Below are 115,343 nucleotides of genomic sequence, written 5' to 3'. Positions count from 1 at the left end.
TGATGACCAAGATCGGTGGTTGGGTAATCGATCACTACAAACTGATCGGTGATATTCATACCGGCTACATGATCATGTTTGCCATCTGTGCGTTGGCCTATCTGGTGGCATGGAGCGTCATGAAGGCGCTGGTACCTCGCCATAAGGAGATCACCGATCTGTAATCGGCTGGCACCCGACGAAGTACCGGCTGTCGGTGCCGACCATCGGATTGCCATAAGCGAAGGAGGGCGCACGACGAAGGCGGCACGTGCTTGTGAATCCTCTATTTGGCCGGTAACCCTGAACCAGAAACCTCTCTCCAGCCCGCGATAACGGCAACATCATGTCGTAGAGCCTCCTGGCCTCGAAGTCGTCAATATCCTGCGCTCCTCATCGCTGGGGCGTTGCAGGGGGTTGAGGCGATCCGGCCAATTGCTCCACGCAGTCGTTCGGCATGATCTAAGCTGCAAAAGATGGTTTTTGCGAGCAGGGGTTTCAATGCGAAGCACACCTGAAAACAGCCTGAAAAATGCGTTGAAAGCCTGTAGAGACAGCTTTGTTTCTGTTGGTTTTTTCAGCCTTTTCATCAACGCGCTAATGCTCGTTCCTACCTTCTATATGCTTCAGGTGTATGGGCGAGTTATAACCAGCGGAAGTCTGACGACCCTGGCAATGCTGACGCTGATCATGACCGGCTTGGTGGTCACGCTCGGCTCCCTGGAATGGGTTCGTTCGCGCATCATGGTTCGGGTCAGTACCCGGCTGGATGTGTTGCTCAGTCGCCAAGTCTATAAGGCCAGCTTCAAACGGGCTCTGGACAGTGGCGGCATGGATGCTTCGGCCCAGTCGCTCAACGACTTGACGGGCTTGAGGCAGTTTCTCTCCGGTCCAGGATTGTTCGCCTTTTTCGATGCGCCCTGGTTGCCTATCTATGTCGCTGTGATGTTCATGTTTCATCCCTGGTTTGGTTGGGTAGCGACGGGCAGTGCGCTGTTGCTGTTATTGCTCGCGTTTATCAATGAGAGGCTGACGGGGCCGACACTGGCCCAGGCTAACAAGGAACATATTGGCGCGACGCTCTATACCACGAAAAATCTGCGCAACGCTGAAGTCATCGAGTCCATGGGCATGCTTGAAACCCTCATGGACCGTTGGGGACATCGTCAAAGAAATGTCCTGTTGCTGCAGGCACAGGCGAGCGATAGAGGTGCCGTGATCAGCACGCTTTCCAGGACTTTCCGGATCCTGGTGCAGTCACTGATCCTTGGTCTGGGGGCGTATCTGGCCGTGGATCATCAGGTAGGGGCAGGCCTGGTGTTTGCCGGGTCCGTGCTGCTAGGGCGCGCATTGGCCCCCATCGATCTGATCATCGGCAGCTGGCGGGGCTTTATTGCGGCCCGCTCGCAATACCGCCGTCTCAACGACATCCTCGACAAACAACAGGCTCAGCCCGAGCGTATGTCATTGCCTGCGCCTCAGGGGCACGTGCAGGTGGAGAGTTTGGTCGTCGCGGCACCTGGTTCGAAAACCCCGATCATCAACAACATAAGTTTCAGCGTACCTGCCGGCTGCGTTGTCGGAATCATCGGTCCAAGTGCAGCGGGCAAGTCCACCCTGGCCAGGGCACTGATGGGGGTATGGGTGCCGCTGCATGGCGTGGTCCGGCTCGATGGCGCGGACATCAGTGCGTGGGACAAGCAGGAACTTGGGCCGCATATAGGTTACTTGCCCCAGGACATTGAATTATTCGAAGGCAGCATCAGCGAGAACATTGCCCGCTTCGCCGAGGTCGACTCGGCGAAAGTCATTCTGGCTGCCAGGACCGCTGGCGTTCACGAAATGATTTTGCAGTTGCCCGATGGCTACGACACCGTCATTGGCAGCGAGGGCCTCATGCTGTCGGGAGGGCAGCGCCAGCGCATCGGACTGGCCCGTGCCCTGTATGGCAACCCGCGGCTGATTATTCTCGACGAGCCCAATTCCAATCTTGACGAAGTCGGTGATCGCGCACTGGTGGCAGCCATCCAGCAGCTCAAGCAGAACGGCGCGACCCTGTTTGTCATTACCCACCGAACCAACATCGTGTCGCAGCTTGACCGGCTCATGGTGATGAGCGCAGGGGTTATCAGTCTCTATGGGCCACGCGAACAGGTGCTCGCCGAACTCGCGCAGAAACAGCAGGCACAAAAGCACGCTATGTCGGCAGGCGCCAGCATGGCTTCGGTCAAAACCAGCAAGGGCGATGCCGATGAACCCTACGATGCCCAGTCGTCAAATTGAAAGCTTCGCCGGCCTGCCGATATCTGATCGTAAAGCACGCCGCCTGGGCATTGGTATTGTCGGGGTGACCTTCGGCCTGTTCGGCACCTGGGCGGCGCTCGCGCCCCTCGACGGTGCCGCTTACGCGCCGGGGGTGGTCACCGTGCAGACTTACCGCAAAACGGTCCAGCATCCTGAAGGGGGCATCGTCAAAGAGGTACTGGTCCATGACGGTGACATCGTCAAGCGTGGTGATCCGCTGATCATTCTTGATGATGCCCAGTTGCGCTTCGAATACGAGATGACCCGAGGCCAGCTGGTCGCGACCAGAGCCATGGAGGCAAGACTCAGAGCCGAGCGCGACACACTGTCGGCGATCAGCTTTGGGGAGATAGCCGATCCGGACAGTCTGCGAGGAGTGGAGGCGCGTCAGGGCGAGACTCAGGTATTCAACGCCAGGCAAGGCTCGCGTCTGGGCCAGATGGCGGTGTTACGCGAGCGCATCGGGCAGTTGAGTCAACAGATCAAGGGACTGGAATCGATGATTGGTGCCAAGGTTCATCTGGAGAAATCCTACAGCGGTGAAATCGATGAATTGACCGACCTGCTCAAGCAAGGGTTCGTTGACAAACAACGCCTGCTCGAGCAGGAACGCAAGCTGGGGATGCTCAGGTCGGAGGTGGCTGATCACCGTTCCGCTATCAACAGGACTCGTCTGCAGATCAACGAAACACAGCTGCAGATTCTGCAAGTCGACAAGGATTTCAATACCGAAGTGGTCAAGGAGCTGGCCGAGGTTCAGACGAAGATGTACGACCTGCAAGAGAAAACCTCGTCCCTGGAAGACCGGCTCCGTCGTATCGTCATCCGCGCACCCGACGCGGGCATGGTGATTGGCATGACGGTGCATACCATTGGTGGTGTGGTGAGCCCGGCGACGCCGCTGCTGGATATCGTTCCCTCGGTTTCCGAGCTGGTCATAGAGGCCCAGGTCGCGCCGGTGGATATTGATCGTATCGCCATCGGCAAGCGTGCCGATATCCGTTTCGGCGCATTCAATAGTGCGACCACGCCGGTGATCGAAGGCGAGGTCAGCAGTGTCTCGGCGGACCGGCTGACCAACGAAAAGACCGGGACGGCCTATTACCTGGCGCGGGTGCGGGTAACCGAGAAGGGAGTGCACACCTTGGGTGAGCGCAAATTACTGCCGGGGATGCCCGCGGATGTGTTGATCATCACGGGGCAACGTACGCTGTTGCAATACCTGATGCAGCCGGCTCGCAATGCCATCGCTCAATCGATGATCGAGGAATGATCGTGCGAGTACCTGCATCTTTTCCCGGCGGTCTGCTCTTGCTTGTACTGGGCATCGATATTGCCTTGGCGCAAACCACTGCGGTAACGCCGACCGGGGTCAGCGCCTCGACGTTTTCCACCGACCTCATGCAGTTGTACCGGGAATCACGGCTGGAAGATCCGCGGGTATTGGCCTCCTTTGCGCAAGCGCAGGCGGGCAAGGAACATCAGCGCGAGGCCTTGGGTGCGCTGTTCCCCCAGGTATCGCTTAACGCCGGGACGAATCGGATTCATCAGGAGAACGACCTGGTGCAGCGCAGTTACGATAGCGAAAACTACAGCCTGGTGCTGCGTCAGTACCTCTACAACAAGACCGCGTGGGAGAACTACCAAAAATTCAAAAGCCTGGCCAAGCAGTCCGAATCGCAAGCGCTGGACGCCCAGGCCGAGGCCACAATGGAACTGGCCCAGCGTTACTTCGCCGCGTTGGCGGCCGAAGATGAACTGGAGTTGGTGAGGGCGGAGCGTCGAACCACGCAAAAGAGTCTGGACCGAGTCAATGCGTTGTACGAGAAGCAGCTGGCAATGATTACTGATCAGCTCGACCTCAAGGCCCGGGTAGATTTGCTGGCGGCGCAGGAACTGGACGCCCAGAACCAGGCCAGTATCAGTCGCGAGGCACTGGCGGAGATCGTCGGCCGGCCGGTCAAGGAGAAACTCAACCGGATTCGCGATGACGTGCAACTCCGGGTTTCAGCGCAGAGCCTGGAAACCTGGGTCCGCGACGGTATAGCGCTGAACCCTGCGCTCAAGGCCAACGAGAGCGGCGTGGAAGCCGCGGGCGCTGCGTTGCGCAGTGGCAAGGGCGGGCACTATCCGACCCTGAGTCTGAGCCTGAGCGCACAACAGACCAACGAGGGCTACAACAATACCCTGGCGCCGCGCACCGACAGTTATGTCGCCGGTATTGGCCTTCAGGTGCCGCTGTACAGCGGCGGCTCGACCTCGGCGCGGGTCCGTGGGCTCTACCAGGATCAGATTACCGCCGAGCAGGAACTGGAAGCGATCCGGCGCCGGGTGGTCAAGGAGATCACTAGCGCTTACCTGACCGCCAATTCGAGCGGAGAAAAAATCAATGCGAGCCGCAATGCACTGGCCTCGGCACAGCTGTCGAGAGTGGCGGCAGAGAAAGGCCTCGATTACGGAATGGTCAATGCCGTCGATGTACTGACCAGCGTACGCAACGAATTCCGGGCTCGTCGTGACCTGCTCAAGACGCAATACGAGTTCGTCACCAATGTCCTTACCCTCAATCGCTGGGCGGGAAAGCTGCCTGCCGAAAGTGTCGAAAGCGTTAATGGCTGGTTGAGCCCCGGCAGCGCCAGCCAAAGCCTCACATCCCACTGATTCTGCCATCGCTGCGTATCCCCCCGTCCCCACTGGACGCCAATTTGCGCCACAACCTCCAGCAGTTCAGGCGGTGGTTGCTGTGGCGTTGTCGAAAAAACTCGAGCACCACAGTCATGCTGTTACCTAGCGCAGCGGAAGGAAAAACCAGCGACGAGACTCAGGCTGGGAGCATTTCCATCGCTCGGCTGAGGTGATCTTCGCCGATAAATTGACGCCAGTGTTGCGGTTGTACTTTTGCGCACACCACTCGTCGGTTAATTGACGATTTTGATCGCAATCAGACTGTGATCACTGGTCGCCGTAGTTGATCATAAGTAATTGATTTCATAGGTAGAATTTGTCGTTTTTAACATTGATCGGGCTACTCGCAGGAGGCTTGAGTCGACGACTGGCGGATGGGCGTGCTGGCAGTGTGCTGGTCTGGCCTAGACTCAGTTGAACAGATCGAGGGAGCACATCAATCATGCGCAAGCTATTGATGATTATTCCTATTTATGTTGCCTCGATGGCTTTGCCCGGCCTTGGAAACGTCCGCGATTCCTGCCGGTGAAGCCAGTGGAAGTGTCCCCCAGGGATGAATAGCCGGGTGGGCACCATTAAGGCCTGTCGGCGCTCGCATCTGTCCTTCGATCACGGTGGTCAGGTGAGGGAGCTGCTGACCCATGTAGGCCAAGGGAGGGAGGTCGTAGTTCATTTTTCAAGGGAGTCAGGAAAGTAATGACGACCCACAGAAAACCAATACGCGTGATGTTGATCGATTGTCGCCCCCTCGTTCTCATGGGCCTTCAAGACTTGATCAATGCCCGCAAGCCTCAGATGGAAGTGAGTGGCCAGGCCACCACCTATACCAATGCGCTGGATCTTGCCGATCAGTTGCGTCCCAATGTGATTTTTTTCAGTTTCTTTCCGGATGCGCTGAACCCGCTGGAGGTCGTTGCGGGACTCACCCGCAGCGCCGAAATGAAGGTGCTTGTGCTCAAGGGCCTGTACGAAGCCGTCCCCGTTGCCCAGGCAATAGAGGCGGGCGCACGCGGTATCGTGCTGGCGGAAGACCCGACGGAATCGATCATCCAGGCCATCATTACGGTCCACCACCGCGATACCGGAAAGGATAGGGCCTGGGCCGGTGGGCTGTCCGGCTATGCCGCGACCGGGCATATACAATTGAAATGCAATCTGGAGCAGGCGAAACAGGCGCGGCTGACACTGCGCGAGAGGGAACTGATTCGCGCCATTGTGGGGGATCCGTCCGCCAAATACATGAGCATCGCCGGGCGCCTGGGCATCAGCGAGCATACTGTGCATAACCACCTCAGCAACATTTATCAAAAGCTTAATCTGATCAACCGCATCGATTTGCTGATGTATGCGCTGAAGCACGGGCTCACCAACAACGAAAAACCACCCGAGTCCACGTGGGTGGAAATGGATTTGGCTTCACGTCAAAAAAAGACGGTCTGAAACCCTTTGGCGCACTTGGGCAGTCACCGTATCGCCGTCCTTGTCGGCGGCATTAAAACTGCAAAAAAATGCGAGGGTGGTTTTCGCCACCCTCGCATTTTTTTACGCGCGTTTCTCAGACGCTGCCATAAACAATGTCGCTACTCAGAAGATCAACCCCGACCAAGGTGATGGTCGTGACTTGTCCGCCCGTTTCGGCAACCGTGACGATGCTGTCTGCACCGCTGATGTCGATCGATTGGACAACCGCGTTCTGGTCGCCATTGAGCACCAGGGTGTCTCGCAGGTTTGCATTCGCATCGAAGCCGGTGACCTGGTACAGGTTCTCATCGACTGACAAATCGACGTTGAAGGCATCACGCTCACCGCCCGTGCCAATCAGGGTGAAATCGAACTGTGCGCCGGCCAAGTCGTTGGCGAACAGATTGGCGTCGAACGTACTCGTCGCCGAGTCCCCATCCTTGTCCGTCAGCGTCGCGTTGAACGTCAGCTGGACATCGCTGGCCAGGCTCTCGGTCTCATGAATGAACTGGATCGTCGGGATCTTGATCTCGCCTCGGGCCATCGTGAGCTGAACAGCGTCGATCAGATTCGTGCCATCGCTCTCAATGAGGAAGGATACCTGTCCGCCTGCCTCCGGAGTCAGGGTGTTCACTTCGATGAGGTTCGAGAACGTGCCATCCTCGTAGAAGGCCCTGTAGTACAGGTCCTCGGTCGCCGTGTTGTAACCACCTACGGAGTTGTCGATGAAGACCCTCATGCCCGTCAGCAAGCTCTCCGGATTGACGACGAAACTTTCATCGGCAGCGCCGATTGCCGCCAGGTTGTCTCCCTGGAACAGGTTATTGGCGACGCCGATGCCGGACGTGCTGACGTTCATGGCCCTCGGGTCGATGTACGAGGGCAGGGGGTTGGTCTGTAGCGTGGCTTCGGTGGGGTCGGGCGCTCCAAGCCCGATACCGGTCAGGATGTCCGAAGTCGACGCAAGCGCCTTCGCGGTAAAGAACACAATCTCCTCAGATGGCGAAGGAATAGTCGGCGGATCCTGCTCTGGAATTAACAATGTGCGCACTGGATCCGGACCGCCGGCACCGAGCGCGCCGTCGGCAGTGCTGAGCACGATCTCTGAACTGAAGCCTTGCACCAGATCCAGTGCATAGCGGCCATCGGCATAGGCGGTCAGCGTGTAGTCGACGCTGGTATCCGCTGTGGCGGCGTTGTTGTCGAAATCGCCGGTCAACGTCCCTGCGAATTGGTACGCGCCATTGCCGTCCGGTGAGGGCGACTGCTCGGTGAGCGTGGCGGTCCCGGTGGTGGTCGTGTTGTCTGGCCTGACGAGGGTGAACTGGCTATTCACCGAGATATCCAGACCCGCCGCACCCAACCCGTCGGCGCCGGCCGAATTGTCCCAGAACCCGAATTGCGGCAGGACGCTACCGGTGCCGATCAGGTTGCCGAATGCAAGTGATGGGCCGTCGTCTTCGAACACCAGGTTCTGGCCGATATTGAGGGTCGCCTGAGCGCTATCACCGTCCTTGTCAGTTGCGGTCCCTATCAGCGTCACCAGATTGTCCGCCGACAGCGTCGTCGAATCATCGGGATTGGTGGCATCGGGATGTACCACGGCGCGGAGCTGGTCGAGCGTGACGTCGCCATTAGCAGCCACGCTGGCCGTAAACACCAGCAGGTTGGTGGTGGCCGTGCGGCCTTCCACCACTGTGCCGTTGAGCGACAGGTTGACCGCCTCGCCGGTGGCTGTGTCGGTGAGCCCGGAGGCACCCGCCATCACGCCCAACGCATAGGTCAGCGTACCCGCGCCATCAGCGCCAAACGCGGAGCTGAAGTTGGCAGCAAAGTTCTGGGTGGCGTTGGTGGCCAGTACCGTTTCGTCGACCGTCAGCGTCGGTTCCGTGCCGGTAGTGCTGATGCTTGGCCCGTCGTCCTTGAACACCAGGTTCTGGCCGATGTTGAGGGTCGCATGGGCGCTGTCACCGTCCTTGTCGGTTATGGTCGCCGTCAGTGTCACCAGGTTATCTGCCGACAGGCTCGTCGAATCATCGGGATTGGTGGCATCGGGATGTACCACGGCGCGGAGCTGGTCGAGCGTAACGTCACCATTGGCGGCGACGCTGGCCGTGAACACCAGCAGCCCGGTGGTGGCCGTGCGGCCTTCGACCACTGTCCCATTGAGCGACAGGTTGACCGCCTCGCCGGTGGCTGTGTCGGTGAGCCCGGAGGCACCCGCCATCACGCCCAACGCATAGGTCAGCGTACCCGCGCCATCAGCGCCAAACGCGGAGCTGAAGTTGGCAGCAAAGTTCTGGGTGGCGTTGGTGGCCAGTACCGTTTCGTCGACCGTCAGCGTTGGCTCGGTGCCGGTGGTGCTGATGCTTGGCCCGTCGTCCTCGAACACCAGGTTCTGGCCGATGTTGAGGGTCGCATGGGCGCTGTCACCGTCCTTGTCGGTTATGGTCGCCGTCAGTGTCACCAGGTTATCTGCCGACAGGCTCGTCGAATCATCGGGATTGGTGGCATCGGGATGCACCACGGCGCGGAGCTGGTCGAGCGTAACGTCACCATTGGCGGCGACGCTGGCCGTGAACACCAGCAGCCCGGTCGTGGCCGTGCGGCCTTCGACCACTGTCCCATTGAGCGACAGGTTGACCGCCTCGCCGGTGGCCGTATCGGTCAGTCCGGAGGCTCCCGGCACCACGCCCAACGCGTAGGTCAGTGTGCCGGCGCCATCAGCGCCAAACGCGGAGCTGAAGTTGGCAGCAAAGTTCTGGGTGGCGTTGGTGGCCAGTACCGTTTCGTCGACCGTCAGCGTCGGCTCGATGCCGGTGGTGCTGATGCTTGGCCCGTCGTCCTCGAACACCAGGTTCTGGCCGATGTTCAGGGTCGCATGGGCGCTGTCACCGTCCTTGTCGGTTATGGTCGCTGTCAGTGTCACCAGGTTGTCCGCCGACAGGGTCGTCGAATCATCGGGATTGGTGGCATCGGGATGCACCACGGCGCGGAGCTGGTCGAGCGTAACGTCACCATTGGCGGCGACGCTGGCCGTGAACACCAGCAGCCCGGTGGTGGCCGTGCGGCCCTCGACCACGGTGCCGTTGAGTGACAGGTTGACCGCCTCGCCCGTGGCCGTGTCGGTCAGTCCGGAGGCACCCGCTACCACGCCCAGGGCATAGGTCACTGTGCCGGCCCCATCGGCGCCAAACGCGGAGCTGAAGTTGGCGGTAAAGCTTTGGGTGGCGTTGGTCGCCAGCACTGTTTCGTCGACCGTCAGCGTCGGCTCGATGCCGGTGGTGCTGATGCTTGGCCCGTCGTCCTCGAACACCAGGTTCTGGCCGATGTTCAGGGTCGCATGGGCGCTGTCACCGTCCTTGTCGGTTATGGTCGCTGTCAGTGTCACCAGGTTGTCCGCCGACAGGGTCGTCGAATCATCGGGATTGGTGGCATCGGGATGCACCACGGCGCGGAGCTGGTCGAGCGTAACGTCACCATTGGCGGCGACGCTGGCCGTGAACACCAGCAGCCCGGTGGTGGCCGTGCGGCCCTCGACCACGGTGCCGTTGAGTGACAGGTTGACCGCCTCGCCCGTGGCCGTGTCGGTCAGTCCGGAGGCACCCGCTACCACGCCCAGGGCATAGGTCACTGTGCCGGCCCCATCGGCGCCAAACGCGGAGCTGAAGTTGGCGGCAAAGTTCTGGGTGGCGTCGGTCGTCAGCACCGTTTCATCGACCGTCAGCACAGGCTCGGTGCCGGTGGCGGTGATGCTCGGTCCGTCGTCCTTGAACACCAGATTCGAGCCGATGTTGAGGGTTGCCTGGACGCTGTCACCGTCCTTGTCGGTTATGGTCGCCGTCAGTGTCACCAGGTTATCTGCCGACAGGCTCGTCGAATCATCGGGATTGGTGGCATCGGGATGTACCACGGCGCGGAGCTGGTCGAGGGTGACGTCACCATTGGCGGCAACGCTGGCGGTGAACACCAGCAGGCCGGTGGTGGCCGTGCGGCCTTCGACCACGGTGCCGTTGAGCGACAGGTTGACCGCCTCACCGGTGGCCGTGTCGGTCAGCCCTGAGGCTCCCGCTACCACGCCCAGCGCATAGGTCAGCGTGCCGGCGCCATCAGCGCCAAACGCCGAGCTGAAGTTGGCGGCAAAGTTCTGGGTGGCGTCAGTCGCCAGCACCGTTTCGTCCACCGTCAGCACAGGCTCCTCGCCGGTGGCGGTGATGCTCGGGCCGTCGTCCTTGAACACCAGGTTTGCGCCGATGTTGAGGGTTGCCTGGACGCTGTCGCCGTCGCCGTCGGTTGTGGTCGCTGTCAGTGTCACCAGGTTGTCTGCCGACAGGCTCGTCGAATCATCGGGATTGGTGGCATCGGGATGCACCACCGCCCGCAGCTGATCGAGCGTGACGTCACCATTGGCGGCGACGCTAACCGTGAACACCAGCAGGCCGGTCGTGGCCGTTCGGCCTTCGACCACTGTGCCGTTGAGCGACAGGTTGACCGCCTCACCGGTGGCCGTGTCGGTCAGCCCGGAGGCACCCGCCACCACGCCCAGCGAATAGGTCAGCGTACCCGGGCCATCCGCACCAAACGCCGAGTTGAAGTTGGCGGTAAAGCTTTGGGTGGCGTTGGTGGCCAGCACCGTTTCGTCCACCGTCAGCGTCGGCTCCGTGCCGGTGGTGCTGATGCTCGGTCCGTCGTCCTCGAATACCATCTTGGAGCCGATTTCGGCGATCGAAGTAGAAGCCTTGGCCAGCGTGAAGCCGCCGATATCAAAATCGGCGTGGTTATCGCCCCTGGCGTCGAGGGCCGCCCCGTTCTCGATGAGCACGCGGTTGTGGTCCGACGTTGTGGTGTATTCAATCTGGTAGCCGGCCAAAACGCCGGTGATGGTTGCCACTCCGGCAGCAGAAAAGCTGATGCTAATGGTCGGATCATTCACTGATCCGTCTGAATTCTCGATCACCAGCCCGGTGCTATTGTTGATGACACGAACATTGGTGATGGCAACCGGCGTATCACCCGCATAACCGTTGATGAAATTCACGCCAGGTTCAGCCGCGGTGCTGAATGCGCTGATTTTTACCACGGCACTCTTGCCGCCTTGCAACTGCACGACGTCGAAATTGGCCGACGTCGTATTGTAGACGGCGGTAAAGTCGATGTTGGACTCAACATCGGCTTCGGTCTGACTAAGGTTGGGAACGGTCACATCCTGCCTGGCACCGGTGACGAACGAAAAGCGGATGCCTTCCTGTTCCACAATCATCTGATTGTTGGTGCCGATGGTGGTCGGGCCACCCCCCTGGCTGGTATTGATCGTGTCGCCAGTATTTATATTGGCGCCACTTGACTGGTCTGCGGGGTCCTTACCGGTGGCGATGATGGTGGGATCCGTGATCCGCACGACACCATTGACAGTTTCAGTTGTCGGGTTCGCTTTCGTGAACATCAGGAACAGGTTCTGACCGGAGGGCGCACCGGCAAGACTGAAATCCAGGTCTTGAGTGGCTCCGATGAACACTTTATCCAGCAGATTGAGCGAATCATCGGGGTTCGTCATGTCTGGATGCTTGAGCGGTTGGTACTCCACGGTCCAGATCTTGCCGCCGGTGACCGGCGATCCGGTTTCTTCAATGTAGGCAGCGAACACGATCGCGCCATCTGCGCCCCCGGCTCGGCCCACAAGGATGTTGTTGTTCGTGTCCGTATAGAGAAGGATGCTGGTGCCATCAAGGGTGTCCAGTCCGCTGTCCACGCCATTGAGGGGGGCGCCAGCGCTGTCGACGAAGCGGATATCGGTAATGCTTCCTCCGCCGGTGAAGGTGAACGCATTGGTGCCCGTGTTGCCCGCGGCACCGGTATAGCCACTCAAGGCCGCACCCGTTGCGGTACCCGCTCCAAGTGCGGTCAAACGGGTAGAGAAGGAAGAGGGCAGGGATGCCACCAGAATGTCGTTGTCGTCAGCGTCTCCTGCAGGGGTTGGCGTGGCGGTGGCGTTCTGTAACCCGGCCGTCTCGTCCAGCACAACGTCCTCGCCGGTGATTGCAATAGCCATGATTTTTCTCCTGAGCAATTGCGGTCATTGAGGTCTGACCATTGACCTCTACAACTATGACCAAGCGCCCGGAATTGCACATTGGCCGATACTCCCAAACGGGGTGGGAGTTTCGGCCTAGTCGTCTTCGTCGGTGGTCTGCCGCAGGGTGCCCAGGGTGATGCGAGCGTGCGAATTGCCTATTGGAACTGCAAAAAAACAATGCGAGGGTGGCTTGCGCCGCCCTCGCATTTTTCACGCGTGCGACGCCTCAGGCGCTGCCAATAACGATGTCGCTAGTCACAAGAGCGACCCCGACCAAGGTAATGGTCGTGACTTGTCCGCCCGTTTCGGTAACCGTCACGATGCTGTCTGTACCGTTGTTGTTGATCTGGACACCGGCAGTCTGGTCGCCGTTGAGCACCAGCGTATCTCGCAGGTTGGCGTCCGCATCGAAGCCGGTGACCTGGTACAGGTTCTCATCGAATGACAAGTCGACGTTGAAGGCATCAGCCTCACCGCCCGTACCCACCAGCGTGTAGTCGAAGGCGCCGACCAAGTCATTGGCGAACAGGTTGGCGTCAAACGTACTTGATGCCGAGTCCCCATCCCTGTCCGTCACCGTTGCGTTGAACGTCAGCTGAATATCACTGGCCAGGCTCTCGGTCTCCTGAATGAACTGGATCACCGGGATCTTGATGTCGCCTCGGCCCATCGTGAGCTGAACAGCGTCGATCAGCAGCGAGCCCTCCTGTTCAATGAGGAAGGACACCTGTCCACGGGGCTCTGGCGTCAGGGTGTTCACCTCGATGAGGTCCGAAGTCGAGCCGTCCTCGTAGTAGATCCTGTAGTACAGGTCCTCGGTCGCTGTGTTGTAACCCGCCACGGAGTTGTCGATGAAAACCTTCATTCCCGTCAGCAGGGTCTCGGGATTGATGACGAAACTTTCATCGGTCGCGCCGATTGCCACCAGGTTGTCTCCCTGAAGAACGTTATTGGCGACGCCAATGCCGGACGTGCTGACGTTCATGGCCCTCGGGTCGATGTACGAGGGCAGGGGGTTGGTCTGTAGCTGGGCTTCGGTGGGGTCGGATGCTCCAAGCCCGATACCGGTCAGGATGTCCGAAGTCGACGCAAGCGCCTTCGCGGAAAAGAACACAACCTCCTCGGATGCCGAAGGAATCGTCGGGTCATTCGTCTTCGGAATTAACAAGGTGCGCACGGGGTCCGGACCGCCGGCACTGAGCGAGCCATCGGCAGTGCTGAGCACGACCGTCGAACTGAAGCCTTGCACCAGATCCAGTACATAGCTGCCATTGGCAAAGGCGGTCAGTGTGTAGTCGACGCTGGTATCCGTCGTGCCGGCGTTGTTGTCGAAATCGCCGGTCAACGTCCCTGCAAATTGGTACGCGCCATTGCCGTCCGGTGAGGGCGACTGCTCGACGAGCGTGCCGGTCCCGGTCGTGGTTGTGTTGTCTGGCCTGACGAGGGTGAACTGGTTATTCAGCAACGAGATATCCAGACCGTTCGCATCCAGCCCATCGGCGCCGGCCGAATGACTCCAGAATCCAGTTTGCGGCAGGACACTACCGGTCCCGATCAGGTTGCCGAAGGCGAGTGCTGGGCCGTCATCGTCGAAGATGATCTTGGAGCCGATTTCGGCGGTCGTAACAGCGGTTTGGAGCAGTGTGAAACCACCGATGTCAAAATCGGCGTGGGTATTGCCCCTGGCATCGACGGCCGCTCCGTTCTCGACGAGAACTCGGTTGTGATCCTCCGTTGTGGTGTATTCAATCCGGTAACCGGCTTTAACGCCGGTGATGGTTGCAACCCCGTCAGCATCAAAACTGATGGTAATAGTTGAATCATCCTCCGGTCCGTCTGAATTCTCGATCACCAGCCCGGTGCTGATGTTGATGACGCGAACACTGGTGATCTCAACCAGCGAATCATTTGCATAGCCGTCGATGAAGGTCGTACCAGATTCAACAGCGGTGCTGAATGCGCTGATTTTTACCACAGCACTCTTGCCGCTTTGCAACTGCACGACGTCGAAACTGGCCTTATTCGCATTGACGACGTCGGTAAAGTCGATGTTGGCTTCAACATCTGCTTCGTTCTGATCCAGGTTGGGAATGGTTACATCCTGCCTGGCACCGGTGACGAACGAATAACGAATGCCCTCCTGTTCCGTAATCATCTGGCTGTTGGTGCCAAAGGTGGTAGGGCCACCCGCCTGGCTGGTATTGATCGTGTCGCCAGTGTTTATATTGACGCCAGTTGACTGATTCGCCGGGTCCTTGCCAGTGGCGATGATGGTGGGATCCGTGATCCGCACGACACCATTGACCGTTTCAGTTGCCGGGTCCTCCGTCGTGAACATCAGGAAGAGGTTCTGACCGGAGGGCGCATTGGCCAGACTGAATTCCAGGTCCTGACTGGTTCCGACGAATACCTTATCCAGCAGATTGAGCGAATCATCAGGGTTTGTAGCATCTGGATGCTTGAGCGGTTGGTACTCCACGGTCCAGATCTTGCCGCCCGAGACCGGCGATCCGGTTTCTTCAATGTAGGCCGCGAACACGATCGCGCCAGTTGCGCTCCCGGCTCGGCCCAGAACGATATTGTTGTTCTCCGTATCGGTATAGAGAAGGATGCTGGTGCCATCGAGGGTAAACAGTCCGCTGACCGCGCCATCAAGCGGTGCGCCAGCGCTGTCGACGAAGCTGATATCGGTAATGGTTGCTCCGTCGGTGACGGTGAACGCATCGCTGCCCGTGTCGCCCCCGGCACCGGTATAGCCACTCAAGGCCGCATCCGTGGCGGTACCTGCGCCAAGTGCGGTCAAACGGTCAGAGAAGGATAAGGGCAGGGACGACACCAGAATGTCGTTGTCGTCAGCGTCTCCCACAGGGTCTGGAGTGGCAGTGAGGTTCTGCAACCCGGCCGTTTCGTCCAGCGTAACGTCCACGCCGGTGATTCCAATAGCCATGATTTTTCTCCCGAGCAATTGCGGTCATCGAGGCCTGACCGTTGACCTTCGGCCGTCACTATGGATAAGCGCCGGGGATTGCGCATCGGCCGATACTCCCAAGCGGGGTGGGAGTTTCAGCCTACTTGGGAGGGGGAAAGGGGATGAGGACGCGAAGGAGCGGTGCATGGATAAACCATAAGCCCTGGTCAGAGGGTGTTGGGGATTCGATTCCGTTTGGCCACCGACATGGGATACCGGGAGGTAGACCGTAAATGGAAAACCCCGCTGCCTTGTGGGCAGCGGGGTTAACCAATAAACACCTCCTTAAGACGTCATACAAATTACGGCATCAGACGAAATCTGTCGGTGCCAAGTTAGTTACTCCCACCAGTTCGACCACGACAGGATTTTCGATATCAATCGTCTGTACAGCGGTGAAATCGCTGTCGCTATCGACGACTTTGAAATCCAGCGTTAGATCAAGGGTAGCTGGTGTAGTCGTGGTGGTGGAGAAACCAGCATCGATGATCTTCAGCGGATTCGTACTCGTATCCTCCGCAATCGTGTTTCCAGGCCCGACGAGACCAACGACCGGCTGTGCGGAAGTGCTGCTTCCGCCATCGGCACCGACATCGCGATTCAGATTTATCGCGCTGCCCGTAAGGCCAGCATCATTCGAAAGAATCTGAATACCCTTGATGAGCCAGTTATCACCGATCTGGGTGTTGAAGTCATTGCTTTCAACAATCAATAGAGCGTCATTATTGTCCAGGAACGGGTCGTTCGGATCGGCTGGATCGTTGACGATAAGGGCCTCGTACTTGGTTCCAACAAGATCGGCGTTGTTTGTATCGTTCTCGTACACATCGCCTTGGTCGACGTAGATGGCACGTGTTGTAGTCGTGCCGGGATTATTTGCATCAGCAAGGCTGACTAGAAGCACAAGATCATCGCTTTCAGTCTCATATCCATCGAACTTGATAAAGAAATCGGTCGCGTAACTAAAATTGGTCGCGCCCAGATTTCCTTTCGGATCAGTCTGGAAGAAATTGATGTTGGCCGCTTCACCTGCCTGGATCGTATTTCCGGAGACGCCCAGAGCAGTGCTGGACAAGGTTACAGGGGCCTGCGTGCCGCTCACAAGCTCACCCTCCGTCACAACAGTATTGCCGTTGGCACTAAGTGGTGACTCGAAGCCTGTGATCTGGATGTAGAAACCTTCCCCAAGCTTCCCAGTGGCCACAGGTGATGGGCCACTGGAAGGGCTCGTACCACCCACGTCATACGTTTTGTATCCAGTGCCTTCGCCAAGCGTGACGTCTTGCGTCGTTTGCAGCGCATCCATCGTGAAGGTATAGGTGTCATTGGCTTTGTCAAACACCAGCGTGCCTTCCACCGGTTCAGGCGCCGTGCCAGGACTCCGATCGTGATCGTATTTGAACGACACGTTAAACGTGGCACTGTCGAGATTCTCTGAACTCCAGGTGACCGTTGGATCAACGATCGCAACATCATTCGCCGAACCAGAGAGGGTGAGGCCGGCAAAATCACTGTCCGCTGCCGAAGAGTAGGTCGGCCCGCGCTGGTCCGCACCTATCGAGTAGGCGAAGTCACCCGAAAAGGTCCATGACGTCGCACCCAAAGTGGGATCGACATCCTGCACAGGGGCTGTCCCTATAACGGGCGTATCGTCGTCGACGGTGATGACCAGTTTGTCGGCCGCGGCCGTCACCGTGTCGCCGTCCTTGTCGGTGGCCTGCAGCAGCGTGCCCAGGTTGATGGTGATGTCGTTCTCGTTGTTGCCAGCCGCGTGATCCAGCTGCTTGAGCAGCGTGAAGCTGTACACACCCGCTGTGGTGAGGCTGAAGGTGAACACGTCGGTCGCGCCGGCCTTGGCGGTGAGCGTGTTGCCCAAGACGCTGTACACCAGCGCCACCCCGGCCGAGCTCAGCGCCGGCAAGCCGCTGGTGACACTCGACAAGGCATAGCTCAGCGGTGTGTCGGCGCCCGACTGGAAGATGCCAGTTACGCTGCCGCCGGCTGTGGTCGCCTCGCCAGTCACGTCGTCCGTACCACCGGCATTGCCATTGGTCAGGCCATCCTCGTCGACGGTTCCCGTTATGGCGGTCCCGGTCGCCGTCGGCGTGTCGTCGTCGACGGTGATGACCAGCTTCCCGGCCGCGGCCGTCACCGTGTCGCCGTCCTTGTCGGTGGCTTGTAGCAGCGTGCCCAGGTTGAGGGTGATGTCGTTCTCGTCGTTGCCTGCCGCGTGATCCAGCGGCTTGAGCAGCGTGAAGCTGTACACACCCGCTGCAGTGAGGCTGAACGTAAACACGTCGGTCGCGCCGGCCTTGGCGGTGAGTGTATCGCCCGCGACGCTGTACACCAGCGCCACCCCGCCCGAGCTCAGCGCCTGCAAGCCGCTGGTGTCACTCGACAAGGCATAGCTCAGCGGCGTGTCGGCGCCGGACTGGAAGATGCCGGTCACGCTGCCGCCGGCTGTGGTCGCCTCGCCAGTCACGTCGCCGGTACCACCGGGAATGCCATTGGCCAGGCCGTCCTCGTCGACGGTTCCTGTCACGGTGGTCCCGGTCGCCGTCGGGGTGTCGTCGTCGACGGTGATGACCAGTTTTTCGGTCGCAGCCGTCACCGTGTCACCGTCCTTGTCGGTGGCACGCAGTAGCGAGCCCAAGTTGATGGTGATGTCATTTTCGTTGTTGCCAGCCGCATGATCCAGCGGCTTGAGCAGGGTGAAGGTGTAGGCACCCGCTGCGGTGAGGCTGAAGGTGAACACGTCGATTGCGCCGGCCTTGGCGGTGAGCGTGTTGCCCGCGACGCTGTACACCAGCGCCACCCCGCCCGAGCTCAGCGCCGGCAAGCCGCTGGTGTCACTCAACAAGGCAAAGGTCAGCGGCGTGTCGACGCCGGCCTGGAAGATGCCGGTCACGCTGCCACTGGCCGTGGTCGCCTCGCCAGCCACGTCGCCCGTACCGCCGGGAATGCCATTGGCCAGGCCATCTTCGTCGACGGTTCCTGTCACGGCGGTCCCGGCCGCCGCCGGCCCGTCGTCTTCGAAGATCATCTGGGAACCGATTTCGACGCTCGTAACAGAGGCTTGGAACAGGTGGAGGCCATCGATATCAAAGTCGGCGTGCTCATTGCCCTTGGCGGTGAGGGCCGCCCCGTTCTCGATGAGTACGCGGTTGTGAACCTCCGTTGTGGTGTATTCGATCGCGTAGCCGGCTTTAATGCCGGTGATGGTTGCAATCCCATTAACCAAGGTGATGCCAATGGTGGTGTCATTCACCGTTCCGTCTGAATTATCAATCACCGTCCCGGTGCTGTTGAGGACGCGAACACTGACGATGTCAACCTTCGTATCATTCGCATAGCCGTCGATGAATTGCGTGCCAGATTCAAAAGCGGTGGTGAATGCGCTGATTTTTACCACAGCGCTCTTGCCGCTTTGCAACTGCACGACGTCGAAACTGACCGTATTCACATTGACGACGCCGGTAAAGTCGGCGTTGGCTTCGACATCTGCTTCATTCTGATCCAGATTAGGAATGGTCACATTCTGTCTGGCACCCGAGACGAACGAAAAACGGATGCCTTCCTGTTCCGTAATCATCTGGTTGTTGGTGCCGAAGGTGGTCGGCCCACCTGCCTGGCTGGTATTGATCGTGTCGCCAGTGGTTATACTGACGCCAGTTGACTGGTTTGCGGGGTCCTTGCCGGTGGCAATGATGGCGGGATCCGTGATCCGCATGACACCACCGACGTCGACAACTGTCGGGTTCGCCGTCGTGAACATCAGGAAGAGGTTCTGACCGGAGGGCGCATCCTTGAGACTGAATTCCAGGTTCTGACTGGCTCCGATGAAAACCAAACCCGTCAGATCGACCGCGTCATCGGGGTTCGTCATACCTGGATGCTTGAGCGGTTGGTACTCCACGGTCCAGATCTTGCCGCCCGTGACCGGCGATCCGGTTTCTTCGATATAGGCAGCGAACACGATCGCGCCGGCTGGGCCAGCTCGGCCCAGAACGATGTTGTTGTTCACCGTATCCGTATAGAGAAGGATGCTGGTGCCATCGAGAGTATCCAGTCCGCTGTCCACGCCATTGAGCGGTGCGCCAGTGCTGCCGACGAAGCTGACATCGGTAGCGCTTGTTGCGCCGCTGATGGTGAATGCATTGCTGCCCGTATTGCCCACGGCACCGGTATAGCCACTCAAGGCCGCATCCATTGCGCCAACTGCCCCAAGGGCGGTCAAACGGGTAGCGAAGGCCGAGGGCAGGGGTAACGCCGTGTCGTTGTCGTTAGCGTCTTCCGCAGCGCTTGAAGTGGCGGCGTTCTGCAACCCGGCCGTTTCGTCCAGCGAAACTTTCACGCCGGTCGCCCCGACGCTCAGAGCGCTGGCGGTAATCGAGGTTGTCAGCAATGCATTTTGTTCGTCAATAGTCATGACTTTTACCTGGGGTAGTTGCGGTCATCGAGGCCTGACCGTTGACCTTTGGTCGCAACTATGGCGAAGCGCCAGAGATTGCGCATTGCCCGATACTCCCAAGCGGGATGGGAGTTTCGGACTACTTGGGAGGAGGAGACGGGATGCGGGCGCGAAGGAGTGGCGCGCATATTTCGTTTGTGAATGGCTCAGGCTGAGATAAATCGCAAAAAACGTATCGCCGCGCGGCCTGCATGATGTTAAGCGGGCGGCAGGCGCAGCGCCGCGATACAACCCAAAATCAAGCCACGGAACCTGTGGGAGCGGCGGTGCGACGATTCGACTTGCTCGCGAAGACGACAGTCAATATTGATGTCGTCTGACACACCGCTTTCGCGAGCAAGCCCGCTCCCACAGGGATTTCGACTTAACTGACCGGCATTGAGCCGCTTTCTCGTTTTTTTGATAGCGATCACGCGTTTAACGATGCGTGTTTAAAGACACTCCGTGTTACTTCCCGAAGGGCTACAAGACCTTGCGCCGTTACCTACGGTTAAGACAGAATCCGCCGGCTTGTGCGCCGATGGGCCGGGCTCTATCGTTTCCCTGTCACTGAAATCAGTGATCGGGTTTGGTAGCCCGGTTTCGTATCACGGCGCATCGCGTCACCTATTATGGTGGTCATGCGCGGGGTCCTTTCGAGGGCGCCGGGAACTGATACGACCGGTCTACCAACCCGCGTATGGCCACCACCTTCGTTTGGTAGCGAGTGTGATGGCTCTTTTTAATAAACTCGTATCAGGAGTTTGATTTATGTTCAAAGTTACGCCTAACCCACCGGATACCGATCCGGCATCCCCATACGAATCTGACGATTCAAAAAAATTCCACGAAGCCGCCGAGCGCGCCCTCAATTTCTACCTCAACCCGGCAGCGATCATGAACAACACCCCACGCAAACCCAGCACCATGTACATGGTTGCGCCGGATGTCGGTCATGAAGCCTTGCTGGTTCAAACGTGCGAGAACCTGGCGTCGGCCAGTGTCATGGCCAGCGACATTGCTGCATTGATGGAGGGCACCCATCGCAATACGCTGTTGGCGCTTCAGCAAGTCATCATGCTGGCTGAACTGGCGGTGAATCGAATGCTGGATAACTTCGTTCCACCCAAGTAATCACTCAGCCCTTTACCGAGAGGCTTGCCCCTCGGTAAAGGGGTTTGACAGCTCATAACGACGTTCTGACCACCAATGGACAATCAACCGACTGGGTTCCCGATACCTCCAGGGCCTCGATCAGGTGCCGGGCCGCATTGCGACCGATCTCGTAGTACGGCAGTTGCACGGTGGTCAGCGGCGGGATGAACAGTTCGGCGATGCCGATCATGTTGTCATAGCCGAGCACAGCGACATCGGCGGGAATCTTCAGGCCACGGCCCAACAACAGCTGATAGGCACAAAAGGCAATGCGGTCGTTGCCACAAATCAGAATGTCGAATTCCGGGCGTCCTTCAATAATGTGCCGGTCAAGGATGGCTGCGGTTTCACCATAGGCATCATGATCGGAAAGGTCGTATTGCAGGAGTGCGTCAGGCGCAAGACCGAATGCCTGACAGGCACGCAACAAGCCTTTTTGTCGCAGCTCCCAGGCCAGGCTCTGTTTGGGCAGATTGATGCACAGAGGGCGCCGATAACCCTGGCTCAACGCGTGATGTACGGCCCGATACTGCCCCGTTTCGTCGTCTGGCACATAACTGACCAGGTGACTGTCATCTGCCAGGCAATTGGCGAGTACCAGGGGTTTGCTCTTCAAGCGCTCGGGAATGCACACCTGGCGAAACCCCATGGCGCTGAAGATCAACCCGTCGGGACGGTGCGACAACATCAGGTCGATATTCTGGTCGGTGGGCGGGTTGCTCAACAGGTTAAGGATGAACACATTCCAGCCCGCCTGCTGCGCGGTCTGTTCGATGGACAGCAGCAACTCGACGGCGAACGGTGTGGTCGCGGTGTCCAGTGCGAACACACCGATGGTGCGCGACTGGAGATTGTCGCCGCGCATCTTGCGCGCCGACAGGCTCGGTACGAATTGCAGTTCGTCAATGGCGCGACGCACCCGCTGAAGGGTTTCGGGGCTCAGTTTTTCCGGATTGTTGAGCGCTCGAGAAACCGTCATCAGGGACACGCCGGCCAGCTGTGCAACGTCTTTCACTGAAGTCATGCGAGGCGAGGCCGGTCAGGTTGACGCAGGATCATGACACAGGGCCCGGGCTTCTCGCGACTCGAATGACGCCGCTCATAGCCATCCGCCGCTCATAACCATCCAGAGTCGAGAGACCATGCCTTGTGAATCGAGACACGTCCGCCACTCCCGCCGGCAAACAGCTTCACCCCCAGACTGTCGGGCCGCGGATAGAGGCGACTGCTGAGGCTGAAGCGGCCGTTTTCGTCGAATACCTCGATGGACGAGCGATCGAGAAACACGCGCAATTCCAGTCGCTCTTGTGTCGGGTCTATCGACACGCTGCGCTGACCGGTGACTTGCGCACCCGAGCGGCTGCGGTCCAGCACCAGACGCCGCAGCAATGCATCGTAGTAAAGCAGGGTTTCTTCATGGTCATCGTCGCTGCAACGCAAAGCGATTCCGAGGTGGCCGTCGGTGCAACCGAGCAAATCCAGATGCACATGGATTTCGAGCATGTCGCCATTCACTTGCGGCACGCACAGGGTTCCCGATTCATCCCACCAAGGCGTGCCCGGCAATGGCGCCTTGCGCAGAGCGGTGAGCTCCCGTGCCGGATATACGCAAAGGTGATCGGCGTGCAGTTCAAGTTCGCGCGGTAAACCGAGCATGCCGCACCAGTGATGGGCCTGGCTCGGCATCGGGCTTTCCCACATGTCGAGCCACGCCCACACAAGGCGCCGACCGTCGGCGGCCAGGAGCGTTTGCGCGGCATAGAAATCGTGGCCATTATCCAGCTCGATAAAAGGCCCGCCGGTGAAGTGCCATTCGCTGTCGAGTTGGCCCACTCGATAACCGGTCTGGTACTTGTTCAGCCGTTCGTAACCCTCGGGTTGCATGCCTTGAGGGGAGTAGAGCAGCACATCGCGCCCGTTCAGTCGGAACAGATCCGGGCACTCCCACATATAGCCATCGCCCTCGCTGCCGCTGGACACATAGTCGAGGAATTCCCAGGTGTGCAGATCCGTGGAACGGTACAGCGGCAGCAGCGGCACATCGCCCAGACGCGCGCCGGCAATCAGGTACCAGCAGTCATCCTCCTGCCATACCTTGGGGTCACGAAAGTGCATGATCGAGTCTTGCGGCGCGGTTTCAATGACGGCGCCATGCTTGACGAACCGGATGCCGTCGGTGCTGGTGGCCAGGCACTGAACTTGACGGATCGAGCGCTCGTCACCCACGTCCCCCAGCCAGGTGTGCCCGGTGTAGATCAGCGCCAGGGTATCGCCACACACCACCGCGCTACCGGAAAAACAACCGTCGCGGTCGAAGTCATCGCCGGGCGCCAGCGCAATGGGCAGATGCTGCCAATAGACCAGATCGGCACTCTTGGCATGCCCCCAATACATCGGGCCCCATTTTGCTTCGAAGGGGTGGTGTTGATAGAACACGTGGTATTCGCCACGAAAGTACACCACCCCGTTAGGGTCGTTCATCCAGCCCGCTGGAGGGGCAAGATGATAACCGGGACGATAATCGTCGATGACGCGAGACAGACCATCACGCAGCGCATGCTGCGCAATATCAAGGGCAGCGGACATTGGAACACTCATGGAATTCAAAGACACAGTCATAGGGCACTTGCTCGTACCGGGCGTTGTGAAACGCCATCCGGCAGGGTTTCAATGGCGTGTGGATGACGGCTCAAGGCCGCGCCGTCGGCGTCGAACAGGTGCAGGTTGTCGATGTCCAGTTGCAGCTCGACCCGATCGCCTGCCTGCCAGCCAGCGCTGACTTCGCAACGACAGATCAGTGGCTCGTCCTGACCTGTCTCAAGGTGCACATAGGTTTCGCTGCCCAGGTATTCGACCGCGGTCACGACCACGCCGGCGGTTCCATCCGCTGCCTTGAGCGACAGGTGCTCCGGGCGAATCCCCAGGGTCAGCTGCGTACCGGCCGCCAGCTTCGAGCTGTCGAAGGGCAGGGACGTGATACCCCATACGAGGGTGTCGACCAGGCTGGTTTCGCCTGGCGCTTGCAGGCGTGCCGGCAGAAAATTCATCCGGGGCGAACCGAGAAAACCGGCGACAAAGCGGCTGGCCGGGCGCTCATAGAGTTCGCGCGGTGAGCCGACCTGTTCTACGCGACCACCATTAAGCACGACAATTTTATCGGCCAGGGTCATCGCTTCAACCTGATCGTGGGTGACGTAGATCATGGTCGAGCCCAGTCGGTCATGCAGCCGGGCGATTTCGTTGCGCATCTGCACCCGCAAGGACGCATCCAGGTTGGAGAGCGGCTCATCGAACAACAAAATGTCCGGTTCCCGCGCCATGGCCCTGCCCATGGCCACACGCTGACGCTGCCCGCCGGACAGTTCCTTTGGCTTGCGTTGCAGCAGTTTGTCCAACTGCAGGATTTGCGCCGTTTTCAGCACACGCTCGCGCAGGCTGGTCTTTTCAGTCTTGGCCAGTTTGAGACCAAAGCTGATGTTGTCGTAGACGCTCATGTGCGGGTACAGCGCATAGGACTGAAATACCATGCCGACGCCACGCTCGCGCGGCTCCAGGTCGTTGACCCGACGCCCGTCGATCAGCAGGTCGCCGCCGCAGATCGAATCCAGTCCTGCAATCAGTCGCAGCAGGGTCGATTTTCCGCAGCCCGAAGGGCCGACGAACACCACGAATTCACCCGCCGCGATTTCCAGGCTGACGTCGCGAAGAATCCGCGCGCCGCCCAATTGTTTGTTCACGTTGTCCAGTTTCAATTTGATCACGATGCTGTTCCTTGTCTTTGTTGGGCATCAACCCTTTAACGCGCCGGCAGTGAGACCGGAAACGATTCGGCGCTGGAAGATCAGCACCAGAATCACCAGTGGGACGGTGACCAGCACCGATGCAGCCATCAACAACCCCCAAGGCAACTCATGGGGGCTGCCGCCGGAAATCAAGGCGATGGCGACCGGCACCGTGCGTTGGGTGTCGGTGAGGGTGAAGGTCAGGGCAAACAGGAACTCGTTCCACGCGGCGATGAAGGCCAATAAGCCAGTGGTAACCAGTGCGGGCCAGAGCAGGGGCAGCAGCACGCGGGTCAGCGTGACCCAGGGTGAAGCGCCATCCATGATTGCCGCTTCTTCCAGTTCATGGGGCAGTTGCCCCATGAATGTGGTCAGCACCCAGACGGTGAAGGGCAGGGTGAAAATCGTGTAGCTCAGAATCAACGCCCAGGACGTGTTGTACAGGCCCAGCGCGCGGATCACTTCGAACAGTCCCGACAACACCGCGACCTGAGGAAACATCGACACACCAAGGACCATCATCAACACCGTGCCACGCCCACGGAACTTCACCCGGCCCAAGGCATAGGCGGCGGTCACGCTGAGGAACAACGCCAGCGTCACCACGCTAAGCGCAACCACCAGCGAGTTGCCGATAGCTAGCAGGAATGAGGATTGGTTGAGTACCGCCGCGTAATTGGAGAAGTCGGGGTTATCGATCCAGTAGCTCACCTCGAACAAGGCGCTGGATGGCTTCAGCGAAGTCACGATGGCGTAGTAGAAAGGGAAAACCGCATACAGCAGCAATACCCCGATCAGGCACCAGAATCCGAGGCGCAACAGTGCTTTTTTTAGTAGGCGCAGGTTCATGACCGGACCTCCAGTTGACGGCGTCCGAGGTAGAGATAAAGCATGGCGATGACCGCAACCACCAGAAACAGCAGCGTCGAGGCCGCGCTGCCGTAACCGACGTCCTGGAACTCCACCAGGTGCTGGCGGGCATACACCGACATGCTCATGGTGCTCGACGAGTTCGAGGTCAGCACATAGATCACGTCGAATACCCGCAGCGAGTCGAGGATGCGGAAGATCGCCGCCACCAACAGTGCAGGCATCAATAGGGGAAGGGTGACACGCCAGAACACTTTCAGCGGATGAATGCCATCGACCCTCGCGGCTTCGTAGCAATCGCTCGGCAACATCTGCAAGGCCGCCAGCATCAGTAGTGTGACAAAAGGGACGGTCTTCCAGACGTCGACGAGGATCACCGCCCACATCGACAGGTCCGCATCGGCCGTCCAGGCCAGGGGCGCGTCAATCAGGCCGAGGCTCAGCATCATGTGATTGATGATGCCGAACTGGTCGTTAAGCATCCATGACCAGATCTTTGCCGAGACAATGGTCGGAATCGCCCAGGGAATCAGAATCATCGCCCGCACCAGAGAACGTCCGGTGAACTTGATGTTCAGCAGCAATGCCACCAACAGTCCCAGTACGACTTCCAGCCCCACCGACACCACGGTGAAATGCAAGGTGTTGCGCACCGCGTTCCACCATTGCGGATCGACCAGGATGCCCGACCAGCTGGAGCCGTTGTGGAACAGATAATTGCTCAAACCTATGAAGGTTCCGCCACCGGTGTCCGACAGACTGGCGTCGGTCAGGCTGAACCAGAATGTGCGCAATAGCGGCCAGGCTGCCACCAGGGCCAGACACAACAGCATCGGTGTCAGAAACAGCCAGGCGGCGCGTACCCGGCGTCGTTGTACGGGCGTTTCCCTGGTGAGCAGAAGCTCGTCACAGGGGACATGGGTAGTAGAAACAGACATGGTGATTTTCTTCCTTGTGGCTTACCAGTTCCGGCGTTTGATGCGTGTGAGTTCGCTTTCCAGCTCGGCCAGCGCCTGATCCACAGGCAACTCGCCCGCCAGCACGCCATGCACTCGATCGAAGAATGCATTGGAGACCCGTGGATAGCGATCGGCGGTTATTGAGGCGGGGCGCATGACCCCATCGTTGAGAATGGTGTGCAGCTGAGCGTAATAAGGCATGGCCGCGAGCAATTCGGGGTCTTGGTACAGCGACTCGATCACCGGGTTATAGGCGCCTATCAGGGCACGGCGTTTTTGCTCTTGGGCACTGGTCAGGTAGCTCACCAGCTCTGCGGCAAGTTTTGGATGGGCGCTGTAACGCGATACCGCCAGACCCCAGCCACCGAGGGTGGAGGCATGGCTGCCGGTCTCGCCGCCACGGGGCAGGGGAGCGACCCCGACCTTGTCTTTTACCGCGCTGTCCTGGCTTTGCACCAAGGCCCAGACATACGGCCAGTTACGCATGAACAGCGCATTTCCCGACTGGAATACGCCCCGGCCTTCCTCCTCGGTGTAATTGAGTACGCCACGCGGGGAGATGTCTCCTACCCAGCTTTTCGCCAGGGTCAACGCCGTTCTCGAGGCCTGACTGTTGACCACGATGTCGCCTCGTGGATTGACCAGCCCGCCTTGCGGTTGGCTGCTGATCCACTCCAGCGCATTACACGTCAGGCCCTCGTAGGCGCGCCCCTGAAAGATGTAACCCCACGCATTGGGATTCCCGGCAGTGCGCTCGGCCTGTTGAATATTCCTGGCGGTAGCGGTCATTTCCTCCCACGTCTGGGGAACCTGCTGGTTGTACTTCTCGAGCAAGTCCTTGCGGTAATACAGCAGACCCGAGTCGGTGAACCACGGCATCGTCACCAGCCGTCCGTTCACCGTGGCGTTATCCACCTGTGCCTGGAAGTAGCCTTGTGTTGCGTTGGCAGGAAGCACCTCGCGCAGATCCATCAGATGTTTGGCCAGCATCCCCGGCCACACCATATCGATTTGAATGATGTCGATGTCGCTGGACTGCGCACTGAGGATCTGTTGGTAGAACGACAACCTCTCGGTTGCCGAGTTAGGTGTTGAGACCACCTCGACGTGGTTGCCGGTCTGTTTCGACCACGCCTCGACAGCCTCTTTGCAGAGTTGTAACTCCGCACCCACCGCGCCGCAGGAGATCGTCAAATCGGCTGCGTTCGAGAGGGATGGAAGCCCGGCACAAAGGGTGAGCAGTGCTGCTGGAAGAAGAGATTTAAGCTGTTTCATAAAGCCCTCTTTATTTTTGTTTTTAGAAAAGTTAACGTTAACATCGCCAAATGTAGCAGCGTATTTGCGATGAGGCATCCTTTTTTTCGTCAATTTTGACAATTCACAGTTCACGAAGAAAAGCCGGTTGCGCAAGCAGAAAAATAAAAACAAAACAGGGGATTTACATGCAGAAAGCATCAAGATGGCTAATCGCGGGCGTGCTCGGCACCTCGGCGGCAACCTCTCAGGCCGCGACTCTGGAAGAGCGCATGGCTGCGTTTGAAGCCCGTGCCAGCGCAGCGGAAAAACGCGCCGCCGCAGCCGAACAGCAAACCCAGGCACTCGCCAGGGAATTGCAGCAAATCAAACTTTCCACTCCCGCCTTGCAGCCCGCTGCGTCTACTGCAGCAGCCATGTCGGTGCCTGCTCTGGACACCCGACTGGCAAAACTCGAAGCCCGTCAGCAAAGCATGGAAAAGCAGGACAGCAGCGCACACCTGACTGACGGCTTCAGCTTCAAGGGCTACGCCCGTTCCGGATTGCTGATCAACGATGGGCTGGGTGGTGGTCGTGGCGGTCCTTATACCACCCCTGCCGGTTCAGTCGGGGGGGCAGTCGGGCGACTCGGTAACGAAGACGACACCTACATGCGCATCGACCTGTCGAAAGAAATTTATGCGCAGAACGGTACCCGTTCCAAATTCACGGTGTCCATCGCCGACGGTGTGGAGAGTTCCAATGACTGGACGGCCGACGAAAGCAACCTGAACGTGCGTCAGGTATTTACCGAGCTCGATCATCTCGCCGCCTTCAAGGGCAACTCAGTATTCGAAAATTCCACCTTGTGGGCAGGTAAACGATTCGACAGGGACAATTTCGATATCCATTGGCTGGACTCGGACGTCGTCTTTCTGGCCGGCACCGGGGGTGGTATCTACGATGTGCAGATGAACAAGAACTGGCGCTCGAATTACTCCTTGATCGGGCGTAACTACGGGGATTTCAGTGAAGGCGGCGTCAATGCCGATGTGGAAAGCTACATCCTGACCTCCAACCAGTTCTTCGATAACGGTCAGTGGCAGTGGATGTTCAATGGCATTGGCTCAAAGAAAAACGACGTTGGCACCCGCACCAATGGAGCGGGCCTGACGCCGGCGGATTCCGGCTTGCACAGCATGCTGGCCAATCACCAGAAAAACTTTTTCGGCAGGGAAGGCTTCTTCAAAACGGCACTGCTCTACGGGCAAGGCCTGGGGGCAGAGGTCAAGAACATCGGTTCGGATGGCGAACTGATCGACGACGCCCGGGCGCTGCGTCTGGCGCTTTACGGCGAGACACCTATTGCCCCCGGCTGGCGCATCGGCCCCAGCTTGTTGGCCGAACAAAGCAAGGACAGGTACGTCAAGGGTGACGATTACCGCTGGATGACTCTGAACGTGCGGTTGGCCAATGAAATCAACAGCAATTTCGAGATGGCCTACGAAATGAGCTGGCAAACCATGGACCTCGACCCCAAGGGCTACCTGCAACGTAATGCGGTCGACGGTAACTTCTGGAAATTCACGATCGCTCCAACATTCAAACCTGACGTTGGAGACCTGCTCACACGCCCCGAACTGCGAGTGTTCGCAAGCCTGATGAACTGGTCTTCGGACCTGGACAGATACAGTTCAACAGACAACTTCGGCAAGTCGGATTTCAATGCTGGAGGCGTATGGCAATACGGCATACAGATGGAAACCTGGTTCTAATATCTGCTTCATCTGCGACAGGTGTCGTGCCGTAATGCCAGTCATTTAAAGGAAAGTCGAACCTGTAAGAGCCAGGCTTGCCGCACCGCTGGCTCCTACGGGGCGGTTCTTCCACGCTGAATCTCGATGGGTGGCTCGATCAGTTGCAGTTCGAGCGCACCCGAGGCTGGCACGAATCGCGGGCCTGTACTTTCAGGCGTTGCCCGCAACCTCCAGGTGCGCTGCACCTTCGCCAGTTTGGCGACTCCTGACCCCAGGGACCAGCGCCGGCAGACTTTCTCCAGCTTGAGTGGGTAAAGGGTGAGTTGGTCGCCTTTGAAATGCATGCGCAGGAAGCATTTGTGGTCGGCGATGCACTGCGAGGAAAAAACCGCCTCGCTGTGTAGCCCCCAAAAGGTGTTGCCCATCACCATCCATGCACCGAACAACAGGCCTCCCAAACTGCCGCCGAGTACCAGCGTCTCCGCCAGGAACAACAAAACCTGGTGCAGGTTTTCTACCTCGAACTGCAAGTAGTGAATGTTGACACGGCCCATCAGCCATAGCAGCCCGATCGCCAGTCCCAGATGAAGTACCCCGTGAGCAGCGCCAATCGCATAGGCGAGCTTTCGGGTGCGCTTGACCCCGGCGGCTGAGAATACTGCGCACCCCAGCACAATGATCACGGCGAACATCACCGACGAAGGACTGTGTGACAAGACCAGGAGCAGCTGTCGCCAAACTTCGCCGATGTTGGAAATAGACGCTTGGAGGTCAGACAACACGTCCATCAGGCTGCGGTTGCCTCGTGCCGGGTGGGGCACCGTGCTTGCGCTTTGTACCATCCAGTCGAATAGCAGGTACAAGATGGCCAGCATGCCGCAGAACGAGAGATTGCGGGTAGGTAGCCGCCATGCCCGGTTACGCAGTTGCTCGGAGGTCTTTTTGTCCGGGTAGACCGCTGCCAGCTCGTAGTGCTGCCGGGTTCCGCCAACGTTGATCGGCTTGGGCGGATCCGGGAGCTGATGTGTGGCATTCAAGAAGGCGCCACCGCCTCCGCAGGTGATGCGCTGCGGTGCCTGGGTGCCAGCTTTTGGCTGGTAGCGCGCGTAGTGGTGCGAGTCTCCGGCCAAGACTACTGCCAGGTGGTCACCCAATAGTTCCTCGATCTCGCGCAGGCTGCGAAAGCGCGGCGTCTGGGTTTCGATCGAGGGCAAGGCCTTGCTCTCCTCGCGTGCCAGCCGTTCAGCCTCGTCCACCCAGCTTGGCTCGGGCGTGCAGAGAATCACGCGATCGCCTGGCTGCAGTTTGGCGTGCATCTCTTTGAAGTATCGTTTCTGCTCCCGGTCGATCATGGACTCCAATTGCAGGTCCAGGCCCCAGACCCACCAGCCATTGGGCAGCTGCAGCACGTAGTAACTGGTGCGCTGGCGGGTTTCCCAGCCGCCAATGGGCTTTTGCTCGCAAAACAGTCGGGAGAAGCCGCGCAGACCGTCATACCAATCGTGATTGCCGGGTGTCGCCAATATCCACGGTGCATCCGGCTGCCGCACGGGCTGGTCCTGGTCATTAGGGCGCTCCTTGGGTACCGGCGCGGGAAAGGCGGCGCGGAAGGGATCCAGGAAGCGGGTGCGGTAGCCGGATTGGGCCGGTGTGGGATAGACCTGATCGCCGCCGAGCAGCAACACGTCGCCGCGCGGCAGCGAGAGCTGGTGCTGGGGCAACTCGACAGCATGGCTGACGCACAGCGCCATCGAATAGGTAGAGTCCCAGCCATCGCCGGTGTCGGCCAGATAGTCGATCCACACGTCACCGTCGGCAGGCACCTGGATGGGCGGGTTAGCGTTCCGAGGGTTGAGCATGGCCGACACATCGCGTGGGTCCGCGAAGGCACCCATCGTGGTGGCCGCAGCCGATTGCAAGCCCGTGCGCATAAGCTGAAACGGGCCTAGCCAGTTGACCATCGCCTCCTGGGTGTAAAGCTCGATTCGGCTATTGAGCGTGGAAGATTGGGTGGAACGGGTCATGGCGAGGGGTGCAGAATGCGGCGTATGCGCCTCTCCGGCGCGAAACTCAATCGATTGCTCCTTCATCATCCAGCCTCCATTGCTGTAACGAGTTCAGGTACCTCAAAAGGGTGATCTTTTGTCGGTCGATTCAGAATAGGTCAGTTATGCGAGGGGCGCCGGTTCATCACAAGGAGAGGCTGTCGTGAACAGTTCCCGAAAACGTTGCCTCTACCGGTCCGATGAGAAAGACAGGCCCCACGCCATCCCATTGAACTGTTACGGTTCCGCCATCACATTCAACCTCAACGCAATGGTCTAACAAGCCACGACGAATTCCGTTAACAGCGGCGCCACAAGAGCAGGAGCCGGAACCGAGCGCAATACCACCCCCGCGCTCCCAAATGCGCAACCGAATGTGCTTTCGGTTAATGATCTGGACGAAATGCACATTCGTCTTGAGGGGGAATAGAGGGTTGGTTTCAATGGTCGGTCCGAGGGTCGCTATATCAACAGCTGTCAGGTCATCCACAAAATAGGTGCAGTGCGGATTGCCCATGCTGGTAGCTGCTGGGCCACCCGCCAGTGGTAAAACAGCAGTGTCCAGTTCCAGCGCCAGGGGAATGTCCGACCAGCCGAAAAGCGGTTCCCCCATGTTGACGGAAATCGCACCGGTTGAGGTTCGTTCACACGTGTGTAGGCCACGGTTGGTTCGTAGCGCTATCGACGTAGTATTTGATTCGCGCATCAGCAAATCCGCGGCCCCCCGCGTTGCGCTGCCACACACATCCAGCGTGGAGCCATCGGCATTCCAGAACATCAAGCGCGCCACTGCATCATCGCAATCGAGCACCACCGCGAGTTGATTGAATCCGATTCCCCGGTGCCGATCACCCATTTGCCGAGCCAGGGTACTTGTCATTGGATGGGTCAAATTTCGCGAATCCACAATGACGAAGTCATCGCCATTGGCGTGCATTTTATGAAAACTCAGCGGCATAAAGAGATCCTGTCGACGAGATATGGGGGTGGTTGACGTTTAAAGGCCATCCAGCCCATTCGCATAGAAATGGACCCGCCAGAATAGCGGGTCCGAAAGGGGAGATCAGAGTTTCGGCAACTGCCCGATGCGCCCGAACATTTCGGTCACGATCTGCAGGTCCAGCAGGAACTGGTCGACGGTCTTGAACTCGTTGTCGTTGTGGCCGGTGTACTTGAGTTCAGGCCTGGCCAGGCCGAACTGCACGCCATTGGGCAGCTCATGGACCGAGGTGGCGCCGGCAGAGGTGCCAAACTTGTGTTCCATGCCAAGGTTTTCGCTGGACACGGCCAGCAGGGCCTTGACCCATTCACCCTCAGGGTTGCGGTGCATCGGTTCGGCGATCGAGTAGTCAAAGGCCACCGCAATGTGGGTCTTGTTGCTCCAGGCACCCAGCTTTTCGGCGATTTCGGTCTTGAGCACTTCCGGGGATTTGCCCTTCGGCACGCGCAGGTTGACTGCGAGTTTGAAGGCTTTTTCATCCATCCCGACATAGGTCAGGGAGGTGGTCAGCGGACCCATGAACGCATCGGAAAAACCGACCCCCAATTTGCCACCCAGGTAGTCCAGCCCCCAGTTGTCGGCGGCGTAGCGGGCGGCGTCGGTAATGTGGTTGTGCTTGAGCGCGACCTTCCCGTCGAGGCTGTTGATGAAGTCCAGCATCCTTGCCACCGGGTTGATGCCTGACTCGGGCTCGGAGGAGTGGGCGGAAACGCCGGTGACCGTCAGCAAGACGTCCTTGCCGACGACCTTGGCGCTCACCTCGAAGTTACCGCCATTGCGCTTGGCATAATCAGTACCGGCTTTCTGCAGGCTGGCGGCCAATTCGGCGGGTTTGTCTGTCACCAGGGTGGCGACCGAGGTCGATGGAATCTGGTTGGTTGCCAGGCCGCCGGTCATTGCAGTGATTTCGGCGCCTTTGCCCTGTGCGTTACGCCGGGCAAAGTTCGCCATGACGGTGCCGTAGCCTTTCTCGGCAATCACCACCGGGTAGCCGCCATCCAACGCCAGGTTGTAGTTGGGTGTCGGGTTGTGTTCGAAGTAATAGGGGATGGCGTCGCCGGTGGTTTCTTCGGTGGTGTCTACCAGCAGCTTGAAATTCCTCGCCAGCGGCAGCTTCTCTTCCTTGATGATCTTCATGGCGTAGAGCGCCACCACAATGCCGTTCTTGTCATCCTCGGTGCCCCGGCCATACATGCGGTCGCCGACCAGGGTGACCTTGAACGGATCGAGTCGGGTGCCGTCTTTCAGGACCCAGTTCTCCGGCGTTACGGGCACCACATCGGCATGCGCGTGAATGCCTACGACTTCGTCGCCGTTGCCTGCGAGGGAGATTTCATAGACGCGGTTGTCGATGTTGCGAAAGTTCAGATTGAAGGCCTGGGCAAGACCCTTGAGCTTGTCGGCGATCTTGATGAATTCGGGATTGTCGTGCTGAGCAACACCGTCCACGCGGAAGGTCGGGATTGCCACCAGCTCGCGCAGGGTCTCGGTGGCAGCACTGCCGTACTTCACCCGTGCATAGAGGCCAAGCAGGCGATGGATTTCGTTCTGCTGTTCAGGGGAAAGCGTCTTGTTGCTCTGGAAGGCACTGATTGCCGGGCCGAGGTCGTTGGTTTTGGCAAGGTCGCTCTTGGCCAGGCGTCCCAGGAACTGCCTGAAATCCGTTACCGATGTGTCACTGAAGGTCTTGAGGATGGTCGCGCTCTGTTGCGGGGTGATGTTGGCGTGCGCTGACGTGGTGAACGACGAAAGGCTGGCCAGTATCAGGGTTGTCGTGGCCAGGTGCTTGAATGAGAAATCCATTGTTGGGGGCATTCCTTTGCAGGCAGTTTGTGAGAAATATCTGGTTGATGAGTCAGAAACTTTTCCAAACTAACACCACGAGGGAGTGGTACGGGAGTCCCGGAAGTGGAATCTGTCGCACAAAAATGCAAAAACGACGCAGAAACGAAAAAACCGGGAAGGTTTCCTCGTGAGTCAGTGAGGACCCTGTGGCGAGGGAGCTTGCTCCCGCTTGAGTGCGTAGCACTCATAAAAAACCGGCAATTGTTATCAGATTTTTTGGGGCCGCTACGCAGCCCGGCGCGAGCAAGCTCGCTCGCCACAAAGGTAGGCACCTACCAACGCAACTCGAAGGCATTGTTCGCACCCGGCTGGATGCTGCTGCCCAAGCGTGCGCACTCGCGAGCAAGGGTGTCGTGCAGCCATTGACGGTCATCCCCCTCGGCGCAACAGATGCGAAAGCGACAGAGGCGGGTGGGTATCAGGTCCAGCGACTGCAAATGCCCGCTCGGTTCCAGCGAGGCAAAGTACAGAAGCCCCAGGTCGCCGCGAAAATCTGTGTGGCCCTCGATGCCTTCGTAATCGTTCAGCAGATCACCGCAGCCATAGAGAATCAGGCGTTCGCGGTACACCTCGATGCCCTTGATGTGGTGCGAGGAGTGCCCATGCACCACGTCAACTCCGGCCTCGTCGATCAAGGCATGGGCGAACCGGACCTGCTCGCGCGGGATATCGAACCCCCAGTTGCCGCCCCAGTGAATGGAGGCGACCACCAGATCCCCCGGTTTTTTGCCCTCAAGAATTCGTTCGGCCACAGGACGCAGGCTTTGCATAGTCAGATCCTCCAGCCGTGCGACGCCCGCGCGCCTGTCCGTGGCGGCCCAGTCCGGCGGTATTCCACTGTCGGGTGCGCCGAGGCCAAACACCAGCAAGCGCCGCCCGCCAGGCTGCGGCAGCACGGCGGGCGCTTCGGCAGATTGCCGGTTGTGCCCGGCGCCGGCGCTGCACAGGCCGCTGCTCGACAAGGTATCCAGCGTATCGGCCAGGCCGGTTGCCCCCCAGTCCAGCACATGGTTGTTGGCCAGCACGCAGCAGTCGATGCCGGCTGCACTGATGGCCGGGAAGTTCTCCGGGGTCATGCGGTAATTGATGCCCTTTTGCTCCGGTCGTCCACGGCGGGACACCGCAGTTTCCAGATTGATGATGCGTGCGTGTGGCTGGCGAAGTTCAAGCTCATCCAGCGCAGCGCCCCAGACGTAGGTGAAATCGACGGGGAGGGGAATCGGGCCATTGAGCCTTTCTGCCAGCCGGACGTAAACGCCGGCATTCTTGACGTAATCTTCGTAAAGCCGCGGATCGCCAGGATGCGGCAGTATTGAGTCGATGCCGCGGGCGGTCATGACATCGCCGGCGAGAAACAGCTTCAGTGTATCGGTAACAGCTGCCATGGCACCCTCCAGGATCAGGAGTAAGCATCTGTTTTAAAACAAATATATTTTTGCGTTGGCCTTCCCAGGCGAAGCGAAAGTTGATAAATTCCCGCCCGTTCTTGCAGAGGCTCTTACAGGGCTTGTCCGCAAGGACAAATCAGAAAGAGAGTGCCGAGCACTCGCCGCAACAGATACAGGGGCGTCGCCAAGCGGTAAGGCAGCAGGTTTTGATCCTGCCATGCGTTGGTTCGAATCCAGCCGCCCCTGCCATTTTCCTTATACTCATCCAAGTATGGCCTCCGCCGGCAGGTATTGCGGAAGTCCTGGATGATTGTCTTTACAGAAAACGCCAACGCCGATCCGGCCCGGCGTTTTTTTATGCCTGCAAATCCCTCTTGGTCACACTTTTAACATTCAGTCGTCTTGCGAGCGCAGCGAGCGCGACGCCGTAGCGGCGCGCTCGCAAGTCACTCAGTGGGGCGCGCGAGGGATGGTCTTGAGCAGGTCTTCAGGGCTGATGTGACCGACGACTTGCTGCACCACGCTGCCCGGTTGCGGCAGGTCGAGGATGTGCCCCTTCATCTTGCCGATCACGTGCATCTCGCAAGGCTTGCAGTCGAACTTCAGCGTCAGCACCTCGTCACCATGCACCAGTTGCATCGGCGCGACCTTGGTGCGCACGCCGGTGACACCCTTGGCCTGCTTGGGGCAGAGGTTGAAGGAGAAACGCAGGCAGTGCTTGGTGATCATCACCGGCACCTCGCCGGTCTCCTCGTGAGCCTCATAGGCCGCGTCGATCAGCTTGACGCCGTGACGGTGATAGAAGTCGCGGGCTTTCTGGTTGTAGACGTTGGCCAGGAACGACAGGTGCGACTCCGGGTACACCGGAGGCGGCTCGGTCTCGGCTTTGCGACCACCCCGTGGCTGGGCTTTGATGCGGGCCGCGGTCAACGCTTCGATGACTTCGCGGCGCAAGGCCTTGAGCTGCGAGTTGGGGATGAAATACGCCTGCGGTGCATCCAGCTCGATAGCCGTGGCGTGATACTGAGTGGTACCCAGTTGGCCGAGCAGGTCGTGCAGTTGCTCCAGGGCCTGTTCCGGCTTGTTGGCCAGACCGAACGGACCGTCCAGGGCGACACTGACGCTGACATCTTCCTCACTGATGGCGGTCAACTCCAGGCGATCCTCGCGCAGGCGAGCGACCCAGGCAACCCCCACCCGGCGCTCGGCTGAGGTCTTGAGCAGGGCCTGCTGCCAGTTGTGGTCCAGGTTACGGTTCAGCGGGTGGTTCGGCCGCAACTGGTGCAGCCCCTTCGGCATCTCGTTGGGCTCGACGCGGTAGCGGTAGCGCTTTTCACCGTCCTCTTCGAACTCGCCCTTGGGCTCGGCAATGTTGGTACGCCAGCCCACCACCTCGCGCTTGACCAGCACATTGAGGCCGTCGCCATTGGACAGCGGCTCTTGGGTGACCACCAGCAGGTCGCGCTTGCCGACTTTCTCCACCACGCCCACCGGCAGGCCGGTGAAGGTTGGTGTGTCGAAGGCGCCGATGTCGATCTTGCGGTCGCTGACGAAGTAGTCGGTGCTGCCGCGGTGGAAGGTCTTTTCCGGGTCGGGCACGAAGAAGTGCGCGGTGCGGCCGCTGGAAGCGCGGGCCAGGTCCGGGCGGTCTTCGAGGACGTCGTCCAGGCGCTGGCGATAGTAGGCGGTGATGTTCTTCACATAGCCCATGTCCTTGTAGCGCCCCTCGATCTTGAACGAGCGCACGCCGGCTTCCACCAGAGCGCGGATGTTGGCGCTCTGGTTGTTGTCTTTCATCGACAGCAGGTGTTTTTCGTAAGCGATCACTGCGCCTTTTTCGTCCTTGAGGGTGTACGGAAGGCGGCAGGCCTGGGAGCAGTCACCTCGGTTGGCGCTTCGACCGGTCTGCGCATGGGAGATGTTGCACTGACCGGAGAACGCCACGCACAACGCACCATGGATGAAAAATTCGATGGCCGCGTCGGTCTCATCGGCGATGGCGCGGATCTCCTGGAGGTTCAGCTCGCGGGCCAGTACCAATTGGGAGAAGCCGGCCTGGTCGAGGAACTTCGCCCGCGCCAGGGTGCGGATGTCGGTCTGGGTGCTGGCGTGCAGCTCGATCGGCGGAATATCCAGCTCCATCACGCCCAGGTCCTGGACGATCAGCGCATCGACGCCGGCATCGTACAATTGGTGGATCAGCTTGCGGGCCGGCTCCAGCTCGTTGTCGTGCAGGATCGTGTTGATGGTGGTGAACACCCGGGCGTGGTAGCGACGGGCGAATTCCACCAATTGGGCGATATCACTCACCTCGTTACAGGCGTTGTGGCGGGCGCCAAAGCTCGGGCCCCCGATGTACACGGCGTCGGCGCCATGCAGGATGGCCTCGCGGGCAATGGCCACGTCGCGGGCGGGGCTGAGCAGTTCCAGGTGATGTTTGGGTAGGGACATTTTTTTAGTCTGGCTTGTCACGGTCAAGGTGCGCATTGTAGCGGCGAAATGTTTGACCGGCATCCGTATGCTGCCCGATGTCCAGCGAGCCGCCGGATGAAGCTGTGGTTAGCCTCTGCCAGGCATGTCGATGTCATGTTGATGCACCCGTCGATACAGCGTTGCGCGGGAGATGCCCAAAGCCTTGGCTGCGGCGGTGGGTTTCCAGCGATGACGCACGAGGGCATCGATGAGTGCCTGGCGTTCCGGACTGGCGCAGCGCTCCACGGTGTCAGCTGAAGCCGGGTCATTGAGTCGATGGCCGAGCAGTTGCTGGGGCAAGTCACTCACCAGAATCAAGTGGGTCTCGCACACCGCGCAGGCGTAACGCAGCACGTGCCGCAGTTCGCGCACATTGCCCGGCCAGCGATAGCCGAGCAGGCATTCCAGTGCGGCGCTCCCCAATTGCATCTCCATTGCGCAGGCCGACGATTCTTCTTCGAGTATCCGGTTGATCAAGGCCAGTCGATCACTGCGTTCGCGCAACGGTGGCAATTGGAACCGCGCGCCACTGAGGCGAAAGTACAGGTCCTCGCGAAATGCCCCGCAGCTCACCAATGCTTCCAGATCGCGGTGGCTCGCGCAGACGACCTGAATGTCTATCGCTTTGCTTCGTGACGCCCCCAGGGGCGCCACTTCGCCTTCGGCTAAAACCCGCAACAGGCGGGTTTGCAAGGGCAGGGGCATATCGCCGATTTCGTCGAGAAACAGGGTGCCGCCATCGGCCTGTTCCAGTAGACCTTGCATGCCTTTGCTCGAAGCACCGGTGAAGGCGCCGGCCACGTAACCAAACAGCTCGCTTTCGATCAGGTTTTCGGGAATCGCTGCGCAGTTCACTGCGATAAAAGGTCGCTCACGGCGCAGACTGGCCTGGTGCAGCTGGCGGGCGAAGACTTCCTTGCCGGAACCGGTTTCGCCCTGGATCAGCACCGGCAAATTACGGTCCTTGACCCGCACCGCAAGGCGCAGGCTTTCTTCCAGTCGCGGGTCGAGTTCGGCGGGTGACAGCACCCGGTGCGCAGGGTTGCGTTTCATCCGCCGTGGCGCGCTGAGTCGTCCATGCAAGGCATGACGGCCACCCTGGCCGTGAAGCAGGCAGAGCGATTCGTCCCTGGCCCGATGCAATAACTGCTGATCGAACACTTGGTCGATGTGTTCCGGCAGTTGACCCAAGCTTCGCAACAGCCACTGCCGTGCCGCGGGGTTCAGCGCCTGCAGTCGTCCGTCATCGTCCCAGGCGAACAGGTAATCGGGTTGGCTGTCGACGTAGCCCGGGCTGTTGTGGGCCCGCAGTACCCAGTAACCCTGGGCACTATTCATGAAAAACGCCTGCTCTATTTCCCGTGCGCTCTGCACCACCATCTGCCGGATCAGGTGTTGCGAACGGCGGTCGTCCGGAGAGCGCACCGCGGACACATCAAGCACCCCGAGCAGTTCGCCCCGAGGGTCAAAGACTGGAGCTGCAGAGCAGGTGAGTCCGATAAAAGCGGCGCGGAAGTGATCTCGCTTATGCACCGTGACCGGTGTTCGTGCGGTCAGCACCGCGGCCACCCCACAGGTGCCTTCCTCGCCTTCTGACCAGCAGGTGCCCAGGTACAGACCGGCTTTGCGGCAGTCATTACGGATCGAGGTTTCCACGCGGTAGTCGATGGTCTGGCCCTGGGCATCGGTGAGCAACACGCAGTAGTCGGCATCGCGCACGCGACCGTGGAGGCGGGCGACTTCTTCGCTGGCGATGCGCAGGAACAGTTCGGAGCGTTCTCGACACTCCTGCAGCACGTTCTGCGAAAGGATCCGTGGCCCTTGCAATGAGCCGGGGTCCAGGTGGTGTTGCTCCATGGAGCGGCGCCAGGAGTCCAATATCAAGTCCGACACAGGCAGTTGCGGCAGGTGCGCTGCGTTCTTCAAAACACGGCTGACGCAATCCACATGCGCCTTCGAGTGTGCGGAAAGCATTTAAGGTCTCCGGTTCGATCTTCTTTTAGTTGTGCGGCTATTAAGCGCCGTTCATGGGTGGTCGACAAGCATCGGTTCACACACAGCGAAGGTGAGACGCGACGTCTCAAGGTCTCACCAAAAATCCGTGCAGGCTGACATGAAACGTCTCAATCGAGGGTAATCCCCACCCTCATAGACTCAGGTCAAGGCCGCTCTAGAGCAGGCATCCTGGCGCTTTTTTGCGAATCTGGCACTGGCTTTGCTCTAGCCCCTGTAACCAGTGCGACTGGCAACCCGATAATAACAAGAGGTGCCCTATGTTCTCCTGCCGAGGCCTTTTCCCTGCTTTATCTGTGGTGGCGACATGAGTCGCTTGCCCCTGACCGTCGGCATCATTGCCAACCCGGCGTCCGGCCGGGACGTACGGCGCCTGACGGCGAATGCCGGGCTGTTTTCCAGCACCGACAAGGTCTCGGTGATCCAGCGGCTGCTGGCAGCTTTTGGTGCCACCGGTGTCGAGCGGGTGCTGATGCCCACCGACATGACTGGCATCGCCGCTGCGGTGTTGAAAAACAGTCATGGCCGCCAGGCGCGTGACAGCCACTGGCCAACCCTGCAGTTCCTCGACCTTACCTTGCGCCAGAGCGTAGCGGACACTCGCCAGGCCGCGCGCTGGATGGCTGAACGCGGCGTGTCGCTGATCGCCGTACTCGGTGGTGACGGCACCCACAAAGCGGTGGCCGCAGAAGTCGGCGACATTCCACTGCTGACCCTGTCAACGGGCACCAACAATGCCTTCCCGGAACTGCGTGAGGCCACCAGTGCAGGGTTGGCCGGCGGGCTATTCGCCAGCGGGCGGATTGCGCCCGAAATCGCTTTGCGCCGCAATAAACGCCTGCTGGTACGGATTCCGAGCCGCAACGTGTGCGAAGTGGCATTGGTGGACGTGGCGGTGTCCTCGTTGCCCTTTATCGGCGCCCGTGCAATCAGCCGTGGGACCGATCTGGCGGAGGTGTTTGTGACTTTCGCCGAGCCTCAGTCCATTGGCATCTCGGCCCTCTGTGGCTTGTGGTTTCCGGTATCGCGCCAAGCCCCCAATGGCGCCTGGATGCGCCTTGATCCGCACTCTTGTGAAGCCTTGCTGGTGCCCCTGGCGCCCGGCCTGTTGCAAGGCTGCGGCGTACTCGCCGCCGCCAGCCTTGAGCCCGGCGTTGCCCATCGTCTGTGCCTGAGCAGCGGCACCCTGGCCCTGGATGGCGAGCGGGAAATCGAATTCAACGCCCATGACTTACCCACCGTAACCCTCGATGCCGGCGGTCCGCTGAGCATCGATGTCAATGCGGTGCTGACCTATGCAGCGCAAGAGCGGCTGCTGGCCATCGGCCGTGAACATCCGCAACACCCTCTGAACCTTGAGTCTCAAGACACCCTGGAGAATAAAAATGTCGACACAGCTGACCGCTGATCAATTGCTGCATGCCTATCGGGTGATGCGCACCATCCGCGTCTTTGAAGAACGCTTGCACGTGGAGTTCGCCACCGGCGAAATTCCCGGTTTCGTCCATCTCTATGCCGGTGAAGAGGCCTCCGCCGCCGGCGTCATGGCTCACCTGGGCGATGATGATTGCATCGCCTCCAACCACCGTGGCCACGGTCATTGCATCGCCAAGGGCGTTGATGTGTACGGGATGATGGCCGAGATCTATGGCAAGAAAACCGGGGTCTGCCAAGGCAAGGGCGGCTCCATGCACATTGCCGATTTCGAGAAGGGCATGCTCGGTGCCAACGGCATCGTCGGAGCCGGCGCACCGTTGATTGTAGGGGCGGCCCTGGCAGCCAAGCTCAAGGGGACTGACGGTGTCGCCGTGGTGTTCTTTGGCGACGGCGGTTCCAACGAAGGTGCGGTATTCGAAGCGATGAACATGGCCTCGGTGTGGAACCTGCCATGCCTGTTCATCGCGGAGAACAATGGCTACGCCGAGGCCACGGCCTCCAACTGGTCCGTGGCCTGCGATCACATTGCCGACCGCGCAGCCGGCTTCGGCATGCCCGGGGTCACCGTCGACGGCTTTGACTTTTTTGCTGTTCACGAAGCCGCCGGTGCCGCAGTGGAGCGGGCCCGCGCCGGTGAAGGACCGTCGCTGATCGAAGTCAAGCTGACCCGCTATTACGGTCACTTCGAGGGCGACGCCCAGACCTATCGGGCACCGGACGAGGTCAAGTATTTCCGCGAGCACAACGACTGCCTGATGCAGTTTCGCGAACGCACCACCCGGACCGGTCTGATTGATGCCAGCCAGTTGGACCAGATCGATAGCGAAGTGGACCTGCTGATCGAAAATGCCGTGCGCAAGGCCAAAGCCGACCCCAAACCGAGCGCGGCCGACCTGCTCACCGACGTCTACGTTTCCTATCCCTGAACGCCCCTATAACAAGAATCGAGACCTCCATCATGGCGAGAAAAATCAGTTATCAGCAGGCAATCAACGAAGCCCTGGCCCAGGAAATGCGCCGCGACCCCAGCGTGTTCATCATGGGCGAAGATGTCGCCGGCGGTGCCGGTGCTCCCGGTGAAAACGACGCCTGGGGCGGGGTGCTGGGCGTGACCAAGGGCCTCTATCACCAATTCCCCGGACGCGTGCTCGACACGCCGCTGTCGGAGTTGGGTTATGTCGGTGCCGCGGTAGGCGCAGCCACCTGCGGCGTGCGCCCGGTGTGTGAATTGATGTTTGTCGACTTTGCCGGTTGCTGCCTGGACCAGATCCTCAATCAGGCGGCCAAGTTTCGCTACATGTTCGGTGGCAAGGCCTCCACCCCGTTGGTGATTCGCACCATGGTCGGCGCGGGCCTGCGGGCAGCCGCCCAACACTCGCAAATGCTCACGTCGTTGTGGACCCACATCCCCGGGCTGAAAGTCGTCTGCCCGTCGTCACCCTATGATGCCAAGGGCCTGTTGATCCAGGCTATCCGCGACAACGACCCGGTGATCTTCTGTGAACACAAACTGCTCTACAGCATGCAGGGCGAGGTGCCGGAAGAGCTCTATACCATCCCGTTCGGTGAAGCCAACTTCCTGCGCGATGGCAAGGACGTGACCCTGGTCTCCTACGGGCGCACGGTCAATACAGCGATGGACGCGGCCCGCAGCCTGGCAGGGCGAGGCATTGACTGCGAGGTCATCGACCTGCGCACTACCAGCCCGCTGGACGAAGACAGCATTCTCGAAAGCGTGGAAAAGACCGGGCGCCTGGTGGTGATCGACGAAGCCAACCCGCGCTGTTCCATGGCCACCGACATCTCGGCCCTGGTGGCGCAAAAAGCGTTCGCCTCGCTCAAGGCTCCCATCGAGATGGTCACGGCGCCACACACGCCGGTGCCATTCTCCGACGCCCTGGAAGACCTCTATATCCCTGACGCGACGAAGATCGAAAACGCCGTGCTCAAATTGATCGAGTGGAGCAAGCGTTCATGAGCCAGATCCATACGCTGACCATGCCCAAGTGGGGCTTGTCCATGACCGAAGGCCGGGTCGATATCTGGCTCAAGGAGGAGGGCCAGGCGATCGCCAAGGGCGATGAGGTGCTCGATGTGGAAACCGACAAAATTTCCAGCAGCGTCGAAGCGCCGTTTTCCGGTGTGCTGCGTCGGCAGATCGCGCGCCAGGATGAAACCCTGGCGGTCGGCGCGTTGCTCGGCATCGTGGTCGACGGCGAAGCCAGTGAGGCCGAAATCGATGCGGTGATCGAGCAGTTCCAGGCCGCGTTCGTGCCGGGTGACGGCGCTGAGGAAGACAGTGGGCCGAAGCCGCAGAAGGTCGAACTGGGCGGGCGGCTGATCCGTTACTTCGAGCGCGGCGAAGGCGGGGTGCCGTTGGTGCTGGTACACGGGTTTGGCGGTGACCTGAACAATTGGATGTTCAATCATGAAGCGTTGGCTGCCGAACGCCGAGTGATAGCTCTGGATCTGCCAGGCCATGGCGAGTCGACCAAACAGCTGGAGCGCGCAGATCTGGATGAACTGAGCGGGGTGCTGCTGGCGCTGCTCGAGCATCTGGATGTTCCCGCGGCGCATCTGGTCGGTCATTCCATGGGCGGTGCGGTGGCGCTGAACACCGCACGTCTGGCACCCCATCGGGTGCGCTCCCTGAGCTTGATCGGCAGTGCCGGTCTGGGTGCGGAAATCAACGGCGATTACCTGCAGGGTTTTGTCGATGCGGCCAGTCGCAATGCCCTCAAACCACAGCTGGTACAACTGTTCTCCGACCCCGAACTGGTCAATCGGCAGATGCTCGAAGACATGCTCAAGTACAAGCGCCTGGAAGGGGTGGACGCGGCCCTGCGCCAGCTGGTTTCGGCGTTGTTCAAAGAAGGCCGGCAACAGTTCGATCTGCGCGGCGTGGTGCAAGAAGGCCGGCAGCCGGTGTTGCTGATCTGGGGCAGTGACGACGCGATCATTCCTGCGACCCACAGCGTTGGCCTGACAGCCCAAATCGAAATCCTGCCGGGCCAGGCGCACATGGTGCAGATGGAAGCGGCCGAGCAGGTCAATCGGTTGATCCTGGACTTTGTGCAACAACACTAATGCTCCCTTGGCGACCATTTGCGGGTCGCCAAGGCCAACGACTTCAAGGAGATTCCAGCATGAGCTTTTCAATTGATCCGACCCGCAGCATGCGTGCCGCTGTCTGGCATGGCCGTCACGATATCCGTGTCGAAGACGTTCCGTTGCCCGTGTCGCCCCCCGCGGGCTGGGTCCAGATTCGCGTGCAATGGTGCGGTATTTGCGGCTCCGACCTGCATGAATACGTGGCCGGGCCAGTGTTCATCCCGGTGGACGCGCCGCACCCGCTGACCGGAATCAAGGGGCAGTGCATTCTCGGTCATGAGTTCTGTGGCGAAATTGTCGAAATCGGAGCCGGTGTCCAGGGGTTCAGTGTTGGCGAGCCGGTGGCCGCCGATGCCTGTCAGCACTGTGGCACGTGTTATTACTGCACCCATGGTTTGTACAACATTTGCGAGAACCTGGCCTTCACCGGGTTGATGAACAATGGTGCGTTCGCCGAGTTGGTCAACGTGCCGGCCAACCTGCTTTACAAGTTGCCGGCCAATTTTCCTGCTGAAGCCGGGGCGCTGATCGAACCGTTGGCAGTGGGCATGCACGCGGTGAAAAAGGCCGGGAGTTTGCTGGGGAAAAATGTGGTGGTGGTTGGCGCGGGAACCATCGGCCTGTGTACCATCATGTGTGCCAAGGCTGCTGGTGCGGCTCAGGTCATCGCCCTGGAAATGTCAGGAGCGCGCAAGGCGAAGGCTCGGGAGGTAGGAGCGAGCCATGTGCTAGACCCCAATGAATGTGACGCTCTGGCAGAGGTGCAGCGGCTGACCGGTGGCCTTGGGGCGGATGTCAGCTTCGAATGCATCGGCAACAAACACACAGCCAAGCTCGCTATCGACCTCATCCGCAAGGCCGGCACGTGTGTGCTGGTAGGCATCTTCGAGGAACCCAGCGAGTTCAATTTCTTCGAGCTGGTCGCCACCGAAAAACAGGTACTGGGTGCGCTCGCCTACAACGGTGAGTTCGCCGATGTGATCGCCTTTATTGCCGATGGCCGGCTGGACATCACGCCGCTGGTAACCGGGCGTATTCAGCTGGAACAGATCGTCGGGCAGGGCTTTGAGGAATTGGTCAACAACAAGGAGCAGAACGTGAAAATCATCGTGTCACCCGCTCGAGTCTGAAGCACTTGCAAGAGCGCGATTGGCGATGGCCCAGCGTGTATTACAACAGCTGCGCGAACCCTTGCGATGATTTCCTGTGGCTGGACTGCGTGGTGCTGGATGGGGTTTTAGAACCTGCTCCAGGCATAAAAAATGGACCTCTGAAGAGAGGTCCATTTTTTTTGGTCCGGAAAAAGCCTTTCGCACCCACATCATTGCTCAGGTCGCAGGCACCATTCGTCAATTGCGCTGCACTCTGGCACTGACAGTATCTCCAAAGAAGTTCCATTACCTGGTATTGGAGACTGATATGAAACCCGATCCTTCTACCACCAAAGATGAGCCCGCCGAGGATTTGAGCAACCCCAATGACGACGGTTGCGTGCTAGGCACCGCTGGTCGCGATGAAGACCCGAATGCCACCACAGACTGGGACAAGGAAAGGAACGCTGAAGACCACCGCCAAGGGCCGAGTGACGCCCGAGGGATGCCCGGTTACCCGCGTGAAGCACCTGACGAACAGGCGCCATCGACTACCAAAACCCGGCCACAAACTGGCGAAGTAGAGCCTGGCATCGAAACGCCAGAACAGGATAACGACAAGGTCGGTTGACTTGCGCAGGGAGCTTAAACTGCAGGCGCCGCTGCTACTCCAGGTTCCACTCATCTCCATCGACGATCGCAGGTATCACGTGCATCGGAAATAAAGAACTCCTGAGCGCAAACGGAGCCATAGCCTTAAGAACGTGAATTTTGGAATCCGGCGATGGCGCAGATCTTCAGCCGCTCGGCCGATACCTGGCTGCGCCTGGGGTTGCTGGTGCTGTTCGTCGGTCTCATGGGAGGCTTGCTCGTGGCATTGGCTCTGGACCGCTCCGACTACCGAACCGGCCGTAACTGGGTGGTCGAGCAGCCGCTGCCGTTCAGTCACGCCCATCATGTCGGCGAGCTGAAAATCGATTGCCGTTACTGCCACAGTTCCGTGGAGTCTTCCGCGATGGCCAGTCTGCCGCCCACCGAAACCTGCATGACGTGCCACTCGCAAATCTGGAAAAACGCCGACCTGCTCGAACCCTTGCGCAAAAGCCTGCGCGAATCACGGCCGTTGCATTGGCAGCGGGTGGTCGAACTGCCGGATTATGTGTACTTCCATCACGGCGTGCATGTGAATGCGGGCGTGGGCTGCAGCGAATGCCACGGCGCGGTGGACCGCATGCAGCTGATGTTCAAGGCCGAACCCCTGAGCATGGGCCAGTGCCTGGCCTGTCACCGCGATCCGGCGCCGCACTTGCGCCCCGCAGGGCAAGTGACCCAGCTGCAATGGCACACCGATCAGGATCGTCGGGCGCTGGGTGAACAATTAATGAAGGAGCGACGAATCGATCCCCGAGGCCTGAGCGATTGCGGGATCTGCCATCGATGAGCGCCTCCTCGCTGGACTTCGCCGCATGGCGCGAGCAGCTCGCCGGGCTCAAAGGCTCCGCGTACTGGCGTGGCCTCGAAGCGCTGGCGGCGACACCCGAGGCGCAGGCGCTGATCGAGGCGGAGTTTCCCGGCGCCGCGCCCTTGTTGGACCGCCGACATTTTCTGCAGTTGATGGCGGCGTCTCTGGCGATGGCAGGCCTGGCCGCGTGTGGCAAAACCCCTGAGCAAGCCGTGCCAGCGATCCGGCAAGCCACGCAACTGACGCCCGGCGTTGCGAGCTGGTATGCAACGGCCATCCCGTTTTGTGGCGTCGCCCAACCCGTGCTCGGCAAGACTCTCGCCGGGCGCCCAATCAAACTCGAAGGCAATCCACAGCACCCACTGTCCGGTGGCGCGTGCGATGCCTTTACTCAGGCCGCAATCCTGCAACTGTACGACCCGGACCGTTCCCAGGCGCCGCGCTTCAAGGGTCGGGAAACCAGTTGGGACGAAGTGCGTGGGGCGCTGGCTCGACAACGGCTGACGCTGGACACCACGCGAGGCAAAGGCCTGCATATCGTCTGCGGGGCCAGCAGTTCGCCGACCCTGGCGCGGCAACTCGAAGCGCTGCGTCGGCGCTGGCCCGAAGCGCAGCTGTATCACGCCGAACCGTTCGCCGAGACCCAGGCTCTGCGCGTCAGCGAGCGGGTATTCGGTCAGCCGCTGAACGCCCGACGTTATCTGGAAAACGCCGAGGTGCTGGTTTGCCTGGAAGACGATCCGCTGGGCAGCGGGCCGCGCCAGACGCTGTTGCAACGTGGCTGGGCGGAACGTCGACGGCAGGCGGCGCAAGGGCAGGGCGCGGCGTTGTCGTTTGTCGCCGAAAGCATTCCGACCCTAACCGGCGCTGCGGCCACGCGACGATTGGCGATTGCCCCGTCGCGACTGCCTGACCTGGTGCTGGCGCTGAGCCGCGCCTTGGGCGACAACGTGACCGATCAGCCGCGCCTGAGTGCGCGACAGCTCGACTGGGTCGATGAAGCCGCCACGGCGCTCAAGGCCCACCCCGGCCGTGGCCTGATCTGCGTGAGCAAGCAAGCGGCAGAAGATGTGCAGGCGCAGGTGATGCGGCTCAACCAACGGCTGGGTGCGCACGGCCAGACGCTGGATTGGCAGACGCCGACGTTGCTGGGCTACGAACGCGGACAGTTCTGGGCGTCGCTGGAGCAACTGAGCCAGCAATTGGCGGGTGGCAACGTCAACCAATTGTGGCTGCTTGATTGCAACCCGATGCACACCTCGGCGCCGGATTTGGGGCTGGAGGGGTTGCTGCAGAAAGTACCGCTGCGCCTGCATGCCGGGCTTTACTACGACGAGAGCGCCGCGCACTGCCACTGGCATTTGCCGCTCAATCATGCGCTCGACGGCTGGAGCGATACCCGGGCGGCGGATGGCAGCGCGTGCATTGTGCAGCCGCTGATCGAGCCGATGTACTCGACCCGAACCCTGCATCAAATCATCGAACTGCTGCTGACCTCCGTCGACAGCGACGCCCTGGAACAGGTGCGAATCACCTGGGCTCATGTTCCGCAAAGTCAGTGGCGCCAGGCCTTGGCCGATGGCTGGATCGAAACCTCAGCGCAGGCAGTGGATGTCCCCGAAGCAGCGACATTGGTGCTGAACCTGATCGATATCGATAGCCTCGAAGCTGTGGTGCGTCCGGACCCTTGCGTATGGGATGGGCGTTTTGCCAATCTCGGCTGGTTGCAGGAGTTGCCCAAACCCATCAGCACCCTGACCTGGAGCAACGTGGTCGGGCTGTCGCCACGGTTGGCGGAACAGGTGGGCGTGCGCAATGGCGACGGCGTCGAAGTGGCGCTGCCGGGGCAATTATTGCGTGGCGCGGCGTGGATCGAGCCGGGGCAGGCCGATCAGGTGATTGCCCTGTACACCGGTTACGGGCGCAGTCACGCTGGGCGGGTCGGTAACGGTTTGGGCTATGCGGTACGGCCGATCCAGTCGTCGTCGGTGAGTGCCTCGGTACGCTCCAGTGGCGAGCGCCATACTCTGGCTGTCACCCAGTCTCATCACCAGCTACCGGACGATGAGGTGCCGCCGATTCGTGTGGTGCAACGCCGGGCGCCGCAGTTGCCGGCGCAGCAAATTCCGGCATCGCTCTATAGCCCGGTCGTTGACAGCGGCCCGCAGTGGGGCATGGTCATCGACCTCGACTTGTGTACCGGCTGCAATGCCTGCGTCACGGCGTGTCAGGCAGAAAACAACATCGCCGTGGTCGGTGCCGAACAGGTGGCTAACGGGCGCAACATGCACTGGCTGCGCATCGACCACTACTACCAGGGTTCACTGGATGCGCCACGCTCGCGCTTCCAACCCTTGCCGTGCATGCACTGCGAACAGGCGCCGTGTGAAACCGGTTGCCCGGTGAATGCCACGGTGCACAGCCGCGATGGCTTGAACCAGATGGTTTACAACCGCTGCATCGGCACCCGCACCTGCGCCTCGTATTGCCCTTACAAAGTACGCCGTTTCAATTGGCTGGACTGGAATGCCGACGCCGCGCCGTCGATTCAGGCCCAGCGCAACCCCGAAGTCACCGTGCGTGCCCGGGGGGTGATGGAAAAATGCACTTATTGCATTCAGCGTATCAGCGCCGCACGCATCGAAGACAAACAGCAGGGCACCGATTTCGACACCACAAAAGTGCTCACCGCCTGCCAGCAAACCTGTCCGAGCCAGGCGATCCGCTTCGGTGACATCGCCGACTCCGCCAGCGCGGTCAGCCATGCCCGAAAGGATCCACGTCATTACCGCTTGCTCGAAGCCCTCGGCACACGCCCGCGCACCACCTATCTGGCGCGGATCGAGGAGGGGGGAGAGCAGCGATGAAGCCTGAACCGCTGCTGCACGATACCGGGCATTTTCTGCCACGGGACCTGAGCGATCAGCAGGTGTCGCGGCAGGTGTTCGGCCCCTTGCAGCAGTTTCCCCGGCGGGTGGCGTGGCGCTGGTTGTTCGCTATCGCCATCACGCTGTTGCTGATGTACCTGGCCTCGGCCACGGTACTGCTGGCCAACGGCGTGGGCATGTGGGGCAACAATCAGCCGGTGCACTGGGGCTTCGGCATTCTCAACTACATCTGGTGGCTGGGCATCGGCCATGCCGGCACCTTTATCTCCGCGTTGCTGTTGCTGATCGAGCGGCCGTGGCGGCATACCCTCAATCGCCTGGCGGAGTTGATGACACTGATGGCGGTGATCTGCGCCGCGCTGTACCCGATCCTGCACCTGGGGCGGCCCTGGCTGTTTTACTGGACCCTGCCGTACCCGAATGAAATGGGCTTGTGGCCGCAGTTCAAGAGCCCGACGGCCTGGGACATGTTTGCGATCCTGTCGTATTTGACGGTGTCGCTGCTGTTTCTGTTGGTGGGGGCCATTCCTGATTTCGCCACAGCGCGGGACCGTGCCCAAGGTACGCTGAGGCAAACGCTGTATGGCCTGATGGCGCTGGGCTGGCGCGGTTCGCAGCAGCATTGGGCGTTGTGGCGAAGTACCACCCGCGTGCTGGCGATGCTCGCGATCCCATTGGTGTTCGCCGTGTCCAGCGGCTATTCGTTCCTGCTGACCATGGGCCCGCAAAGCGGTTGGCATTCGACGCTGTTCCCGCCGTACTTCGTGGCCGGCGCGGTGTTTTCCGGATTTGCTTTGGTAGCGTTGCTCTCCATTGGCGTGCGCTGGTTGCTGCACATCGAAGCGCTGATCACCCTGCGTCATCTGGATATGCTCGGGCGCCTGCTGTTGGCCACCGGTTGGCTCACCGCCTATGGCTATCTGATGGATCTGTTCATGCCGTTATACAGCGGCGATGCCCATGAAATCGAGGTCTTGCTGAGACGCCTGAGCGGCCCTCACGCCTGGAGTTTCTGGTTGGCCATCGTCTGCAATGTTGGCGTGCTCCAGGTGTTGTGGTGGCGTTCGATGCGCCAGCGTCCGGGCGTTTTGGCCGCGGTGGCGCTGGCGGTGCTGGTGGGCATGTGGGCTGAACGTTTCATGCTGGTGATCCCGCCCCAGACTCGCGACTTTCTGGTCTCGACCTGGGGCGGCTATACCCCGACGCTTTGGGACTGGACACTGTTCATCGGCAGTTTCGGCGTGTTTTTGCTGCCTTACAGTCTGTTTCTGCGCTACGTGCCCATGGTCTCGGCATTCGAGGTCAAGCAGGCGCTGCATCAGGAGCGCGGCGATGACTGAATCCCTGGGGTTGCTGGCCGAATTCGATGCGCCGCAGCCGCTGGTTGAAGCCAGCCTGCACGCCTGGGCCATCGGCTATCGACGCCTCGATGCGTTCGCGCCGTTTCCTCTTGAGGCGCTGCAACCGTTGTTGAAACCCAAGGCTTCCAGGGTATCGAGCATGGCCTGCATCGGCGGATTGCTCGGCATCGGCCTTGCGCTGCTTATGCAGATCGGCTCGGTGTGGAGCTATCCGCTGAACGTCGGTGGCCGGCCGTTGATTGCCCTGCCATTGCTGATGGTGGTGACCTTTCTGTTCGCCGTGGTCGGGGCGGCGATCGCTGCGGTATTGACGCTGCTGGTCAGCAGCCGCTTGCCACGTTTGCATCACCCGTTGTTTGGCGCTGAGGGTTTCGAACGGGCCAGCGACGATGGGTTCTTTCTGTTTATCGAGGCCAGCGACCCGCTGTTCGACGCGCAGGCCACCCGAGCCTGGCTGGCCGAACGAGCGATTAGCGTGCGCGAGGTGCAGCCATGAACGCCTGGCCGTGGGCGCTGATAATCGCCGTGCTGTGCAGCGGCTGCGATGACATGTCGCGCCAGGCGAGGATTGAGCAACAACGCGCCGGCGCCTTGTTCGAAAACGGCTTGAGTAGCCGTCAGCCTCCCGTCGGCACTGTCGCCCGCGGGCAGCTGGAGCGTGAAGCGATTTTGCAGCAGCGTCCGCCATTGACCGATGCGTTGCTCACCCGTGGCGAAGCGAGCTATCAGACGTTCTGCACCCCTTGCCATGGCCTGAGCGGGCGAGGCGATGGTCTGGTGGTCGGTCGTGGTTTTCCGGCACCGCCGGCATTGACCGAACCGCGGTTGCTCGGCGCCTCTGACGCTCAGCTGATGCAGGTCATCGCTCAGGGCAAAGGCCTGATGTACGGCTATGAATCACGCATCCCACCGGCAGAGCGCTGGGCCATCGTCGCCCATGTGCGCTTGCTGCAATTAAGCCAGCACGCGCCTCTGGAGCGTCTGCCAGCCGAGTTGCGTCAGGCGTTCGAGGAGAACAACCAATGAGGCGGTTGTCGGGAGCATTCGCCATCGGCGCCGTCGGCGTCATGCTGCTCGGGGTTTGGCAGCCGGCCTGGGTGGGCGCCGGGGCTTTGGCGGCCGCGGTTAGCGGCAGCAACATTGTGCTGGGTTGTCTGCTGCTGGCGCTGCTGACGCCGTTGATCAATGGCCGCTGGCACCTGCTGCTGGCACCGGGCAGCGGACTGGGTCGCAGCGCGGTGGTGCTGATTGTGCCGATGCTGTTGCCGGTGCTGCTCGCCATGGCCTGGCTGTATCCGTGGTTCCACGTCGACGCGCCAGGGTTTCGCGGGCTGTGGTTGTCGCCGTGGTTTTTCGTGGTGCGCACGCTGCTTTACGCCGGGCTCGCCTTGGCTCTGCTGTGCTGGTCGCAACGTCTGAACGCCGAGCGCAGTGCCCCGGGGCTGATCCTGTATGGGCTGATGGTCAGCCTGGCGGCGGTCGACTGGTTGATGTCATTGCAGTCGGGGTTTGTGTCCAGCCTGTTTGGTGTGTTGCTGATTGCCCGGCAGTTGCTCGATGGCTTGGCGTTTGCCGGCCTCTGCGTGCTGTGCTGGAACCTTGTGCCGCTGCCGGCTCCACAGCGTCAGGTACTGCGGGGATTGCTGGTCAGTGCCCTGGCGTTCTGGGCCTACGTGCATTTCATGCAGTACCTGATTATCTGGTCGGTGAATCTTCAGCATGAAACCCAATGGTATCGGGTGCGTGAGGGAGGCATCTGGGGCGTGGTCAGCGGGTTGCTGATGGCAGGGCAGGTGGCGTGTCTGCTGGCGTTGGCCTCTCCTTGGGGCGGTCGGCCACAGGTTCTGATTGGGGGATGCACGGCTATTCTGCTACTGGGCAGTGTCGAGTCGATCTGGATGAGCTTGCCGTCGATATTCCCCGACGTTGAGATCGGTGCCGGCCTGATGGCCGTGCTCTGCCAAGGGATTTACGGTCTCGGCCTGTGGGCATGGTGGCGTTGGCAATGGCAACGGAGGCGCCATGAAATCTGAAAAACCGCTCGGCTACGAACCCAACACGGTCGACAGTGGCAAAGTCTGGAGTCTGGTGGCGCTGTTTTTCGCGGCGGTTCTGCTGTGCCTCACCGGCGTGGCCTGGTGGCTGATCAGCTATCAACACCGCGCAGAATCGCGGCAGCCACCCTTGAGTGCCCTGGAACGCGAGCGCCTGCTACCACCGGCCCCACGCTTGCAATCTCAGCCTCGGCAGGACGCTGAACGACAACTCGCCGCCGAGCGTATTCACCTCGACAGCTTCGGCTGGGTCGACCGCGAGCGCCGCATTGTGCACCTGCCGCTGGAACAGGCGCGGCAGGTGCTGCTGGAGCAGGACTGGCCAACACCCGAGGACGCCCCGCATGAACCGTGAACGGGTCTTGCTAGTGCTGGGATTGCTGTGGTTGATGACAATGCAACCCAGCGCTGCGCAGGCATTCGACCCGTTTTCCGCCGCCGGAATCGACACGGTCCAGGTCGGCCAGCGCTTGGCACTGGACACGCGCTTTATCGATCAGCACGGCCGCTCGGTACGCCTCGGCGATTTGCTTGGCGGCCAGCCAACGCTGTTGGTGCCTTTGTATTACCGCTGCCCGAACGTCTGTGGCGCGGCGCTCTCGACCCTGTTCAGTCAATTGGCGAATCAGCCTTACCGCTTGGGCCGGGATTTTCAGGTGATCGCGTTCAGTTTCGATCCGCGAGAAGACAGCCATGCCGCCCGCGAGGAACTGGCCAGACTGAGTCAGCATTGGCCGTCGCTGACGGCTGAGCCAGGCTTGCATTTGCTGACCGGCGACGCTGCTGCGGGTCAGGTCCTGGCCGGCTCACTGGGCTTCGCTTATCGCTACGATGAGCAACAGCAACAATACGCGCATAGCTCGGCGGTGGCGGTATTGACCGGCGATGGACGCCTGTCGCGCTGGCTCTATGGTCTTGGTTATCAGGCCAGCGATGTGCGCCTTGCGTTGACCGAGGCGGGGCAGGGCAAGCTGGGCGCATTCAAGGAACAGCTTCTGCTGCTGTGTTACCACTACGACCCGCAGAGCGGCACCTATAACAGTCGAATCATTCTTTTGCTGCAAGTGGCGGGGATGGCGACCGTGCTGGTGTTGGGCCTGTTCATTGTTCTGGCGTTGCGCCGCGATCGGCAGAGGCAGCCATGAACGAACACTTCCTGCGCTTGTGGCCCGTGCAGGGCTCGGACTACGCCGCCTCGGTCGATTGGCTGGTGATCGGCTTCACCGGGATGATGGCGTTGTTTGTAGTGCCAGTATTTGTCGCGCTTTGGATGTTTATCTGGCGCTATCGACGCGGGCGCGAGGCGAATCGGGATCATCGGGCGCAGAGCAATCTGCCGATCGAACTGGCCTGGATCATCTTGCCGTTCATTGGCTCGCTGGTGATTTTTCTGTTTTCGGCACGGCTGTTCTTTTTCGCCCGCACGCCTCCGGCCGATGCCCTGGAAATCCAGGTCACGGCGCGGCAATGGATGTGGAAATTTCAGCATCAGGGCGGGCAGCGTGAGATCAACACCTTGCACGTCCCGGCGAGGCGTCCGGTGAAGCTGACGATGATTTCCGAAGACGTGATCCACAGCCTGTTTTTCCCCAGTCTGCGAATCAAGCAAGACGTGTTGCCGCAGCGTTACAGCATGCTCTGGTTCCAGGCCGAACACAGCGGCACCTATCAGGTCTATTGCGCTGAATACTGCGGCACCGATCATGCGGCGATGCTCGCCCGGCTGGTGGTGCTCGACCCGGGTGACTACCAGCAATGGCTGCAGGACAACGGCAGCACCACCGACCTGATCAGCCAGGGCGAGACCTTGTACCGCCAATACGGCTGCGGCAGTTGCCACGACTCCGGCAACGCGCCGCCCTTGGCTGGCGTGTTCAATCGAACGGTGCGCCTGGCCGACGGCAGCCAGGTCGTGGCAGACGATGCCTACCTGCGCGACAGCATTGTGTTGCCACAAAAACACCTGGTGACGGGTTACCTGCCGATCATGCCAACGTATAGCAACCTGTTGGACGAAGAAGCCGTGCAGCGTCTGGTGGCTTACCTGCGCTCGTTGCCCGCCACGGCTTCCGGGGATCCGAAATGAGCGCACCCAGTTATTTGCATCAACAAGGTTTGCTCTCGTGGTTTCTGACCCTGGACCACAAGCGCATTGCTGTGCTGTACATGGTCACGGTGACCTTCTTCTTTTTCGCCGGCGGGTTGGCCGCGACCCTGATCCGCATCGAACTGGTCACGCCCCAAGGCGACCTGTTGACCGCCGACGGCTACAACCGTGCGTTTACCCTGCACGGGGTAATCATGGTCTGGTTTTTTCTGATTCCATCAATCCCCAGCGTGTTCGGCAACTTCCTGGTGCCGATCATGATCGGCGCCCGGGACATGGCGTTTCCGCGTCTTAATCTGTTCAGTTGGTACCTGCTGCTCGGCGGTGGGTTGTTCACGTTGCTGGCGTTGCTTCTCGGCGGGGTCGATACCGGCTGGACCTTCTACACGCCGCTGTCGACGATGTTCAGCAACGGCCACGTGGTGGCGGTGATCTGCGGTGTGTTCATCGCCGGGTTTTCCTCGATCTTCACCGGCATCAACATCATCGTCACCGTGCATACCCTTCGCGCGCCGGGCATGAACTGGATGCGTCTGCCGCTATTCATCTGGGCGATGTACGCCACCTCGATCATTCTGGTGCTGGCGACTCCGGTGCTGGCAATTACTTTGTTGCTGGTGGCCGCCGAGCATCTGTTCAACATTGGCGTATTCGACCCGCGCCTGGGCGGCGATCCGTTGCTGTTCCAGCACCTGTTCTGGTTCTACAGTCACCCGGCGGTGTACATCATGATCCTGCCCGCGATGGGGGTGGTCAGCGAACTGATCACTGCGGCGGGGCACAAGCGCATCTTTGGCTATCGCTTTGTCGCCTGGTCCAGCGTGGCGATTGCGGTGATCGGTTTCCTGGTCTGGGGGCATCACATGTTTGTCGCCGGGCAGTCGATGTATGCCAGCCTGGTGTTCTCGCTGCTGAGTTTCCTGGTGTCGATTCCGTCGGCGATCAAGGCCTATAACTGGAGCGCGACCCTATACAAAAGCGACTTGACCCTGCATGCGCCGTTTCTGTTTGCCCTGACCTTTATCGGGTTGTTCATTATCGGCGGGGTGACCGGGTTGTTCCTGGCGCTGCTCGCCGCCGACCTGCATGCCCATGACACCTATTTTGTGGTCGCTCACTTCCACTACATCATGGTTGGCGCGGCGGTGGCCGGGTACTTTGGTGCGTTGCATTTCTGGTGGCCGAAAATCACCGGACGCCTGTATTCGCAGCTGTGGGGCAAGATCACCGCGGTGCTGATTTTTTGCGGTTTCAACCTGACGTTTTTTCCGCAATTCCTGCTCGGGTATCTGGGCATGCCCCGGCGCTATCACGCCTATGACCCGGATTTTCAGTTCCTCAACGTACTGTCTTCGGCCGGGGCCTCGATTCTGGCCCTGGCTTACGTGTTGCCGTTCTTCTACCTGCTCGGCTCCTTGCGCTGGGGCGAGCGGGCGCCGATGAATCCCTGGGAGGCGGCCGGCCTTGAGTGGCGCGTGCCGTCACCGCCGCCGCTGCACAACTTCGAAGCACCGGTGACGGTGGATTTCGAAGCCTATGATTATTCTCCCGAGGCGCGCCGTGATCCGGTCTGACGAGAGGCCCGCCGAGCCCTTCGTGGCCTGGGCGCAGCAGCGTGAGGCCGCGAGGCTGGGTATGTGGCTGTTTCTGGCCACCGAAGCGATGATGTTCGGCAGCCTGATCATGGTGGCGTGGTTGTACCGACTGCAGCACCCCGACGGCGTGGTGGAAGCGGTGGCGGGTTTGCACTGGCAACTGGCAACGGCCAACACGTTCATTTTGTTGACCAGCAGTTTGCTGATGACTCTGGCGCTGGCGGTCAGTGAGCAGGGGAAAGCGCTTCGTTTGCGCCGTTGCCTGCTGGGTGCGGCGCTGCTGGGCGTACTGTTTCTGGCCTGCAAAGGCGTCGAATACAGTCTTGAATACCGCGAAGGGCTGCTGCCAGGTTTCGCCGCGGACTCACCACTGTATCTGCCGTCAGCACACTTGTTCATGAACCTGTATTTCATCGCCACGGCGCTGCACGGCGTACACGTGCTGGTGGCGGTCGGTTTGGGGCTATGGCTCTACGTGCGACTCGCACCAGACAACCTGTCAGAGCGTGGGGCGCGCACGCGTCTGGAAATGGTCACTCTGTATTGGCATCTGGTGGACGGGATCTGGATCCTGTTGTTTCCGACCCTCTACCTGGTGGGGCGCTGAGATGAGCACGGCGAACGCGTTGAAAGTCTATGTCGGCTTGCTGCTGCTTCTGGCGGTAGAAGTGCTGGTGGCGCTGTTCTGGCCGCGCAACAGCAGCCTGATCATGCTTGCCGCTGTCGGGCAGTTTTTGCTGCTGTTGATATTTTACCTGGGCCTCTATCGCCATCGGGGCTGGGTGCGGCTGTTTGGTTGGCTGTATCTGCTGTGGCTCCTGATGATGATGGTGTTCATCCTTGGTGAATCAGCGACTCGCTGAGGTCAGATTTCGTCATCATTCTTCAGCCGAAACCTGCGGCTGATGGATTAAGTTCTCCGTTGAGAAGAGACGGACAGGGTACTCAGCCATGATTAATCGCAAGTGCTCGATGGCTTCCAGGTATTTAAGATCGGCCTGCTTTCTTTTCTTCTGATACTGCGTGAATTTCTCTATGTCCATGTGGGGCTGATCGAGAAGATCAAGGGCGGCATGGCTCAAATGATAGGCTTCGCTGAACAGTTGTTTGTTACGTTCAAGCGCCAGGTTTAGGCAGGCTATCGCTTGATCGGAAGTCATCGTACCGTTCATTGTTGCGACCTCTTTTATGGGGTGTTCCAGGTTTTTGGGTCGTGCAGTGCAGGAGCCAGGCTATTTACCACGACGCCACACCTTGAGGTAGTCCACGCTGAAGGTGGAGGGCAGGTCGGCGTCGTCGACAACGCCGAACCAATTCCACATGGCCTCGCTGTCAAAGACGATCTCCATCGGGAAGAACCAGTGGGTGTTCTTTGCCTCGCGCACCAGTACGCCGTCGACGTACCAGCGCAACGTGTCGGGCTGCCAATCGAAACCGTAGACATGAAATGCGCTGGCCAGCCGCCAAGGGCTGATCCAGCTGCTGCCATCGCTCAGATGCTCGGTGCCTTGCGGCGTGGCCCAAACGTGGGCGTTCATGTTGTACCGACGGTCGAAGGAGGCGTTTTTGGTCTTGCCGCCGATTTCGAAGATGTCGATTTCCGTGGCGTTATCGGCAAGCCCCGTCCATGCGAGCCAGAAGGCGCTGGAGCCTGCCGAGTCCATCGGTTTGGCGCGGGCTTCGTAGTAGCCGTAAAAACTGCGCTCGATAGTACGGACCATCGCCGAGCTATAACCTTCATATCCGAGTCGTACGTATTTTTGCGGCAAGGTTTCCTTGCGGAAAACGATGTTCAGATGGCCATCGCTCAGGTAGGCATTGTCCGGCGTGAACAACGCCGGCTTACGCCCGAGCGACTCGGTGCCCGTGGCATTGTTGACGTGCCAGCGACTGGCGTTGAGGGTCGTGTCATCGAAGTCGTCGGAAAATTGGGAGTCCAGAATCCACTGTCCGGTATTGCCCTGATCGGACAGCGGCAGTTTGGCGTTGGTCCGTTCCGGTACCGTTCCCAGCGGGCCGACGCGGGTCCAGGAATTGGCGGCCTTGGGGAGGGCGACGGACCACTTGTTCGCCAGATATTGAAATACACGCTGCCGTTCCTCCAGGGACGCCACGTGGCGGTCGTACACCAGTACTTCGGCGATGTCGCCGCGCAGGTCTTCGATGCTGCCGACCACGTTGCGCCCCACCGCATAGGGGCCGATGGGCACGTCATTGAGTTCCAGGAAGAACAGGGTCGGGTCGTAGGCGGTGGGCTGTTGCACGCTGATCGCGAAGTTCGGCGACACGTTGTCGTTATCGGCGATTATCGGGCGCGAACTGAACAGTCGCTGCCAGGTCTCACCGCTGCTTTGTTCGGTCAGTCTGCGTGACACGATCAATAGGGTAACGGGGCCTTTTGCAGCGCGAATCGCCTTGCCGAGGAACGCCGAAGCACCGCTGAAACGCACCACCGCATGGCCATTCATGGCGTGTTCCACGCGCAGCGGCAGCGCGTTGCTTGCTGCATCGTCTACGGCAGCGTCGTTGGACTTGCCGGATTTGTCGTGCCAGCGCAAGAGACGGCCGTGGGCATCGAGGGTCATTTTCGAGGCGTCGGCAGCGTCGAGCCACAGCACCAGGCCGTTGGCCAGCGGCGGGGGAGTGTCCCCCGACGCGTTGCAAACGACCGATAGCAGGGTCGCCAAAAGAATGAACCTGCTCATACCCATTGCTTTAACGCAATCGATGCCGCCAATCCGGGTTGGGAGCGGTACCCTTGCGGATTACACAATTGCCATCGCCAGGTGTCGATGATCATTTGCATCAGGTCGCGCTGTGCGTACCAGCCTAGATCACGCCCTGCCTTGGTGGGATCGGCCCAGCATTCGGCGATATCACCGTCGCGGCGCGGTGCGAACCGGAAGGGGATGGTAATACCCGTAATGTCCTCGAAGCTGTGGATGATCTGCAGCACGCTGTGGCCAATGCCTGTTCCCAGGTTCCAGACGTGGATGCCGTTTGTGTTCTGCAACGCCCGCAACGCTTTGAGATGGCCATCGGCAAGGTCGACCACATGGACGTAATCGCGCACGCACGTTCCGTCGACAGTGGGATAGTCGCTGCCGTACACCATGAGTTCGGGCACTTGCCTCATCGCGACCCGTGTCAGGCAAGGCAGCAAGTTGTTGGGCTTGCCATTGGGGTTTTCTCCGATCAGCCCGCTTTCGTGAGCACCAATCGGGTTGAAGTAGCGCAACACCGCAATGCTCCATTGCGGATCGGACAGGCACAGGTCGGTGAGCAACTCTTCGATCAGCAGCTTGGTGCGGCCATAGGGATTGATCGGTTTGCCTGCGCCCAGGTCTTCGATGAGCGGTATCTGCCGGGGGGCGCCATACACGGTGGCCGATGAGCTGAACACCAGTTTGAAGACTTCGTGGCGGGCCATTGCATGGCAGAGATTGAGCGTGCCGACCACATTGTTGGCGTAATAATCCAGCGGCTTTCGAACGCTTTCCTCCACGGATTTGAGACCGGCAAAGTGCACCACGGCATCGATGTCGTAGCGGCTGAAGATATCGTCGAGCAGGTGGCTATCGCGAATATCGCCTTCAATGAAATCGACTCGCTTGCGAGTCAGATACTTCAGGCGCGCGAGCGACTCGCGGCAGCTGTTACACAGGTTATCGAGGACCAGCACCTGTCGACCGGCGTCAATCAGGGTCAGGGTGGTATGGGAGCCGATGTATCCAGCCCCGCCGGTAATCAACGTGGTTTTGTGCATGATGAGGCGTTCCTGTCACAAGGAAATTGCACGAGTCAGGAGAATGTGATCCGGGAAGGGAAAAGCTTGTCGGGTGTGTCCTCTCAGCGGGTGGTGAAAACCGATTTGAATTCTTGCGGCCAGCGCGGATGCATCACGCTATACGCCACGGCATAACTCAGTGCGCCAACCACGATGCTGCAGATCAGGTGCAAGTAGCCCTGAACACCCAGGCGGGAAGAAACCATCAGGACGATCGCTGCCATGACGAACGAAGCAATCACGCTGCGATAGTTGGTTTCGAAAAATCGCCGCCAGCCATAGCCGATTGCACTGTTCAACCCGCGGATTTGCAGTGGCGTGATGATCGCCATCCGGGCCAGCAGGGCGAGGGCGGCGGCCATGCCGCCATAGAGGCTGCCGAAGCCATAGACCAGCGCCAGTGCCAATACGGTGGTTGCCACTTCGGCCTTGATGGTCAGGTGGCTGCAATTGACCGCGACCAGTGCGGTCGTGGCGTACATGGCGGTATTACCGATGGCTGCTGTGCACGCAAGCACTTGCAGCAGGGGAATGGCCTCGGTCCATTTGGCGCCGAAGATCAACAGGATCAGGTCGTGCGCCGTGAGTGCGATGCCGATGAACAGGGGTGTCAACAGGAAGCAGCTGACGGCGGTCGAATCGCTGATGATCGCGCGTAACCGCGACGGATCGGCGCTGCGTCGGGCAAACACCGGCAGCGCATAACTGATCAGGCCGTGATAGATCGCCGTGCGCGGCAGATCGATGATGCGCATCGCCATGTTGAACATGCCAACCGCGTTGGTGCCGGCCGTCATGCCCAGGATGACGGTGACCCCGCGCTGTAGCGTTTGCGAACTCAGCGCGTTGACGGCAACCGGTGCGCCGGCTTTCAACAGTTCGCGCAAGAGCGGGCCGTCAATGTAAAAGGCAATGCGGCGCGGGTCTGCGCGCATCAATACGATAATGGACACGAACTCCATGATCAGTGCCTGGGCAATGACCGCCCAGGCGCCCAATCCCCAGAGCGCGACAGCGATGCCGCCCACGCCACCACACACCTTGCCCAGCAGCGTGCGCGACGCCAGCATCCTGAAGTTGCCGCTACGGCGCATTTGCGCCACATAGACCCGCGCCATCATGGTGAACAGGATTTTTACCGAGGCCACCGCCGTCATCCATTGCAGAATCGGGTCGGGCGCGTACAGAATCGCTGCGCCCGAGATGACGACGATGGACGCCAGGCTGACGAGTACCGACGCCCAGAAAGCTGTGGCGATGTGTTTGTCTTCCAGCCGCTCGAGTCGTACCAGCGGGTCTTCCAGAACCGAGGAATAAATCATGCCGATCAACTCGACGATGGCAATGATGACCGTGCCCACACCCAACTCTGTGGGCGACAGCAGCCTGGCATATGCGACAAAGGTAATCATCGACAGGAAAATCAGGCCGAATTTCTCGGTGAAAATCCAGATCAATTTAACCAGTCGGTGATTGGCCATGGCGGATACCGGCTCAATGAGCGGTGGTTGACGCAGCTGGCTTGCGCAATGATCGGACGCACGCGTAGAGGAAGCGCAATGTCGGTTTGCCGTTTCTGAAGATCAGCGTTTGCCAGGAATACTCCAGCATTCGCCGGTACACACCGATCACCTGGGCATGCTCGCCTCTGCGGGAAAACAGTTCGAGAAAGTCGCTGTGGCTGCCCAGCGCGAAATCGATCCGTTGCTGCTTGCTGAGCTGCGCGCCATAGAGGGCGAGGAACGCTTCGATGAACCTGATCTTGTACGGGTAGTACCTTGTCGGTTGCGCGGTCATGTTGGCGCTGTTGACCATGCGCTGCAGCAGCACCTCTGGCACCGTGTGGATCTCCCAGTGTTCGGCGATCCGGGTCCACATGAAGCGGTCTTCGGAGTAACGCAGGCTGGCATTGAAGCCGCCGAGTTGCATGATCACGTCGCGTCTGACCATCGCGGAGGACACGCCATTGAGGACGTTGGCGCGGATGAAATCGTCGAAATGCCTACCGTTTTTTTGCCGGTTTTCCAGTATTCGCTTGCCGTCGCTGTAATCGTTATGCACGTAGCAATCTACCAGCCCCACCGGCCGTCCCTGACGACTCAGTTCGTCAAACAGTGCCACTTGTTGCTCCAGTTTTTGCGGATACCATCTGTCATCGGCATCGAGAAACGCCACAAAAGTCTCTTCAGAGTGCTGCAGTCCGTGGTTGCGGGCGCTGGCCTGGCCTTCGTTGGCTTGGTGCAACAGCGTCAGGCGAAACGGCGCCGCGAAGTCCTTGACCCGTTGGGGGCCATCATCGGTGGAACCATCGTCGATGACGATGACGTGATCGGGCAGTCGCGTTTGCCCGGCCACGGACGCCAGTGTTTGTTCAATGCTGTCGGCGCCGTTGTACATCGCGATTATGACGCACACTGAATGGGGTGAAGGGGGGGCTTGGTCTGGCACGGTTAGTTCTCCTTTTGTTACGCCTTGGCCGAGTCGGGTGGTAGTGCCTTGGCAGGCGGACGTTGATGCAGGGTTGCGGGTGACAACTGGGGGTATGTCACGTGGTGATGCCGAAAGGACAGAGCCAGAATGCAGAACACCAGAAACTCTGCGGAGCGGTAATTGGGAACGACATACGCCACATAGTTGGTGAGCATGAACGATCCGATGATGACCATCGCGCTGGCGTGAAACCGTGCTGACTGATCAGCCACCACGGCCCGATAGTGTTTGGTCAGCGCCTCGATCAGCATCAGGATCAGCGCTGTCAGCTGAATGACGCCGCCGTTGAGCAAGGTCTCCATGTAGCCGCTGTGGGCATTGCCGATGTAACCCCAGCGATTGATGAATGTCTCGGCACCCGGGCTGGACCAGAAAGCGCCGAAGCCGTAACCCTTGAGGAATTCGGCGTCGATCAGCGGTGTGAGCAAGTCCCAGATCAGCGTGCGGTCGGTGAGTGATGCGTCACGCCCCATCAGCTCCAGCAGCAGGGTGTAATTGCCGTATAGAAAAAGGCAGATCAGCAAATAGACGATTGTCGTACCGAGGAATGCTGTCAGTGAGCGGTTGATGTGCAAGCGGATCAGTGTGAGGAAGTACCAATAGCTCACTGCGCCAGCAACAATCAGCGCTACTGCTGTGGCAGATTGGGCCAGAGCAATCGCGATCAGCGAGAATAACGAGCAGATGATGGCCCAGGGATTGCGCTGACGGATCATCGGCAGCAGTAACAGAATGGCAATCGCGTTGAGCCGGGCGCCAGCGTTTTTTTCCGGGAAGATCCCCTTGAACGCACCATCGCGAATACCGCCGTAAATGAAGGCGATGTCCGGCCTTACCAGCGCGAATATCAAGCCGAAAAACGCGGCGGCGCCGATGGTGCAGCCGAGCATGAAGGCGATTTTCTCGAGGCTGTAGTTGTAGGCGATGAACCCTGCAAAGAACACCATGCTGATCAACGCCACAAAACGTTTGAAACTCAACACCGGGTCGTAGGACCAACTGATCGATACGGCCAGGCTGAGCATGAATATCAGCAGGAAGGCGTTGTTCCTGTAAAAGCTTTTGCTGATGAAGACCTTGTTGCGGATGAAAAAGAACAGCGGAACCAGCAGGGTGATCAGGCCGCAGATCTGGTTGACCACGTTGCCTTCGAGGTCTTTTTCGGCGGCATCCAGACTCGACGCATCAGCCAGCCCGAAAAAAAATCCGATGACCTGGATATAGAACAGCACGCCAAACAATGTGAAAGCGTCGCGTAGCGTGGTGTATCTGACTTCCAGTTTGTTCATGATGATTGGCTCCCTAGTAATGCGTCAGCAATGCGTCGAGATAAGTTTTCGCCGCACAGGCACTCACAAAACGGGCAGCCGCATCGATGCGCGCCTGACGGTTTGCATCACGCGACAATGTCAGTTCTACAGTGATGGCCTGTGCCAGTGCGTCAGGGTTGTCGACCGCCACCAGCGGGGCGATCGCGCCATTGTCGAGAATCTCTTGCGGGCCATAGGGGCAGTGGGTCGATACCACCGGGGTGCCCGTGGACATGGCCTCCACCAGCGCGTTGGGGCTGCCCTCGAAACGCGACGACAGCACAAAGCAATCGGCCGCTGCCACTTCCGCCAATGGGTCGCTGGTATAGCCCGGCAGATCGAAGCGGTCGGCCACGCCCAAGGCGATTGCTTGCTCGAGCAACTCGGTTCTGAGCGCGCCTTCGCCGAAAATGATCAATCGGGCACTGGGATCGGCTAAGCGGGCAAAGGCATCGATCAATACATCAAAGCCTTTTTGCCGTGCCAGACGACCTACGGCGACAATCACCGGGGTGGTTTTTTTCGACAGCCAGCGGTGCTTCGGACGTCCCGGCGCCTTGTCGCGAAAATCGTTGTCGAGCACCGGGTTGTCGGCGATGGTGACATCCTGCGCACGGGTGATGGTGGTATCGACCAGGTCCTGGGCGACGCCGCGCGAGACGCAGATCACCGGATTGGGAATGAGTCGATACAGCAGCGGAGCCAACAGATACGCGGTGCGCACCGCCAACGCGGGGTTGACGTGTTTGTCATGAGAAAACGCATTGCGCTCACTGACATGCAAGCGCGCCAGCGTACCGGACAACGCGGCGGCGACGATGGCCACCACGTTGACATGAGTGAGGGCGGCCAGTTGCGCGTCAAAGCGATTGTGGCGAAGAAAGCGTACCAGCGCCGGCACCGCCCTAGAGCTGCGTACACTGTGCAACTCGACGCGCTTGACCCTCGGGTCGATGCACGCCGAGTTCACACCTGTATCGGTGAGCATCAGTAAGGTCACGTCATTGCCTGCATCAGTCAGCGCACTGGCGAGGCGCACCATCATTTTTTCGGCGCCGCCCCCGCGCAAGTCCTGCAGGATAATCAGCAGCCTTTTCATTGATTCCATACCTGGTAGTACGCCTGCGCGGCGTATTGGCTGGTGTACTGTCGGATGGCGTCAGCGGTCACCTGGCCGTTTGGTGCAGCATGGCCTTGCGCGGCCACGCTGCGCAGCATCCCTTCGGCCAGCGCCGGTACATCATTGACCTTGACCAGATCGCCAAGGCGGCCGTTATCAAGCAGTTCCCTGGGCCCGGTTGCGCAGTCGCAGGCCAACACTGGCGTACCCAGCGCCAGGGCTTCGATCAGGACGGTCGGCAAGCCCTCATGAAACGAACTCAGGATCAGCAGTCGTGCCTGTCTGATCAATGGGTAGGGATTGCTCAGAAAACCGGTGAAATGCACACGGTCCTCGATGCCCAGGCGACTGGCCTGCGAAGTCAGCGCAGCGAGTAGCGGGCCATCGCCGATAATCACCAGGTCCGGCAGCGCGGCGCTGCGCAAGGCCATGGCGTAGGCGTCGAGCAGCAGGTGGAAACCCTTCGGTTTCACCAGCCGGCCCACGGCTAACCAGAAATCGGCCGGAAAACCGCTGAGCATGGGCGTCTGTGCGGCGCTGAGCAGTTGTTCGGTGACCACTGCATTCGGGCAATAACGGATGCGCTCGCGACCCCAGGGCACCAGTTCGGCGAGGGACTGGCGCAAGCCATTGGAAACCGTCACTACCTGGCCGTTGCCACAGAGGTACAACGCATAGAGCAGACGCAGGGTGGCGGGACTGATTTTTTGTTCGCTGCAATCCAGTGCTGCATGACGGCTATAGATGACCTTGCATGGGCGACCCAAGCTGGCAAACCAGGTGCAGAGGTTGGCTCGTTCCTTGGCGGCGATGAGGTGAGTCACCTGTTCACGACGAATAATCCGCCGCAGCAATACGATGGACTTGAGCAGGCCGACGATTCCATTGCCGCCGCCATTGAGCGTGGCAGCCCCTTCATCGTCCGGCGTGTCGCCGTTCATGACGAAATAACTGACACGCTGGCCATCTTTGAGAAACTGTCGGGCCAGGCGTTGCTGGACACGCTCGAGGCCACCATCGGGCTTGAAGTCCTTGAGGATGAACAGGATGTGCATGGTCGTTGCTCGGTGATCAGTGCGGGGTGATCGATGCCGGGTGCTCAGGGATAAGTGATGTTGATGGTTACTTTTCGCCGAATGATCATCACCAATAGATGAACAAAATTGGTCGGGTAATCGATCAGGTAGCGTTTGATGGTGTGCGGTTCGCGGTACATCCGATAGAACGCGCGCAGATGCAGGCGGTTGACCAGCTCAGGGTAATAATGATGAGTGGCCGTGGCCTCTTGGCGAATGAAACCGCCACAGGTGAATGCCACCCCGGTGAAGCCGGCACGCAGGGCATCCTGCTCGAACTGCTCCTGCAGCCCGGCGCCCAGGCCTACGATCAGGATGTTCGCTTCGCTGCGGCAGATGTCTGCTTGAATGCACGCGGCCTGCGGCGCATCGAAATAGCCATTGTGATGACCGGCAATAATCAGCGCCGGGTAGCGAGCCTTGATCTTATCGATGAACAGGTCCAGTTCTGCTTGCCGGGCACCGACAAAATAGAGGCGCTTGCCTTGTTTTTCGGCGCAACTGAACACAGAGTCGGCGATGGACGTGAAGTCGAAGCTGACCCGGCCGATCGTGCGGCCGGTGATGCGCGACATGAAGGTAGACATCAGCATGCCGTCGCAAAAATAGGCGATGGAAGTCGGGTCCCGGTCGAACAGACTGCCGACGGAGGCAAAATTGATGAAGGAAAATGCCTTGTTGGCGTCCAGCAAATTCGGTGCGTAATGCCCGATTAATTCCAGGTCGATCATTGCCTGACTCCTCAGTAAGTGTCTTTTGAAAACAACGTGAAAGGGGTCTTGACCAGAATCTTGATGTCGAGCCACAGCGACCATTGGTTGATGTAGTTGAGGTCCTGGGCGACGCGCTGCTGCATTTTTTCCAGCGTCTGGGTTTCACCTCGATGCCCGGTGATCTGGGCCAACCCGGTGATTCCCGGCTTGAGGCGATGACGGGCCATGTAGGCGCGAACCTTGCCGGTGTAGTAAATGTTGTGCGTGACCGCATGCGGTCGCGGGCCGACCAGGGCCATTTCGCCGCAGAGCACGTTGAACAGTTGCGGTAGCTCGTCGATGGAACTACGGCGCAAAAAACGCCCAAGCGGGGTGATGCGGTCATCCTCGCGGGTGGCCTGACGGACTTCGTTGTCGTCGTGTAAACGCATCGACCGGAACTTCCAGACCTTGATCACCTCAGCGTTACAGCCGTAGCGATTTTGTTTGAACAACACGGGGCCGGGCGAGGAAAGCTTGATGGCTATCGCCACGATCAATAGCAAGGGGCTGAGCACAATAATGCCTACAGCGGCCAGGCTACGTTCGAACAGCTCTTTGCAGAGCAGGCTGCCGGGGTGCGAACTGATGAGGCTTTCATTGAGATAGATGGCCGGCATTCGCTCTATTTCCGAGATCGACTGATTGAGCAACACCATGCTGCCGAAATCGGGGATCCAGACCACGTCGACATTCATGTCCAGAAGATCGATGTACAGCGCTTCGATGATGGCGGCTTGTGCCATCGGCAGGACGATGTAGACGCGGCGTACGTGCAGGCGGGTGATGATTTCGCGAACCTCGTCGATGCGCCCCAGCAGCGGCAGAATGCTTGGGGCCGGGCCGGTATGTTCGGCCGTTGCGATAAAACCCAGCAGCGGTACGCGATTGCGCCTGGACAGTTTTCTCGCCAGCGTATGTGCGGTCGGACACGTCCCGATGATCACCGCGCGGCGCTCGTTGCAGAGCTTGTGCGAATGCAGTCGGGCCAGGTAATGCAGGGGCAAAAAGCTCGCTGCCTGGACCAGGTAACCCAATACGGCCCAGACGATGATCACCTGACGCGAGAAAATCACGCTGGTCTGGGTGAGGAAGGCAATGCTGATCAGCACGGCCAGCAAAATCATCCAGGCCGCCAGCAGCCGAGCGAGCCCGGACAACCACTCATGACGCTTGTGGTAAACCTGCATGACGCTGTAGATCGGCACCGAACCGAGAACGGTGAGAATCATCAGAACGCGGTATTCGCTGGTCAGGCTGCCGACGCGCCAATACACAAGCAACATCAGCAGCAGGTTGGCCAGGCTGAGCGCGCATAGCCATTGGCCCCAGAAGGTCAGACCCCGGCGGCGCGTCATTTGAGCGGTGTATAACGATGTCATCGGCTCAACCTCCGGGCATGGGTTGGACTTCGGCGCCGAATACTGCACGCCCTCGTTCCCGCACGCTGGTATAGCTCGACTGGGATTCAGCTTGTGGTGGATGTCTGGAAGGAGGCTACTGGAGAGACAAGTACAAGGTTTTACCTGGACATGTAGTCGTAGTTCTGGAACGTATCGGAATGGCTGTAGCCATGCTTGCGAGCCTTGCGCAAGTCAACCTGGTTGAGCACCACACCAAACACCGGCGCATGGCTCTGCTGCAGTAGAGCAAGGCACCTCTGCACCTGGCTGACAGGCGTGCTTTCGGCCTTGATTACGTAGATCACTGCGTCCGAATGCTTGGCCAGCAACAGTGCATCGCTGACCATTTGCGCAGGCGGTGAGTCGATGATGATGCGCTGGTACCGCGATTTCAGCACCTTGAGCATGGGGGTCAGGCGCGGCGAACTGAGCAGATCCAGCGGTGGCGGCGACAGCTTCCCGGCCGGCAACATGTCGAGATTGCCGACTGTCCGGATACAGTCCTCGAGCCGCGCAGTGCCCGCCAGGACATTGGCCAACCCCGGTGCGTCTGCCGGAAAATCGAAGTTGAGCGACAAGCTGGGTCTGCGCATGTCGGCGTCGATCAACAGGACACGCTCCAGCTTGGCGAGTGAGTACGCCAGGTTGTTGGCGATGGTGCTTTTGCCTTCTTCGGCCATGGTCGAGGCAACGAGTACCACCTGTGACGGCATGTCGCCGCTGTGCAACATTAACCAGGTGCGCAGGTTGCGAATGGTCTCGCAAAAACGCGGATGGTCGTTGTCATCGAACAGTCGCGCGAGTTGCCGGCGGCTTCTCTTCGTGACCAGCGGCACCACGCTGAGCAGGGGGACATCAAGCGTGCTTTCGATTGTTTCGTCGGTCTTGAAGGTTTTGTTCAGGGTTTCGGACAGCAATGCCAACGCTACACCGACCAGTGCAGCGACGATGGCGACAATCGCCATAATCAGTGTTTTACGAGGCTTGCTCGGTTCCAAAGGAACAATCGCAGGGTCGACGATGCGCGCCTTGGTGGAGTCCATGTCGGACGTGGCTGCGGTTTCCTTTAAACGGGTGACGAAGGTTTCATACAGCGCGCGGGTGCTGTCGACTTCACGCTGGAACTCACGCAGCTGGAACTCCTTGCGCGAAATATCCTGTAGCTGCGCCTTGTTGCTGTTGAATGACTTACGCAGTGAGTTTTCATTGGCCCGGGATAGCTGGTACTCGTGCTCAATGCCGGCCACCACCTGTTGAACCTGCAGGCGCAAACTGTCGGTAGCCATACGCAACTCGGCGCGAGCGGCGACAAGGGTCGGATGTTTTGGACCGTAGCGCCCCGACAACTCTTCGACCTTGGCTTGGGCCTTGGCCTGTTGCGCCTGAAACTTCTGCACCAAAGGATTACTCAGGACGGCCGGCACACTGGAGAGTTTGCTCAGGTCGCCATTGCTCAGGGCTTGCACCTGGCGGAACTGGCTCTCGGCTTCTGCCAGATTACGGCGGGCATCGATCATGCGGTTGCCGGTCATTTCCAGTTCATTGGCACTGATGGTGGCGACGCCGCCGACATCGACCAGGCCTTGTGCTTCCCGATAGCCCTGAAGTTTGTCTTCGGCACTGCGCAGGTTATTGCGCAACTCGATCAGGCGTGAGTTCATCCAGCTGGTGTTGGTCAGTGAGGACTTCAGGCTGTTGTCGAGCTGGCTATCCATGAAGCCTTGGGCAATCGCATTGGCCGTAGCGGCAGCCAAACCAGGGTCGGGCAGCTCCACCTCGATATTGATCAGCTGGCTCTTGCCGACGAATTTGACACTGGTATGCCGCATGAGGTCCTGCGTGACTTGATTGAAGATATCGGTTTCGGAGGGCATCACCTGCATGGGTGTCAAACGGCCCAGTACTGGCAGCCATTGTCCAAGCTCAAGCGTTGCCAACCACTTGCGCGGGGTGAACCACGACTCCGGTTGCTGGCGTGGATCGGTTACCGGGTGGGTGGTGAGGTTCAGCTTTTTGACCGCCCGTTCGGCCAGGTCCCGCGATTGCAGGAGCGCCAGTTGCGTCTGCAAGTAATCGACAGTGCCGGAGCTCGAATCCGTTACTTGCTGGAAGGACAGCAGCGGTGGCGTTTTTTCTTTGATCAGGAGGGTGGTGCTGCCGATGTATTGCGGGGGGATGAATGACAGCACGGCCATCGCCAGCGCACAGCCAAGCAGTATCAACCAGCCGATTTTCCAATGGGCGCGCCAGATCACCCTCCAGTATTTGAGCAGGTCAATGGTGTCCTTTTCCTCGCTGTACTGCTGATGCTGCGGCACATGCGGCTGGAGCGGACGCTCGACATATAGGCTTGGGCTGTTGTCCATGATTAGAAAAAGCCTTGTGCAATGGAAATGGTGTCACCGGGGGCGATGGCGGTGCTGCGCGTGACCGTGTCGGTCAATGGTGGGGAGCCATCACCGCGCACGATGGTCACCCGCTTGATCGAGGCGCGCTCGGTCAGGCCACCCCCCAGGGCGATGGCTTTCTCCAGTGTCAGCCCGGGCTCGAATGGATAGCTGCCGGGTTTCTGCACCTCTCCGTTGATGTAGAACGAACGATAGGTAATCAGGTTGAGGATGACCTTGGGGTCGACCAGGTAACCTTGCTTGAGCCCGTCGACGATGATCTTTTCCACCTGGTTGGGGGTGAGTCCCTTGGCGGCAATCTCACCCAGAAATGGATAGGAAAACATGCCGGCATCGTTGAGACGGATTTTCTCGAAGCTCAGATCCCGTTCACCGAAGACAGTGATGCGCAATACATCGCCGGCCGCCAGTTTGTACTGGGCGCCGGTGTCTGCTGCAAAAGTCACGGGCAACAGCCACGGCACGAACAACAAGCCAAGCATTCGCGAGTTCATGGGGAAACCTCTTAGAGACTTACGTTGAAGCTGAGCAAGAAGATGTTGCGTTCAAAACTCTGATCGTCGGCATCGGAGTCATCGTTGCGGTAGCGATAGCCCAGCTCGATATCCAGCCAGCGGCGCATTGCGTATTCCACGGCGAAGTTGTAGTCACGAAGGTCGTCGGTGCGGTTCTGGCCCTCGTAGTCATAGCGGGATAGCCCAACTTCGGCCACCGTGGTGATGCGTTCGGTCCAGCCATGACGCCAGCCGAACAGGGCAGAGGTGGTCTTGACGGCATCAGCGCCGTCGTCGCCCTCGGCCATGGCCTGGCGGGCAACAAACGAGAAGGTCGAGTAGGTTCGTGGCTTCCATCGCAGATCCACCTGCCAGGTCGGATTACTGAGGTCATCGACGCTGCTGTCATCGAAGTTCTTGCGCTCATAACCAACACGGACTTTGCCGGAGGTACGGGCGGTGAAGTCCCATTCGGCACCGGCAAGGACCGCATCGGATGTGCTATCGAGACGACTGTCCGATTGCAGGTAATCAAAGACGGTATGGTCGTACTCCAGCAATCCACGCGTATTGCTGCCGATGCGGTGGTACCAGGTGGTGGTCACACCGGTGGTATTGCGCTCTTTGTCGTCGTTGATACCGTCGGAATTGCCGTAGCGAAGTTGAGCGTAACTTGCGCCCAGGTCGATCTGATTGGCAGCGCTCCTGGCGCCGTAGGTATAGAGACCATTGACGCGGTTACTGCGAATCTTGTCATTGACGCCATCGACAGCGGTCGACGTCGTACGCTCATATTTACGTGCTTCCGCTTCAAGTTTCAGTCGATGGCGGTCGGTGAATTCCATGACGCTGTTCAGGCGCACGCGTTGTGCCGTATTGGAGGCATCCGATTCGTCGTGATAAATGTAACGGGTAGGCTGCCAGATAAGTCGGGTAGCGCTGTTGCGGTCTTCAGCCTTCAGTTCGAAGGAAGGCGCCAGTTTTGTCACCATGGAAGACTGACGCCCTCGCTCCAGTTCCCGGAAATTGTCATCATAACTTTCTGAAAACAGCAGGGTGGGTGTGAAGTCGAATCCATAGATATCAATGGACTGGGGATCAAGACTCCAAGCCGTTCCGGGACAGAAATAGATCATGAGCAGTGCGAAAGGGCCACGGGTCTTGAGGGTCATATCATTGCTCCTGGGGGTGAGTTCAATGACTATAGACCGGAAAAACAGTCGCTGAGTGTAGTGGGTGTAATGCTGGGCACTATCAATAATTGGTTCATGGGGGTGAATTTTTAAGTTTGATTAATAGTGGGTTTGAGAACAGAAAAAACAAGAGTCGACTGGCAATAACAGACTTGTATTTGGAATTGTTCAGGTTGTTTTAAAGTGTGCAGGTTGAAAATGGCAGTGATTTTTTATAAGTTAGGTTGTGGTCGTTTAATGTCAGTCAATGGCACGCGAACTTGATGTTCTCTATTCAAGAAGTGAAGAAGAATCATGACTCGTTCATCACCTGACATGCTCAGGAAAACACCTTCAAGTGTCGACAGCGGTCCTCGGGTTATTTGTAGTCTTTCGCCAGGCTTGAACCGTTGGGGCGTGTGCAATTGTGGTGGTTTAAAACACCGGGTACGCAGGTGTTCGATGACGTCGTCAGGGACCGTTGCCGGGCCATGATTGAAATCAACGATGCGGCTGACACCGCGGGTGGAACGCAAAGGCGCCCATTTGTCTTCACGGCTCAACTGAATGAAAAGATACCCCGGGAAGAGAGACTCGAGCGATTGATGGGGTTTGCCATGAATCAGGCGCTCGCTAACGATTTGTGGGCAAAATATGACGTAGTTTTGTCGTAATAAATTGATTTGTGCCCGTTCGTCCTGACGCGGCTTGCACTGCAAAAGATACCAATTGGAACCTTGGGTACTCGTCAGCATACTGGCAAGCTCCGTAGTGAATTTAAGCATACCTGTTCGCGCATCAATAAGGCCATTGCGAATCCTAATGCATACGGAATGGCGAGGTGTTAAGTCATTGGAACAGGTGTATCAACAATGAAGCATGTAATGCACAAGTAACGATGACAGAAAACACTGGAGTCAATAAACTGGCGCATGCACCGCATCGTGCTGAAAAGTTCTCTTGAAGTGGCTGTGCTCAACCAGAATTTTTGATCGGAAGTGTAAACGCTACTTAACGCTTTAAGTGATATCGCCGTGTCATCAAGCGAAGGGTGCTATTTGCGACGGCCAAAGCTACCGCATGGTCCGAACTTTCGGCCCTTTAAAAACAAGCACTTTCGATCGTGAACTTAAATGCCGGGGCGGCGTATATCTACTAAAGGACCTGCACCTTTGTTATACGTCGACCCTGTTATGTATCGACCACTCCAGGCGGCCTGTCAAATGTCACTAGTCAAAAATATAGCCTTCTGTCCAATAATCTATTAAGGCGTTTCAACTAGTTGTTTTAAAAAGTTATTTTTTTTGACGCACTCCCAGATCCTGCTGGAGTAGCGCACCGCCCAAGGTCCTGACAGAAAACGGACACATCCTCCTTTTTTGCGGCGAATCAAGCGCGCGGAGGACCATAAAAGGGTATTTACTGATAATACATCGCACAATACAATGAGAATCGTTACTACTAACTCATCGAGTGCGACGTCTTGAGCCAGCCCCATCCTTTTGCCCACCGCAAGGTCTTCATGAAACACGCGTTGCCAACGCTCTCCTGCGTTATGTTTGCCAGCCCTCTGTGGGCACAGGAAGCCCTCGAACTGCCGACCACCGATATTCAGGCAAGCCGCGTCAGCCAAGACACGAGCTACACCACTTCTCAAGCCAGCACGGCGAGCAAAAGCAACGTGCCGATCAAGGAAGAGGCGCAATCGGTCAATGTGGTAACACAACAGACCCTGGCCGACTATCAGGTGCGCTCGCTGGACGACGCCATGAAGTTTGTCAGCGGTGTCAGCCAAGGCAATACCTTGGGCAACTCCCGGGATTCCCTGGTCAAGCGCGGTTTCGGCACCAACGATGACGGCTCGATCCTGCGCGATGGCGTGCGTTCCAATCTGGGGCACAACTTCAGCGCCACCACGGATCGTGTGGAAGTGCTCAAAGGGCCTGCTTCGATGCTGTACGGCGCGCTGGAACCCGGCGGATTGATCAATGTGATCAGCAAGAAGCCTGAATACACCCAGAGCACCACCCTGAGCGGCTCGGCTTACAGCGAAGGCGGCGGCACGATGGCCGTCGACACCACCGGGCCTCTGGGAGAGACAGGCCTGGCTTATCGCCTGATTGCCGAACGTGGCCATGAAGATTACTGGCGCAACTACGGCGTGAACGAGAGCACCCTGGTCGCGCCATCGCTGAGCTGGACCGGCGACCGCGCCAGCCTGACGCTGAGCTACGAGTACAGCGAATACTCCAATCCCTTCGATCGCGGCACCGTGTTCACCAACGGTCATCCGGCCGACATCGACTACGACAAACGTCTCGACGAAAAATGGGCCAAAAGCGTCGGTATCCGTGAAGTGGCCACCGCGCGTTTCGAATATCAGCTGAGTGACGATTGGAAAACCCGCGTCACCTACGGCTGGAACAACGACCGCTACAGCCTCTCGATTGCCCAGCCGAGTTCGTTGACCGGCAACAATCTGCGACGTGCTGCCAACGGCGCTCACTACGACGATGAGACCCGCTACGCCAGTTGGGATTTCATCGGCCAGCAGGAACTGTTCGGCCAACGCCATGACCTGCTGGTCGGCGCGGATACTGAAGCGTCCGACCAATTCCGCGGCAAAACCTACCGTAATACAGCACGGTCAGGCTTCGACATTACATCGCCGGTTTATGGTCGTCTGGCCGAGCCCAGTCTCGTCAGTGCTGCCCAAAGCGACTTGAGCAACCAGCTGACCTCCAGCTCGGTGTACTTCAAGGATAACTGGCACCTCGATGACCGCTGGATCCTGGTCCTCGGCGGTCGCCAGCAGCATTACGATCAGTACAGCGATCAGGGCCGCGGCAGCAGCTATACCGTCAACCGCGACGATAACGGCGATGCCTTCGTGCCGTTTCTGGGCCTGGTCTACAAAGCCACCGATACGTTATCGCTGTATGGCAATTACAGCCGTTCGTTCAAGCCCAATACCGATGTCGACGATGCCGGCCATACGTTCGATCCGGAGGAGGGCCGCAGCTACGAAGTCGGCGCGAAGTACGACCCGCTGCCGGGGCTGAACATCAACCTTGCGCTGTTCGACATCGTCAAGAAAAACGTCGTGACCACCCAGACGATCAGTGGTGTCAGCCTTTCGGAGGCGGCGGGCAAGGTCGGTTCACAGGGCCTGGAACTGGACATCACCGGGCGTGTGGCCGAGCGCTGGGACCTGATCGGCACTTACGCTTACACCCACACGGAAATCCTCGACGATCCGGATGACGAAGGTCATCGCCTCGCCGATGCGCCGAAGCACACCGCGAGCCTGTACCTCACCCATCACCTGAACGTTCCTGCGGAGTTCGGGGCCTGGCATGCCGGTGCTGGCGCACGTTATATCGGCGAGCGGGCGGCTAACAATGCCAACGATTTCTGGCTGAGCAGCTACACCGTGGCCGATGCCTTCGTTCGTTGGGAGGCACCGATGTTCGGCTACAAGACTTCGCTGCAATTCAACGTCGACAACCTGTTCGACAAACAGTACTACCCGTCCTCCACCGGCAGCCAACTGGCAGTCAATGTCGGCGAACCGCGCACGGCACGCCTTAGCGCCAGTGTGACGTTCTGACCCTTGTGCATTGATGCACTGACCCGTTTCGCTGGTGTTTGTACCGGGCGGAACGGGGGCGTCTTTATTAAATATAAATTCTCGCCGGGCTCCTGATGTGCCCGGCATCTTTCTTAAGGTTGTATGTCGATGCGTCGAACTCTGGTTTCTCTGTGTGTGATTCAAGCCATTTCCCAGACCACCTGGGCTGACCAGGTACCGACTGATCCTGCGTCAATAGAGTTACAAGCGATCGACATCAACGGCACATTCGAAGAGCCGGCCCAAGGCCCGGTCCAGGGGTATCGAGCGACCCGTTCGACCAGCGCGACGCGCACAGACACTCCGATTCATGAAACCCCACAATCCATCAGCGTGGTCACCCGGGATGTCGTGGAAGACCTCGGCGCCACCCGCCTGCAAGACGCTCTCGATTACGCCGGGGGCGTGGGCCGTGCGAATAATTTCGGCGGCCAGGGCCTGACCACTTTCACCGTGCGTGGCTTTACCACCGGTGAGTTTTACCGCAACGGTTTCCCGATCAACCGCGGTTACCCGAACATGCCCGATGCCAATACCATCGAGCGTCTGGAGGTCCTGCGCGGGCCAGCCACCACGCTCTATGGCCGTGGCGACCCGGGCGGCACCTTCAACGTGGTGTCCAAACAACCCCTGGCCGAGCGCACGGTCACCCTGGGCAGTCAGCTCAACGATCAGGGCATGCGTCGCGGAACGCTGGATGCCTCAGGACCTCTGGATGACGAAGGGCGACTGGCCTATCGGCTGAACGTGATAGGCGAGGGTGGCGACACCTTTCGTGATCACGTCGAAAACGAGCGTTACGGCGTGGCGCCGGTGCTCGGTTGGCAGGTCAACGACACTACCCGTATCACCTTCGAAGGCGATTTCATGCGCAACAACGCGCCGCTCGATCGCGGCGTGACCCGCTATCGCAATCAGATCGGCGTCGCGTCGCGGGATACTTTTTTCGGTGAGAAGGATATCGGCAAGCTGCACAACGACAACAACATGGCGCAACTGCGTTTCGAACATTTCCTGAACGACAACTGGACCTTGGGCGGCGGCACGCAATTTCTCGACGGCAGCCTGCAAGGCAATGCCATCGAAGCCAACGGTGTCGCTGCCGACGGCCGAACGTTGGGGCGCAACTTCAACTACCGGAAGCTGGAGTGGCGTGACCTTGATGTGCAGTTGAACCTGACCGGGCATTTATCCACGGCCGGATTCGACCACACGTTGCTCACGGGCATCGAGTATGAGGATTACGATTACAAGTCGATTATCCGTCGCTCCAGTGGGGCGGTGAGTGCCTACCCCATCGATATTTTCAAACCGGTCTACGGCCAGCCGCGTCCGGTGCTGACTCGCACCACCACCCATGATCAGGAAAACCTCAAGACCTATGCCGCTTTCGTGCAAGACCAGGTGACCCTGGCCGAGGGTTTGAAAGCCTTGGCCGGCGTGCGTTTCGAACGCTTCGAACAGGATTACGACAACTACCTCGCCAACGGCCCGAGCTGGACCAACAGCGACAACGCAGTCACCCCGCGCCTGGGGCTGATCTATGACTTGACCCCGACTGTGGCGATCTATGCCGACACGGCGCGGTCCTTCAAACCCAACAGCGGTGCCAGTCGAACGGGGGGCGGCTTCAAACCTGAAGAAGGCAAATCCTACGAGGTGGGTGTCAAGTGGCAGGCCCTTGATCGTCAGTTAAGCGTGGATGCCGCGGTGTATCAGATCGAAAAACGCAACGTCCTGACGACAGACCCGGTGGACTCGACCTTCAGCGTTGCGGCGGGTGAAGTTCGTAGCCGTGGCTTTGATCTGAATGTGGCCGGCAACCTCACGCCAGAGTGGCGGATGATTGGTGGCTACGCCTATGTGGATGCCGAAGTCACACAGGACAACGTGCTGAAGTCAGGCACCCGTCTGGTGAACATTCCGCGCAACAGTTTCAGCCTGCTGAACGTCTACGAGTTTCAGGACGGTGGCCTCAAAGGACTGGGCCTTGGATTGGGAGCCAAGTATGTCGACGAGCGCGCCGGCCAGACCGCGGCCAATGCCTTTTCCATGGATAGCTACGAGGTGTTCGACCTGCTCAGCTTTTACAAAGTCAACGATCACCTGCGGCTTAACCTTGACCTGAAGAATGTGTTCGACAGCCACTATGATGAAGGCGCCTTTGGCAACGTTTACGCCTATCCGGGCGCGCCGAGAACCGTGCAGATGGGAGTTTCATACACCTTGTAGAGAGGGCTTTTCAGGGCTGTTGCCTGGAGGGCGCACTTTTATAAAGCGCCACATGAACAACCTGCACCCGTCGGAGGCGGCGTAATCAATGTTCGCCTCCGACATGCCACTGAAGCCCGCTCCCACAGGTTCCGCTGACTGGCATTACTCAAATCGCTTCCAGAAAGCGCACCGATTCATTCCTTGATAACAATGCTCCTGTCAGTTGGATCCCACTGAGCAGTGGTTGCGCCTCCCTTCAGCTAGCATGTTAAAAAATGTTATTTTAAAAAAACACTTCACATAATCCGTTCATTGGAGGATTATCTGCTCAACCTGTATGACAACCTGATAACAAGACAAAAACAGGATGGCTAACGATGTTCGACAAGGTCCCGACTCATGTGCTGAGTGACAGCGTCGCTCAGCAGCTGCTGGACAAGATTGAGAACGGTGTGTTCGCCACCGGCAGCAAACTGCCCAGTGAAGCCATGCTTTCAGAAGCCTTCGGTGTCAGCCGCACCGTGGTCCGCGAAGCCATTTCCCGTCTCAAGAACGAAGGCGTGCTGCAGCCTCAACAAGGGCGCGGCATCTTCGTCACCGCCAACGCCAATATCCGCCCGCTGCGTATCGATTACGCCGAAGCCAATCTGCCCGGCAGTGTCTTTCACCTGTTGGCGCTGCGACGGGCCATCGAGGCGGAAATCGCCTGCGAGGCGGCGCTCAATCGCAGCGAGGCCGATCTGGTGCAGATTGACGAGGCGCTGGCTCACATCGATGAAGAGGTCGATGAAGGGCAGGACGGTGTTCGCGCCGATGTGGCTTTTCACCGCGCCATCGCTCAGGCCACGGGCAATCCCTACTTTCTCAAGACCCTGGAATTCGTCAGTCAGTACCTGGAGGCCGCGACCCGCATCACCCGCACCAATGAAGCGGGCAGGGCGGATTTCTCCCGTCAGGTGCATGAAGAACACCAGGCGATCGTGTTGGCCATTCGGCTACGCGATCCGCTCGCTGCCGGGCATGCCGCCCGTGCCCATATCTACAACGCGGCCCGCCGCCTACGCCTTGCCGGCGTGGAATAGGCCGCTGTTTTCCTCACAAGCCGGTAACTATGGAGTACCCCATGAATAACAAGAATGTCGGTGTTGTCGGTCTGGGCGCGATGGGCCTGGGCATTGCCCGCTCACTGTTGCGCAGTGGCTTTAATGTGCATGCCTGTGATGTGCGTGCCGCGGTGACTGAACAGTTTGCCGGCGAGGGTGGCGTGGCGTGTGCTTCGCCCGCGCACATGGCTGCAGAATGCGACGTGATCATTACCGTGGTGGTGAACGCCGAGCAGACCGAAACCGTATTGTTTGGCGAGGGTGGTGCCGTCGCTGCGTTGCGTCCTGGTAGCCTGGTGATCGGTTGCGCCACCGTGGCGCCCACCTACGCCGTGGACCTGGGCCAGCGCCTGACCGCGCAAGGTTTGCTGTATCTGGATGCACCGATTTCCGGCGGCGCGGCCAAGGCAGCTGCCGGTGAAATGACCATGATGACGTCTGGCCCGGCCGATGCTTATGCCAAGGCCGACGCAGTCCTTGCAGGCATGGCCGGCAAAGTCTATCGCCTGGGTGACACCCATGGCCTGGGCTCGAAGGTCAAGATCATCAACCAGTTGCTCGCCGGGGTGCATATCGCTGCTTCGGCCGAAGCCATGGCGCTGGGCCTGCGTGAGGGAGTCGACGCCGATGAGCTTTACGAAGTGATCACCCACAGCGCCGGTAATTCCTGGATGTTCGAAAACCGCGTGCCGCACATTCTCAAGGCCGATTACACACCATTGTCCGCGGTGGATATTTTCGTCAAGGACTTGGGCCTGGTACTGGATACCGCACGGGCCAGCAAATTCCCGCTGCCGCTGTCGGCCACCGCCCACCAGATGTTCATGCAGGCTTCCAGTGCAGGTTTCGGCCGTGAGGATGACTCGGCGGTGATCAAGATTTTCCCCGGCATCGAGTTGCCGACTGCCAAGACTGAGCCGGTTTGAGGAACGCCCCATGAACACAACCACTGCACGCCCATTGCTGGGTTGCATCGCCGACGATTTCACCGGTGCCACGGACCTTGCCAACATGCTGGTGCGCGGCGGTATGCGCACCGTGCAAAGCATCGGCATTCCGAGTAGCGAAGTGGCTGCCGGGCTTGATGCCGATGCGATTGTCATCGCACTGAAGTCGCGCACCATTCCGGTCGCCGTCGCAGTCGAACAGTCCCTCGCCGCGCTGGCCTGGCTGCGCGAGCAAGGCTGCGAGCAGATCTTTTTCAAGTATTGCTCGACGTTCGACTCCACCGCGGCCGGCAACATCGGCCAGGTCAGCGAAGCGCTGCTGGCGGCGCTGGACAGCGACTTCACCCTGGCGTGCCCGGCGTTCCCCGAGAATGGCCGGACGATCTTTCGCGGCCACTTGTTTGTACAGGATCAACTGCTCAGCGAGTCGGGCATGCAGCATCACCCTCTGACGCCGATGACCGACGCCAATCTGGTTCGGGTGCTGCAATCGCAGACTGCCCTGAACGTCGGCTTGTTGCGCTACGACACCATTGCCCAAGGGGCCGAACAGGTGCGTGAGCGAATCAAAGAGCTGCGGGCTCAAGGTGTCGGCATGGCGATTGCCGATGCCTTGTCGGACCGCGATCTGTACACCCTCGGCACCGCTTGCGCCGACCTGTCGTTGCTGACCGGCGGTTCGGGGCTGGCCCTGGGCTTGCCGGAAAACTTCCGTCGCGCCGGCAAATTGCGCGACCTCGATGCTTCGAAACTCCCGGCAGTATCGGGCGGTGAAGTGGTGTTGGCCGGCAGCGCGTCGATCGCTACCAATGGGCAAGTGGCAGCCTGGCTCGAAGCCGGTCGGCCGGCGCTGCGGATTGATCCGTTGGCCCTGGCGGCCGGAGAGCCGGTAGTTGCCCAGGCCCTGGCCTTCGCCAAGAACAATGAACAAACCGTATTGATCTACGCCACCAGCTCACCGGATGCGGTCAAGGCCGTGCAACAACAGTTGGGTGTCGAGCAGGCCGGCAGTCTGGTGGAAAACGCTTTTGGCGAAATTGCCGAGGGCCTGCGCCAGAGCGGCGTACGGCGTTTTGTGATTGCCGGCGGTGAAACCTCCGGTGCCGTGGTTCAGGCGCTGGGTGTGCAGCTGCTGCAGATCGGCGCGCAGATCGATCCGGGTGTGCCGGCGACGGTCAGCAGCACGGATGAGCCTCTGGCCCTGGCGCTCAAATCGGGCAACTTCGGTGGTCGGGATTTCTTCAGCAAAGCCTTGAAGCAACTGGCTGGGGATGTGCAATGAACGGTGCAGTGAGTAACGAAAACGCCCTGCGCGAAGAAATCTGCCAGGTCGGATGCAGCCTTTATGAGCGCGGTTACACCGTCGGCAGCGCCGGCAATATCAGTGCGCGCCTGGATGACGGTTGGCTGATCACACCGACCGATGTCTGTCTCGGTCGCCTCGATCCGGCGACCATCGCCAAGGTCAATCTGGCCGGCGAATGGGTTTCTGGTGACAAGCCTTCGAAGACACTGGCGTTGCATCGCCAGGTCTACGACCGCAACCCGAGTGTCGGTGGCGTGGTGCATACCCATTCCACCCATCTGGTGGCGTTGACGCTGGCAGGTGTCTGGCAGCCGGACAACATTCTGCCGCCGCTGACGCCGTATCAGGTGATGAAAGTCGGGCCTGTCCCGTTGATTGGTTACCAGCGCCCCGGTTCACCGAAGGTGGCCGAACGGGTCGCGCAATTGGCCAACAGTGTTCGCGGCGTGATGCTCGAACGGCTGGGGCCGGTGGTCTGGGAGAGTTCGGTTTCCAGGGCCAGCTACGCCCTGGAAGAACTCGAGGAAACCGCGCGGCTGTGGCTGATGAGCAATCCCAAGCCCGAACCGCTCGATCAGGCAGCACTGGACGAGCTGCGAGTGACCTTCGGCGCGCACTGGTAGAGCTGTGATTTTTTAACACGACAGACCGATAACGCAGGCCCTGTCCGGGAGACGCGCAGCGACTCCCCACGACCCCGGCTTGCCTGAAAAAATACAATAACAAGAGGACATCCAGGCATGACTCACCTTCACTGCGACATTTTCAGAAGAACCCTTTCGTTCACCCGATGTGGAGGGCTTCTGAAATGAGCCCGTTAATCTTGATGGTTACCGCGGGGCTAGGGATCGCTCTGTTGTTGTTTCTGGTGCTCAAGTACAAGTTCCAGCCCTTCGTGGCCTTGATGCTGGTGAGCATTCTGGTGGCGCTGGTGGCTGGGGTGAAACCGGCCGATCTGGTCGCCACCATTGAAGGTGGCATGGGCAAGACCCTGGGCCATATCGCGATCATCATTGCCCTGGGCGCGATGATCGGGCGAATCATCGAACTCTCCGGCGGTGCCGAGGCGCTGGCCAAGACGCTGATTGCCCGCTTCGGCAACCGCCGCACGCCGCTGGCGCTGACGATTGCCGGGTTCATGGTCGGGGTGCCGGTGTTCTTCGAGGTCGGCGTGATCATCCTGATGCCGCTGGCCTATGGCGTCGCTCGCAGTGCGCGTAAGCCATTGTTGGTGTTCGCGCTGCCGATGTGCGCTGCGTTGCTGACCGTACACGCCTTCCTGCCGCCACACCCGGGTGCGGTGGCCGCTGCCAGCCAGCTGGGGGCGGACCTCGGCCGCGTGCTGATGTTCGGCCTGCCGCTGACTGCGTTCCTTTGCTATGTCGGCTATCGCGTAGCCGGGCGCATGACCCGTCGGGTGTACCCGATGACCGATGATATTCGTGCCGAGGTCTACGGCCCGCATGTCACCAACGAGGACTTGGCCGCCTGGTCCAACGGCAACGACAAAAGCACTGAACGAGCAGCGGTAGCCGTGTCGCATATGGGCCTGGAAGAGTCCACCAGCAGCATCGTTTCCAAGTTGCCGCCGGCACCTGCGCCGGGTTTTGGTTTGATCGTCAGCCTGATTGTGTTGCCGATCATTCTGATTCTGCTGGGAACGCTGTCCACCTCGTTGCTGCCTGCCGAATCGATCCTGCGCGGCATCATGACCGTGCTCGGCGCGCCGCTGGTAGCGCTGCTGATCGATACCTTGCTGTGCGCCTGGTTGCTGGGTTCGCGTCGGGGCTGGAGTCGTACTCAGGTGTCTGACGTGATCGGCTCGGCCTTGCCTGGCGTGGCCATGGTGATCCTGATTGCCGGTGCCGGCGGTGTGTTCGGCAAGGTGTTGGTGGATACCGGGATCGGCGCTGTGGTCTCCGATATGCTGCGCACCACCGGTCTGCCGGTACTCGCCCTGGGCTTTCTGCTGACCATGCTGTTGCGTGCGGTTCAGGGTTCGACCACGGTGGCGCTGGTGACCACCGCCGGCATTATCAGCCCGCTGATCGCTACCCTCGATCTCACGGCAAACCACATGGCACTGTTGTGCCTGGCCATGGGCGGTGGCGGGTTGGCCATGTCCCACATCAATGATGCCGGTTACTGGATCTTCACCAAATTGTCCGGGCTGAACGTGGCCGATGGCTTGCGCACCTGGACGGTGTTGACCACCTTGCTCGGTACGTTGGGTTTCGGTATTACCTTGTTGATCTGGCCGTTTGTCTAACCTTCTATCCAAGGAGCTACCATGCCTCGTTTTGCTGCAAACCTCAGCATGCTCTATCCGGAACATGAGTTTCTGGACCGCTTCGCCGCTGCCGCCGCCGATGGCTTCGAAGCCGTGGAATACCTGTTTCCCTACGACTACAGCGCTCAGGAACTCAAACAGCGCTTGAGCGACAACGGCCTGGTGCAGGCACTGTTCAACGCACCGCCCGGTGATTGGGCGGCGGGCGAGCGCGGCACGGTTTCGTTGCCGGGGCGCGAGAGTGAATTTCGTAGCGGTTTCGATCGCGCGCTGGAATACGCCGCAGTGCTGGGCAACTCACGCATCCACGTGATGGCCGGGCTGCTGCCGTCGGAAAGCGATCGCCCGCGCCATCACGGCGTGTACCTGGAGAACCTGGCTTACGCCACCGCGCAAGCTGCCAAGGCTGGCATTACGGTGCTGCTGGAGCCGATCAACACGCGGGACATGCCGGGCTTTTTCCTAAACCGCCAGGATCAGGCCCAGGCCATCTGCAAGGAAGTGGGCGCCAGTAACCTGAAGGTTCAGTTCGACTGCTATCACTGCCAGATCGTCGAAGGTGACCTGGCCACTACACTGCGTCGGGACTTCGACGGCATCGGTCATATCCAGATCGCCGGCGTGCCGGATCGACATGAGCCGGACCTGGGAGAAGTCAATTATCCCTATCTGTTCGAGTTGATCGACCAGTTGGGTTATGACGGCTGGGTAGGGTGCGAATACCGGCCGCGTGGTAACACCTCGGCCGGCTTGCAGTGGCTGCGTGACTGGAAGGCGCGCTAACGCCCTACACGCGGCTATCGGAAGGCAACAACAGTTCGACACCCTGCTTGCGGATGCTATCGGCCGCGGTAGGGGTCAGCGCGTCGTCGCTGAGGATGATGTCGAACTGCTCGAGCCCGGCGATCCTGTACATGCTGAACGTGCCGTACTTCGAACTGCTGGCCACCAGCACCACTTGCGAGGCCGTTTGCATCGCGACTTGCTTGACCTCCACCTTCAGCGCCGAAGGCGTGGTAAGGCCGCGACGCAAATCCCAGGAACTGGTGGAGATGAACGCGATATCGGTGACGAGCTGGCGCAAGGTGGCCACTGCCAGACCGCCCACGCACGATTGATTGGAATGATCCAGCTGCCCGCCAGTGTGAATCACCGTGACATGGGGCGCATCGATCAGCGCCTGGACAATCCCGAAGTCGTTGGTCACCACGGTCATGCCCGACAGCGCCTTGATGTACGGGACGATCTCCAGCGTGCTCGTCCCTGCATCCAGATAAATCGTCATATCGGCATGCAGTAGCCGCGCAGCCAGCTTGGCCATCGCCTGCTTCTGCGGCAACTCGACCACCGCCTTGATCTGATGGCTGGGCTCGCTGTGGAGCTGGCTGGCGATTCGCACGCCACCGGTGACCGAGTAAGCACGGCCTTCCTGTTCAAGCAGCGCGATATCGCGGCGAATGGTCATGTGCGAACAGTCAAACATCTCCATCAATTGATGAACGCTCAGCACCTGATGCTTGCGCAACTGACGCAGCATCAATTCACGGCGCTGTTCAGGGATCATCGGTGCGCCGCTGTCGGCGGCGATGTCCTTTTGACTAGGCATTCGGGCTCCAGAATGAAGAAATCCGCCAACGGGGAAAGCGGGGCAAACATAGTAGCGAATCTACGGCCAACGGACGAGTTGTTGCGGATCGTCATGGCGATAAATAGCTCTGCTGTATACGCGCCAAAGTGCCGTCATCACGAAGCGTTTCAACTGCCTTGCGCAAGTCTTGCACCAGTTGAGCGGAACAAAGCCTGGAGCAAGCCAGATAGAGCTCCGCTCTGCTCATGACAGGGCTCATGAACAGCTTGCGTTCAGACACCTTCGGCCAGATGTATTGACTCTCGGGAACACCATTGAACCAGGCATCGATGCGACCTTTCAAAAGCATCTGCGCAGGGTTGTCGCCAATGGTCAGTGGGTAGATCTGCTCGTCGCTGAAGCCCTGTACACGCAGAATTTCCTCCTGCGCACTGCCTAGGCCGACGCCGATTACCCGGTAGGTTTTTTTTGCTTGGGCGAAGCTGCTCACTGGCCGGTCGAGGCTGAAAAAAGCGCGCTCCATGGGCATGATCGACGTGATCCAGGTGAAGCGATCTTCGCGTTCCGGCGTGCGAGACAAGGGGGCTATCAGAAGATCCTGCTTCTCGCTGACGTATTTCTGTGCTCTAGCCCAGGGAAGCCCATGGACATGAGCGACATAACCAGCGTTGGCAATGGCCGCCAGGACGGCTTCTCCGACCATTCCGTGACCCTTGGCGTCATCGATAAATGTCAGTGGCGGCGCGTCCGGGATATACAACTCAAGCGGCAATGGCGCGCCAGACGCATTACCAGCAATAAGCAACGATACCGACAGACAAAAACTGCAAAGCGCTTTTGTATTGGTAATTAATATCCATGAGCTCTCGCTCATGGTTGATAGTTCAGGCATTGAACGTGGAAGGGCGCCACAAATCACCAGTTGATCACAGGGAGGATGAGTCTACCGGCCGTTGTTTATTATTGGATGCGGTATCGACCCCGCATTCTACGCAAACTTGAAGTCAGGACACATCTTCCCCCAGGTGCCGAAGGAGGAAGGCGCTGATCTGGTCCAGTGCGTGACGGGCATCTTCGAGTTGATCGCTCATGCTCTGGAAGACATGAATCATCCCCGGCCAGACGTCCAGGTTTACTGCCACCTCGGCCGCGGCCAGACGGCTGGTGAGCCGGGTTGAATCGTCCAGCAGGCATTCCCGGCTGCCCACCTGGATCAGCACCGGCGGTAGACTCCGAAGGTCACCGTATAGGGGGGAGGCCAGCGGATTCAGTGGATCGGCGCCCTGCAGATAGGTGTCGGACATAATGGTGTTGCCAGCAAGCGCGCCGAGCAATGGATCTCGAGCCTTCTGCAAATTCCAGGACTCTCCGGTCTGAGCCATGTCCACCCAAGGCGACATCACTACCGCAGCCGCGGGCAGCGGCAAACCAGCGGCCTTGGCAGCCAACATCAGAGCCATGCACAGACCGCCGCCGGCACTGTCTCCGGCCAGCACCAGGTGCTCGGCGTTCACACCGTTTTCGATTAGTGCGCGGTAGACATCCAGAGCGTCCTCTACGGCGGCCGGGAAAGGGTGTTCCGGGGCCAGGCGGTAATCGATGCAAAGGGTCCGAATCGCGCTACGGGCTGCCAGTTGGCTGACGAGCGGGCGATAGGCCTGGGCACTGCCGAATGAGTAGCCTCCGCCATGCAGATACAGCAACACGAAGTCAGGCCGGGCATCTGTGGGAATGGCCCAAAGCCCGCTGACGCGGGCCAGATTGGCGGCCTCAAAGGTCACGCCCTCGGCACAGGAGCCGGCGCCGAAGAGTTGTTCAGCCTGTTGGCGCTGCTGATCGACAGTCAGCGCGCTGAGGGGAGGCAGTTGGCTGAGTTGTTCGATGATGCCGTCGATGTTGTTGTTATGGGGCATGTGGACTCCGGGGCGCGTGTTATGGGGCAAACAAGTTAACTTCAAATATAGTTAATTATCATAACTATATTGGCAAGATAATTTCGTTTCATCCTCATCTGCGACGGGTAGTCGTCGCTACGCTAACCTCCATGCCTCAGCAAGAGCAGGGCTGCTCCTACTGAGGTGGGCCTGCATTGACTCAGCCTGAGTCAGGCCGATGCCTGTCGGTACTTCTTCAGTCGGTAGGCAAACTTCGCACGACTTAATCCCAGCAGTCGCGCGGCGGCCGCGAGATTGCCTTCGCTCTTTTGCAGCGCTTCGTCGATCAAACGCGACTCCAGACCTTCAATGGAGAAGCCGTGTTCCAGACGAGCCAGGGTTTCCAGCAAGGCCGGACGAGGCTGCGTGGTGGCGGGGCTCGGGTCAGTGGCTGCGAGGCTGCCATTGCCGTCCAGAGAGTACGCCTCCTGCGGCATGGGTTCGTTGCGAAACAGGTGGACCAGATCGATGGCTTGACCGTCTTCGCTGGCGATCAGGCCGCGCTCTACCAGGTTTTGTAATTCCCGCACGTTGCCGGGAAAGTCATAGCGCAACAACACTTTGAGCGCGCGCATGGTCAGCCCGGCGGGCTTGCGGGCGTAGGCCTGACAGAAGCGACGCAGGAACGCATTGACCAGCAACGGGATATCGTCACGACGATCGCGCAGTGGCGGTAACGTGATGGGGTAGACGTTCAGGCGGTAGAACAGGTCCTCGCGAAAGTCTCCGGCCGCCACGGCTTTGCGCAGGTCGACATTGGTTGCCGCCACCACCCGGACATCGACCTTGATCGGCTGGCTTGCACCGATGCGCTCGATCTCACGCTCTTGCAATGCACGCAGCAGCTTGCCTTGGCCCGGCAGGCTGAGGCTGGCGATTTCATCGAGAAACAGGGTGCCGCCGTGAGCCCGTTCGAAGCGTCCAGGGCGCGAATGGGTCGCGCCGGTATAGGCGCCGCGTTCGACCCCGAACAGTTCGGCCTCGATCAGATTGTCCGGGATCGCGGCGCAGTTGAGGGCCACGAAAGGTGCTTGGTGGCGTGGGCTGAACTGATGCAACTGACGGGCGAACAATTCCTTGCCGACCCCGGACTCGCCGCTGAACAGCACTGTGGCCGGCGTCGGCGCAACCCGTTGCAAGGCGAGGGTCGCGGCGTTGAAGGCGGCGCTGGCTCCAATGGGTTTTGGCCCGCCGGGCATTTCGCTGTCGTCATCCTGGGGCGCGGGCGCCGGGGCCGGACGCTGTTTGGGGGCGACGCTGGATGGCGAGGCGGTGAGGTAACTCAGGTCCTGTTCGACATCGCCCCATTGCTCGGCGGTCTTGCCGATCACCCGGCAGCTCTCATGGCCCATGCCCCGGCACTCGGTTTCACGGAAGATCACCAGGCGGCCGAACAGCCCGCTGACATAACCGATGGCATAGCCCAGTTCGGTCCAGCACACCGGATCCTGGCCGATCCCGTGGGCGGCGATATGTTCGTCGGCCTCACAGGAGTGGTGCCAGAGGAATTCACCTTCATAGAAGCCCGAGTCGGCGTCGAATTTGAAGTGCAGGGGTTCGACCTTGGTCATGCCTTCGAGTGTGTGCAAGCGCGTACCGGCCGAGAAAACCGCCGCGGCATCGGCGTCTGGCCAGCGCTCGCGGATCAATCGCGCATCACGTGCGCCGGACAAATAGCCGGTGCGGGTAAACAGACCGCGAGTCTGTTCCAGTCCCTGGCGCTCGATAATCTCCCGCCGCAGCGCGCCGAAGGATGAACTGTGCAACAGCAGCATGCGCTGGTCGTTGAGCCAGATACGTCCGTCAACCGGGGAAAAGAACAGGCATTCGGCTAACTCGGCCAGGGTCGGTGAGTTGCCCTCGGTCAGTTGAGTGCTGTCTCCTCGGGGCGAGAAATGTTCCTCCTGCACCGCGAGATGAGGAAGCAGCGAATGGGGATTATTCATTGTTATATGCCCCTGAGCGAGTCGACTGATCGAAATGATCAATTAGCAAAACAGTTATTAAACATAACTTTATCATTTGGACAAGTGGCCGGGTGTCGACCGAGCGCCAAACGCCTTGCCCTATTCATCAGTGCTCTTCTCAAACCTTCAGGCCAGAGCCTTCGCCACCTAAAACGCGAGACAACGAAGGAAGTCGGCACAGCCCTTGCTCTAGTGCTTTCACGACGCAGCATCCTTTTAGCAAGGCCGCGTCAGGCAATTACAAACACAAGAGCCGGGAGACCGAAATGTCGGTAAGTGAACCATCTGATTTTCTGCGGGACGCACTGTGGTGCGAACGCATCTTCAATGGCGACTGGATACGTCCATTGGGCGGCGTCAACAGAGTCATCGAGCCGGCCACCGGCGAGGTACTGACCGTCACCGGTTTAGCCGATGCGGCGGACATCGCGTTTGCCAGCCTGACCGCTGCCCGTGTTCAACCGGCCTGGGCGGCATTGGGACCACGGGAACGCGCAGAGATCTTTCGCAAAGCCGCAGCCCTGGCCCAGCAACATTTTGCCGAACTGGCGCTGTACATCGCTCGGGAAAGTGGCGGCAGCCTGTTCAAGGGTGAACATGAGGTTCGCGAGGCGATCGTCCTGCTGCATCAGGCCGCCGGTCTGCTGTCGCAACCCCATGGTGTGGTTCTCCCAAGCGAAGCGGGGCGTTTGTCCTATGCACGCCGGTTACCCCATGGCGTGGTCGGGGTGATCTCGCCGTTCAACTTTCCCCTGGTGCTCTCCCTGCGCTCGGTGGCACCGGCGCTGGCGGCCGGCAACGCAGTGGTGCTCAAGCCCGATCCGCAGACCCCGGTCAGTGGCGGTTTCATCATCGCCCGGTTGTTCGAGGCGGCCGGTTTGCCAAAAGGGTTGCTGCAGGTTTTACCGGGCGCAGCAGCGGCCGGTGAGGCCCTGTGCCGCGACCCGCATGTTCGGATGATCGCGTTCACCGGTTCTACCGCAGCCGGGCGCAAGGTCGCGGAGGTGGCTGGGCGTCATCTGAAAAAAGTCGCTCTGGAACTGGGCGGCAAGAACTCGTTGATCGTGCTCGAAGACGCTGATCTCGAGTTGGCGGCGAGCAATGCCGCCTGGGGGGCCTGGCTGCATCAGGGGCAAATCTGCATGGCCACCGGACGCATCCTGGCCCATGAATCGATCGCTGAAGAACTGGTCCGCCGGTTGGCAGAGAAAGCCCGGGCGATCACGGTCGGCAATGCCGCTCGTGGCGAGGCGGTATTGGGGCCTTTGATCAACAAACAACAGTTGCAACGCGTGCATGAAATTGTCACGGAGAGTGTGACTGCCGGGGCAACACTGCAAGCCGGCGGCGAGTTTGAACGGCTGTTCTACCACCCCACGGTGCTTTCCGGCGTGCGTCCGGGCATGCGCGCATTCGACGAGGAGATCTTCGGCCCGGTCGCCACGGTGGTGAGTTTTACCAGCGACGATGAGGCCATCGACCTGGCCAACCGCACCGAGTATGGCTTGTCCGCAGGGATCATTTCGCCTTCGGTCGGGCACGCGATGGCGATAGGCGAGCAACTCAATTGCGGTCTGCTGCACATCAACGATCAGACGGTGGCCGACGAGTGCATCAACCCGTTCGGTGGGCGCGGCAGCTCGGGCAATGGCGGCAGCGTGGGAGGCCCGGCCGATTGGGACGAATACACCCAATGGCAATGGGTGACGATCAAGGATAAGGCGCCACGCTACCCGTTCTGACGGACAGGACCAGGCCGACGAGGTCGGGCGAGTACACAAAAATAATAAGAGGACTCAACATGAAACTCGAAAACAAGATAGTGCTGGTGACCGGGGTCTCCTCGGGTATCGGCGCTGCTACTGCAAGCCTGCTGCGCACCCACGGCGCCCACGTGATTGGCGTCGATCTGAAGGCCCCGCATATGACCCTGGACGGTTTTGTCCAGGGCGATCTGAGCAGTGCCGAGAACATCGACCGGCTCCTGCCGCAGTTACCGGCACGGATCGACAGCCTGTGCAATATCGCTGGAGTGCCGGGCACTGCAAACCCGCAATTGCTGGCGCAGGTCAACTACCTGGGGCTGCGTCACCTGAGCCAGGCATTGCTGCCGCGAATCACCGCTGGCGGCAGCATCGTCAATGTCGCCTCGATCCTCGGCGCCGAGTGGCCGTTACGCCTGGAACAGCACAAGGCGCTTGCGCGCATCGAAGGTTTCGCCGCCGCGCAAGCCTGGCTGGCCGAGCACCCGGTACCTGACGAGACCTGCTACCAGTATTTCAAGGAAGCCTTGATCGTCTGGAACTACCTGCAGGCCCAGCCCTGGTTTCTCGAACATTCAGTGCGCATGAACAGCGTGGCGCCGGGCCCGGTCTTCACCCCCATCCTCGGCGACTTCGTGAGCATGCTCGGTGAAGCACGAACCCAGGCCGATGCCCGTCGCATGAAACGCCCCGGTTACGCCGATGAGGTGGCGGCGGTGATCGCTTTCCTGTGTGCCGACGAGTCGCGCTGGATCAACGGCGTCAACCTGGCAGTCGATGGCGGATTGGCCTCCACCTACATCTGAAACGCACACCAGTGGACAGCGGCGTAAGCCGCTAACTGAGCGTGTTGGCTGGCGCCATGCGTGCAAAGCCATGCCAAAAATAAAAATAATGAGGAGCGTCCATGGACAACGTTAAACGTTGCTTTCGTTTCAAGCATTGCGCCCTGTTTCTGGCGTTATGCAGTGCAGGCGTGATGATCGAAAGGGCCGAGGCCATGCAAATGGACCTGGGGGGTTCGGACTGGAAACTGCGTTGGGACAACACCATCAAGTACAGCCAGGCCTGGCGTCTGCAAGGTCAGGACAGCCGATTGGTCAACGCACCGACCGCCAACGGCCTGTACCCCTCGATCCAGAGTCAGGGCGATAAAAACTTCAGCCGCGGTCTGGTCTCCAACCGTCTGGACCTGTTTTCCGAAATGGACCTCAGCCGGCAAAACTATGGGCTGCGTGTGAGCGGCGCGGCCTGGTACGACGATATCTACAACCAGGACACCGACAGCAGCGAGCAGCCGCATTTCCTCAGCGAAACCCGCAAGCTCCACGGTCGCGATGCGGAAATTCTCGACGCCTTCGTGTTTCTGCGCGGTGACCTCGGCGAAGACTCCCAGGGCGTGGCCCGTCTGGGCCGACACAGCCTGATTTACGGTGAAAGCCTGTTCTACGGCGGCAACGGCATCGCCAATGCCCAGGGCCCGACCGATGTGGTCAAGTTGCTCAGCGTGCCGGGAACCCAGTTCAAGGAAATCTTGCGCCCGGTCAACCAGATCTCCGGGCAGTTGCAGATCAACCCGCAGTTGTCGGTGGGCGCTTACTACCAGTTCGAGTGGGAACGTTCCAATCTGCCCGGCGCCGGCAGCTACCTGAGCGATGTCGATGCCATCGGTTACGGCAGCGGTTCGCTGCGCGAAGTGTTTGGCAACGACACCGTGAATGGCGGCGATCTGAAACCGAGGAACTCGGGGCAGGGCGGCATGCAGATTCGCTTCAAACCGAGCGGGACCGAACTGGAGTTGGGTTTCTACGCCGCGCAGTATCACGACAAAGCCCCGATCGGCCTGTACGCCTACCTCGACGGTGCAGCCGCGGCGGCCACCGGGCTGCCGATCCTGAGTTCCTATCGCCAGGTCTACGCCGAAGATATCAAGACTGCCGGCGTCAGCTTCTCCACTGCCTATGGCCCGTTCAACTTCGCCGGTGAAACCTCCGTACGCTGGAATGCGCCGCTGGTGAGCAACCTGCAAGTGGTGACCCCGGGCATGGAGGCCGATGGCGGCGATGACTCACTGTTTGCCCGGGGCAAAACCGCTCACGCCAACCTGTCGGCGATTTACCTGCTATCGCCTACTGCTTTTTGGGATGGCGGCTCGGCACTGGCCGAACTGGCGTGGAACCGCACCCTGAGCGTCACCGAAAACGCCGCGGCCCTGGATTCCAACACCACCCGCGATGCCACTGCGTTGCGGGTATTGGTGGAGCCTGCGTACTTCCAGATTGTCGACGGGATCGACCTGACCGTGCCGATCGGCATGGGCGTGGTGCTCGATGGGCGTTCTTCGGCCGTCAACAAGTCGGGTTTCGGCAATACCCATTCCGGCGACTGGAGTGTCGGGCTCAAGGCGACCTACCTGCAGCGCTGGGATGTCGGCCTCAACTACGTGAACTTCTTCGGGGCCCCGAAAGCCGGGCTGCGCGAGGACGGCAATTTCAGTTACGGGCAGTCGCTGGCCGACCGCGATTTTGTCTCGCTCTACGTGAAAACCTCATTCTAATAAGGTGGATTCGCCATGCAGAACAACGCTTTCCTGAACACTTGCGTCCTTACCCTGGCCCTGGCTGGTATCAGCCTGGCGCAGGCAGCGGTGTCGCCTGAACAGGCCGCACGTTTGAAGTCTGAGCTGACGCCCCTTGGCGGCGAGCGCGCCGGCAATGCCGATGGCAGCATCCCGGCCTGGGACGGCGGTTACACCAAGGTCGCGCCGGGCTACAAACCGGGTGACAAACGTGCCGATCCATTCGCCGGTGAGAAACCGCTGTATTCGATCAAGGCCTCGAACATGGAGCAGTACGCCAGCGTGCTGGCCGAAGGCACCAAGGTTCTGTTGAAGAAATACCCGGACTATCGCCTGGACATATACCCGACCCATCGCTCGGCGGCAGCTCCGCAATGGGTGTATGACAACACCGGCAAGAATGCCACCCGTGCCACGCTGGATGTGGAAACCGAAAAAGTCGCCAGCGCCTATGGCGGCATCCCGTTCCCGATCCCGGACAACGGCGCGCAAGTACTGTGGAACTACCGGTTGTCCTGGCAGGGTGGCGAGACCATCAGCTCGCCGTTCGATACCTGGCTGATGACCGCCGGTGGCAAGAAGGTCCAGGCGACCCGAGCCCTGTTCAGCTATCAGTTTCCCTACTACTCCGAAAGTGGCACCCTGGAAAATTTTGCTGGCAAGTACCAGGTTGGCAAGCTGCTGACCGAACTGCCGTCATCCAAGGCCGGCGAAGGCCTGATGACCCATTGGGACATGGACCCGGCCAACCGTGCGGCCTGGCAGTATCTGGTCGGCCAGCGCCGGGTACGCCGAGCGCCGAACATCGCCTACGACACCCCGGACTTCGTCACCTCTGGCGTCGGTCTGTTTGACGAAGCGTTCATGCTGTTCGGGCCTACCGACCGCTACGATCTCAAGCTTGCGGGCAAGAAAGAACTGATCGTCCCCTACAACAATAACCGCGCCGGCCTGGCCAAGAGCGACGACCTGGTCAAACCGAACTTTCTCAATCCTGATCTGGTGCGTTGGGAGAAGCATCGGGTCTGGGTGGTCGAGGCCACGCTCAAATCCGGCAAACGCCATGTGGTGCCGCATCGGACCTACTACGTCGACGAGGACTCCTGGCAGATCCTGATGGTCGACGGGTATGACGCCCAGGGAAAACTGGGACGGCAGATGTATTCGCTGACGCTGCTGGCGCCAGACCTGCCGGCGCTTACTGCGCAAGTCATGTGGGGCAGCTACAACCTCGATACCGGCGCCTACTTCCTTAACTCTTCGAGCAACGATCTGGCGGTCCAGTACCAGACGATCGCAAAACCTTCAGCTTCCTATTACACACCGGATGCCATGGCCAACGAAAACATGCGTTGAACCATGGGGCGCCGTGACGAGCGAAAAGCTCGTCGCGGTCGCTAGCGATTTTCCAGGCGGGATAAAGACATGAGCGTTGAAAAAATCTTTGCGAGTTTTGGTCTGCGATGGAGTGCCTGCGTGCTGGCGTTGTGTCTGTTGGCGAGCACGTCCATGACTGCGCAGGCCGCGACGTTTGCTGTGTTGCAGCAGCCGGCACTGCCTACCGCCAAGGCCTCGCGCGCGGTATTGCTTGGGTTGGCCCGGACTGGCGAACGCCTGGTGGCGGTCGGCGAGCGTGGCATCGTGTTGCTCTCGGATGATTCGGGAATGACTTGGCGCCAGGCCCGTGTGCCGGTCAGCGTCAGCCTGACCGCGGTGCAATTCGTCGACGCGAAGCAGGGCTGGGCGGTCGGTCATCTGGGCGTGGTGTTGCACACCGAGGACGGTGGCGAAACCTGGCACAAGCAACTCGACGGTGAGCGTGCCGCCGCGCTGGCGGTGCAGGCCGCGGAGCGCGATGCCGATCAACCGGGCGGCGCCAGCAACCTTGCGCAGGCACGGCAGATGCTGGACGACGGGCCGGATAAACCGTTTCTCGACCTGTACTTCAGTGACCGCCTGCATGGCTACATCGTTGGCGCCTACAACCAGATCTACCGTACCGACGACGGCGGGCGAAGCTGGCGGCCGTGGATGCAGCATGTGGACAATCCGCAGGGCCTGAACCTGTATGGGATCCGCGCTTCGGGTAACGACCTGCTGCTGGTGGGAGAGCGTGGTTTGCTGTTGCGTTCGACCGATGCCGGGCATTCGTTCCAGCCTCTGAAATCACCTTATGAAGGCAGCTTTTTCGGTCTGCTCGGCACCCGCGGCGGAGCGTTGATTGCCTACGGATTGCGCGGCAACGCCTGGTGGTCCGAGGATCGCGGCAGCAGTTGGCGACGCCTCGACACCGGTATCGAATCAACACTGGCGACAGCCATCGAGCTGCGTGACGGCAGTCTGCTGTTGGCCAGCCAGAGCGGTGAACTTTTGTTCAGCCATGACCAGGGTCGTAGCTTCGACAAGCGCCAGAGCCGCAGTGGCGGGACGGTCGCTGCCGTGCAACAGGCTGCCGACGGGGGGCTGGCCAGCGTCGGTTTGAGTGGCGTGGTCACTGACCAGGATCCGCGGACCTCCGCCAAACCTTGAAACTTCACGGTGTAGCGCTATCGGGCCATGGCCCGTGCAACAGGAGTCAGACTTGAAAGACGACAAAACCCAAACCGTGATCGGCCGCCTGGAAGACTTCGACCAGGCGTCGGGCAATTTTGCCGAGCGAATGATCTTCAACCATCGACCGCTGGTGATCCTGCTGTGTCTGCTGGTGACGCTGGTGCTCGGTTGGCAAGCCACGCGCATCGGTATCAACGCCAGCTATGAGAAGACCATCCCTACGGGGCACCCCTATGTCGCCAACTTCCTGGAGAATCGCAGCGAGTTGAGCGGTCTGGGCAACTCATTGCGAATCGCCGTGGAGGTCAAACAGGGCAGCATCTTCACCAAGGACTACCTCGATACCCTGGCCAGGCTCAACGACGAGCTTTATCTGTTGCCAGGTGTCGACCGCCCCTACATGAAGTCGTTATGGACCCCGACCACGCGCTGGACCGCAGTGACCGAGGAGGGGCTCGATGGCGGCACCGTGATCCCCGATGACTACGATGGTTCAGCGACCAGCATCGAGCAGGTGCGAACCAACGTCGCGCGTTCTGGTGAGGTCGGCCAATTGGTCGCCGGCAACTTCAAGTCCAGCGTGATCTTCGTGCCGTTGCTCGAAGTCAGTCCGCAGACCGGCAAAGCCCTGGACTACGGTGAGTTCTCCCGGCAGCTGGAGGCGCTGCGGGACAAGTACCAGACCGATGAACTGCGCATCCACATCACCGGTTTTACCAAAATCGTCGGCGATCTGATCGAGGGGCTGACCCAGGTCTTGTTGTTCTTCGTGATGGCGGTGTTGGTGACCGTAGTGGTGCTTTACGGTTACACCCGCTGCGCGCGCAGCACCCTGGTGGTGGTGACTTGTTCGTTGGTGGCTGTGCTCTGGCAAATGGGCCTGCTCGCGATGCTTGGGTTTGAGCTGGACCCGTACTCGGCGCTGGTGCCGTTTCTGGTGTTTGCCATCGGCATGAGCCATGGCGCGCAGAAGATGAACGGCATCATGCAGGACGTCGGTCGTGGCACCCATCGGGTGGTGGCCGCGCGTTATACCTTTCGCCGGCTGTTCGCCGCCGGCATGACCGCGTTGCTCTGCGATGCGGTGGGCTTCGCCGTGTTGCTGCTGATCAATATCCGGGTGATTCAGGACCTGGCGATCACCGCCAGCCTCGGTGTGGCGGTGCTGATTTTCACTAACCTGATTCTGCTGCCGATCCTGCTCAGCTATATCGGTGTCAGCCCGGCAGCGGCGCAACGCAGCCTGAGCTCGGAAACCGCCGAGCTGCAAGCACAGATCAAGCATCCGTTGTGGCGTGTGCTCGATTTGTTCACCCAACGGCGCTGGGCCATTGGCGCGATGCTGGGCGGCCTGCTGCTGGCAGCGTTCGGTTTTGCCGTGAGCCTGAACCTGAAAATCGGTGATCTCGACCCTGGCGCCCCGGAGTTGCGCGCCGACTCGCGCTACAACCGCGACGCGCTGTTCATGACCCAAAACTATGCGGCCAGTTCGGATATTTTCGTGATCATGATCAAGACGCCGGAAGATCAATGCACGCGCTACGCCAGCCTGTCTGCGGTGGACGCGTTGGCCTGGCAACTGGAGCAATTGCCTGGCGTGGAGTCGACCACTTCAATGGCGGCGATGAGCAAGATCGCCACGGCCGGTTACAACGAAGGCAACTTCAAGTGGTATGAGCTGATCCCCAATGACGGCGCGCTGGGCGCCGTGCAGACCCGGGCACCGCGGGAGCTGTTCAATCAGGGCTGTTCGATGCTGTCGCTGTACGTTTACCTGTCCGATCACAAGGCCGATACCCTGAATCGGGTGGTGGAGGCGAGCGAGAAATTTATCACCGAGCATCAGGTGCCCGAGGTCAAATTCATGCTGGCCGCCGGCAGCGCCGGGATCGAAGCCGCGACCAATATCGTGGTGAAAAAATCCATGCACGAGATGCTGTTCTGGGTCTACGGCGCGGTCAGCCTGCTGTGCCTGCTGACCTTCCGTAGCTGGCGTGCAACCCTTTGCGCGATGCTGCCGCTGATGCTCACCTCGATTCTTTGCGAGGCGCTGATGGTGGGGCTGGGCATGGGCGTAAAAGTGGCGACACTGCCGGTAATCGCACTCGGGGTGGGCATCGGCATCGACTATGCGCTCTATGTGTTGAGCGTGATCCTGGCGCGAATGCGTGCCGGTGACACGCTGGCCCAAGCCTATTACCAAGCGCTGTTGTTCACCGGCAAAGTGGTTCTGCTGACTGGCATGACACTGGCCGTCGCGGTATCGACCTGGGCGTTCTCGCCGATCAAATTCCAGGCCGACATGGGCATCCTGCTGGCCTTCATGTTCCTGGTGAACATGCTTGGCGCCTTGATCCTGCTGCCGGCGCTGGCCTGGCTGCTGCTGCCGCAGAAGGTCTTCGCAAAAAAGCCTGAGGCGAGCGTGCTTGTGCAGTGGGTCAAGGAAAGCTGAAGGGCTCGGTAAAGAGCAAGGCCGGGGCGAAGTGTGGGGGGCTACCGGCACGCCGGACCCTGTGGGAGCGGGCTTGCTCGCGAAGACAGCGGCACAGGCAACAATGATGTCGTCTGACACTCCGCCTTCACGAGCAAGCCCGCTCCCACAGGTCTCGCGTTTTAACTGAGGGACATCAGGCCTTGGCCTTTTCCATCGATACAGTCAGTGGGGCTGAACGGGCAATCACGCTGATGATGGTCAGTGCTGCAATCAACAACCCGGGGGAGGTTGCCAGCAATACCTCGGTGGTGCCGGCCCCGGCCGCCAGAATCTGCCCCGCGGCCAAGGGCCCGGCGACTGACCCCAGGCGACCGATGGCCACCGCCGCGCCGACGCCGGTGGCACGCACCGAAGTCGGGTACGACGGCGGTGCCAGCGCGTAAAGCACCAGTTGCGCAGCCATCACAAACAACCCCGCGGCAAACCCGGCGATGCCCATAGGAACAATGCCCACCGACAGGCCGACCCCGGACAGCGCCACCAGCAACCCGGCATAGACAAACAGCACCACTTTGATGCCGTTGCAGCGATCCAGCAGCAATCCGCCGAGCAGGGAGCCGAGGGCGCCGCCGATATTGAACAGCATCTGCACCAGGCCCGCCTGGGGTTTGCTGAAACCCTGTTCCAGCAGCAGTGACGGCAGCCAGTTGAGCAGCATATACATCACGGTCAGGGTGAAGAAGTAGCTCAGCCACAACGCCAGGGTAACGCGAGCCCGGCCTTCGCGGAACAGTGCCTGGCCGGTTGAAGCGCGCGCTACATTGACAGTCCCTTGCTGCTGGCGAAAGGCGCTGGACTCGGGCAGCAACAGGATCATCAGCGGCACCACCAGCAATGGCGCGAGACCGCCGATGATGAAGGTCGCCTGCCAATGATCGGTGAACAGCATGGCGACCACCGCCGCCAGTGCTCCACCCAACGGCACGCCGGCATACATGATGCTGATGGCGGTACCACGGCGTTGCTCACCTACGGCTTCGGCGCACAGGGCGATCAGGTTGGGCAGGGCGGCGCCCAGGCCCAGGCCGGTCATGAAACGCGCCAACAGCAGGCTGGAGAACGTGTTGACGTAGGCAGTGCTGAGCGAGAACACGCCGAACAGCAGCACGGCGCCGATGAGGATTTTCTTGCGACCGATGCGATCAGCAATCCAGCCGCCGAAGAAGGCGCCCGGCAGCAAGCCGATGATGCCGGCACTGAACACCCAGCCCATCATTTTAGGGTCCAGGGCAAAGGTCTGGCGCAGGCCCGCGGCGGCAGTCCCGGCAGCTTGCAGGTCGAAGCCTTCAATCAGTGCAACGATAAAACACAGGGCGATGGTCAGCGTCGTACGACGTGATGGGGTGTCCATGGCGAACCTCATTTATTGTTTTTGTGGGTGTGCTGACGGGTGAGCGCGAGCCTGCTCGCCTCAAGCGATGACAAGCTGGAATTAAGATTAACAAAGATAACTAAAAAATGAACAGCCAAGGTTTATGGCCAAAAAATGACATTAATCTCATTAAAATCAACGCTATGAGGCATTGAGTAAGACGGATCTAAAAAATAGATAATAATATTAATGTTCGATTATCGGTCATTGTGGATTGACGCCACCCTCAGGCTGTTTCCATTCTCTGACCTGAGATCCCTGGAACAACCCTAGCGATCCCGTTCAAAAAACAACAACAATAAGTGGACATCGAACATGCCAACGCTCCCTTGGAACGCCCTTGCGGCGACTTCAGCCTTACCTGTTCGCGCACCTTGTCTGGTCCTGCTGGGCTTGAGTGTGGTTGCCACCCCGGCGCTGGCCGAAGGCTTCATCGACAACAGCCACGGCACCTTGACCTTGCGCAATTACTACCTGGATCGCGACTACAAGGATGACGGGGCGAAAACCGCGGCCAGGGAATGGGCTCAGGGTTTCATCATGAATGTGGAGTCGGGCTTTACCCCGGGGACTGTCGGCTTCGGCCTGGATGCCCGCGGGCTGATGGGGGTGAAGCTGGACTCGTCGCCGGACCGTAGCGGCACTGAGTTGCTGCCGGTGTCCAGCAGCGACAAGCGCGCGGCGGACGAATATTCGCGCCTGGCCATGACCGCAAAGGTGCGTTTTGCCCAGACCACGGTGAAGACCGGTGATGTGTCGATCTTCCTGCCATTCGCTTTCGCCAGCCCGTCGCGGCTGTTGCCGCAGACTTTTCGCGGCACCACCCTCAGTTCCAAGGACATCGACGGGCTGACCCTCAACACCGGCTACATCGATCGCATCAACAAGCGTGATTCCACCGACTACCAGCCGATGAGCATCGCCTCGCCGAACCGGCGTTTCAATGGCGCGGCCACCTCATCGCACATGGCCTATGTCGGCGGCGATTATCAGGTGAACAAGGACCTCAGTCTGCGTGCCTATCACGCCGAAGTAGCGGACCTGTACCAGCAGAATACCCTGGCCTTGCTGCACAATCTGCAGGTGGGCGAGGGCACGCTGACCACCGATCTGCGCAGTTTTTTCAGCGACGAGGATGGCAGCGCCAAGGCCGGCAAGGTGGACAACCGCAACTTGTCGGCGCTGTTCGGCTATCGCTTTGGCGGCCATCGCCTGAGCCTGGGCTATATGCACGCCAATGGAGATACAGCGACGCCTTATGTGTCGGGCACCGAGTTGATGGGCATGAGTGAGCTGACCATGAGTTCGGACTTCCTCAATGCCAAGGAGCGGACCTGGCAAGCGATGTACGACTATGACTTCACCGCCGTCGGGGTGCCTGGCCTGAAGAGCCGGTTGCGTTATGTGCGCGGTGACCATATCGAGCTGACGGCGCTGAATGCCGACGACCGCAAGGAGCGGGAGTTTCAGATGGAGCTGGGGTATGTGATCCAGAGTGGCCCGCTGAAGAACGTCGGGCTGATGGCGCGCAAATCGATCTATCGCAATGACTTCCCCGCCGGCGCGGCGTTTCGCGATGAAAACCAGACCCGCTTTCTGGTGCTCTACACCGTACCTATCTGGTAAGTCGTTTTACCTGTCATGAAGCCGGCCGTTCCCCGGGAACGCGCCGGCGTGGGCGTTTCAGGCCTGATAGACCTTCTTCAGCAGCCTGAGCAATTCTTCGCGTTCCTGGCTGTCGAGGTTGGACGTTGCATCCATGTCGCTCTCGGCAGCGATCAGTTTCAGCTCCTTGAGCAGGGCTTCGCCGGTCTTGCTGAGAAAAATCCCATAGGAGCGCTTGTCCGGTTTGCAGCGTACCCGCACCGCCAATGCCCGGCTTTCCAGTTTGTTCAGCAGCGGCACCACTTGCGGTGGCTCGATGGTCAAGGCCTTGGCCAGGTCGGCCTGCATAAGCCCCGGGTTCTGGTCGATGATCGCCAGGGCCGAGAACTGGGCCGGTCGCAAGTCGTGGGCCGAAAGCCGGCCAATGAGGTTCTGAAACAGTTTCAGCTGCGCCCGGCGCATGGCGTAACCGATCAGATCGTCCAGGGCGGAATCCAGCGGCGCCTGGGTTTCGGCGCTGTCGGCAGGGGCCTCGGGGGCGGCGGCAATCTTGGAAGACTTGGCCATTGCAGGGTGAATCCTCAGCTGGCGGTTAAGAAGACTATCTAGTTTGCCGAGGTTGGTCGGGGATAGCCATGACCTCTTTCAGATCTCTGGGCGTTGCGCCTGTTTTCGGGGCGGAAAATATTTGGTTAATTTGATTAATAGTTAATTGACATAACTAATATTGGAGTTTAGTTTTTACCCATCGTCAAGCCAAGAACAAGAGAGCAACGCATGAGCAATTACGAAGGTCGCTGGACAACGGTCAAAGTGGAAATCGAGGAAGGCATTGCCTGGGTCATCCTCAATCGCCCGGAAAAACGCAACGCCATGAGCCCGACATTGAACCGGGAGATGATCGACGTTCTGGAAACCCTGGAGCAGGATCCAGACGCCGGTGTGCTGGTGCTGACCGGCGCGGGCGAAGCCTGGACCGCCGGCATGGACCTCAAGGAATACTTCCGCGAAGTGGACGCCGGCCCGGAAATCCTTCAGGAAAAAATTCGCAGTGAAGCCTCTCAATGGCAATGGAAACTGCTGCGCATGTACGCCAAGCCGACCATCGCCATGGTCAACGGCTGGTGCTTCGGTGGCGGTTTCAGCCCGCTGGTGGCCTGCGACCTGGCGATCTGCGCCGATGAAGCGACCTTCGGCCTGTCGGAAATCAACTGGGGCATCCCGCCAGGCAACCTGGTGAGCAAAGCCATGGCCGACACCGTGGGCCATCGGCAGTCGCTGTACTACATCATGACCGGCAAGACCTTCGGCGGGCAGAAAGCCGCCGAGATGGGCCTGGTCAACGAGAGCGTACCCCTGGCACAACTGCGTGAGGTGACGATCGAGCTGGCGCGTAACCTGCTGGAGAAAAACCCGGTGGTGCTACGGGCGGCCAAACACGGCTTCAAGCGTTGCCGCGAACTGACCTGGGAGCAGAACGAAGATTACCTCTATGCCAAGCTCGATCAGTCGCGCCTGCTGGACACCGAAGGTGGCCGCGAGCAGGGCATGAAGCAGTTCCTCGACGACAAGAGCATCAAGCCCGGTTTGCAGGCTTACAAACGCTGAATTCCGGCGTTGAACTCAAAGCGAGCTGGCCGGGCGATCGAGCGTCCGCCAGCTGTTCGCCCCGGCGCCCAGGCGCTACTGTGAGCCCCTCGAACGTATTCCCGATAAAGACAATAAAGAGGAATCACCATGCTGGACGTGCCCCTGCTGATCGGCGGCCAGTCGTGCCCCGCCCGAGACGGACGAACTTTCGAACGGCGTAATCCGGTGACCGGCGAAGTCGTGTCGCGGGTTGCCGCCGCCACCCTGCAAGATGCCGACGCCGCTGTGGCCGCGGCCAAAGCGGCATTCCCCGCCTGGGCGGCCCTGGCCCCTAATGAACGACGCACCCGGTTGTTGCGTGCGGCCGAGCAGTTGCAGGCCCGCAGCGCGGAATTCATCGCGGCAGCCGGCGAGACCGGCGCCATGGCCAACTGGTACGGTTTCAATGTGCATCTGGCGTCCAACATGCTGCGCGAAGCCGCGTGCATGACCACTCAGATCACCGGCGAAGTCATTCCCTCCGATGTGCCCGGCAGCTTCGCCATGGCCTTGCGTCAACCCTGCGGCGTGGTGCTGGGTATCGCGCCCTGGAACGCTCCGGTAATCCTCGCCACCCGCGCTATCGCCATGCCGCTGGCCTGCGGTAACACCGTGGTGCTCAAGGCGTCGGAACTGAGCCCGGCGGTGCACCGATTGATCGGCCAGGTGTTGCAGGACGCAGGCCTCGGGGACGGCGTGGTCAACGTCATCAGCAATGCGCCCGAGGATGCCGCGGCGATTGTCGAGCGGCTGATCGCCAATCCGGCGGTGCGTCGGGTCAACTTCACCGGCTCGACCCATGTCGGGCGTATCGTCGGTGAACTGTCGGCACGTCATCTCAAACCGGCGTTGCTGGAACTGGGAGGCAAGGCGCCATTCCTGGTGTTGGAGGATGCCGACCTGGACGCAGCGGTGGAGGCTGCGGCCTTCGGCGCCTTCTTTAATCAGGGGCAGATCTGCATGTCTACCGAGCGCCTGATCGTCGATGCCAAAGTGGCCGATGCCTTTGTCGCCAGACTCGCGGAGAAGATCGCCACCTTGCCCGCCGGCAACCCCAACGCCGAAGGTTCGGTGCTCGGTTCACTGGTTGACAGCAGCGCCGGTGAACGCATCAAACTGTTGATCGACGATGCCCTCGACAAGGGTGCCACCCTGGTCACGGGTGGCCAGCTGGAGGGCAGTATTCTGCAGCCGACCTTGCTCGACGGCGTCACCGATGCCATGCGCCTGTACCGCGAAGAGTCCTTCGGCCCGGTGGCGGTAGTACTGCGTGGCGAGGGCGATGAAGCCCTGTTGCGCCTGGCCAACGATTCCGAGTTCGGTCTGTCGGCGGCGATCTTCAGCCGCGACACCGGTCGCGCTCTGGCCCTGGCCCAGCGAGTAGATTCGGGCATCTGCCATATCAACGGCCCGACCGTGCATGACGAGGCGCAGATGCCCTTCGGCGGGGTCAAGTCCAGCGGCTATGGCAGTTTTGGCGGCAAGGCGTCCATCGAGCATTTCACCCAGTTACGCTGGGTGACCTTGCAGAACGGCCCGCGGCACTACCCGATCTGAGCATCCGCCACACCGTCGGGCGACGAACGCTTGAGAGTGATTGCCGCCCGCGTGCAGGCCAGACATAACAATAACAAGGCTGCAGCCATAGACTGCCATGCCCCGGTTGAACGCATCGCTGCGAGCCGGTGGCGTGCCTTGATGGAGGACAAGCACGTGAGTTCCGAATTCAGATCGCCACCCCAGACCGAAGCCAACGCGCCGCGCTATCGCCAGGTGTCCATCGGTCATCCTGCGGTCGAGGTCAGCGAAGAGCAGGGCATCCTGCATATGCGCTCCCTGGAACCCTTGGCCGAGTTGCCCGCTCGCTTGCTCGATCGCCTGGTGCATTGGGCCCATGTGCGCCCGCAACAGACCTTTATCGCTGCGCGCCAGGACGGCTGCGACTGGCGCCGGGTGAGTTACGCCGAGATGCTGACCAGCGTCCGTGCCATTGCCCAAAGCCTGCTCAGTTATGGGCTTTCGGCCGAACGACCGCTGGCGATCCTCTCGGGCAACGACATCGAGCATTTACAGATTGCCTTGGGCGCGATGTATGCCGGGATTCCTTACTGCCCGGTTTCTCCTGCCTATTCGTTGTTGTCCCAGGATTTCGCCAAGCTGCGGCATGTCTGCAATCTGCTGCAACCGGGCCTGGTGTTCGTCAGCGACGCCGCGGCCTATCAGCGGGCGATCGATGCGGTGCTGCCGGCCGAAACGCCGCTGATCACCGTGCGCGGTCAAATTGCTGGCCGCCATCAGGCGAGCTTTGCCAGCCTGCTGGAACAACCCGGCAGTGCCGAGGCCGATTGCGCTTTCAAGGCTACCGGGCCGGACAGCATCGCCAAGTTCCTGTTTACCTCAGGCTCCACCAAGTTGCCCAAGGCAGTGATCACCACTCAGCGCATGCTCTGCGCCAACCAGCAAATGCTGTTGCAGACCTTCCCGGTGTTCGGCGAAGAACCTCCGGTGCTGGTGGACTGGCTGCCGTGGAATCACACCTTCGGCGGCAGCCACAACGTCGGGATCGTGTTGTACAACGGCGGCACCTTTTACCTGGACGACGGCAAGCCGACTGTCCAGGGGTTTGCTGAAACACTGCGCAACCTCAAGGAAATATCGCCCACCGCGTACCTCACCGTGCCCAAAGGCTGGGAAGAACTGGTCAACGCGCTGGAGCAGGACGAAGAGTTGCGCGAACGTTTCTTCTCGCACATGAAACTGTTCTTTTTCGCCGCCGCCGGTTTGTCCCAACGCGTTTGGGATCGCCTGGACCGGGTCGCCGAACAGCATTGTGGCGAACGCATTCGCATGATGGCCGGGCTCGGCATGACCGAGGCGGCACCGTCCTGCACGTTCACCACCGGGCCATTGTCCATGGCCGGCTACATCGGCCTGCCGGCACCCGGTTGCGAAGTGCGGCTGGTGCCGGTGGACGGCAAGCTGGAGGGACGTTTTCGCGGGTCGCACATCATGCCGGGTTACTGGCGTGCGCCACAGCAGACCGCCGAAGTGTTCGACGAGCAGGGCTTCTACTGTTCCGGCGACGCGTTGAAACTGGCCGACGCCCGCGATCCGCAACTGGGGCTGATGTTCGACGGGCGCATCGCCGAGGACTTCAAACTGAGCTCCGGCGTGTTTGTCAGCGTCGGCCCGTTGCGCAATCGCGCGGTGCTCGAAGGTTCGCCCTATGTTCAGGACTTGGTGGTGGCCGCACCGGACCGCGAGTGCCTGGGTGCGCTGGTCTTTCCCCGTCTTTACGAATGCCGACGTCTGGCCGGTTTGAGTGCGGACGCCAGCGATGCCGAAGTCCTGGCCAGCGCGCCGGTGCGAGAATGGTTCGCCGATTGGCTGCAACGGCTCAACCGCGACGCCACCGGGAATGCCAGCCGCCTGGAATGGATCGCGCTGCTCGACGAACCTGCCTCCATCGACCGCGGTGAAATCACCGACAAGGGCTCGATCAACCAGCGCGCGGTATTGCAGTGGCGCGCCGACAAGGTCGAGGCGCTGTATCGCGGCGAAGAACCTTCCATCTTGCGTGCCGGACCTCTGCCGTGAGCGGTGCGGGGCAGTATTCGAGCTTTGGCGATGTAGCCATTTTCGAAGCACTGCGCACGCCTTGGGTCGATCTCGGCGGGGCCTTGGCCCAGGTTTCGCCGATCGATCTGGGGATCAAGGTCGGGCGGGAGGTGCTGGCCCGCGCCTCTATCGATCCATCTTTGGTCGATAGCGTGTTGGCCGGCTCCATGGCTCAGGCCAGTTTTGATGCTTACCTGCTGCCTCGGCATATCGGTCTTTACAGTGGCGTGCCGCAAGAGACTCCGGCACTGGGTGTGCAGCGCATCTGCGCTACCGGTTTCGAACTCTTGCGGCAGGCCGCCAGGCAGCTGGATGACGGTGTGCAGTTGGCCCTGTGCGTGGCGGCCGAATCCATGTCGCGCAACCCGATTGCCGCCTACACCCACCGAGGTGGTTTCCGGCTCGGTGCGGGAGTGGAATTCAAGGACTTTCTCTGGGAAGCCCTCTACGACCCGGCCCCGGGCGTAGACATGATCACCACCGCCGACAACCTGGCCCGGCGGCATGGCCTGAGCCGCGAAGAGGTGGATCGCTTCGCCCTCGACAGCCATCAATTGGCGCTGCAAGCCCAGGCCGATGGCTGGTTTGAACCGGAGCTGGTAGCGCTCGGCAATGAGCGCTTTGAACTGGCCGGTTATCAGTCACGCAGTATCCAGTTGCCACGGGGCGTAGACCGCGTGACTCGTGATAGCCATCCGGGACCCACCGATCTGGACGCCTTGGGTCGGTTGCGGGCGGTGCATGCCGGCGGTGTGCAAACGGCCGGCAACAGTTGTGCGGTGGTCGATGGCGCGGCCGCCGCGCTGGTAGGGCGGGCGTCTGCCGCCCGGCGTCCGGCGTTGGCCCATTTGCTGGCCAGTGCCGTGGTAGGCGTGGCACCGGAATTCATGGGGATAGGGCCGGCGCCGGCCATCCAGATGCTGCTGCAACGTAGCGGTTTGGCCCTTGGTGAAATCGGCTTGCTGGAAATCAATGAGGCCCAGGCCGCTCAGGTATTGGCTGTGGCCCAGGCGCTTGAACTGGACGGCGACCGGCTCAACCGGCGGGGCGGCTCGATTGCTTTGGGGCATCCTTTGGCCGCTACGGGTTTGCGCCTGGTGCTGACCCTGGCCAGGCAATTGCGTGAGGGTAATCTGCGTTATGGCATTGCGGCCGCGTGTGTCGGTGGCGGGCAGGGCATGGCTCTGCTGATCGAAAACCCGGCGTATCAAGGCTGAAGCAGAACCCCGAGGCCTTTGCTGCAGTCAACCCAATCTTTGCGTCACTGTCTTGCGTTACTATGCAGACCCACCTTTTCTGGAAGTTGCCTGGATGAGTAAGCCCGGTCAAACGGTGCTGGTCGCGTTGCGCAAGATGATCGCCTCGGGCGAGCTGGCGGCTGGCGAGCGGTTGATGGAGATCCCCACGGCGGAGCTGTTCGGTGTTTCGCGGATGCCGGTGCGCATGGCGTTCCGCACGCTGGAGCAGGAAGGCTTGCTGGTGCGTTTTGGCGGGCGCGGGTTTCAGGTGCGTTCGGTCAGCCCCGATGACATTGCCGGTGCGGTTGAAGTGCGGGGTGTACTCGAAGGCCTGGCGGCGCGTCAGACCGCCGAGCGCGGGCTATCGGACGAAGCCCGGGCGACCCTCGAACAGTGCCTGATGCAGGGCGATCAGCTGTTCGACAAGGGGTTTGTGACCATCGAGGACCTGGAGGTCTATCACGATCTCAACATGCGTTTTCACGAAGTGATTGTCGAAGGCAGCCACAACCCGGCGATCGCCGATGCACTGGCGCGCAACGATCATTTGCCTTTCGCTTCGGTAACAGCCCTGGCAGTGGACCGCAACGACATGATCCGGGAATACCGACGCTTCAACTACGCTCACATGCAGCACCATTCGGTGTTCGACGCCTTGGTCAACCGCCAGGGCGCGCGTGCCGAAGCCATCATGCGCGAGCACGCCAACGCCACGTTGCGTTATGCCGAGATCTTCGGCTCGGCGACGGCCGAAGAGCGGATGAAGGTCATTCTCCGCTCGGACTAGGCGCGACTCTTTCAGATATCCAGCACCAGCAGCGGCGTTTTCGAGCGCGAGCAGCAAGGAGTGAACTGGTCGTTGCAGGCTTGTTCATCCTCGGTGAGGAACAGGTCTCGATGCTCCGGCACGCCCTCCAGAACCCGCGTCAGGCAGGTGCCACAGATGCCCTGTTCGCAGGAAATGGCAATCTCGATGCCCTGGTTTTGCAGCACCTGCACCACGCTCTTGTCGGCCGGCACCGCGAAGACCTGGCCGCTGCTGGCGACCTTGATCGAGAAGCTGCCATCGGCACCAGTGTCGACGGGGTTGGCGGCGAAGTACTCGCGATGCAGGCATTGCTCCTGCCAGCCTTTGGCCTTGGCCGTGTCCAGCACATGCTGCATAAAACCGCCGGGGCCACACACATATAAATGAACGTCATTGTGTGGCGTGGCCAGGAGCTTGGCCGCGTCCAGCGCAGTCTCGGGTTCCTGATCGAAATGCAGGAACACCCGGTCGGCAAAAGCCGAGTGTTGCAGGCGTTCGACAAAGGCCGCGCGCTCTCGCGAACGGGCGCAGTAGTGCAGCTCGAAATCTGCGCCGCTGTGGGCCAGGCGCTCGGCCATGCAGAGGATTGGGGTAATGCCGATACCGCCGGCGAAGAGCAGGCTGCGCCGGGCCTCATGTGCCAATGGAAACAGATTGCGCGGCTCGCTGATAGACAGCCGTGTGCCGGGGTGGATCTGCTCGTGCATGGCCAGTGAACCACCGCGAGAGGTCGGATCCTTGAGCACGCCGATCAGGTAGCGATGGCGTTCTTCGGGGTGGTTGCACAGGGAATATTGCCGGATCAAGCCACCAGGCAGATGCACATCGATATGGGCACCGGCGCTGAAGGTCGGTAGCGGTCGATCATCGACACTGGCCAGCTCGTAGCTGCAGATGTCCTGGGCTTCGTTGTTGCGGGATACCACCAGCACTTCAATCATGCCATTGACTCCTGCGGCGTTTTTTCCCGGGCGATAAGGCGCTCCAGAACACGGCGCGACTGCACACCTCCGGCGTCGATATTGAGCTTGAGCAAGTTGCGCTGAGGATGGTTGAGCAGGTTCTGTTGCTGGCGTTCGAGCATCTCCAGGTCCTCGCTGAAAATCTTGCCCTGACCCTCGCGAATGCTCGCGGTCAAAGCTTCATCCTGCGGGTTGAAATTGCGCGCCATGCCCCAGAAGTACCAGATCGAGGTTTCGGTTTGCGGCGTGATGAAGTCGACGACGATGCTCGACGCCTTGAACTGTTGGGGAGCGTGATAACCACCTTTTCCGGCATGGGCCACACCGACTTCGATCAGCACATGACTGGGCGGGGTGAAGCGGCAGATCTGCCAGCGATCCACTGGTACATCGTCGGCCAGGTTGTTGCCACGCAAGGCCATGCGCCAGAAGGGCGGGGCCATGATGTTTTCCATGTGGCGGGCGGTGACCACCTCGTCGCCGTCGACCGTGGTCACCGGCGGTGCTTCGTCGATTTCCTTTTGGCCGATGCTGGACGCATGAACGTAGGTTTCGTGAGTCAGGTCCATCAGGTTGTCGATCATCAGGCAATAGTCGCACTGGATGTGGAACAGGCCGCCGCCGTAGGCCCACTCATCGCTGACCGCCCATTCCAGGTGATGGATCAGCGCCGGGTCGGCCAACGCCTGATCGCCGGGCCAGACCCAGATAAAGCCGTAACGCTCGACCGCGGCGAACGTCTTGTTGCACGGAAAGCCGCGAACCCGCTGCCCGGGCATTTCCACGGTCTTGCCGTCGCACCCCATCACCAGGCCGTGATAGCCGCACACCAGGTTGCCGTTTTCCACATAACCCAAAGACAGCGGTGCGCCGCGATGGGGGCAGAAGTCCTCGACAGCCGCCACGTTGCCTTCATGCCCGCGGTAAAAAACCATCTTTTCACCACAGATCTGACGGCCTAGCGGCTTGTCGGCGATTTCGTCGGGCGTACAGGCGACGTACCAGGTGTTCTTGGGGTACATGGAGATTCTCCAAGGCTGTTTTTGTTATTTAGTGGATCCATTAATGGTGGTTTGTGGGGTGTTTGTCAAATTTATTCTGTTTGTTAACGTTTTAATGGATCCATTGATGGATTTTTAGCCCCGGCATCAATGCTCTTTGGCTTTCCTGATTCTGATCAAAATAAACAGCAGGACGCAGAGCGCGAGCGGGGTCATGGCCAGCAGGGCGTCTCTCGCGGATATATCCGCGCCCATGACATGCAATCCCGAGTAGAACAGCTTGAACAGGCTCAACAAGTAATAGGTGATGGCGATAATCGACAGGCCTTCGACGGCGCGCTGGATTTTGATTTGAGTGTCGGCACGGGCGTTCAGGCTCTTCAGAATTTCCGAGTTCTGCTCTTCCATTTCGACCTGAACACGGGCCTGCAACAAGTCCCCGAGGTTGGCCACGCTTTTGGCCAGTTGCTCCAGGCGTTGTTCGGTGACGGCGCAATATCTGACCGTGGGTTTGAAGCGTCTTTCGATGAAGATACCCAGCCGCTGGCAATCACCCACGTGGCTTTCGCGCAGTTCGCCCAAGCGTTCGAAAACCAGCTGCGCATAGGCTTGGGTGGCGCTGAAACGGTGTCGGGTTTTTGCGCTGCTGCTGACCACTTGCGCCGACAGGTTGGCAATGTCGGTCAGCAACGCTTTCGCATTTCCGGTGTCGGGGCCGGCGTTACGTTCCGAGAGGTTTACCAGGGTCTTGTCGAAGACGTTGAGCTGAGTGCTCAAGGCTTTCGCGGTGATGAGTGAAAGCGAAGCCATCATTCGGTAGGTTTCGATTTCGAGCAGGCGGCGGATCATCCGTCCCAGCCGATACGCATTCAGGCGTTTATTAATGAACAGGAAACGGTTGGTGCCGTCCTCGCTCAGGCGAAAATCGCTCCAGACCGTCGCATCGCCTCCACCGATGCAAGAGCCGCTAGGATCTTTGAATCCATAAACAGACAGATCGCCAGTAAAGGACGTATCAGTGCGCACCACAATCTGCACCGCGTTGATCACGTGCTGCATGAAAGGCTCGACTCGGTCCATCAAGGCTCTGGGTGGCGGGCTCCAGCATGGCTCGTGACCGGAGGAGGGCACCACCAGCGTCAGCGTCAGGAATTCCGCGTGCCGCTCCCACTTCAAGGCATGGCCCTCCAGCTCGGTGATGCCCTGGGCCGTATCCGGGTCGACCGGGCCGGGGCAGCAGCGACTCAGCAGGGTGTCGCACTGCCCGTCATTCGCCAGAAACGCCAGATGAAACACGTGGGCGGGCTCGTCGAAATACAGAGAAGGGCGCGCGTGCAACTCGTTGTGCAGGATCAGTCTTTGCGGATGCATGCTGTTTGGGCCATGTTGGAGTTGTTTGTTCTTGGGACAGGATGACGAATACCCGAGTCACAAACCAAACCGTTGATTACCCAATGCTGTCAGCCAACCACAGAACCTGTGGGAGCGGGCTTGCTCGCGAAGGCGGTGGCACAGTCAACATTGATGTCGCCTGACACACCGCTATCGCGAGCAGGCTCGCTCCCACACTCGTACAGTGTCGTTCGGGAGTGTTGTGATCAACGCTGGCCCAATGTGGGAGCGAGCCTGCTCGCGAAGGCGGTGGCACAGTCAACATTAATGTCGCCTGACACGCCGCTTTCGCGAGCAAGCCCCCACAGGTTTAACGCAACGCTGTACAGAACGCTCGAATGGCCTCGCAGGCCTGGCGCAATGACGCGTCGTCCAGGGCGTAGGCAATGCGGATGTAGGGGCCAAGGCCGAAGGCACTGCCATGCACCACCGCTACATCCGCTTCGTCGAGCAGCGCATGGGCGACATCTTCGTCGGTGTGCAGCACTCGACCGGCCGGCGAGGTGCGGCCGATCAGCCCCGCACAGGAGGCGAACGCATAGAACGCGCCCGCCGGGCTCACACATTCCAGCCCCGGCGTGTCGTTCAGCAGCGCCACCATCAAATCACGACGACCCTGGAAAGCGCCACGGCTTTCGCGGATGAAGTCTTTCGGCCCCTCCAGCGCGGCGAGTGCGGCTTGCTGCGAAACCGAGCTGGCGCCAGAAGTCTGCTGGCCCTGCAGCTTTTCCATAGCCTCCAGCAACCAGCGCGGCCCGGTGGCAAAACCGATGCGCCAGCCGGTCATGGCGTAGGCTTTGGAGACACCGTTCATGGTCAGGGTTCGCGGTGCCAGTCGTGGCTCCACCTGGGCCAGGGTGTAGAACGCTTGATCGTCGAAGATCAGGTGTTCATAGATATCATCGGCCAGAATCAGCACGTGGGGATGATCCAGCAGCACCGCCGCCAAGGCACGAAGTTCCGCTTCGCTATAAACCGCACCGGTCGGATTGGACGGTGAATTGAGGATCAACCAACGGGTCTGCGGGGTGATCGCGGCGGCCAGTGCCGCCGGCGTCAGTTTGAAACCGGTACCGGCATCGCACGTGACGATCTGCACTTCACCGCCGCACAGTTGCACCATTTCCGGGTAACTGACCCAATACGGCGCCGGCACGATGACCTGGTCGCCCTCGTTGAGGGTGGCGGCCAGGGCGTTGTAGATCACTTGTTTGCCACCGTTGCAAACCAACGTGTCTTGCCAGCTCACATCCAGGCCATTTTCGCGGCGGAACTTGGCCGCCACCGCTTCTCGCAACGAGCGCACACCGGCGACCTGGGTGTAGCGGGTGTGGCCGTTCTCGATGGCATGAATGGCCGCCTCACGCACATGTTTGGGGGTATCGAAATCGGGTTCGCCGGCACACAGCGAAATAATCTTCGCTCCTTGTGCCCGGCGCTCCGCCACTCGGTCCATGATCCGATAAGTCGCCGAGGGTTGTGCGCTGGCCAGGCGTTGGTTCAGGCGCTGGATGTCGTTGCTCATGCCCGGGTTCTCCAGTCTGTCAGGTTCATCAGTTCCAGCGTGGAGCGGCCTTCGGTCAGCGCCTGCATCATTTGCGCTTCCTTGTTCGCGCGCGCTTCGCCTTCTGCGAGGGTACGTGCCACATCGGTCTTGGGGATGATGATCACGCCGTCATCGTCAGCCACCACCAGATCGCCCTGCGCCACGAAAGCACCATTGAAATTGAACGGTTGTCCCACTGAGGGGGCACTGGTCTTGACCGTGCCTTTTACCGAAATGCCACGGGCAA

86 protein-coding genes and 1 tRNA gene (2 of these 87 cut by a window edge) are annotated in these 115,343 nt (G+C 59.9%); 46 read left to right on the top strand and 41 right to left on the bottom strand.

What is annotated here, in order from left to right; genetic code table 11:
* The 5 genes from BK662_RS16465 to BK662_RS16445 form a co-directional block, all read left to right on the top strand.
* A protein-coding gene (locus BK662_RS16465) for an MFS transporter (protein ID WP_123358944.1) crosses the window boundary here: on the top strand, nucleotides 1–164 show its 3' end. 1,240 nt of this gene lie to the left of the window's left edge; 164 of the gene's 1,404 nt are visible here — the last part of the coding sequence; its start codon lies beyond the left edge, outside the window; the stop codon is at nucleotides 162–164.
* Nucleotides 165–480: 316 nt separating this feature from the next.
* Nucleotides 481–2,262, top strand: a complete 1,782-nt coding sequence (locus BK662_RS16460; RefSeq protein ID WP_123358943.1) for a type I secretion system permease/ATPase — start codon at nucleotides 481–483, stop codon at nucleotides 2,260–2,262.
* Nucleotides 2,243–3,556: an HlyD family type I secretion periplasmic adaptor subunit gene (locus tag BK662_RS16455; RefSeq protein WP_123358942.1), complete on the top strand. Its 1,314-nt coding sequence runs from the start codon at nucleotides 2,243–2,245 to the stop codon at nucleotides 3,554–3,556. Before BK662_RS16460 ends, BK662_RS16455 begins: the two co-directional genes overlap by 20 nt.
* A 32-nt stretch (nucleotides 3,557–3,588) precedes the next feature.
* Nucleotides 3,589–4,944, top strand: a complete 1,356-nt coding sequence (locus BK662_RS16450; protein WP_123359011.1) for a TolC family outer membrane protein — start codon at nucleotides 3,589–3,591, stop codon at nucleotides 4,942–4,944.
* 720 nt (nucleotides 4,945–5,664) lie between these two features.
* Nucleotides 5,665–6,408, top strand: coding sequence for a response regulator transcription factor (locus BK662_RS16445; protein ID WP_123358941.1), 744 nt, complete (start codon nucleotides 5,665–5,667; stop codon nucleotides 6,406–6,408).
* 115 nt (nucleotides 6,409–6,523) lie between these two features.
* Here BK662_RS16445 and BK662_RS16440 read toward each other — a convergent pair whose 3' ends face one another.
* The 3 genes from BK662_RS16440 to BK662_RS16430 form a co-directional block, all read right to left on the bottom strand.
* The gene (locus BK662_RS16440; protein WP_259695925.1) at nucleotides 6,524–12,478 is read right to left on the bottom strand and encodes a DUF5801 repeats-in-toxin domain-containing protein; all 5,955 of its coding nucleotides are present in this window, start codon (nucleotides 12,476–12,478) and stop codon (nucleotides 6,524–6,526) included.
* Nucleotides 12,479–12,728: 250 nt separating this feature from the next.
* Nucleotides 12,729–15,449: a DUF5801 repeats-in-toxin domain-containing protein gene (locus BK662_RS16435; protein WP_123358940.1), complete on the bottom strand. Its 2,721-nt coding sequence runs from the start codon at nucleotides 15,447–15,449 to the stop codon at nucleotides 12,729–12,731.
* Between the two features lie 331 nt (nucleotides 15,450–15,780).
* Nucleotides 15,781–19,899: a T1SS-143 repeat domain-containing protein gene (locus BK662_RS16430; protein ID WP_259695924.1), complete on the bottom strand. Its 4,119-nt coding sequence runs from the start codon at nucleotides 19,897–19,899 to the stop codon at nucleotides 15,781–15,783.
* A gap of 792 nt (nucleotides 19,900–20,691) precedes the next feature.
* Here BK662_RS16430 and BK662_RS16425 point away from each other — a divergent pair.
* Nucleotides 20,692–21,054 carry a DUF6124 family protein gene (locus tag BK662_RS16425; RefSeq protein WP_123358939.1) on the top strand — a complete coding sequence of 121 codons (363 nt, stop codon included), beginning with the start codon at nucleotides 20,692–20,694 and terminating at the stop codon, nucleotides 21,052–21,054.
* Nucleotides 21,055–21,106: 52 nt separating this feature from the next.
* On the opposite strand, the gene BK662_RS16420 is transcribed toward BK662_RS16425, so the two are convergent.
* From BK662_RS16420 to BK662_RS16395, 6 genes are all read right to left on the bottom strand, one after another.
* The gene (locus BK662_RS16420) at nucleotides 21,107–22,099 is read right to left on the bottom strand and encodes a LacI family DNA-binding transcriptional regulator (protein WP_123358938.1); all 993 of its coding nucleotides are present in this window, start codon (nucleotides 22,097–22,099) and stop codon (nucleotides 21,107–21,109) included.
* Nucleotides 22,100–22,191: 92 nt separating this feature from the next.
* A complete protein-coding gene (locus tag BK662_RS16415; RefSeq protein WP_123358937.1) occupies nucleotides 22,192–23,694 on the bottom strand; it encodes a glycoside hydrolase family 32 protein in 1,503 nt (500 codons plus the stop codon).
* A complete protein-coding gene (locus tag BK662_RS16410) occupies nucleotides 23,691–24,836 on the bottom strand; it encodes an ABC transporter ATP-binding protein (RefSeq protein ID WP_123358936.1) in 1,146 nt (381 codons plus the stop codon). Before BK662_RS16410 ends, BK662_RS16415 begins: the two co-directional genes overlap by 4 nt.
* Nucleotides 24,837–24,863: 27 nt before the next feature.
* Nucleotides 24,864–25,706 carry a carbohydrate ABC transporter permease gene (locus BK662_RS16405; protein ID WP_123358935.1) on the bottom strand — a complete coding sequence of 281 codons (843 nt, stop codon included), beginning with the start codon at nucleotides 25,704–25,706 and terminating at the stop codon, nucleotides 24,864–24,866.
* Nucleotides 25,703–26,665, bottom strand: coding sequence for a carbohydrate ABC transporter permease (locus tag BK662_RS16400; protein ID WP_123358934.1), 963 nt, complete (start codon nucleotides 26,663–26,665; stop codon nucleotides 25,703–25,705). The genes BK662_RS16405 and BK662_RS16400 overlap by 4 nt, the downstream gene beginning before the upstream one ends.
* Before the next feature lie 21 nt (nucleotides 26,666–26,686).
* Nucleotides 26,687–27,961 (bottom strand): ABC transporter substrate-binding protein, encoded by a 1,275-nt coding sequence (locus BK662_RS16395; RefSeq protein WP_123358933.1) that lies wholly within the window; start codon nucleotides 27,959–27,961, stop codon nucleotides 26,687–26,689.
* A gap of 167 nt (nucleotides 27,962–28,128) precedes the next feature.
* Between BK662_RS16395 and BK662_RS16390 the strand changes: the two genes are divergently transcribed.
* On the top strand, nucleotides 28,129–29,694 hold the full coding sequence (locus BK662_RS16390) for a carbohydrate porin (RefSeq protein WP_123358932.1): 1,566 nt from the start codon (nucleotides 28,129–28,131) through the stop codon (nucleotides 29,692–29,694).
* 95 nt (nucleotides 29,695–29,789) lie between these two features.
* Here BK662_RS16390 and BK662_RS16385 read toward each other — a convergent pair whose 3' ends face one another.
* The 4 genes from BK662_RS16385 to BK662_RS16370 all read right to left on the bottom strand — a co-directional run bounded on the left by BK662_RS16385 (nucleotide 29,790) and on the right by BK662_RS16370 (nucleotide 35,951).
* The gene (locus BK662_RS16385) at nucleotides 29,790–31,766 is read right to left on the bottom strand and encodes a metallophosphoesterase (RefSeq protein ID WP_123358931.1); all 1,977 of its coding nucleotides are present in this window, start codon (nucleotides 31,764–31,766) and stop codon (nucleotides 29,790–29,792) included.
* Between the two features lie 100 nt (nucleotides 31,767–31,866).
* Nucleotides 31,867–32,679, bottom strand: a complete 813-nt coding sequence (dapF, locus tag BK662_RS16380; protein ID WP_123358930.1) for a diaminopimelate epimerase — start codon at nucleotides 32,677–32,679, stop codon at nucleotides 31,867–31,869.
* 105 nt (nucleotides 32,680–32,784) lie between these two features.
* On the bottom strand, nucleotides 32,785–34,524 hold the full coding sequence (locus tag BK662_RS16375) for a dipeptidase (RefSeq protein ID WP_123358929.1): 1,740 nt from the start codon (nucleotides 34,522–34,524) through the stop codon (nucleotides 32,785–32,787).
* A 314-nt stretch (nucleotides 34,525–34,838) separates the two neighbouring features.
* Nucleotides 34,839–35,951: a CapA family protein gene (locus tag BK662_RS16370; RefSeq protein WP_123358928.1), complete on the bottom strand. Its 1,113-nt coding sequence runs from the start codon at nucleotides 35,949–35,951 to the stop codon at nucleotides 34,839–34,841.
* A 177-nt stretch (nucleotides 35,952–36,128) separates the two neighbouring features.
* Here BK662_RS16370 and BK662_RS16365 point away from each other — a divergent pair.
* Nucleotides 36,129–36,203 (top strand) — tRNA-Gln (locus BK662_RS16365).
* Between the two features lie 201 nt (nucleotides 36,204–36,404).
* Here the strand turns inward: BK662_RS16365 and BK662_RS16360 are convergent.
* Together BK662_RS16360 and BK662_RS16355 are read right to left on the bottom strand one after the other, a co-directional pair.
* Nucleotides 36,405–38,405 (bottom strand): peptidase U32 family protein, encoded by a 2,001-nt coding sequence (locus BK662_RS16360; protein WP_123359010.1) that lies wholly within the window; start codon nucleotides 38,403–38,405, stop codon nucleotides 36,405–36,407.
* Nucleotides 38,406–38,513: 108 nt separating this feature from the next.
* Entirely contained in the window at nucleotides 38,514–40,400 is a 1,887-nt protein-coding gene (locus tag BK662_RS16355; protein ID WP_123358927.1) for a sigma-54-dependent Fis family transcriptional regulator, read from the bottom strand.
* Between the two features lie 346 nt (nucleotides 40,401–40,746).
* Between BK662_RS16355 and BK662_RS16350 the strand changes: the two genes are divergently transcribed.
* The 18 genes from BK662_RS16350 (at nucleotide 40,747) to BK662_RS16265 (ending at nucleotide 58,408) form a co-directional block, all read left to right on the top strand.
* Nucleotides 40,747–41,847, top strand: a complete 1,101-nt coding sequence (locus BK662_RS16350; RefSeq protein ID WP_123358926.1) for an ATP-NAD kinase family protein — start codon at nucleotides 40,747–40,749, stop codon at nucleotides 41,845–41,847.
* Complete coding sequence (locus BK662_RS16345) at nucleotides 41,825–42,802, top strand: thiamine pyrophosphate-dependent dehydrogenase E1 component subunit alpha (RefSeq protein WP_123358925.1); 978 nt, start codon at nucleotides 41,825–41,827, stop codon at nucleotides 42,800–42,802. The genes BK662_RS16350 and BK662_RS16345 overlap by 23 nt, the downstream gene beginning before the upstream one ends.
* A gap of 32 nt (nucleotides 42,803–42,834) precedes the next feature.
* Complete coding sequence (locus BK662_RS16340) at nucleotides 42,835–43,854, top strand: alpha-ketoacid dehydrogenase subunit beta (protein WP_123358924.1); 1,020 nt, start codon at nucleotides 42,835–42,837, stop codon at nucleotides 43,852–43,854.
* Nucleotides 43,851–44,963 carry an acetoin dehydrogenase dihydrolipoyllysine-residue acetyltransferase subunit gene (locus BK662_RS16335; RefSeq protein ID WP_123358923.1) on the top strand — a complete coding sequence of 371 codons (1,113 nt, stop codon included), beginning with the start codon at nucleotides 43,851–43,853 and terminating at the stop codon, nucleotides 44,961–44,963. The genes BK662_RS16340 and BK662_RS16335 overlap by 4 nt, the downstream gene beginning before the upstream one ends.
* 89 nt (nucleotides 44,964–45,052) lie before the next feature.
* The gene (locus BK662_RS16330) at nucleotides 45,053–46,117 is read left to right on the top strand and encodes a 2,3-butanediol dehydrogenase (RefSeq protein WP_259695931.1); all 1,065 of its coding nucleotides are present in this window, start codon (nucleotides 45,053–45,055) and stop codon (nucleotides 46,115–46,117) included.
* Between the two features lie 289 nt (nucleotides 46,118–46,406).
* The gene (locus tag BK662_RS16325; RefSeq protein WP_123358921.1) at nucleotides 46,407–46,709 is read left to right on the top strand and encodes a hypothetical protein; all 303 of its coding nucleotides are present in this window, start codon (nucleotides 46,407–46,409) and stop codon (nucleotides 46,707–46,709) included.
* A gap of 153 nt (nucleotides 46,710–46,862) precedes the next feature.
* Nucleotides 46,863–47,519: a cytochrome c3 family protein gene (locus BK662_RS16320; protein ID WP_123358920.1), complete on the top strand. Its 657-nt coding sequence runs from the start codon at nucleotides 46,863–46,865 to the stop codon at nucleotides 47,517–47,519.
* Nucleotides 47,516–50,407, top strand: coding sequence for a TAT-variant-translocated molybdopterin oxidoreductase (locus tag BK662_RS16315; RefSeq protein ID WP_123358919.1), 2,892 nt, complete (start codon nucleotides 47,516–47,518; stop codon nucleotides 50,405–50,407). The genes BK662_RS16320 and BK662_RS16315 overlap by 4 nt, the downstream gene beginning before the upstream one ends.
* Nucleotides 50,404–51,768, top strand: a complete 1,365-nt coding sequence (gene nrfD, locus BK662_RS16310) for an NrfD/PsrC family molybdoenzyme membrane anchor subunit (RefSeq protein ID WP_123358918.1) — start codon at nucleotides 50,404–50,406, stop codon at nucleotides 51,766–51,768. Before BK662_RS16315 ends, nrfD begins: the two co-directional genes overlap by 4 nt.
* Complete coding sequence (locus BK662_RS16305) at nucleotides 51,761–52,285, top strand: DUF3341 domain-containing protein (RefSeq protein ID WP_123358917.1); 525 nt, start codon at nucleotides 51,761–51,763, stop codon at nucleotides 52,283–52,285. The genes nrfD and BK662_RS16305 overlap by 8 nt, the downstream gene beginning before the upstream one ends.
* Nucleotides 52,282–52,815, top strand: a complete 534-nt coding sequence (locus BK662_RS16300) for a c-type cytochrome (RefSeq protein WP_123358916.1) — start codon at nucleotides 52,282–52,284, stop codon at nucleotides 52,813–52,815. The genes BK662_RS16305 and BK662_RS16300 overlap by 4 nt, the downstream gene beginning before the upstream one ends.
* Complete coding sequence (locus tag BK662_RS16295; protein ID WP_123358915.1) at nucleotides 52,812–53,822, top strand: hypothetical protein; 1,011 nt, start codon at nucleotides 52,812–52,814, stop codon at nucleotides 53,820–53,822. The genes BK662_RS16300 and BK662_RS16295 overlap by 4 nt, the downstream gene beginning before the upstream one ends.
* Complete coding sequence (locus BK662_RS16290) at nucleotides 53,812–54,198, top strand: hypothetical protein (RefSeq protein WP_123358914.1); 387 nt, start codon at nucleotides 53,812–53,814, stop codon at nucleotides 54,196–54,198. Before BK662_RS16295 ends, BK662_RS16290 begins: the two co-directional genes overlap by 11 nt.
* Complete coding sequence (locus tag BK662_RS16285; protein ID WP_123358913.1) at nucleotides 54,188–54,988, top strand: SCO family protein; 801 nt, start codon at nucleotides 54,188–54,190, stop codon at nucleotides 54,986–54,988. Before BK662_RS16290 ends, BK662_RS16285 begins: the two co-directional genes overlap by 11 nt.
* A complete protein-coding gene (coxB, locus tag BK662_RS16280; protein WP_123358912.1) occupies nucleotides 54,985–55,929 on the top strand; it encodes a cytochrome c oxidase subunit II in 945 nt (314 codons plus the stop codon). Before BK662_RS16285 ends, coxB begins: the two co-directional genes overlap by 4 nt.
* Entirely contained in the window at nucleotides 55,926–57,524 is a 1,599-nt protein-coding gene (locus BK662_RS16275) for a cytochrome c oxidase subunit I (RefSeq protein ID WP_123358911.1), read from the top strand. The genes coxB and BK662_RS16275 overlap by 4 nt, the downstream gene beginning before the upstream one ends.
* Entirely contained in the window at nucleotides 57,511–58,152 is a 642-nt protein-coding gene (locus BK662_RS16270) for a cytochrome c oxidase subunit 3 (protein WP_123358910.1), read from the top strand. Before BK662_RS16275 ends, BK662_RS16270 begins: the two co-directional genes overlap by 14 nt.
* Before the next feature lies 1 nt (nucleotide 58,153).
* Nucleotides 58,154–58,408, top strand: coding sequence for a hypothetical protein (locus BK662_RS16265; RefSeq protein WP_123358909.1), 255 nt, complete (start codon nucleotides 58,154–58,156; stop codon nucleotides 58,406–58,408).
* 15 nt (nucleotides 58,409–58,423) lie between these two features.
* Here BK662_RS16265 and BK662_RS16260 read toward each other — a convergent pair whose 3' ends face one another.
* The 15 genes from BK662_RS16260 to BK662_RS34825 form a co-directional block, all read right to left on the bottom strand.
* Nucleotides 58,424–58,717 (bottom strand): hypothetical protein, encoded by a 294-nt coding sequence (locus BK662_RS16260; RefSeq protein WP_123358908.1) that lies wholly within the window; start codon nucleotides 58,715–58,717, stop codon nucleotides 58,424–58,426.
* A gap of 60 nt (nucleotides 58,718–58,777) precedes the next feature.
* Nucleotides 58,778–60,250, bottom strand: coding sequence for a family 16 glycosylhydrolase (locus BK662_RS16255; RefSeq protein ID WP_123358907.1), 1,473 nt, complete (start codon nucleotides 60,248–60,250; stop codon nucleotides 58,778–58,780).
* Nucleotides 60,247–61,311 (bottom strand): UDP-glucose 4-epimerase GalE, encoded by a 1,065-nt coding sequence (gene galE, locus BK662_RS16250; RefSeq protein ID WP_123358906.1) that lies wholly within the window; start codon nucleotides 61,309–61,311, stop codon nucleotides 60,247–60,249. The genes BK662_RS16255 and galE overlap by 4 nt, the downstream gene beginning before the upstream one ends.
* A gap of 83 nt (nucleotides 61,312–61,394) precedes the next feature.
* Nucleotides 61,395–62,813, bottom strand: a complete 1,419-nt coding sequence (locus BK662_RS16245) for an oligosaccharide flippase family protein (RefSeq protein WP_123358905.1) — start codon at nucleotides 62,811–62,813, stop codon at nucleotides 61,395–61,397.
* Nucleotides 62,814–62,826: 13 nt separating this feature from the next.
* Nucleotides 62,827–63,780, bottom strand: coding sequence for a glycosyltransferase family 2 protein (locus BK662_RS16240; RefSeq protein WP_123358904.1), 954 nt, complete (start codon nucleotides 63,778–63,780; stop codon nucleotides 62,827–62,829).
* Between the two features lie 17 nt (nucleotides 63,781–63,797).
* Entirely contained in the window at nucleotides 63,798–65,111 is a 1,314-nt protein-coding gene (locus BK662_RS16235; RefSeq protein WP_123358903.1) for an O-antigen ligase family protein, read from the bottom strand.
* Between the two features lie 13 nt (nucleotides 65,112–65,124).
* A complete protein-coding gene (locus BK662_RS16230) occupies nucleotides 65,125–66,231 on the bottom strand; it encodes a glycosyltransferase (RefSeq protein WP_123358902.1) in 1,107 nt (368 codons plus the stop codon).
* Entirely contained in the window at nucleotides 66,228–67,307 is a 1,080-nt protein-coding gene (locus BK662_RS16225) for a glycosyltransferase (RefSeq protein ID WP_123358901.1), read from the bottom strand. The genes BK662_RS16230 and BK662_RS16225 overlap by 4 nt, the downstream gene beginning before the upstream one ends.
* A 44-nt stretch (nucleotides 67,308–67,351) precedes the next feature.
* Nucleotides 67,352–68,059: a WecB/TagA/CpsF family glycosyltransferase gene (locus BK662_RS16220; RefSeq protein WP_123358900.1), complete on the bottom strand. Its 708-nt coding sequence runs from the start codon at nucleotides 68,057–68,059 to the stop codon at nucleotides 67,352–67,354.
* A gap of 11 nt (nucleotides 68,060–68,070) precedes the next feature.
* Nucleotides 68,071–69,462 carry an undecaprenyl-phosphate glucose phosphotransferase gene (locus BK662_RS16215; RefSeq protein ID WP_123358899.1) on the bottom strand — a complete coding sequence of 464 codons (1,392 nt, stop codon included), beginning with the start codon at nucleotides 69,460–69,462 and terminating at the stop codon, nucleotides 68,071–68,073.
* Nucleotides 69,463–69,602: 140 nt separating this feature from the next.
* On the bottom strand, nucleotides 69,603–71,849 hold the full coding sequence (locus tag BK662_RS16210) for a GumC family protein (RefSeq protein WP_123358898.1): 2,247 nt from the start codon (nucleotides 71,847–71,849) through the stop codon (nucleotides 69,603–69,605).
* Nucleotides 71,850–71,851: 2 nt separating this feature from the next.
* Nucleotides 71,852–72,385, bottom strand: coding sequence for a polysaccharide biosynthesis/export family protein (locus tag BK662_RS16205; protein ID WP_123358897.1), 534 nt, complete (start codon nucleotides 72,383–72,385; stop codon nucleotides 71,852–71,854).
* A gap of 11 nt (nucleotides 72,386–72,396) precedes the next feature.
* Nucleotides 72,397–73,557, bottom strand: a complete 1,161-nt coding sequence (locus BK662_RS16200; RefSeq protein WP_123358896.1) for an outer membrane beta-barrel protein — start codon at nucleotides 73,555–73,557, stop codon at nucleotides 72,397–72,399.
* 233 nt (nucleotides 73,558–73,790) lie between these two features.
* Nucleotides 73,791–74,312, bottom strand: coding sequence for a transcription/translation regulatory transformer protein RfaH (gene rfaH, locus BK662_RS16195; RefSeq protein ID WP_123359009.1), 522 nt, complete (start codon nucleotides 74,310–74,312; stop codon nucleotides 73,791–73,793).
* Between the two features lie 509 nt (nucleotides 74,313–74,821).
* Nucleotides 74,822–75,088 carry a hypothetical protein gene (locus tag BK662_RS34825; RefSeq protein WP_185047145.1) on the bottom strand — a complete coding sequence of 89 codons (267 nt, stop codon included), beginning with the start codon at nucleotides 75,086–75,088 and terminating at the stop codon, nucleotides 74,822–74,824.
* Between BK662_RS34825 and BK662_RS16190 the strand changes: the two genes are divergently transcribed.
* The 8 genes from BK662_RS16190 (at nucleotide 75,080) to otnI (ending at nucleotide 85,831) form a co-directional block, all read left to right on the top strand.
* A complete protein-coding gene (locus BK662_RS16190) occupies nucleotides 75,080–77,167 on the top strand; it encodes a TonB-dependent siderophore receptor (protein ID WP_123358895.1) in 2,088 nt (695 codons plus the stop codon). The two genes, BK662_RS34825 and BK662_RS16190, sit on opposite strands and share 9 nt — an antisense overlap.
* A 129-nt stretch (nucleotides 77,168–77,296) precedes the next feature.
* Nucleotides 77,297–79,420: a TonB-dependent siderophore receptor gene (locus BK662_RS16185; RefSeq protein ID WP_185047136.1), complete on the top strand. Its 2,124-nt coding sequence runs from the start codon at nucleotides 77,297–77,299 to the stop codon at nucleotides 79,418–79,420.
* A 359-nt stretch (nucleotides 79,421–79,779) separates the two neighbouring features.
* Nucleotides 79,780–80,484, top strand: a complete 705-nt coding sequence (locus BK662_RS16180) for a FadR/GntR family transcriptional regulator (protein ID WP_123358893.1) — start codon at nucleotides 79,780–79,782, stop codon at nucleotides 80,482–80,484.
* A 29-nt stretch (nucleotides 80,485–80,513) separates the two neighbouring features.
* Nucleotides 80,514–81,431, top strand: coding sequence for an L-threonate dehydrogenase (gene ltnD, locus BK662_RS16175; protein ID WP_375539001.1), 918 nt, complete (start codon nucleotides 80,514–80,516; stop codon nucleotides 81,429–81,431).
* Between the two features lie 10 nt (nucleotides 81,432–81,441).
* Nucleotides 81,442–82,734: a 3-oxo-tetronate kinase gene (gene otnK, locus BK662_RS16170; RefSeq protein WP_123358891.1), complete on the top strand. Its 1,293-nt coding sequence runs from the start codon at nucleotides 81,442–81,444 to the stop codon at nucleotides 82,732–82,734.
* An 8-nt stretch (nucleotides 82,735–82,742) separates the two neighbouring features.
* Complete coding sequence (gene otnC / locus BK662_RS16165; RefSeq protein ID WP_185047140.1) at nucleotides 82,743–83,381, top strand: 3-oxo-tetronate 4-phosphate decarboxylase; 639 nt, start codon at nucleotides 82,743–82,745, stop codon at nucleotides 83,379–83,381.
* Between the two features lie 185 nt (nucleotides 83,382–83,566).
* The gene (locus BK662_RS16160) at nucleotides 83,567–85,027 is read left to right on the top strand and encodes a GntT/GntP/DsdX family permease (protein ID WP_123358889.1); all 1,461 of its coding nucleotides are present in this window, start codon (nucleotides 83,567–83,569) and stop codon (nucleotides 85,025–85,027) included.
* A gap of 21 nt (nucleotides 85,028–85,048) precedes the next feature.
* Entirely contained in the window at nucleotides 85,049–85,831 is a 783-nt protein-coding gene (gene otnI, locus BK662_RS16155) for a 2-oxo-tetronate isomerase (RefSeq protein ID WP_123358888.1), read from the top strand.
* Between the two features lie 4 nt (nucleotides 85,832–85,835).
* Here the strand turns inward: otnI and BK662_RS16150 are convergent, their stop codons facing one another.
* The 4 genes from BK662_RS16150 to BK662_RS16135 all read right to left on the bottom strand — a co-directional run bounded on the left by BK662_RS16150 (nucleotide 85,836) and on the right by BK662_RS16135 (nucleotide 90,516).
* A complete protein-coding gene (locus BK662_RS16150) occupies nucleotides 85,836–86,654 on the bottom strand; it encodes a DeoR/GlpR family DNA-binding transcription regulator (RefSeq protein WP_123358887.1) in 819 nt (272 codons plus the stop codon).
* Between the two features lie 91 nt (nucleotides 86,655–86,745).
* A complete protein-coding gene (locus BK662_RS16145; RefSeq protein ID WP_123358886.1) occupies nucleotides 86,746–87,510 on the bottom strand; it encodes a substrate-binding periplasmic protein in 765 nt (254 codons plus the stop codon).
* Nucleotides 87,511–87,640: 130 nt separating this feature from the next.
* Nucleotides 87,641–88,549 (bottom strand): alpha/beta hydrolase, encoded by a 909-nt coding sequence (locus tag BK662_RS16140; RefSeq protein WP_123358885.1) that lies wholly within the window; start codon nucleotides 88,547–88,549, stop codon nucleotides 87,641–87,643.
* 191 nt (nucleotides 88,550–88,740) lie between these two features.
* Nucleotides 88,741–90,516 carry a sigma-54-dependent Fis family transcriptional regulator gene (locus BK662_RS16135; RefSeq protein WP_123358884.1) on the bottom strand — a complete coding sequence of 592 codons (1,776 nt, stop codon included), beginning with the start codon at nucleotides 90,514–90,516 and terminating at the stop codon, nucleotides 88,741–88,743.
* A gap of 287 nt (nucleotides 90,517–90,803) precedes the next feature.
* Here BK662_RS16135 and BK662_RS16130 point away from each other — a divergent pair, with 287 nt between their 5' ends.
* The 6 genes from BK662_RS16130 (at nucleotide 90,804) to BK662_RS16105 (ending at nucleotide 99,883) form a co-directional block, all read left to right on the top strand.
* Nucleotides 90,804–92,279: a benzaldehyde dehydrogenase gene (locus BK662_RS16130; protein WP_123358883.1), complete on the top strand. Its 1,476-nt coding sequence runs from the start codon at nucleotides 90,804–90,806 to the stop codon at nucleotides 92,277–92,279.
* Nucleotides 92,280–92,338: 59 nt separating this feature from the next.
* On the top strand, nucleotides 92,339–93,106 hold the full coding sequence (locus BK662_RS16125) for a coniferyl-alcohol dehydrogenase (RefSeq protein WP_123358882.1): 768 nt from the start codon (nucleotides 92,339–92,341) through the stop codon (nucleotides 93,104–93,106).
* Nucleotides 93,107–93,207: 101 nt separating this feature from the next.
* On the top strand, nucleotides 93,208–94,857 hold the full coding sequence (locus tag BK662_RS16120; protein WP_123358881.1) for a DUF1302 domain-containing protein: 1,650 nt from the start codon (nucleotides 93,208–93,210) through the stop codon (nucleotides 94,855–94,857).
* A gap of 15 nt (nucleotides 94,858–94,872) precedes the next feature.
* The gene (locus BK662_RS16115) at nucleotides 94,873–96,234 is read left to right on the top strand and encodes a DUF1329 domain-containing protein (protein ID WP_123358880.1); all 1,362 of its coding nucleotides are present in this window, start codon (nucleotides 94,873–94,875) and stop codon (nucleotides 96,232–96,234) included.
* 69 nt (nucleotides 96,235–96,303) lie between these two features.
* The gene (locus BK662_RS16110; RefSeq protein WP_123358879.1) at nucleotides 96,304–97,407 is read left to right on the top strand and encodes a WD40/YVTN/BNR-like repeat-containing protein; all 1,104 of its coding nucleotides are present in this window, start codon (nucleotides 96,304–96,306) and stop codon (nucleotides 97,405–97,407) included.
* A 52-nt stretch (nucleotides 97,408–97,459) separates the two neighbouring features.
* Complete coding sequence (locus BK662_RS16105; protein WP_123358878.1) at nucleotides 97,460–99,883, top strand: efflux RND transporter permease subunit; 2,424 nt, start codon at nucleotides 97,460–97,462, stop codon at nucleotides 99,881–99,883.
* Between the two features lie 175 nt (nucleotides 99,884–100,058).
* Here the strand turns inward: BK662_RS16105 and mhpT are convergent, their stop codons facing one another.
* The gene (mhpT, locus tag BK662_RS16100) at nucleotides 100,059–101,276 is read right to left on the bottom strand and encodes a 3-(3-hydroxy-phenyl)propionate transporter MhpT (RefSeq protein ID WP_123358877.1); all 1,218 of its coding nucleotides are present in this window, start codon (nucleotides 101,274–101,276) and stop codon (nucleotides 100,059–100,061) included.
* 336 nt (nucleotides 101,277–101,612) lie between these two features.
* Between mhpT and BK662_RS16095 the strand changes: the two genes are divergently transcribed.
* Nucleotides 101,613–102,923, top strand: a complete 1,311-nt coding sequence (locus tag BK662_RS16095; RefSeq protein ID WP_123358876.1) for an OprD family porin — start codon at nucleotides 101,613–101,615, stop codon at nucleotides 102,921–102,923.
* 57 nt (nucleotides 102,924–102,980) lie between these two features.
* Here the strand turns inward: BK662_RS16095 and BK662_RS16090 are convergent, their stop codons facing one another.
* Complete coding sequence (locus BK662_RS16090) at nucleotides 102,981–103,469, bottom strand: MarR family winged helix-turn-helix transcriptional regulator (protein ID WP_063340120.1); 489 nt, start codon at nucleotides 103,467–103,469, stop codon at nucleotides 102,981–102,983.
* A 210-nt stretch (nucleotides 103,470–103,679) separates the two neighbouring features.
* On the opposite strand from BK662_RS16090, the gene BK662_RS16085 reads away from it, so the two are divergent.
* The 5 genes from BK662_RS16085 to BK662_RS16065 all read left to right on the top strand — a co-directional run bounded on the left by BK662_RS16085 (nucleotide 103,680) and on the right by BK662_RS16065 (nucleotide 110,174).
* The gene (locus tag BK662_RS16085) at nucleotides 103,680–104,510 is read left to right on the top strand and encodes a p-hydroxycinnamoyl CoA hydratase/lyase (RefSeq protein ID WP_123358875.1); all 831 of its coding nucleotides are present in this window, start codon (nucleotides 103,680–103,682) and stop codon (nucleotides 104,508–104,510) included.
* A 129-nt stretch (nucleotides 104,511–104,639) separates the two neighbouring features.
* Entirely contained in the window at nucleotides 104,640–106,088 is a 1,449-nt protein-coding gene (locus BK662_RS16080) for an aldehyde dehydrogenase (RefSeq protein WP_123358874.1), read from the top strand.
* A 156-nt stretch (nucleotides 106,089–106,244) separates the two neighbouring features.
* Complete coding sequence (locus BK662_RS16075) at nucleotides 106,245–108,128, top strand: feruloyl-CoA synthase (RefSeq protein WP_123359008.1); 1,884 nt, start codon at nucleotides 106,245–106,247, stop codon at nucleotides 108,126–108,128.
* Nucleotides 108,125–109,366 carry a thiolase family protein gene (locus BK662_RS16070; protein WP_123358873.1) on the top strand — a complete coding sequence of 414 codons (1,242 nt, stop codon included), beginning with the start codon at nucleotides 108,125–108,127 and terminating at the stop codon, nucleotides 109,364–109,366. Before BK662_RS16075 ends, BK662_RS16070 begins: the two co-directional genes overlap by 4 nt.
* A 94-nt stretch (nucleotides 109,367–109,460) precedes the next feature.
* Nucleotides 109,461–110,174: a GntR family transcriptional regulator gene (locus BK662_RS16065; protein ID WP_123358872.1), complete on the top strand. Its 714-nt coding sequence runs from the start codon at nucleotides 109,461–109,463 to the stop codon at nucleotides 110,172–110,174.
* 11 nt (nucleotides 110,175–110,185) lie between these two features.
* Here the strand turns inward: BK662_RS16065 and BK662_RS16060 are convergent, their stop codons facing one another.
* The 5 genes from BK662_RS16060 to BK662_RS16040 form a co-directional block, all read right to left on the bottom strand.
* Nucleotides 110,186–111,136, bottom strand: coding sequence for a PDR/VanB family oxidoreductase (locus BK662_RS16060; RefSeq protein ID WP_123358871.1), 951 nt, complete (start codon nucleotides 111,134–111,136; stop codon nucleotides 110,186–110,188).
* The gene (locus BK662_RS16055) at nucleotides 111,133–112,179 is read right to left on the bottom strand and encodes a Rieske 2Fe-2S domain-containing protein (protein ID WP_123358870.1); all 1,047 of its coding nucleotides are present in this window, start codon (nucleotides 112,177–112,179) and stop codon (nucleotides 111,133–111,135) included. The genes BK662_RS16060 and BK662_RS16055 overlap by 4 nt, the downstream gene beginning before the upstream one ends.
* Before the next feature lie 126 nt (nucleotides 112,180–112,305).
* Nucleotides 112,306–113,529, bottom strand: a complete 1,224-nt coding sequence (locus BK662_RS16050; RefSeq protein WP_123358869.1) for a DUF3422 domain-containing protein — start codon at nucleotides 113,527–113,529, stop codon at nucleotides 112,306–112,308.
* Nucleotides 113,530–113,860: 331 nt separating this feature from the next.
* Nucleotides 113,861–115,075 carry a pyridoxal phosphate-dependent aminotransferase gene (locus tag BK662_RS16045; RefSeq protein ID WP_123358868.1) on the bottom strand — a complete coding sequence of 405 codons (1,215 nt, stop codon included), beginning with the start codon at nucleotides 115,073–115,075 and terminating at the stop codon, nucleotides 113,861–113,863.
* A protein-coding gene (locus tag BK662_RS16040; RefSeq protein ID WP_123358867.1) for an RraA family protein crosses the window boundary here: on the bottom strand, nucleotides 115,072–115,343 show its final stretch. It continues 367 nt past the right edge of the window; the window shows 272 of its 639 coding nt (coding positions 368–639); its start codon lies off the right edge, out of view — the gene reads right to left on this strand; the stop codon is at nucleotides 115,072–115,074. Before BK662_RS16040 ends, BK662_RS16045 begins: the two co-directional genes overlap by 4 nt.

Origin of the sequence: Pseudomonas frederiksbergensis (assembly GCF_003732275.1) — a bacterium.
GTDB classification, from domain to species: Bacteria; Pseudomonadota; Gammaproteobacteria; order Pseudomonadales; family Pseudomonadaceae; genus Aquipseudomonas; species Aquipseudomonas frederiksbergensis_H.
This window is presented reverse-complemented; position numbering and strand designations above follow the sequence as displayed.

Bases quoted from the DNA above. Each gene is read 5' to 3' on its own strand.
- BK662_RS16460 (WP_123358943.1), top strand. From the start codon at position 481: ATGCGAAGCACACCTGAAAACAGCCTGAAAAATGCGTTGAAAGCCTGT.
- BK662_RS16455 (WP_123358942.1), top strand. From the start codon at position 2,243: ATGCCCAGTCGTCAAATTGAAAGCTTCGCCGGCCTGCCGATATCTGAT.
- BK662_RS16445 (WP_123358941.1), top strand. From the start codon at position 5,665: ATGACGACCCACAGAAAACCAATACGCGTGATGTTGATCGATTGTCGC.
- BK662_RS16440 (WP_259695925.1), bottom strand. From the start codon at position 12,478: ATGGCTATTGCAATCACCGGCGAGGACGTTGTGCTGGACGAGACGGCC.
- BK662_RS16435 (WP_123358940.1), bottom strand. From the start codon at position 15,449: ATGGCTATTGGAATCACCGGCGTGGACGTTACGCTGGACGAAACGGCC.
- BK662_RS16430 (WP_259695924.1), bottom strand. From the start codon at position 19,899: ATGACTATTGACGAACAAAATGCATTGCTGACAACCTCGATTACCGCC.
- BK662_RS16425 (WP_123358939.1), top strand. From the start codon at position 20,692: ATGTTCAAAGTTACGCCTAACCCACCGGATACCGATCCGGCATCCCCA.
- BK662_RS16420 (WP_123358938.1), bottom strand. From the start codon at position 22,099: ATGACTTCAGTGAAAGACGTTGCACAGCTGGCCGGCGTGTCCCTGATG.
- BK662_RS16415 (WP_123358937.1), bottom strand. From the start codon at position 23,694: ATGACTGTGTCTTTGAATTCCATGAGTGTTCCAATGTCCGCTGCCCTT.
- BK662_RS16405 (WP_123358935.1), bottom strand. From the start codon at position 25,706: ATGAACCTGCGCCTACTAAAAAAAGCACTGTTGCGCCTCGGATTCTGG.
- BK662_RS16400 (WP_123358934.1), bottom strand. From the start codon at position 26,665: ATGTCTGTTTCTACTACCCATGTCCCCTGTGACGAGCTTCTGCTCACC.
- BK662_RS16395 (WP_123358933.1), bottom strand. From the start codon at position 27,961: ATGAAACAGCTTAAATCTCTTCTTCCAGCAGCACTGCTCACCCTTTGT.
- BK662_RS16390 (WP_123358932.1), top strand. From the start codon at position 28,129: ATGCAGAAAGCATCAAGATGGCTAATCGCGGGCGTGCTCGGCACCTCG.
- BK662_RS16385 (WP_123358931.1), bottom strand. From the start codon at position 31,766: ATGAAGGAGCAATCGATTGAGTTTCGCGCCGGAGAGGCGCATACGCCG.
- dapF (WP_123358930.1), bottom strand. From the start codon at position 32,679: ATGCCGCTGAGTTTTCATAAAATGCACGCCAATGGCGATGACTTCGTC.
- BK662_RS16375 (WP_123358929.1), bottom strand. From the start codon at position 34,524: ATGGATTTCTCATTCAAGCACCTGGCCACGACAACCCTGATACTGGCC.
- BK662_RS16370 (WP_123358928.1), bottom strand. From the start codon at position 35,951: ATGGCAGCTGTTACCGATACACTGAAGCTGTTTCTCGCCGGCGATGTC.
- BK662_RS16360 (WP_123359010.1), bottom strand. From the start codon at position 38,405: ATGTCCCTACCCAAACATCACCTGGAACTGCTCAGCCCCGCCCGCGAC.
- BK662_RS16355 (WP_123358927.1), bottom strand. From the start codon at position 40,400: ATGCTTTCCGCACACTCGAAGGCGCATGTGGATTGCGTCAGCCGTGTT.
- BK662_RS16350 (WP_123358926.1), top strand. From the start codon at position 40,747: ATGAGTCGCTTGCCCCTGACCGTCGGCATCATTGCCAACCCGGCGTCC.
- BK662_RS16345 (WP_123358925.1), top strand. From the start codon at position 41,825: ATGTCGACACAGCTGACCGCTGATCAATTGCTGCATGCCTATCGGGTG.
- BK662_RS16340 (WP_123358924.1), top strand. From the start codon at position 42,835: ATGGCGAGAAAAATCAGTTATCAGCAGGCAATCAACGAAGCCCTGGCC.
- BK662_RS16335 (WP_123358923.1), top strand. From the start codon at position 43,851: ATGAGCCAGATCCATACGCTGACCATGCCCAAGTGGGGCTTGTCCATG.
- BK662_RS16330 (WP_259695931.1), top strand. From the start codon at position 45,053: ATGCGTGCCGCTGTCTGGCATGGCCGTCACGATATCCGTGTCGAAGAC.
- BK662_RS16325 (WP_123358921.1), top strand. From the start codon at position 46,407: ATGAAACCCGATCCTTCTACCACCAAAGATGAGCCCGCCGAGGATTTG.
- BK662_RS16320 (WP_123358920.1), top strand. From the start codon at position 46,863: ATGGCGCAGATCTTCAGCCGCTCGGCCGATACCTGGCTGCGCCTGGGG.
- BK662_RS16315 (WP_123358919.1), top strand. From the start codon at position 47,516: ATGAGCGCCTCCTCGCTGGACTTCGCCGCATGGCGCGAGCAGCTCGCC.
- nrfD (WP_123358918.1), top strand. From the start codon at position 50,404: ATGAAGCCTGAACCGCTGCTGCACGATACCGGGCATTTTCTGCCACGG.
- BK662_RS16305 (WP_123358917.1), top strand. From the start codon at position 51,761: ATGACTGAATCCCTGGGGTTGCTGGCCGAATTCGATGCGCCGCAGCCG.
- BK662_RS16300 (WP_123358916.1), top strand. From the start codon at position 52,282: ATGAACGCCTGGCCGTGGGCGCTGATAATCGCCGTGCTGTGCAGCGGC.
- BK662_RS16295 (WP_123358915.1), top strand. From the start codon at position 52,812: ATGAGGCGGTTGTCGGGAGCATTCGCCATCGGCGCCGTCGGCGTCATG.
- BK662_RS16290 (WP_123358914.1), top strand. From the start codon at position 53,812: ATGAAATCTGAAAAACCGCTCGGCTACGAACCCAACACGGTCGACAGT.
- BK662_RS16285 (WP_123358913.1), top strand. From the start codon at position 54,188: ATGAACCGTGAACGGGTCTTGCTAGTGCTGGGATTGCTGTGGTTGATG.
- coxB (WP_123358912.1), top strand. From the start codon at position 54,985: ATGAACGAACACTTCCTGCGCTTGTGGCCCGTGCAGGGCTCGGACTAC.
- BK662_RS16275 (WP_123358911.1), top strand. From the start codon at position 55,926: ATGAGCGCACCCAGTTATTTGCATCAACAAGGTTTGCTCTCGTGGTTT.
- BK662_RS16265 (WP_123358909.1), top strand. From the start codon at position 58,154: ATGAGCACGGCGAACGCGTTGAAAGTCTATGTCGGCTTGCTGCTGCTT.
- BK662_RS16260 (WP_123358908.1), bottom strand. From the start codon at position 58,717: ATGAACGGTACGATGACTTCCGATCAAGCGATAGCCTGCCTAAACCTG.
- BK662_RS16255 (WP_123358907.1), bottom strand. From the start codon at position 60,250: ATGAGCAGGTTCATTCTTTTGGCGACCCTGCTATCGGTCGTTTGCAAC.
- galE (WP_123358906.1), bottom strand. From the start codon at position 61,311: ATGCACAAAACCACGTTGATTACCGGCGGGGCTGGATACATCGGCTCC.
- BK662_RS16245 (WP_123358905.1), bottom strand. From the start codon at position 62,813: ATGGCCAATCACCGACTGGTTAAATTGATCTGGATTTTCACCGAGAAA.
- BK662_RS16235 (WP_123358903.1), bottom strand. From the start codon at position 65,111: ATGAACAAACTGGAAGTCAGATACACCACGCTACGCGACGCTTTCACA.
- BK662_RS16230 (WP_123358902.1), bottom strand. From the start codon at position 66,231: ATGAAAAGGCTGCTGATTATCCTGCAGGACTTGCGCGGGGGCGGCGCC.
- BK662_RS16225 (WP_123358901.1), bottom strand. From the start codon at position 67,307: ATGCACATCCTGTTCATCCTCAAGGACTTCAAGCCCGATGGTGGCCTC.
- BK662_RS16220 (WP_123358900.1), bottom strand. From the start codon at position 68,059: ATGATCGACCTGGAATTAATCGGGCATTACGCACCGAATTTGCTGGAC.
- BK662_RS16215 (WP_123358899.1), bottom strand. From the start codon at position 69,462: ATGACATCGTTATACACCGCTCAAATGACGCGCCGCCGGGGTCTGACC.
- BK662_RS16210 (WP_123358898.1), bottom strand. From the start codon at position 71,849: ATGGACAACAGCCCAAGCCTATATGTCGAGCGTCCGCTCCAGCCGCAT.
- BK662_RS16205 (WP_123358897.1), bottom strand. From the start codon at position 72,385: ATGAACTCGCGAATGCTTGGCTTGTTGTTCGTGCCGTGGCTGTTGCCC.
- BK662_RS16200 (WP_123358896.1), bottom strand. From the start codon at position 73,557: ATGACCCTCAAGACCCGTGGCCCTTTCGCACTGCTCATGATCTATTTC.
- rfaH (WP_123359009.1), bottom strand. From the start codon at position 74,312: ATGCTGACGAGTACCCAAGGTTCCAATTGGTATCTTTTGCAGTGCAAG.
- BK662_RS16190 (WP_123358895.1), top strand. From the start codon at position 75,080: ATGAAACACGCGTTGCCAACGCTCTCCTGCGTTATGTTTGCCAGCCCT.
- BK662_RS16185 (WP_185047136.1), top strand. From the start codon at position 77,297: ATGCGTCGAACTCTGGTTTCTCTGTGTGTGATTCAAGCCATTTCCCAG.
- BK662_RS16180 (WP_123358893.1), top strand. From the start codon at position 79,780: ATGTTCGACAAGGTCCCGACTCATGTGCTGAGTGACAGCGTCGCTCAG.
- ltnD (WP_375539001.1), top strand. From the start codon at position 80,514: ATGGAGTACCCCATGAATAACAAGAATGTCGGTGTTGTCGGTCTGGGC.
- otnK (WP_123358891.1), top strand. From the start codon at position 81,442: ATGAACACAACCACTGCACGCCCATTGCTGGGTTGCATCGCCGACGAT.
- BK662_RS16160 (WP_123358889.1), top strand. From the start codon at position 83,567: ATGAGCCCGTTAATCTTGATGGTTACCGCGGGGCTAGGGATCGCTCTG.
- otnI (WP_123358888.1), top strand. From the start codon at position 85,049: ATGCCTCGTTTTGCTGCAAACCTCAGCATGCTCTATCCGGAACATGAG.
- BK662_RS16150 (WP_123358887.1), bottom strand. From the start codon at position 86,654: ATGCCTAGTCAAAAGGACATCGCCGCCGACAGCGGCGCACCGATGATC.
- BK662_RS16145 (WP_123358886.1), bottom strand. From the start codon at position 87,510: ATGAGCGAGAGCTCATGGATATTAATTACCAATACAAAAGCGCTTTGC.
- BK662_RS16140 (WP_123358885.1), bottom strand. From the start codon at position 88,549: ATGCCCCATAACAACAACATCGACGGCATCATCGAACAACTCAGCCAA.
- BK662_RS16135 (WP_123358884.1), bottom strand. From the start codon at position 90,516: ATGAATAATCCCCATTCGCTGCTTCCTCATCTCGCGGTGCAGGAGGAA.
- BK662_RS16130 (WP_123358883.1), top strand. From the start codon at position 90,804: ATGTCGGTAAGTGAACCATCTGATTTTCTGCGGGACGCACTGTGGTGC.
- BK662_RS16125 (WP_123358882.1), top strand. From the start codon at position 92,339: ATGAAACTCGAAAACAAGATAGTGCTGGTGACCGGGGTCTCCTCGGGT.
- BK662_RS16120 (WP_123358881.1), top strand. From the start codon at position 93,208: ATGGACAACGTTAAACGTTGCTTTCGTTTCAAGCATTGCGCCCTGTTT.
- BK662_RS16115 (WP_123358880.1), top strand. From the start codon at position 94,873: ATGCAGAACAACGCTTTCCTGAACACTTGCGTCCTTACCCTGGCCCTG.
- BK662_RS16110 (WP_123358879.1), top strand. From the start codon at position 96,304: ATGAGCGTTGAAAAAATCTTTGCGAGTTTTGGTCTGCGATGGAGTGCC.
- mhpT (WP_123358877.1), bottom strand. From the start codon at position 101,276: ATGGACACCCCATCACGTCGTACGACGCTGACCATCGCCCTGTGTTTT.
- BK662_RS16095 (WP_123358876.1), top strand. From the start codon at position 101,613: ATGCCAACGCTCCCTTGGAACGCCCTTGCGGCGACTTCAGCCTTACCT.
- BK662_RS16090 (WP_063340120.1), bottom strand. From the start codon at position 103,469: ATGGCCAAGTCTTCCAAGATTGCCGCCGCCCCCGAGGCCCCTGCCGAC.
- BK662_RS16085 (WP_123358875.1), top strand. From the start codon at position 103,680: ATGAGCAATTACGAAGGTCGCTGGACAACGGTCAAAGTGGAAATCGAG.
- BK662_RS16080 (WP_123358874.1), top strand. From the start codon at position 104,640: ATGCTGGACGTGCCCCTGCTGATCGGCGGCCAGTCGTGCCCCGCCCGA.
- BK662_RS16065 (WP_123358872.1), top strand. From the start codon at position 109,461: ATGAGTAAGCCCGGTCAAACGGTGCTGGTCGCGTTGCGCAAGATGATC.
- BK662_RS16060 (WP_123358871.1), bottom strand. From the start codon at position 111,136: ATGATTGAAGTGCTGGTGGTATCCCGCAACAACGAAGCCCAGGACATC.
- BK662_RS16055 (WP_123358870.1), bottom strand. From the start codon at position 112,179: ATGTACCCCAAGAACACCTGGTACGTCGCCTGTACGCCCGACGAAATC.
- BK662_RS16050 (WP_123358869.1), bottom strand. From the start codon at position 113,529: ATGCATCCGCAAAGACTGATCCTGCACAACGAGTTGCACGCGCGCCCT.
- BK662_RS16045 (WP_123358868.1), bottom strand. From the start codon at position 115,075: ATGAGCAACGACATCCAGCGCCTGAACCAACGCCTGGCCAGCGCACAA.